The sequence below is a fragment of the Paenibacillus ilasis genome, from assembly GCF_043195395.1.
Taxonomy (GTDB): Bacteria; Bacillota; Bacilli; order Paenibacillales; family Paenibacillaceae; genus Paenibacillus_AQ; species Paenibacillus_AQ lautus.
In genome coordinates, this window is record NZ_JBHDJG010000003.1 from 634,386 (window position 1) to 737,507 (window position 103,122).

The following is a 103,122-nucleotide window of genomic DNA, read 5'->3' on the forward strand; positions in this document are numbered from 1 at the left end:
CTTTGGCAATTAAAGTTTGCATAAGAACGGGAGAAAAACAGACTTAGGCGGGGAGAATCGGGTGCAAGAAAAGCAATTAAAGTCTGCCTAAAGGCAGTAGTAAAACAAAAGGAAACTCTTGAGACAGTGCTTAAATAGTCAGAGGGAAAATCGGAGGAAAACCTGGTTTATCAAGGAGTATGGAGAGTTTCTTCCCCATCAAGCAGAAAAAAGAGCCGAGGAAAAACAGGAGTGGATCCCTGGTTTTCGTTCAGCTCTTAGGCAAACTATTTAGGCTTTAGGTATACTTTTTTGGCTTTTAGGCAAACTTTGATTGCTAATTACACCCCCGCCAATTTAGCAACACTGTACTCTCCACATGCACCGTATGCGGAAACATATCCACCGGCGTAACCTCCACCGTTCGGTACCCGCCATCCTCCAGCACCCGCAAATCTCTTGCCAGCGTGGACGGATTACAGCTCACATAAACCACCCGCTCCGGCTTCATCTCAAGAATCGTCTCCAAGAGGCGCGGATCGCACCCTTTACGCGGTGGATCGACCACGATGACGTTCGCCTCGATGCCCTGCTCTTTCCAGCGCGGAATCACGTCTTCGGACGCGCCGACTTCAAACTCTACATGCTTCATACCATTGAGCTCCGCATTCGCACGCGCATCCTCGATCGCTTCCTTCACGATCTCGACTCCATACACCTTCTTGGCATGCTGGGCCAAGAATAGGGATATCGTCCCGATGCCGCAATAGGCGTCGATCACGGTCTCTTCCCCGGTTAATCCCGCATACTCCACCGTCTTGCCGTACAGCACTTCGGTCTGGGCCGGGTTCACCTGATAGAAGGAACGCGCTGAAATCGCGAACTTCACATCGCCGATATAGTCATGGATAACCTCACGCCCCCATAGGACGCGGGTAACATCCCCAAAAATAACGTTCGTCTTGCGTGTATTGACGTTCTGACAGACACTCACGACAGCTGGAAGTTCCTCACGAATAGCAGCGACCCACTCGTTCACGCGTGGAATACGCTCGCCATTGGTCACGAGTACAATCATCATCTCACGGGTAGCAAAACCGATCTTCACCACCACATGGCGAAGCAGGCCTTGGCCGGTCTCTTCATTGTAAGCAGTAATGCCTAGCTTCCGGCCGATGGCTTTGACGCGGCTGACGACCTCGTCGTTCTGCTCATGCTGGATGAGGCACGTCTCCATGTCCACGATCCGATGGCTGCCGCGGGCGTAGAAGCCGCCGACCAGGCCGCCTTCCGTTACGCCGATGGGCACCTGGGACTTATTCCGGTAGCGCCAAGGCTCGCTCATACCGAGTGTCGGCCGCACGAGGATCTCCTCTTGATCTGAATCAAGGCCGGACACGGCAGGACTCGCCCCATTGGTTTCAGAATTCTCAATGTCCCCTCCAGCACCTTCCGCCTCTCGCACCACCCGCAGCTTCCCGATCCGCTCCAGGTTGTCCACCACCAGCTGGCGCTTCCACTCCAGCTGTCCGGCATAATTCATATGCTGCAGCTGGCAGCCGCCGCATTGGTCGTAGATCGGGCATGGGGCCGCGATGCGGTTCGGGCTCTGCTCGACCAGCTCCAGCAGCTTGGCGTAGCCATACTGCTTCTTGGTCTTGAGCACCTTCACCCGGGCCTTCTCGCCCGGCAGGGCGCCCTGAACGAACAGAGTGTAGCCGTCGGCACGGCCGACCCCTTCCCCCTCATGGTTCATTCCTATAATATCAATCACGACCTCGTCGTTCTTGGCCACCGGCAGGTCCAGGAGGGCCGCCGAAGCCGCGGGCTTGCCGCTGCGGCGCGTATCGCTTCCCTTGCGGTTCTTCTTCATGATGTGCTGTTCACTTCTTTCCGTTCAACTTGTCCCTTACTACTCTATATTCCCAATCGGAACACCATCCATAATCGAAGCGGATGATCTTCCGTTAACCTTCATTCGCTTAAACAACAAAAAGCTCCCCCAAGGGAGCTTAACGCACAAGCTCACGTCCATCATTATACGGGAGCCTCGTATGTTATTCAATCCATATAGCCTGCAAATCCATTCATTTACTTACAAGAGCCTGGAGCCTAAGCGGCGATCCTCGGCCTGTTCCATCATTTAAAATGCCTCATCTCAGCCAAAAATCCTTAAGTGCTGCGGCAGGACACGGAACGTGCCCGGCAGAACGCCGCCGAACTCGCCGTCCAGGTTCAGCTGAACCGGTCCCGGAGAGACGACCTCCATATAGTCGGTGCGGAAATGCACGACTCGCTTGTCGTTGATATGCTCGCCGCGCAGGGCGAGCGTAGCCACGCGTACGAACTCCGCCAGATTGCACTTGCGCAGGGCAATGACGTCGAACAAGCCGTCGTCGATGCTCGCGCCCGGCGCGATTTTGTCGAAGCCGCCGACCGAGTTGCTGTTCGCAATGAGGAACACCATGAATTCGTCATGGATCGCCGGATGACCGCTGGCGTTGATGATGAGCTCCTGCGGCGCGAGGCTGACCATTTTCTCGATCCCCTTCAAATAATACGCCAGCTGCCCGATCATCGTCTTCAGCTTGCTTGGCACCTCATATGTGAGCTCGGTCAGCGTACCGCCGCCCGCGATATTAATGAAGTAACGATCATTCGCTTTGCCCACGTCAATCGGGCGTGTCTCGCCCCGAATCACTAGGTCGCAGTACTCTTCCCAGTTCTTCGAGATGCCGAGTGCCCGCGCAAAATCGTTCGTGGTGCCGAGCGGGAAAATACCCAGCGGCGGGAGATTATCCCTGCCAGCCATCCCGTTAATGACCTCATTGAGCGTACCGTCTCCGCCGGCCGCGATCACAAGATCGTATCCGCGTTCTACAGCATCCGCCGCTTCACGGGTCGCATCCCCCTCTCCGGTTGTTGCATGACAGGAGGTTTCGATGCCAGCACTGTCCAGACGGTTCAATATATCAGCAAGCCGACGCTTCATTTCCTCCCGGCCGGAGGTTGGGTTATAGATTAACCTTGCATTTCTCATTAACGATACGCCACCTACTTATGATTTCAAGGATAGAAGAAGAAGTTTAGCCTGCGACTCCATCCACTGCGGCAGCAGCGGATGCGGAAGCAAGGTTCTGCCTGAATATCGGCATCCAAGCCCCTCGAGCCGATCGGGTATTACCTTCTCCGTAAAATATCCCTCACTCAAAAAAAGCGGAGCTACGATCACATCGCAGCCGCGCTCCATCCATGCTGTCACCTTGTCCCGAACATCGCCGGGACTGAGTAGGGCATAATCTGCGCTTGTTCCGCTTACCTCGCTAACTCGCTGTGCCAAAGAGTTAATACCCTTTTCCCAGCGGCTGCGAAACAGATCATGCCGGCTGCCGTGTCCGACGAGAAGAATAACCTCCTTCGCTGGGTTCACGGACAGCTCTTTTACCTTATCCCATACCATGGCTGCAATCTCGGGGTCGTCGTCCATCGGGGTACCAAAATGAACCCGGGACCGAACCCGAAACGGCGCCAGGTCCGTCTCCATGTCTGGAACGGCCTTCGCTCCTATAGCATAAGCTATTTCGTCGACATGTGTGCTGCCTGACGAGACAAATAGAGGAATGACCACAATGTCGGTAACACCCTGGTCTTCCAAAGCCGTAATGCCGTCCTGAATCAAACGGCCCTCTACCAATTCCAAGTACGAAGAGACGACCGGTATATCCATGTGAGAGGCCAGCTTCCGGACGGCTTCGTCCACAAGCGACACCCATTTCTGTTCACGTGAACCATGACTGATCACCAGCACACCCGGCTTCGTCATATTTTAACGCCCTAGACGCTCCAGCGTCATTTTATAACCGTCATTGCCGTAGTTCAGACAACGCTTCACGCGCGAGATCGTTGCGGTGCTGGCTCCCGTTTCTGCTTCAATCTGGTTGTATGTGCATCCCTTGCCCAGCATGCGCGCCACTTCCAGCCGCTGCGACAAGGACTGAATTTCGTTAACGGTGCAGAGATCATCGAAGAATACATAGCACTCTTCCACACTGCCCAGGGTTAATATCGCTTCGAATAATTGATCGATGCTTTTATCATTTAGCTTCTTTAATTGCACTGGATGATCATCCCCTATTGTTACTGTGTATAACACTCGCACTCCCATTGTACCCGAGCGGATATAGTATTTTCAAGCATTAACGATTTCACGCACTACAGGACAACCATTACCCAGAGGCAGCATCCCTTATACACGCTCGCATTTCGCCGCTCCAATGCCCGCCAAAATCTTCCTGGGCTATCGCCCGATTCCGCTCCTATCCCGAAAATCGGGACATCCGCCTAAACCCAACGCCCGCCCGTATCATACAGTATAGTATCTTAACTCAAAAAGGAAAGTGATATCATGACGCGTCATTCTCACTATTATCATCGCCGACCCACTAATAACCATCGCTCCCTCAATCAATATGAATCACTGCCCCAGGATCCAACACCGTACCCTGGCATCACGCCATACACCACCGATTATCCGGAAGTGGGTGAAACCGCGTTATATCCATATAACGACACGGTATCGGACATGGAAGCTTCAGCTTCGGCTCTGGCTCCATCCACGAATTCCGGCGGTGGCGGACTGGCAGGTCTCCTTGGCGGAGGAGGCGGCAGCGGCGGTGGAGGCGGATTAGGCAAGCTCCTCGGCGGGCTCGGGGTCAACAATATGAGCGACATCAAGGGCCTCATCGATCGGATGGGGGGCATCGACGGCATCGTCAACAACATTGGCAAGGTACAAAAGGTCATGCAGGGCTTCCAGCAGCTTGCGCCCATCGTCTCTCTGCTTGCAGGCGCGCTGGGCAAGAAGAAAGGCGGAGGCGGCAGCGGCTCCTCTCCAAGCGCATTTACGGACCAGAATGAAGACGGCTACGAATATAAACCGCGAAGACGCCGTTCCTCGGGAAGCCGGCGCCGTTCCGGCTCGCGCAAAACGTCCGGCAAAGGCAGACGTCGTCGTTGACCTATGTAAAAGGGTATAAACCTTACCGTGCGTTTCAAAAAACACGGCAGCCTCTGATCACACGATGGGTTTAGCAGATACGTTCCTGAAACTCACCATAGGCGGGATCATCCGAACCTTCATACATCAAGCAGCTGGCTCCAGTCGGTTACCCTAGACTGGAGCCATATCCTTTTATCAACCTATGATATCCTCATCAGCGCGTCCAGTCCTCTTCGGGGCCGGCTTCTTTATTCTCGGCGCTTTCGAGTGATTTTAACCGAAACCAATAGGATCCGCGCAGACCGGAACGCAGCAGCATCATAATGCTGCCCATCAAATACAGCACAGTTGGGATCCGTTTCATATGGGGATAGAACATGAGTATGCTGCCTGTGATGAACAACAGGCCGGTCGCAATCTCGCTGATGACCATGCCCACCTCATAGCGGTTCGTCACGGCGAGCTTTCGTTTTCGTTTCCATGCCAATCGAAGCATCCGGCGCAGCAGCCGGGAACGCAAAGGCTCATCTGGTTGATGCGATGAACGCTTCTTGGGATGTGGTCTGAGCCTGAGTTTCATATGCAGTCCCTCCTCTGCAAGCCTTTACCCCTTACGGAGGAATAAGAAACGAAAGTTATTTAGCATTCGCCTTATGATGCAGGACAACCTTACCTCATTTTAGATAACCGCATGGCATGGACTTGGGCCGATAGATACTCCCGGCTGGCATCTCTCTACTTACGAATCGCATCACCATTTTTCACGTTAACCATACTCAAGAATGAAGCTCTCTATTTAAACCAGCCTCTGCGCACAAACCACATCACCATGCCCCCGCCAAGGATAAACATGAGAATCAGCACGAAGAAGTATCCATAATGCCACTCGAGCTCCGGCATATTCTCAAAATTCATCCCGTATATCCCGGCAATCAGGGTGAGCGGCATGAAGATGGTCGTGATGACCGTCAGCGTCTTCATGATTGTGTTCATCCGATTCGAATTTACCGATATGTAGCTGTCTCGAAGGTCCGCCGTCATCTCGCGGTCGGCCTCGATCATGTCCGCCAACTTCAGCAGATGGTCATAGATGTCGGAAAAATAAGCATGGTGCGCGTGATGCTGCAAATGCTGCGAGTTCACGATCCGGTACAGCAAATCCCGCATCGGCACGACCGTCCGCCGCAGGCGAAGCAGCCTCGAACGCAGCGCGAACACCTGATTCATTAGCTCCTCGACCGAATCCTTCTCCCCATGGCTTTCCAGCTCGGCTAGCTCATCCTCGATGGCAAACAAGCTTGGAAAGTACTGGTCCACCAGCTTATCCATGATCGTATAAGCCGTGAAGCTCGGACCGTCCTGGCCCAGCGGACCTTTACCAGCGACCGAGGTAACACGTTCCCAAGCATCATTCATTTCGGGCAGTGCCTTCTGGTGGAAGGAGACAATAAACGAAGGTGCAAGAAACAGATCCACCTCAACGGCTTGCAGGGTATCCTGCTGTAGGGCATGGAGGACAAAAAACTGCATCTGTTCGTAATAATCCAGCTTCGGCCGCTGCAGGATGTGCAGGCAATCCTCCACCGCGAGCGGGTGAAAGTGAAAATAGCTCTCCAGCTTCCGCGCTTCCTCCGGCGTCGGCTCACTGAAATCGGCCCATACCCAGGCGTAGTCCTCCATTCGGATCTCTTCGAGTGGAAGCCCGATTACCGCTTCATAGCTTGGCGTAATAGCTAACGTGCGAATCATGATAAGCTCTCCTTCCTTTGCGCCCTTTAGTTTCGTTAAACAAAAAAAGCCAATCGATTCCTGATTGGCCCCACAACTATCCATTATCTATGTGTAATTATGTTTTAGAAAAGAATTTTAAAGATGACTCCTGCCAGTACGGCCGTAATCGGAATCGTAATAAACCAGGTCACTACGATGCGCCCTGCAAGGGACCATTTCACGGCGGAGAAGCGTTTCGCTGAGCCTACGCCGAGAATCGCCGACGTAATGGCATGCGTCGTACTGATTGGCAAATGAAGCAAAGTCGCCGAGAAAATAACGGAGGCAGCCGAGAAGTCTGCTGCGAAGCCGTTGATCGGCTCGATTTTGAATATTTTCGTACCCATGGTCTTGATGATCTTCCAGCCGCCCACCGAGGTTCCGAGCGCCATCGCTGTTGCTGCGGAGACTTTAACCCAGAAGGGTACTTCCATCTCCTGCAATTGACCGGAAGTGACGAGGGCAAAGGTGATAATCCCCATCGCCTTCTGTGCATCGTTGGTACCGTGCGTGAAGGACTGCAGCGCTGCCGTAAAGATCTGCATCGTACGGAAGCCCTTGTTCACCGTATGCGGACTGCGCTTGGCAAAGATGACCTTGAGCAGCTGCATGACCAGATAACCGATCACGAATGCGATAATCGGCGACAGGATCAGCGCTAATACGATATCCTTAAATCCGCCGTAATTCAGCATGTCGCTTCCCGCGCCGACGAATACCGCACCAGCCAATGCCCCGATCAGGGCATGGGAAGAGGACGAAGGCAATCCGAACCACCAAGTAACCAGGTTCCAGATGATGGCTGCAAGCAATGTTGCAATAACTACCTCGATCCCGTTATCCAGCTTGGTCGGATCCGCGACGCTGCCGCCGATGGTTTTGGCAACGCCCGTGAACATCATCGCGCCGACGAAGTTCATGCTCGCTGCAAGCAGTATGGCTACCCGCGGCTTCAGGGCCCGGGTCGAAACCGACGTTGCGATAGCATTCGCCGTATCGTGAAACCCGTTGATGAAGTCAAATGCAAGCGCCAAAAAAACAACAATTACTAATACTAACATCGTTGTATCCATTGTTCAGGACTCCCTTACGAGTTGCGCATAATGATGGATTCCAGCATATTTGCCACGTCTTCGCAGGTGTCCGTGGTCGTCTCAAGACGTTCGTAAATCTCTTTTTTCTTGATCAGCAGAATCGGGTCAGAGACGGTGGCGAACAGATCCTTGATACAGATGCGCAGCAGCTCGTCGCCTTGGTTCTCCAGATCGTTCAAGCGGATCGTGTACTCACGAATAGCCAGAAGTTTCTTCTGAGAAAGCAAATGAATGGCCTTCTGAATTTCGTAAGCCGATTGACGCAAAATTTCGGCAAACTGTACCATGTACTCGTCAGGTTTCCCCAAATTGTACATATAGAAACGGGATGCCGTTGCTTCCAATCCGTCCATCACATCGTCCATGCTGGTTGTCAGGTCCATAATATCGTCGCGTTCGATTGGCGTGATAAACGTTTTGTTGAGCTCAGTAATGATGGTATGCGTATAGGTATCACACTGGGACTCGTATTTTTTCATTTCATTGGCAAATTCAAGCACATCTTGAAGATTGGAAACGTGCTGCGAAAAATAATCTGCGGCTTGTACCACCGTATCGGCCATATTCTCCAGCGTTTGGAAGAATATATCCTTCTTCTTCAATTTCATACTCTTAACCCCTTTTTTCGATAAATTGCCGCGAACGCCCTCAAAAGATAGACAACCTTGACTATCTTATCACATCCATGGCAGGGTGTGTATAGAAAAGTAACACTCAAAAATGTAAGGAACTAACAAAATAGAAGATGCATGGATATCGCTTCATTTCCCTTGCCTATTAACATCTCCGTCTGAGTGCAAATTATCCCGATATGCATCCAACATCCACTTCTTATACATCAAGGATTCGTAATGGTCACATGGCTTTCAAAAGAAGGCGAATTCGGCACAATATTGAAATACGTCGTTCCCGGCACCAATGGCACTTCCTTGCCGTCCTTCACAAAACGGATCGCATCGCCCGCTGCGCGTACCCACTGCCCCTCGATGACTTCTCCGCGCTGGAACAGCATCGCTTTCCCGCCCGCTTCCACATTCACGGCAAGCCGGCCCACATCATCCAGCACTTTATGATCCGCCCCGAGCACGATGACATTCGCGGCCTCAAGCTGGACATTATCGTTGAGATCCACATGTGGCGAGCCATTGACCCACCGTTTGTACGTATTGGACGAACCGTCATACTGATAAGCCACCACATAACTGTCTAGTAAAAATTTGATTTCTACCTTCTCCCCGGGTTCACCGGAAATAACCTCCACAGGCGCCGTTCCCTCTGCACCTTCGCCGCTTGCAGCCGTCGGCTCCGAATAGAACGAATATTGCGGCACCTTCACGTCGTTGCCATAGTTAAGCTTGGCCGCTCCTTCACGGAGCTTCTCGTCGCTGGAATACAGATTATGCGGCGCTTTGCGGTCCTTGGCCCTCCAGAAGTAGGCGCCTGCATTTCCGATCTCGTCCATATCCTGCTTGCCTTGCTTTTGGATGATGCTATAAGCTTCAGGGCTGCCTCCAGCATGTACAAGCACCCCGCCGTAGCTCTCGCCTAGATTGATCAGATAAGGACGAATGCTGCGAATCGGCCCGATCTTCTCAATCCCGCTCTGGCTTTGGAATATGCCGATCAGTCGCGTGATCCCTCCCTCCGCCAGCACTTCATATACCATGTCCGCTTGTCCCAGACCCGACTGCGGCCTGGCCGCCGGTGCGTTATTGATCATAACGGCCAGCGGCCGCTGCGTCAGTGACGCTTCTAACGGCATTCCGGTCAGCGGTGCCTTATATGGAGAGGACGCTTCCTCTTGAGGCACTTCGACCGGCTGCTCGACCGGAGCCTCCACCACTGGTGCCGGCGTTGATTCCGCCTGCTGTTTACCGCCGCCGCTGCATCCGGACAGCAGCAATACTGTCGCCATGGACAACAAGCTTGTCCTCCACGCGAATTTACGGAAAGACAAAGACCCTTTGCTAAACATATGGTTTCCCCCTATGAACGCTCCCATTACTTATTACCCTAAATTTCCAACCTATTTCCCCAAAATTCCCAACCGACAATTCAACTTTAGTTTACATTTAATCACAAAATCCGTGCTTTGTCTGTATCGTCCTTTGTCTGTATATAGAAGAGGAAACATCCAGATGAATATCAAAGGTAACCCGATTTCTTAAAGCAAGTCTTCGATGTTCACTGAAGAAAAAGACCTGACACCGCAGGTCCTTTTCTTCTTTGCTTAGTCAAAGGCTGTATTTGGGATATATGTAATTGGAGTTGATCTGAATTTCCCTCTTTTTTATCTCTTAAATTAAGATCTTCCATAGATCGGTATATTTTTTATATTTTCCATAACCTTTTCCTGTTTATAGTGTTTAAACTGTATAGAGCCACAATTAATAAGGTTCAAAATACAAAAAGGCAGGATTTATTATGTTAAAGAAAATCATGAGGCTGGCTTTGATACCATTACTTGTAATGGGACTAACTCTTAGCGCAGTTGGTATGGCATTCGCAGCGCCTGAAGAAGGATTATCCGATCTTCAAATTCGAGAAAAGTTGGATGAAATTAACGATCGTTATGAGGTCGGAGAAGAGTTAAGTGAGGAGGATGCGAATTTTGTGAAGAAGCATGCTACTTCGGTCTCTAAAAAGAGTGTACAGCCCAGCCTCCTATGGCAGAAGGTAATAAAACTTTTTCTGATTCACTTGGTGTTGTAGGTGGATTGGATTTATCAAATATAACACCGACCCTTTTGGAGGATCTTTTAATGGTCTCATTAATACCCAGACTTCTGACCTCAGTAAACGTAGCAGTATTGGAGTGCCACGGAGGCCTTAAAAAGGAAATCAACGATAAATATAAAAAAAGGCACCCATAGCCAGGGCGCCTTTTTTTGGGCAAAGATAACTCCTATTATTTTAGGAGCAATCCCACATCAATGACACGGCTTGTTAAAGCCAAGAGGTCACCGATCGTGAGGGTCCCTTCGATTTCTCATCGCCGGCATCCCTCAGAGCGGTAGTTGGTCCCGATGACCTCATAATGATACAATACTTGATCTTCGAACGGCTCACCGTTCAATGCATGTAATAGGAATAGTCCCCTACCCTAATGTTAGGCTTTGTAATTGTGTTCTGAATAAACTGTAAGTCACGATTCCCCGGTATCGGATACTTTTCATTGGGATTTGGATCTAACATAAGCATGCTCACCTTTACGACTATTCTTATTCCTTAATCCGTCGAATCCCTCGCGCGATTTGTTCCCTCTCATAATCGCTCAGCGAATATAGTACAGGTGCCCTGGGAATGTCGAACTTCAGATGAGAATGAGGGATTTCCGTCAGTAAGGTTCCAATGGGCTGTTGACCATTCTTACTACGTATCACGTTCCAGAATATTCTAGCCCTATTTTCCTCGGTTCCCCATTTTTCAAGCGAATTGCGAAATAGCAAACATTTACCGATGATGAAATCATGCTCCTTGAGGGGCTCCATTGCTTCGAACCCGGCGTCTTCAAGGCTCTCAAATAGTGCGGGCATCAACTGATCCAAATAGAGCCCATAGGCAGCATCCTCGATTTCACGAAAAGCGATCGTTAACTCATCAAACATCGAATCGTATCGTGTTTTCCATACCGATTCAATATATTGATTACCTGCCACACAAATCTCCTCAATGGTCATGTCCGAACGCAATACTGGTTTTACTGTCATATAAACTCCTCCTTGAAATGGATTATTTTCATCATACAACATGAAAGCCAATTGGAAGGTTTAGGAGGTAAATATGAAGGAAATCAATAAAAAATACAGAATAACATTACAATGGTTTTAATGTTATGCATTTTTTACGAAGGTGGGATCACATGAGCTTTCGACCCAAAAGACTGGCAGAGAAATACGGGTTAAGTAGCAGCACTCTGCGGAACTACGAAGCGAAGGGGTTGATACCTCCTGCAGATCGATCTTCAAATGGATATCGGATGTACACAGAACGGCATGAAGCTTATCTGGCATGTATTCAAGCCATGGCTGCCGCATTCGGTATGGAAGTAACGAGCGAGGTAATGCATTGTCTTGGGCGAAATGAGTTGGATGACGCATTGTGGATCGTCAGGGATCGAGAAGTTATGCTGCATCGGGAAAAAGTAAGTTTGGATCAACTGGTAAGGGAGTTGAAATCGTGTTCTGAAGGTAGTCGAGCTAACGACTCTAACCAATATTTCAGCATCCACGAGGTTTCCAGACGGACAGGAGCTCCTAAATCGGCAATCCGTTACTGGGAGCAGAGCGGCCTGTTCACTGCAAAGCGAGACCCTGATAACGATTACCGTCTTTATAATGAATCGCATCTCTTTAAAATTAGGATGATTCAGGTACTGCAGAGCTCCGTTTATTCCAAGGAAACCGTGAACTTAAAACAATCCATTGCACGCTTAGAGCTAGAGAACATCGAGCATGCGATGAAGCTTTCTGAAAGTATTCAAGCTTACCTGCACAAAACGATCAAACTTCAGGCGCGAGCTCTCTATTTTCTATATCGCTTGATTCAAACAACAGGCTTCTCGGAAACAATCGAGGACAATCTTTAATCCGTTCTCCTGTGCTGCCTGTTACTTTATAGGTTTAGGTTTTATGAAATCCATTATGAAATGATGTGCTAAAACATTTTGGACAAAAAGCTTCGTCTTGATCGCATCGCTGATAATGTTGGAGTCAACAACCCCCAACAATGATCGTTAAACGTAACAAACAGATAATGGATAACATGATGACATAGATATAGCAGTACTTTATGGCTCTAAGCAGAAAGCAGGTGAATGGCAGCCTGACAGCCATCCAAGCGTGCTCCTAACTAGGCATCGCGCACCCAGAAATCGGTGCCCACATTGGATATAACCCCCTCTGCGGAGCGCTCATACCGAAACGTTCACAACTTTGTGATATTTATCACGTGAATTGTGAATATTTTCACTTATAATAAAGACATAGAGAAGGTGATCACTTCCCAAGGCAACAAGAACCAACAACAACGACATTAGAAACATCGTAATGACCCATTAATCCAAACAATCAAAACTCACTTAAGGAGTGGTTTATATGTTTAACAACTGGCTGAGAACAAACAAATGGGCAATGTGGCTGCTAACCATCATTCGGGTCTACATCGGTTATGAATGGCTGACGGCAGGTTGGGGTAAATTGACAGGCGGCGGATTTGACGCAGGGGGCTTCCTGCAGGGCGCGATTGCCAATGCAACCGGCGATCACCCCGCCGTACAAGGCTGGTGGGCAGCGTTCCTCGAACACGCGGCACTGCCGGGCGTGAAGCTCTTCAACTTCATCATCCCGCTCGGTGAATTCTTGGTAGGTCTCGGACTCATTCTCGGTACCTTCACCACCTTCGCCGCCCTAATGGGACTGGTCATGAACGCCGCATTCCTCTTCTCGGGCACCGTGAGCACCAACGCCCAAATGCTGCTGCTTGAAGTGCTGATCATCGTCGCTGCTGCCAACGCTGGTAAAATCGGTCTCGACCGTTGGGTACTTCCTTACCTTCGTGGCTTGTGGAATAAAATGACCCACCGCGGTCATGAGCCCAAAGCGCCGACAACTCATCTGAAAAAGCGTACAGCTTAACATCGTAACGATCATACAAAGATGGTGGAGAACTCCGGTTCTCCGCCGTCTTTTTTTCATGTCAAGAACCTATGCCAAATCGCAGCCTATGCGAATACTGTATTTAAATACAGATTTTTGCAAATATGAATAATTTGTTAATATGCGACATTATATAGATCGTTGCTGTTTTTTCGGCTTCGTCACGGCTTACGAATTTCAAATTTGCAAAAATCTGAAAACAAAAAAGAGAATGATTATTCATTGGAGGAGTGGTGCTGGTGTTTATTCAATGGTTGCAATCAAGCAAAATCGCAATGTGGCTGCTGACGATCATTCGGGTGTACGTCGGGTATAAGTGGTTGACGGCAGGCTGGGGTAAGTTAACGGGAGGTTTCGATGCAAGCGGATTTATGCAGGGGGCCATCGCCAAATCCACGGGTGAGCAGCCTGCGGTTCAAGATTGGTGGGCCGTATTCCTAAAGCATGCCGCGCTGCCCGGCGTCAAATGGTTCAACGTCATCGTTCCTTTGGGCGAATTCCTCGTCGGGCTTGGCCTCATTCTCGGCACATTCACTGCGTTCGCCGCGCTGATGGGGCTCGTGATGAACGCCGCGTATCTCTTCTCCGGTTCCATCAGCATTAACGGTCAGCTCTTACTGCTCGAATTCCTGATCATCCTCTCGGCTGCCAACAGCGGAAAGATCGGGATTGACCGCTGGCTCATGCCCTACCTCCAGGATAAATTCACGCGCAAAGCAAAAATCAGCAGCGACCCGTCCTCTCTACAGAATCAAGCGGTCTGAAGTTACAAGGAATGCGGGAGTAAACTAACGAAAAAGCCAAAGTAATCACAAGGCGACCGCTTGCTTCTCATCATGAGAAGTTGTCGCCTGGCTACTCCAACTCCTAAGATAACTCCAACTCGTTTCATCTGTCTTACAGAAAGTTTGAAGGTTCTCCTCTCTCCGATCTCTTACTGCTTGCCTTCATCAATAAATCTACGGGTGATCGCGGCCATCGGTACCGGTCATCCGTGTCCTATAATCAGATTTGCCCCTTTTAACAAATTCACACCGAACCCAATGATTCTAGCGATATGATATCCCTCCTTTCGCTCCTATCCACACGCTCCACGTACTGGGTGCTGCCTTGCGCTTACTACTTACTGCTTACTGCTTATTAGCCTACTGGCAACCATCCTGCAAGCAGCCATTCTTCACTATGAGCATCATGCTGTTAGCTTACACATCTCTTTGTCCTCTATTTCTTCCCCATTCTATATTGCGTTTGTTATCCCTACCGCTTGCCACCTGTAACTTACCACCTGCCAACTCACGAATATAAAGTTTTTTATGATATTTATCACGAATGTGATTTAAATCACATATATTGTGATTTATTTCACTTATAATAAAGACATGAAAGAGATGATCATCTTCCTAAAGAACAGCATCGCAGAACTTAGGCACATCCGAGAATTGGCAAGGAAGCTTTCATAAAAAAGAAATCATACTTTTAAGGAGTGGTTTATATGTTTAACAACTGGCTGAGAACAAACAAATTGGCAATGTGGCTGCTGACCATCATTCGGGTCTACATCGGTTATGAATGGATGACGGCAGGTTGGGGTAAATTGACGGGCGGATTTGACGCAGGAGGCTTCCTGTAAGGCGCGATTGCCAAAGCAACCGGCGATCACCCCGCTGTACAAGGCTGGTGGGCAGCGTTCCTCGAACACGGAGCACTGCCGGGCGTGAAGCTCTTCAACGTTATCATCCCGCTCGGTGAGTTCCTCGTAGGGGTCGGTCTGATACTCGGTACCTTCACCACCTTCGCTGCTCTGATGGGACTTGTGATGAACGCCGCATTCCTCTTCTCGGGCACCGTGAGCACCAACGCCCAAATGCTGCTGCTTGAAGTACTGATCATCGTCGCTGCTGCCAACGCTGGTAAAATCGGTTTCGACCGCTGGGTTCTCCCTTACCTCCGCGGCCTGTGGAACAAAATGACCCATAAAACAACCAAGGGCGACGGAACCACGCACACACCGTTCAAAAAACAAACGGCATAACACGGTAAGTAGCTAACTGTAGAAGATAAATTCTACACTATTGATTAGACAGCCCGACTTGAGCAATCAAGCCGGGCTGTTTTTGTTGTGGCATATGTTGGAGCTTTGTCATACGTTAGAGCTTTATCATATGTTGGAACTTTGTCATACGTTCGAGCTTTGCCATACGTTGGAGCTTTGCCATACGTTAGAGCGTTGTCATACGTTCGAGCGTTGTCATACATCCGAGTGTACATACGACACTCAGAGCGATTACAATTTTAGCGGACTCAGAGAACCTTATTTTGACCAAAAACACCCTTTCTTTAACACTAACGGACCAGAGATCCGTTATTCACCGAAATAGGCCATCATTTTAAAAGTTATCCGCAACTTAACGGATTCTGTGTCCGATAAATCCCGCAAAAGCGAGCCATTAGCGAAAATAGCGGATCTGAGGTCCGAAGAGCGTTGTCATACATCCGAGTGTACATACGACACTCAGAGCGATTACAATTTTAGCGGACACACCGAACCTTATTTTGACCAAAAACACCATTTCTTTAACACTAACGGACCAGAGATCCGTTATTCATCGTATAAGGCAATCATTTTGCCGATTATCAGCAACTTAACGGATTCTGTGTCCGATAAATTCCCGCAAACGAGCCGATAGCGAAAATAGCGGATCTGAGGTCCGAAGAGCGTTGTACTTACGTTCGAGCGTTGTACTACGACGCTGCATAGCGATTTACAATTTTAGCGGACTCAGAGAACCTTATTTTGACCAAAAACACCCTTTCTTTAACACTAACGGACCAGAGATCCGTTATTCACCGAAATAGGCCATCATTTTAAAGATTATCAGCAACTTAACGGATTCTGTGTCCGATAAATCTCGCAAAAGCGAGCCGATAGCGAAAATAGCGGATCTGAGGTCCGAAGAGCGTAGTACTTACGTTCGAGCGTCGTCATACATCGAGTTTACATACGACACTCAGAGCGACTTACAATTTTAGCGGACTCAGAGAACCTTATTGTGACTAAAAGCACCCATTTTTTAACACTAACGGACCAGAGATCCGTTATTCACCGAATTAGGCCATCATTTTACGGATTACCAGCAACTTAACGGATTCTGTGTCCGATAAATCCCGCAAAAACGAGCCGATAGCGAAAATAGCGGATCTGAGGTCCGATACTGCCGGGCCGACGGACTGACCAAGTGCACGGGTTAAACCAACAACAGCCCCATTATTCCTGCTTCTTCCCACAGACATCTACCCCGACTCGCTGCCTACAGAAATCCCCCACATATCCCCTCAAACACAACAAAAGCCGAGCTTGTGAACCAAGCCCGGCATCTCATTATTCGAATGACCAGCAGTTTAGACTCAAACTGCCATATTGGTAAGATTGAAACAATCGCTTTGCCTTGCGGCCGTTATCGGCAGCTCCCATTGCATAAAACAAAGGGACAAAATGCTCCCGTCCATAGGAAGGGACAGCATCGCCGGCATGAGGCGCTTTTTTGTCAAACGCAAACAGATTACTCAGATTCCATTCCGTCAGCTGCTTCGCAATCCATTCATCGAATGCAGCCGCCCATTCATCAGGCTCATCGCTCTCATGCACCATCCGCAGATTGTGCACCAAACCGCCGCTCCCGATAATCAGGATGCCTTCTTCACGCAAATCGGACAGCATCGCACCGATGGAATATTGTTCGTTAGGCGAGCGCTTGGAGTCCACGGACAAGGCCACCACGGGAATATTCGCATCGGGGTACATTTTGCGCAGAATGACCCATACCCCATGGTCCAGTCCACGGCCGGTCACGGCTTTGGCATGCAGATTGTTTGCCTCAAAACGCTGACGAATCTCAGCTGCCAGCTCCGCGCTGCCTGGGGCAGGATACGTGATATGGTACATTTCCTCCGGAAATCCGTAAAAATCATGCATCGTACCATGCTCGGCATCTTCGGTCAGCCGCTGATCCGGATCGTCCCAATGGGCAGAAAATACAGCTATGCCCCTAGGTGCAGGCAGCTCCCGCCCCAACTGCTCAAGGAAGCGGGTGTACTCGTTGTCCTCCAGGGCCATCATCGGCGAACCATGGGCAATAAATAAAGCAGGTAACGTCATCGATGCCACCTCCAGCTTCAAAATCAAGGGACAACTCTATTGTACCGTTAAATCGCCCATTATGCCAAATAACTCCCTTAAATCATCCAGTGCTGCCATTCCTGCTGAATGTTCTCCTGTTCGTTCAACCAATCCCGTGTCCGCTGAAGGAGCAGCTCGCGCTGAGGCCCGGCGGAATACGTGTGATCAGCCTGGAAGATAATCTCCTTATCGCAGCGGCCTTCCTGGCGCATCCAGAACACTTTTTGAAACAGGAAAGCGTAGTCCACCGGAATGACTTCATCCGAGGTACCATGTATCACCAGCACATTGCCCGTAAACTTGATCGCTTCCTGGAAAGGCTGGCCCTGTGCCAATGACTCGAAAAAGACCGGGGTAAACGAGTATCCCAAATAATCAGCGGATCCCGACTTAACAGAGGTGTCGTACACATCGCGGCCGGTGATTTTGACGATATCATTGAACGGGTATCCTACCGCAGACCACAGGATCAGATTCTTCACGCGCCGGTCACGAACGGCGGTCTGCAGGGCGACAGCGCCGCCCAAGCTATGTCCAATGAGTGTGATGCGCGTCGGATCGACATCGGTACAGCTGAGTCCATAATCGAGAACGGAACGCGTCTGGGCAATCATCGAGTCGAGCCCCTCGCTGCCATAATTGCCTGAGCTCTCTCCGCATCCGATATAATCGAACCGGATCACCATATACCCGTCCTCGGCAAACGCACGCGCCGTTTTGACAAACAGTCGGTCCACGCCGATCCGGCTTCCAACAAAGCCGTGGCAGATGATGACCAACGGTACCCGATTGCACCGGCCGCCTTGGGCCGATTCTTTTAATGGGTAATGGATAGTTGCCGTAAGTTCCTCTTGATTATGCCGGATTGTAATTTGCCGTTCCATGCCGATTCCTCCTTGCGATAACGCGCCGTAATCATAATATTAATAATTCCGATAAGATTAATATGAATTAATTAAACTTATCTTAGCATCGTGATTATGGATTGTCAACGCAAATGGCAGACGGCGAACTGCAGTGTAAGGACAAGATAGTGGGATATGATAGTGCGATGCGAGTGGATTTTGACTGAAGCGAGGCGAGATTATAGCCATGCTTAACTCCTAAAAATCAACCTTATGCAGCGATTCAACCTTCTACTAAAGCTACATAGGTTAAGAAATGGTCCATTCAGCATCCATTCGCGGCTCTGCAAAACCCAGCGTGCAACTCTTCTTGTCCACTTCAACCTTCATTCAGTTTTCGCACCGCATCTTTAACCTCTACTCATAGCTCTGGCGAAACATTGCATGGGTCTCTTCTCGTCCGCTCCAATCGTTCATCCAGGTCTTCCCGACAGGGTCGTTCTCCCATAAGGATGAGGCAGACAGATCTGTTTCATCACCCTCGGAGGCGTATGCTCCTTCAGGCTGGCCAAATATCCCATCCGCTGCACTGCTGCCCGAGACAACCTCTTGCCCGTTTGCCGGCACAGCGTCTCCACCATGCAATTCATCGTCATAAAAGTTAGCACTCACCTGAGAACTCCTCCTTCTTATCCCTAAATGTTTAGAGTGTCGTCTATTGCTTAGAATGCTTATTATTGTGAAATAGGAGCCGGGGAATTATACCTGGTTAACGAATACGACATATATTTTCTAGCTACCTTGCATTGCAAGTATGTTGCTGCTATGATATATTGCATAACAAGGTAGTTGCAGGGACATTCATTTTGTAGGGAAAAGGTGCGTATTGACTGGTTGCTATTGCTATTGCTATTGCTATTGCTATTGCTATTGCTATTGCTATTGCTATTGTGCTGTTGCTATTGTGCTATTGCTATTACTTTTGGCTTTTGATTTTGGTTTTTGGTTTTTGCTTTTGGCTTTTGGCTTTTGACTATTCGTTATTTATTTTTCGTTGTTCGTTCGCTATTCATTATTCATTATTCATTATTTCTTTATTGGTCAATTGATATTTTTTCATTCGCCATTGTTCATTGTCATTCGCCATTGTCATTATCATTCTCATTCGCCATTGTTCATTGTCATTCGCCATTGTCATTATCATTCTCATTCGCCATTGTCATTGTCATTCTCATTCGCCATTGCCATTGGTCATTCGCCAATGTCATTTGCCATTATCATTTGTCGTTCGTCATTGTCATTGTCTTTCTCATCCACCATCGCCATCACTCGTCATTGATCATTCTCATTCGTAGCCCAGCCTCAATGCGCCCCACTACCTTGCATAGCAATATAATTGAAGGAGGATAACCCCATTCATGACCACCCAAAGTCAAATGCTAAAAGGCATTCTCGAAGGCTGCATTCTCTCGCTAATGGAGCATCGGGAGGTATATGGTTATGAGATTAGCACGCTGCTGGAAGACAGTGGACTCACGTTTGTAAGCGAAGGCAGCATCTATCCCTTGCTGCTTCGCATGCAGAAAGACCAGCTTATTGAAGGTACACTACGGCCTGCGCCCGGTGCCGGGGGGCCGCCCCGCAAATATTACAATTTGACCGATAAAGGCCTGCACGTTCTTCAACAATTCAAGGAACATTGGGGAACGCTTAAAGATAGTGTGGACCATATTCTAACCCGCGGAGGACAGTAAAGATGAATACCAAACAGATGATCAAAGAGAACAACCGACTCCAGGATGCCATGAAGCCAAACAACCTGAGCTATTACCAAGACATGGTTGTCTATATCCGCAGCAGCTCCGTGCAGGAGCAAAAAGGCGAGGAACTGCTGCTCGAAATCGCCCAGCACCTGCTGGATGCCCAAGCCAAAGGCAAAAGTGCTGAGGATGTATTCGGAAGCGATCCCGAGTCCTACTGCAAGGAGCTGGTGGAGCAGCTGCCAAAAATGAAAGGCCTCAGCAGTCTCCAATACCATGTCATGATCCCATGGATTGCCTTAACCTGGTTTTTCTTCGTCCAAGCGCTGGTCGGATTCATCACAATGTGGGCCGGGGGACCGGTTGAGCGCATGACGCAGGTACGTATTTCCACCCTGATTCTGATCGCAGGCGGCTCCTATGTGCTTATCCACGCACTATTAAGATGGATGAAGAGTGACACCTTCAAACCGGAGGAGGACAAGCGCAAGATTAATGTCCGCAATATGGGGATTTATGTCGCCATTACCGTAGTGATTCTGGTTGCCGGCGTATGGCTGGGGCGGCTGCTGCCGGTTCTGACGATAGCGCCATGGATCAGTCTCGTTATCTTCCTGGTCGGAATCGCAGGGACGAAACTTCTTTTTTCGAGCAAATAATACAAACTCGTCATGAATTCGCGTCCGGCGCATAACAAAATCTTTAATATTTTTTCGTTCATTGTAAACTAATGTTCTATAGAAGATGATAGGATAAGGGTAATGTGTGGTAAGGGAGGAAGATATATGTCAAAATCAAAAAAATCCGCGATGGCTGCCATCCTTGCACTTATTCTATCGATCCAGACTGGCGTCATCGCTAACGCGGCACCTGCATCCGTATCCCAAGCTGGTTCAACCGCCGTCTCAAGTAAAGCTACTGCCTTCGGCAATGCGGTTTACAACAAAGCCAGTAAACTGCTGAAGGAATCCGACGTGGCTTATGCCAAGTCTTACATCACCAAGCATATCCGCAGCGTAACCACGTATCAGGCGACCATGCTGGTGCTCAAGCTGGAGAATGCGATGAATGATGCGCTCCCGGCCAAAACCGACAAGGTGTATGAAATCGGCATTCAAGATAAACTGATGAACCTGTACAAATTCGGGGAACCGATTAACACCACCATTAACAAAACCAAGGACGACACGCTTCGCAAGGTGCTCATCAACCTGCGGGACAGCGGCTACAGACTATATACGACCGAAGGCGTCATCTTCCCGATTATCGACTATACGACACTGAAACCATACAAGCCTTATATCAATAAGGATATTCAGGCCTATATCGACATCATGATCGTGGAATCCGAAAAGCCTGCCGTCAGTGATGCCGCCTTGGTGATCCCTTGGTCCGAGGTCATTGAACGTGGACTTGCGCAGGAGGCCTTTATTACGACGTATCCCAAATCAAACCGAGCCGCTGATGTGAAGCTGAAGCTTCGTTTTACTGAGCTAAGCTTATTCTACGGCTATAACAATACACCGCTATTCAAGTACGAAGACAATCTTCTGGACCCCGAAGTGCGGCAAGCCTTCGATAACATCCTCAAAGACAGCGACACCGTCTCCAAAAGCGCTCTCTTGAAAAAGCTAAAGTCCTGGTCTGAAGTGCTTGAGAGCAACAAGGACAAGTTGACCCAGGAAGTGGAGCAGTATCGTGCGAAGGCGGTTCCGCTCGACTAGACAAACGAACCACAGACCATTCCCAATGGTTCAGCAAGATTCCCACCCTAATGAATATGTATAAAAAAGCCGGATTCCCGTTTGTAGGAGAATCCGGCTTTTAATCGTAGTCTGAGCCTATTTATCGCGGCCTGTATACCTCTTAAATCAGCAGATTGAACAAGTTCATGTTCTTGTTAAGCTCTGTATAATCCAGTCCCTTGCGCTGCATCCGCTCTACCAGCGGACCGTAATCCTCGGGCCTTAACAGCTCGATGCCCACCAGGGCCGGCCCGTCTTCCTTGTTATGCTTCTTCGTGTATTCGAAGCGTGCGATATCGTCGTCGGGACCAAGCACTTCTTCCAGAAACTCGCGGAGTGCTCCCGCACGCTGCGGGAAGTTAATCATGAAGTAATGCTTCAGCCCTTCATAAATTAAGGAGCGCTCCTTGATTTCCTGCATCCGGTCGATATCGTTATTGCCGCCGCTGATGATGCATACCACCGTTTTTCCGCGAATCCGGTCCCGGTTCATATCCAGCGCAGCCACGGCCAGCGACCCGGCAGGCTCTACAACGATCGCATTTTCGTTATATAACTCAAGGATGGTGGTGCAGGCTTTTCCTTCCGGAACCGTCACGATGTCATCAACCAACTCGCAGCATATATCATAAGTCAGCTGCCCGACACGCTTCACGGCGGCGCCATCCACGAATTTGTCGATCTCGTGCATGGTGACGACCTCACCCTGCTTCTTGGATTCGATCATGGACGCAGCCCCGAGCGGTTCAACGCCAATAACTTGCGTTGTTGGACTGACGGTTTTGACATACGTTGCCACGCCAGCCGCAAGACCGCCGCCGCCGATGGTGACAAACATATAATCGGCCGGCGCGTCCAGCTCCTCCATAACCTCCATCCCGATCGTTCCGTTACCCGCGATAATCTTCGCTTCATCGAACGGGTGAATAAAGGTCATGCCATACTCATCGCAGGCCTTGATCGCTTCAGCATATGCATCGTCGAAGGTATCGCCTGTCAGAATGACCTCAACACTGCCCCCGCCAAAACGCTTCACCTGCTTCACCTTCTGGTTCGGGGTCGTGCTCGGCATGTAAATCTTGCCTTTAATATTCAACGCGTTACAGGAGAAAGCCACCCCTTGCGCATGGTTACCCGCGCTCGCGCACACAATGCCGTTGCTGCGTTCTTCATCCGACAAGCTGCGAATCATATTGTAAGCGCCGCGGATCTTGAAGGAGCGAACCACCTGCAGGTCCTCGCGCTTCAGATACACTTCGCAGTCATACTTAGCCGATAGCACAGCGTCCCGCTGCAGCGGCGTGCGTACGATCACTTCACGAAGCACGTGGTGTGCGCGCACGATGTCCTCCATGCTGACTGCCCGTTTTGCCGTATACGTCTCTTCCATTCTCTCGATCACACTCCCACTTCGCTGCCAGGTAAACGTTGATCCTTCCGCTACCCTTATTTACGTATTTCTATCATTGTATCACTTTTCATGAAAATATCCCGCCCTTTTCTGGCAAGCCTTCGCAAAATGGTGATGATTTCAAGAGCATGAGGCCTGATTTCCAGTCGAACCTATCCCGCCCGCTTCTCTGACGCATGCTGCAAAAGCAGCAAACGCCTTGCTGCGGAACGATTCATTGCGACGGACGAGCTGTGTCGTGGCAATGCGATACCCATCCGGAACGGGGTAGGACCTTAAACTTGGATCGGACCAAGGAATGGCCGATGCCGGCAGAAGCGCGCAACCCAATTGGGCTCGTACACAGCTGAGCATCGTTTCCAATGTACTGATCTCGATCATGTTTGCTGTGGCGATCCCTTCGCTGCGAAGCCATTCCTCGTTAGACTTCCGGAACGGACATCCCTTGGGAAACACGATCCAAGAAGCACCCGATAGACCGAACGCCTCGAACGTCTCCTCTTCTCCGTATTTCTCCGACGAAACAAGCAGCGACACCTCCTCCCGGATTTCCAGCTCGATCTCCAGCCGTGACCTGTCATAATCACCGGTAATGAATGCCCCATCCAATTTTCGACGGAGCATGCTTTCCTCATGCTGTGGAGAAGTTCCGCTGACGAGAGACAGCGCGACCTCCGGATAGATTCGTTGGAATTCGGACAAGGCTTGAATAAAGGATGGCGATGTCGCCATCGTCTCCACGACGCCGATCACAAGCGGACCGCTGGGATACGGGGGCTCCTTCACTGCTGCAACGGCTTCCTCAGCCATGCCGAGAATCTCCTTCGCATATCGATGAAGAACGAGCCCCTTCTCCGTGGGGGAGACGCCCTTTGGATGTCTGTCGAACAAGGGAACACCCAGCTCGGACTCCAGCTTGCGTATGCGCGCTGTCACGTTGGATTGCACATACCCCATCTTCTCGGCAGCTCCCGATACGCTGCCTTCCTCCACAATGACGGATATAACCCGCAGATCCGTTAAGTCCATCCAGCTCACCTTCTTGGTATCATTTTTATTGATATATACATCAATTTCTATCATTTTACAGTATAGACCATGCGAAATACAATCAGATCATACCCACTAACAAGCGTCGGTCGCAATAAGACTGATCAACCAATGAGGAGGATACAACCATGCATTCATATCCCAACCTGCTAACCGAAGCTTCATTAGGATCTTTGAAACTGCCCAATCGCGCCGTACTCTCACCCATGACCAGAACGAGCGCAGAGCCGAATGGCCTGGCTAACAACCGAATGGTTCGATATTATCAGAGATTCGCGAAGGGCGGGTTCGGTCTGATCATTACGGAAGGCCTTTATCCGGATGCCGTACAGAGTCAGAGTTATCTCAACCAACCCGGCATGGCCAATGCCCAGCAGGCCGCGTCCTGGAAGCCTGTCATCGAAGCTGTTCATCGGGAGGGGAGTAAAATCATTGCACAGCTGATGCACGCCGGGGCCCTGGTTCAGCATGATCGATTCGTCCCGGTTGCGCCTTCAGCGGTGAAGCCGGTGGGCGCCATGCTTGAGGATCATGGAGGAAGCGGAGAATTCGCCACCCCTCGGGAGTTAACGCAGCTTCAGATTAAACAAACCATTCAGGATTTTGCTCATGCGGCACTTCGCGCCAAGGCCGCTGGATTCGACGGGGTTGAAATCCACGCGGCAAACGGCTATCTGCTCGATCAATTCATAACCGATTACACCAACCACAGAACGGATGAATACGGCGGGTCCACGGAGAATCGGATTCGAATCGTCGTTGAGGTGCTGGAAGCCATTCGCTCAGCCGTTGGCCCGGACTATATTGTGGGTGTTCGGGTTTCCCAGGGCAAGGTGAACGATTTTCATCATAAGTGGGCTCAGGGAGTGGAGGATGCCAAGATCATATTCGGTCAATTGAGTGGGGCTTCACCGTCTTACATTCACACGACGGAGTACAAAGCTTACGCCCCCGCTTTCGCTGAGGGCGAGGCGACCTTAGCCGAGCTTGCCACCATGTATAGCAGCGTTCCCGTCATCGCGAACGGCAAACTCGGTGATCCGGCTGTCGCGGAACGACTCTTGGCTTCAGGCCATGCGCACTTCGTTGCGATCGGCACCAGCGCCTTGGTCAACCCGGACTGGGTGAATAAAGCTCGGGCAGGGACTGAGCTCCGGCCCTTCGATCATCAATTTCTGCAGCCCATCGCCACGATCAGGGAGGATGAGGTGCTTATATGAAGCGCACGAAAGCCGGGGTTATCAATCCCCCGGCTTTCGTGGTTGTATTGGGTACAGAGACGAATCCGCCTCCAACTTACGAATGACGGCATGCCCATCAGTCCATCGGAATCACAATAACATTCCCATTCTGCGTGGTTATCTTAATCTGACGATGTAAGATTTCTACGCCCAGCCCCTCCTTCACGGCTTCCATGGAAGGCTCTTCGATGACCGGAGCGCTTGGATCGCCAAACACGGCCGATATAAGCCAATGGGTTCCGGGTTTGAGCGCCGCCCTCAACGTAGGAATGACGGTTCGGGGACGCAGCAGATTGGTTTGGGCATGGGGATAAATGAGCTCTGCCGTATCGTAACCGAGCATGCCATAGATGGCGCTCGTGCCGAAGGTACCGGAAGCAGATGCTACTCCCTCTCCCGCCGAGGAGCTGTCCAGAGATCCTAAACCTAATGCAAAACCGCCTTCTGCAGCATCAAGTATTCTGCCCGTGCTGATCCGGTGAATGCGGATATGCCAAGGCAGCCCCGCAGCTATCCATGTCCGTACCTCCACGTCTCTCCACGGCTTCCATCTGGCATACAGCACATGCTCCTGAATCCGCGTCTCCTCGCCTAAACGTTTGACCCGGTACAGTCGATCACCTTCGCTTAGCGCCAGCATGGAATCAAAAGCACCTTGAGCCAGTCCCCATTCCGCCCTCGGCACGCTGAACGCAAAGGCGGTAGAGTAGACAAACTTCTCGTACTTGGCCGAAGTATGCGTATGCTCGTTGGTAGACGGATGGCCCGTATTGAAGGCGGCCACATGACCAGTCTGCTCGTCACGGCAGAGGACCAGATGTGCAGGCTCCTGGACCGAAATACTTCCCGTCTCCGCCAGCTCCTGCTCCTCGGCCGTCCAGAACGGATGCTCCTCCGGCAAAGCCAGGATCAGAAACGTCTTTAACGACCAGTACACGGAGCCGGCCGCGTTATAGTTTTCCGACATAATTCGGTTCGGATAAGCGTACCCCACCGTTAGCACGCCGTCCCGGTCAAAAATAGGCTGCTGAAACCACCATCTGAGATTTCGCAGGACCAGCCCCTTCAGCTGGCCCGGACTAAACCCTTCCAGTCCGGCATAAGCCGCAGCCGACCAGAAGGCCGACTGGGCAAAGCGGTACGTCAAGCTGCGCCCGTAAGGAACGGCTGCCCCGTCGGGGGCAAACCAGTGGACGAAATCTCGTGCAAACAACGCCGCCCGCTCCCTGTAGCGACCAGCGCGTTCGGGGTCCTCCTCTCCCATCAGCTGCGCATAGATCAGGCCGTAGAAATGAAAAGCATATGGCACGTAGTAATCGCTGTGCCCCCCGATTCCGTCGCTATACCAGCCTGCATTCAGATAGAACTCCTCTATTCGTTGGAGATTGTTCTCCAACTGCCCCGCATCGTACGGTAAGCCAGCTTTGCGGAAACCGACGTTGACAAATACGTGGAAAAACAGCCAATTGCAATCATAGCAAGGATGGTAGTTGATCTGATCGAGCCACTGATAGAGATTAGACTTCTCCTTCTCGCTCAGCGGCTGCCAGATGCGCTCCGGAATCAGGGCAAAGGCCAATCCGAACACCGCCATCTCCACCAGACGTTGATCATAGTCCTTAACCTTCCCCCAGTACTCCGCATGCTCCGGATCCGTCCCTGAGCGTATCCCTTGCAGAGACAGCTCCCACAGCTCGTCATGGGAGCCTCCGGCAACGGCGGGAACGAGTCCCCACAGCACGCGCGAGAAGCCCTCCATCTCCGCAATATCGGCATAGGCGTCGACGCCCAAACGGTCGAGGATTAATCGTGCGCGCCCCTCGCTATAATATGTATTCAGAGGCTCGAGCAGTTGGGTGAGTGCTTCCTGCACATCCTCTCTTGTTCGCAGCGGATTCCGGGCAACCGGATGGGTCGAGCCGCCCTTGGGACCCCCAGCAGTCTGTATGCTCATTTTTAAATTCTCACTCCATTTCCGGAATGCTTCTCTTATTCATTTCCTGTACTTCTACATCTCTTATCCTCTTACTCGCATCTTTTATGACTTTCCCGAGCACCTGCTTCTCTTATTCTCTTCCTGAGAATCTACCTTACTATCCATTTCCCAGTGCTTCTTCTTCTCTTATCCTCTTCCGGTACGTCTGCTCTCCCTCTACTCTTCCTCAGCTTTTCTTTTTTTCTGTTCCTAACTCTGGTCCTGGTCTTGTCCCTGCCCCCAGTCCTAGTACCCCATCCGTCCGCTTCAATCTCCTTTATTCCCAGTAAAAGGGCCCCTTTTCTCTTAGCCGCGCCAGTCCTTCGACAAAGAAAAAGTCGCCGTAAATCAGGGGCACGTCGATATTCCGGCCTTCCGGATAATGACTAGTGCCGTGGAGAATCAGGCCTTCCTCTTTATCGTTGTCCCACGTACCGTAATTCCGGTACAGCGATTCCAGAATTCGGACTGCGGACGTCCGGTATACGGCCCCCTGCCCCGGTTCCACCTTGTCCGCCAGAAGCAGCAGGCCGCTGGCGGCGCAGGCACCGGCGGAGGAATCCCGGTAGATGCGGGCCTCATCCGGCGCGCGGAAATCCCAGAACGGCACATGGTCCTCCGGCAGATTCGCCAGGAAGAAATGCGCAACCGTTTTGGCCGTGTCGAGGTATACCGACTTGCCTGTATGATGGTAGGCAAGCGTTAAGCCGTAGATCGCCCACGCCGTTCCCCTGGACCAGGCGGATTCCGGCGCAAAGCCCTGCCCGCCGATCCCTTCCAGGCGCTCACCGGTTGCCGGATCATATCGAACGATATGATAGACGGAACCATCCGGCCGAACGAAGTCCCGGACCACCGTATCCATGTGCGCTTCGGCCATATGCCGATAGCGGGGATCGCCGCTGATCTGCGACGCCTGGAACAACAGGGGCATGTTCATGGCGCAATCGATGATGGCGAGGCCCGCGTTATCCTCCCCTTCCGACCACGGATTCCAGGCTCGAATATAGTGGCCCTTCAGGTTGAAGCGTGCCGTGAGGAAGTTGGCTGCCTTGAGCGCACGGATCTTGGACTCTTCGCTGCCGGTCAGCTTGTAGGAAGCCATGCTGGTCAGCGTCCACATGAAGCCGAGATCGTGATCCAGACGTACATATTCGTTCAGCACGTCATCCAGAATGAGCTCGCACTGCTCGGCGGTGGTTCTAAGCTCCGCCAGGCCGCTGTCATTGTACAGAAGCCACAGCATGCCCGGCCAGAAGCCGGCCGTCCACCAATGCGGCGGCTCCAGTTGGTAGACTCCATTCTGGCTGGCATGCGGAAACCTTGCTCCGACCCGCGTTACGTTTCGCTGCGTCTTCGCAAGCGATTTCTCCCAGGCTTCCGTCACCCAATCCAAAGCGATTTCCGTTTTCATCCCTCTCCACTCCTCTGTTCATATGAATTGAAATCTGAAATCGATATTCGCATGCAAGCCAGGGACCTTCACGTTAAAATCCACGGCATACCAAGCCGCTTCCTTGCCGAAGTGATCACGGAAGGTATGCCTTGTCAGCTCAGGCTCCACCAGTTTGCTGTCATAGTGGATCAGCAGGCCGGGCCTGTCGTCTATGGAAAAAGCAGGACCCGGGATAGTGTCCTGTACCTTAGGCTGCTCCCGATTACCTCCTCGGTGCTGAGCCGGTCCCTCCCGGTTCCCCCCTTGGCCCTGAGCCGACTGCTCCCCGGTTCTTTCTTCAGCCGCAATCGGCTCCCCCCTCTTCTCCAAGGCCTGAACGGCTTCTTGCCCTCCTGCCTCTGCTTGCTCAAGAGTTCCCGCTGCCCGTAACATAACAACCCGCCGGCCATCGATCAGCGCCAGCTCGGGCGGTATCCTGGTGACGATTCGCTCCACCAGACTCTCCGGGGGCGAATCGAACGTGAACCGGTCGCTCAGCGTTAGCTCTGGCTGATCTCCCTCCTTGTTCCACTCCAGCGTCCTCGTGAATGCCCGCAGCGCAGGAACGCGGTAGGCTGAGGTCAGTTCCAGCCGCAGCCGATCCACGGCTTCACCCGTCGCCGCTTCCCATACAACCGCGGCGCTATCCGAACCCTCTCGCTGAACATGGCCATCGATGATCGGCACGGAGTGGCCTTGGGAGCCGTTGCAATCATAGCCATACCGGCCTTCGCCGAAATACTCCGCCGTGTATTCCCCGCAGCCAAGGTCCGAGCACCATGCTTCCCCGGCGCCGTACAGGATAAAATGCCCGAGATCATTATGATTGTGCGGCTCGCCATTGCTGCCGCCCTTGGCCGCAAACGCGTACACTTCGCCTCCATGGGAGCTGCGGGAGATCAGCCACTGGGCATCGGGCAAATAATAACTTGCCTCTCCCCAATCGCTTCCCGTCATCAATGGATCCCGCCAGATCAGGTTGCGCAAAGCCGGAGCCCAGCGGCTGCAATGATCGTCACGGTAACCCGACCGGAGAGACTGCGGCGGAGACTCGAAGTCTGCGTACAATCCGGCCAGATAATGAGACAAACCGATATGTACCGTGCTTTTCGGCTGCGAATCGGAGAAGTTGACGACCGCCTGCCCTCCCAAAAAGCACTTTTGTTGAAACAAAGCGATGCGGCCGACCTTCTCCGCCAGGAACCAGTCCAACGCGCCCCGGCTGCGCTTGCGCAGCAAATCGGCATAATACACAAAATAACCGAACCCGTAATTCCAGTATCCCAGCCCTTCCAGACAGGCTCCATCGGGGCCAAAGCCCTGCAGGTAATAGTCCATGCACTGCTCCGTCTTCAGCAGAACCTTCGCTAGAGAGTCCCCGCTTTCCATAAGCAGCAGCGCGGCGGAGCCGATGGAGCCGGCACAGACGGCAGACCAATTGTGCGTGGCCGTCTCCCAGCCGTGCTCTTGGCTCAGGAAAGGGATGAATAACCGCTCTTCAACCTCCTCCCCGATTCTTGAGGTCAGCAGCGAGGGCAGATGGTCCCGCAGCAGCACGCGGATTTCGCTGAGGGTAAACCCGGTCTCGGCGCTGAACAGATCAATCGTCCCCTTGATGCCGCCCGGCGATTCCGCGTTGAGATGCGCCGGCAAACACCAGGTATACTCATCGCAGATAGACCAGATCATCTCCTGAAGAGCCGTCCGATACGCTTCCTTATCCGGCTCGAGAAGGGTCAGCAGGGCAAACGTATTCAGCCTGAGCCTTCGCTCGAAATAAACCTTCTCATAATCCAGCCTCGTTCCCTGCCGGGCAAACCGGATGAATAAGTCATACGTCAGCGGCGGGTTCGGAACAGACAGCAGCCGTTCCCCTTCCTCGCGAATCTCGGATATGTCCTGCTCGTAATCCTCGCTTAGCCGGATGCCTTCCCAGAAGGACCTCTGGTCCCCGCCTTGGTAATACATCCGCAGATCGGCGGGAGCCATCCCGTTCACGATCGTTATCAGCTCCTGTATTCTGTTCATCGGGCTAAAACCTCCTCCTTCCCGTTTCTCCCCCTGTTGGAGACGCCCTTTCAACCGTTTCGGAACTCTACGGGGGTTACCCCCGCATACGCCTTGAATGTCTTGCTGAAATAACTCACATTGTCGTAAGCCAGACTTTCACAGATTTCCCCGACCGTGCGGTCCGTCTGCCGCAGCAGCTCCTTGGCCCGCTCCATCTTCATCCGGGTGACGTATTCGATGAAGGTGACGCCGGTTTCTTTTTTGAACATGCGGCTGAAATAGCTCGGATTCAGGTGCAGGCAGCCGGCAACGTCATCCAGCGTGATCCTCTGGTCAAGCCGAAGGGACACGTATTTGCAGGCCTCCGCCACTTCCGATCTTCGGCTGCCCCCGAATCCCCGGTCCATAGCCTGTATGGTGGATTCCAAATAATCGTGAAGCCAGGATTTCAGCTCGTTCAGGGAGTCCATGTCCATGATCTCTTTGTGCAGCGCATCGGCCGTATACGCGGGTGACAGCGAATGCAGGAGATGAAGCCTCAGCTTTAGATCCAGCAGGAGCTTCAATACCCAGTCCTTGACCGATTCCGGTGAGTACCGCTTGCCTTGAATCCAAACGATCCACCGATCGACTGTGTCGCTCGGCCCGCTGGAACCCTCTTTTCCAAGCAGTGATTCCCGCAGCTCCGAGCTGGCCCGGTCATAATAAACGAAGAGATCGGGATCTCCAGGCACACTTTTCTGTTCAAGCGTTCCGCTCAGTTTGGATATCTCCTGCGGCTCCAGATAGAATCGTTGATGCTGGCAGGCCAGCAGTTCATTGAGCCCTGCCTTTAAGCCTTCAGGATCCGCGCAGCCCCGGCCGATCAGGAACGACATGCGGATTCGCAGCACGCGTTCGAGCGTCCGCTGCACCTCCTTTAGGCAGGCGGTGGCCTCATCGTATATGTTGCTGCCCAAGCCGGGTCGATACGAGAACAGGAGCAGCGAAGACTTTGCATCGTATAGGACATGCACCGCATCCGGATTTAATTGATCCAGCACCTCCCGCAGCACGTTGCCCAGGGCAAAATGCAGCGTCTGGTTGGAGGCAAAGCGGTGCCTGATCTCCCGCACATCCTCCAGATGTCCGACCACGGGAAGGCAGTGATAGCCCGGCTTCAGCACCCCATATTCCGACAGCTCATGCCGCCATTTTTCAGGGGACAGCAGGGGCTGGTGGATGAAATTTTTGAGACTCTGCTCCTTCCGCAGTTCCCTGGATTCGTCCACCAGATGGATCATCCGTGACTGCTCCCAGCCCTTCTGTGCTTCCTCGTCCATCGCCTGCTTGAACCGCCTCAGCAGCTGTGCCAGCTCTTCGGGATCGAGTGTGTCCTTCAGTAAATAATCCTGCACGTTCAGGCGCATGGCCTGCTGGGCATATTGGAATTCGTTGTGGCAGGACAGAATGGCGATCCGTACATCGGCCTTCACCTCTTTAATGCGTGCGGACAGCTCAAGCCCGTTCATTTTGGGCATGCCGATATCCGTAATCAGAATGTCCGGAGGCGAAGACTTTGCATCTTCCCAGGCACTCATTCCGTTCTCATAACTTCCCATCAGATTCAAGCCCAGCTCATTCCACGAGATGGCCTCCGACAACAGCTCGATAACGGGATAATCATCGTCCACCAGCATCACGTTATACATCCGCATTCCCTCTTTCCGGTATAAACATCTCGATCACCGTTCCTTGGCCAGGCTCGCTGTAGACGCGGCATTGGAAAGCCTCGCCGAACACCATGCTCATCCGTTCCATCACATTTTGCAGACCGATATGAGAGAAGCTGCCTCCGCTTGCCTCCTCCTGTTTCGAAGACCCGTCGGATCGGCCCTGGATTCTCCGGGCAATCGACTCCCTGACGGCGGCATCCATGCCAATCCCGTCGTCCTTCACCGTCAGCACGAGGTGCCTGCCCTTCATGGCAGCTGCAATTCGAATCGTCCCTGCCTGCTGGTTGAGCCCATGGATTAATGCATTCTCCACGATCGGCTGCAGAAAAAAGCGCGGCACCTTGAAGAGGAAAGCCTCCGGCGCGATATCCAGCTCCAGCCTGACCTCCTCCTTCTGCCGAAGGTTCATGAGAGCTACATAATGCGAGATCAGGTCAATTTCCTCGTGAAGCGCAATCTCGTCCTCCTCCCGGCTGATCGTCATGCGGAGCAGCACCGACAGGGAGCCAATCATCTTGGCGCTTTCGGGATCGCCCCGTTTCATGACCTTCATCCGGATCGAATTCAGGACATTGAACAGAAAATGGGGATGGATCTGGGCTTGGAGCATTCGGAGCTCCGCTTTTCGTTTTCTCGCCTGGTTCTCGGATATTTCCGAGATCATGGCTTTGAACCGGTCCAGCATATCGTCGAATAAGTGACCCAGCCGTCCAACCTCATCATTGCCATGAACATTCGACCTGACTTCCAGGTTTCCGCGCTGCACGGAGGTTGCCACTTTACCGAGCTTGACTAACGGCTTGGTAAACGTGCGGACAAGCGCAATAAGCAGCAGTAGAAAGATCAGAAAGGAACACATCTGAAACAAGAACACCCGGTTAAAAATCGAGTTGATATTGACGATCGCATCCTTGTACGGCTGCATCAGCACCAGGCGCCATCCGGCAAACGGAATGTCCTGGTGTACCATCAGCTGCTTCTCCCCATTCATCGATACGATCGAATACGGCTTCTCTTGATCCAAGTCATCGAGATAAGCAAAGGTCGCTCCGATCTGGTTCTGATGGCTGCCGGAAACGATGGTTCCCTTGGCATCCAGCAGCACCATATCATTGCCTTCTGAAAGGGAGTTGAAGATCCCGCTGATCTGATCCTCCATGAACGTCACGATCACGTAGCCGTAAATTTCGGAATCCGGCAGCCGGAGGGTGCGCACCACTGATAATTGCGTCGGATGATCGATTTGGTCGGAGCGGAACATCGTGGCCTCCGGCTCCGTCCACAAGGACTCCAAGCCTTTCAGCTCCGAAATCTGGCCGAACCAGGGGCGCTGCCTGTAATCAAGCGGATTGTAATCGCTTACGGAATAATTCATGTAATAGGAGCCGTTCTCCAGAATGACGGTGACATAACTTTTCTCGCCGACAACCGTCAAGCTGTCCAGATGCTCCAGCACCCGGTTGGATTCCATGAACCTGCGATAAGGATCCGGGTCCTCGTTGCCGGAGACCACCTGCTTGAAATAGGAATTCAAACCGGAATTCATCTGGATATAGTTGGCGATATTGATTTTGCTTAAGAGCAGATTCGTCACCGATCCGCGGACCAGCTGAAGGGCATCGCTTGCGTTGGATACCGCCTGCTGCCTCAAGGCTTCCTTCGTTAATGAATTGTACAGAATCAAGCTGACGATGGCGGGAACGACGATGCAGGTGACGGCAGCTAATATCAGCTTATGCCTGATGGAGCTTGGGACCAGGCTCTTCAGTCTTGCGGGCATAGGATCCACCTCGGGTATGGCGTGACGGGAATGATGTACGCAAATTCAAAAAAAGGGACGAAGAGTTCCGTCCCGATTTTTTTGTCTATTATACCAGATCATTTTTTGTTGGATTCTATAATTTTGTTCACTCGCTCCTGCGAATTCGCGATGGTCTGATCAATATCCTGATTACCCAGAATCAGCTTCTCGTATTCCTCGTTCACCGCCTCGTACACTTCCGCCTGATAAGGCGCAGGCGGCACGATGGCCGAGGCCTTCGAGGCAACCAATGTGTCCACGAGCGATTTCTTGTCTACCTTTTCCGGACTTTTCGTGCCCGACAGAATGGTGTCAATGATCTCTTCCACCTGCTCGGTCTTCACCTGCTGCCAGGCCGGAATATTCTTGCCCTGCACGATTTGCCCTTCCGTTGTGTACCAGCGGACGAATTTATAAGCTTCTTCCTTATGCTTCGACTTGGCAGCCACCGCCACGTAATCCGTGGTTACCGGCGTAAGTCCCGTCGGATCGCCTTCCTCGTTTTTCGGGAATGGGGCTACGGCGACATTGAAGTCCAGCGGCACTTTATCCGTTCCGCCGATCTCCGTGTTCATCCAGCTGCCGATCGTGATCATGCTTGCGGATTGATTGAAGAATTGCGTCCGGTAATTCAGCTTCTGGGAGATCATGTCCGTATAAGGCACCGAGGATTGGTCTTCCTGCTCCATTCGCACGCGCAGCTCCAGCGTCTGTCTGAAGGTTGGGTTATCCAGATTGGAAGAGCCGTCGGCCTTCAAATAATCGGTATCTTGAGGCTGATTGGCCATCATCAGCTTCAGAAACTCCAGCCATCCGCCCCCTTGCGGACCATGGAAATACGTCCCGTAGCGCTTCGACGCTCCTTCGCCCTGGGTCAATTTTTTGGCATAATCCGCATATTCGTCCCAGGTCCAGTCCGTTGGAACCGGCAGTCCCGCTTCCTCCAGATGATCCTTGTTCAGCAGCACATACCATGGGTTGAACTTGCCGGGCAGCGCGTAGACCTTGCCATCGAGGCGAGTATCCACTTTGTAATCCGTTTCCACGCTGTACCCGTCCTTCGCGATAAAGTCATCCAGCGGCTCGGCCATGCCGAGCGCCACCCGCTGCGCATAACCTGCCGGATCGCTGAACATCAGAATGTCCATCTGGGCCGAGGATGCCGCCTCCAGGTCAAGCTTCTTGAACGCCTCCTGCGTATCTCCCTTCTCGCTGAGCTGCACCAGCTCAATGGTTACCCCCGGCGTTGCCTCTTCATAGGCTTGGATCGTCTTTTTCCAATTGTAAGCTTCCTCCGTGCCATAGGTGTACAGCCTCAGATTGGTCTTGCCCCCGCCTTCTGCGGAACCCTCTTGTGTCGCATTTCCCTTCGCTCCGCCGCAGCCGGACAGCAAGCCGATCACCATCGCGGCCGTGAGAACGCCTGACCACCATTTCTTGTTCATCATTGTCTGTAACCCTCCCCATTGATATCTATCGGTATGTAAGGTCGTGACGATTCTAGCTGTAACTACCCACATTATATAGAGCGCTTACATCTCAACCATAAAACAATCTTTACTGATGTTGGAACTATTTTTACCCCGTTCATTCCCGAGGCTCCTACCCCTTGACTCCGCCCAGCGCAATGCCTTCGATGACACTCTTCTGGCCGATAATAAAAACGATCAGCAGCGGGAATATCGCCGACACGGCAGCCGCCATGATCAGGGAATAGAATTCTCCGCTCAAGGACGTGAATTTCTGCATCGCCAGCGGAATCGTGAAGAGCCGGTCCGTCCGCAGGAAGATGAGCGGGTTCTGATAATCGTTCCACGTCCAGATGAACCGCAGGATCGCATAGGTGGCCACAGCGGGTTTCACCAGCGGCAGCGCAATCGACCAGAAAATCCGCGGATGGTTCGCGCCGTCGATTTTGGCGGATTCGATGAATTCCTGATGCACCCCCATGAAGAATTGCCTGAGCATGAACGTTCCCAGCACGCTGAAGCTTCCCAGCATAATGAGCCCGAAATGGTTATCGAACAGCCCGATATTGCGGTATAGAATAAACTGCGGGATCAGGATGGCCTGGCCCGGAATCATGTAGGTCACCAGCACGATGATGAACAGCCAATTGCCGGCGGCAAACCGGATTTTGGAGAAGCCGTAGGCAGCCAGGGCGGATACCATGGCCGAGATGATCGTGGTCAGTAGGCTGACTTTGATCGAGTTCCAATAATAGAGATAGAAGGGATAATCGCCGAACCATACCTCCTTGTAATTCTGAATCGCATTCCACTCCCGCGGAATCCACTGAATCGGATATACGAATACGTCTCTCTCCACCTTAAAGGATGTCACCAGCATCCAGATAAAAGGGAGGAGAAACAGAATGCTCACCACGAACATCACGATCGTGACGATAAGCTTGCGCAAGTCAACGCCGACTCTTGTCCCCATAAAGCAGCGCCCTCCCTCCTAGTAGTTGACCCACTTCTTCTGAGCGGCCCACTGTCCCAGCGTAATCAGCATGACAAAACCGAACAAAACCGCGGCAATGGACGATGCATAACCTACCTTCAGATTAATGAAGGCTGTATCATATAAGTACCAGACCATCATCGTGGTGGAGCCAATCGGCCCGCCTTGGGTCATGACGGCAATAATTTCAAACACCTTGAATGTGGAGATAATCCCCGTTACCAGCAGGAAAAAAGATGTCGGCGACAACAGGGGCAGCGTAATGCGCCTGAACTTGGTCCAGTCGTTCGCTCCATCGATGTCCGCCGCTTCGTACAGATCCTTCGGTATGGCTTGCAGCCCAGCGATATAGATAATTAAATTGAAGCCAATGGAAATCCAGATCGAAATCAGCATAATGGAAATCAGTGCGAAATTCGGATCGGCAATCCACTTGGGCGGATTGGACATCCCGAGCGTCCGGAGGATTTCGTTGATCGGCCCGTAGGACGGCTGGAACAGCACCTGCCATACGACGGCAACCGCCACGATGTTGGATATGTAAGGCATGAAGTAAGCCACTTTAAAATAGCCCTTCATATATACAAACCGGTCGATCAAAATGGCCAGCGCCATCGAGATCATCATATAGATCGGTACCGTCAACAGAAACAAGATGTTGTTGCGAACCGACTTGATAAACATGTCATCCTCCAGCAGCTGGCGGAAATTTTGAAACCCGACCCACCGGATGCCGTCCCAGCCCTGCACGAAATTCCAATCGGCAAACCCCAGCACAAGCGTTGCCAATATCGGAAACAGCACCAAAATGATAACGCCGATCAGCATCGGGCTTACAAATGCGATCCCCCATAGGTTCTCTCCCCGCTGCAAGGATCCCCGGGACTTGTACCCCCGCGTCGGCTGGGTGCCAGGCTTCTTCATCGTCTCCATTGTCTGTGCCATGTCGGACCCCCTCGATTCTTATTCGATGGGTTAAGTATAAAAAAAATACCGCCAACGCATTGACGGTATTTTGATCATATTCGCTTTCATTTTTACTTGATTAGACAGGGAACGCATCATGGATCTTGGCATGCCCGGTATTACAGGAACTTCTCCTTAAACCAGGAAGCGGCCATCCCGACCTCTGCACGGCTGAGCTGATGCCCCCCGTTCTCCCAATGCAGCTTCACGTCCGCGCCTGCCCCGCTCAATAGCTCGTTCAGATCCTCGCTCTCCTGCGGCGTGCACATCGGATCGCGCCGGCCGGCCGCGATGAAGACCGGTACGCCGGTCAAATCCGGCAAGGTTTTATCCCGCAGCGGAACCATCGGATGGTGGAGGATGGCCCCTTGCAGCGCGTCCCCTTCGTGGAACAGCAGGCTTGCGGCAATGTTGGCGCCATTTGAATACCCGACTGCCACGATGCGGCTGCGGTCAAAATCGTACTCGGCGGCTGCCCAGTTCAGGAATTCATTCAGATCGTTCGTGCGCTTCACGAGATCCTCTAGATCAAACACGCCTTCGGCCAGACGCCGGAAAAATCTCGGCATGCCGTTCTCCAGCACGTTCCCGCGGACCCCGAGCACATTCGACGTTGGCGAGATCATCTCGGCCAGCGGCAGCAAATCCTCCTCGTTCCCCCCGGTACCGTGCAGCAATAGTAAGGTTGGTGCCTCCGGGGAAGTTCCCTGGCGGTAAATATGCGTATGTTCCATATATTTGTAGTCTCCCTTCGATTGGTGATATGGTTAGATTTCCGTTTGACACCATTAATGTTAGAATGCCCTGGAATAGCTCAATAGGACCAAAGGCAGCCCTAAAAACCACATCATAAATTAGGTCGCAATCCCCATCAAAGGTTGCCCTAATATCCTGTTATAATATCTTTAATTTAAGATTCTTTAAATACATCATACCATGGATTTTAAAAAATGCAACAGCCGACCCTCCCCCTCCACGCCAGAGCTGCAATCGGAAACGCTATATCGCCCGTAGCCTGTGTATCACAACCGGTGACGAACAAAACGAAAAGAGAGGAAGCCTCCACTATGGAAGACTTCCTCTCCTGTTTGTATTCTCTATATATGATTCCGTACGTGTTCCCCCGTAACATCACTCATTATATCAAAAGATAGGTATAATGTCAGTGGATGTTTTGGCATTTCTCACAATTTTTTTGTGATTTCATTAGGTATTATTCCAGTTGTCTGGATGTAAAACCATATATTTAGAAAAATTGTAATCGTTTGGTTAACGCGCCTCTCGGAACGGCAAAGGCTTGAGCCCGCTTGAAGTTCACCGGAGCCCCCCGCACGATCGTGAGCGCTTCGTAATATTCGATGAACGGGAAGCCATAGGTTTCCCCGCGCGCATAAGCGTACACGTTCATGGCTCTCACCCACGTTTCATAGGCTTCGTCCGGAATATCGATGAATACCTCGGGATGAAAATCATACGGGTCCTCCCAATTGTCCGCATAGTATAAATGCTGGGCATAGTGGGCCGGAAGCTCCCGTTCAATCGTCTTCAGCCCCGCATAGAAGCGGGCGTCCTCCACAATGTAATGGGTATTGGAGTGGTCCTTATGAATGCTCTCCTTCCAATGCGTAATGATGATATCCGGCTTCACTTCCCGTATGACGTCCGCTACCTGATATTTCACTTCCTCATCAAGCGGCAGCTCGGCATCCTTGTAAGCAAGGAAGCGGACATCCGCGCCAACGATATCGGCAAATTGGTGAGCTTCGTCAATCTTCTGCTTCGCGTACTCCTCGGGCGTCAGTCGAGGGTGTCCCTTCTCCCCCGGCGTTAAATGAAGAAACGTTGCTTTGTGGCCAGCCTGCGTGTATTTAGCGATTACGGCTCCTGCCGTTAGATCCATATCGCCCGCATGTCCGCCAATCGCCAAAATATGATGCTGCTTTGCTTCCGTCAAATCGGATCTCCCCTTTTGTATGAAAAGTAGTAGAATCTATTGAAGCGGCTTGCTCATAATATCGAACCGGCGCGTCACGTGAAATCCGGCTTTGCGGTACAGATGTCCTGCGGGGCTTTGCTCACCCGTCCAGAGGAACCAGGCACCGTGCAGTCCTTGAGCCCGCATGAGAGCAAGGCAATCATATAATAGGATTTTGCCGAGGCCCTTCCCTTGCATCGACGGGTCTACGCCAAACGGACCGAAGCGTTCAGTCACACCTTCATATCCGTTATGCAGGCAGAATCCCACCAGCTTTCCTTGATCGCGCGCGATCAGGATCTGATCCGTTCTTAGTCGCTGCAGCAGTCCCTCACGAATCGCCCGGCCCCAATCCGGGTTAAACACGTCCGTCGCAAACTCGATCAGCTCCACCAAATCGCTGTCCTGGGCCAGCGTGAAGGTAAAGCCTTCTTCCTCTCGCTGCCGCTTCAGCTCCGTTACCTCCGGCGGCATATGAAAATCGACCAGGGAGCGATCCATCGCCACCGCCGTGTAATTGCGGGTAAAGCCGCTGGCCGCAAGCCACCCCAAGCCTTCCGGATATCGCTCGCCATCGATGCCCGGCACGATATAATTCGGGGCATACGAGGAGAAAAAGACTTTGCTGCGCCCATGACCGCGAAGATAGTCTTCGCCTTCCTGCAGCAGCCGCGACGCTACACCCTGTCTTCGAACCGACGGATCGGTATAGAAGAAGGTGATCCAGCCGTGATCCGGCTCCAGCTCGGTGCCGATCATCGGCAGCCTCCGGCGCACCGCATACAGGACGCCCACCATGCGGCCCTCCTGCTCTGCAATCCGCAGTCCCTGCGGATCAAAGTTCGGATCGAGCAGCACCAAATTCCGAAAGCGGAGCCGGGTGATGGGATCTCCCGGCAGGCAGGCGTTCCACAGCGCAGTGATACCGTCCTCGTCCCCAGGCCGGTAAGACCTGTAGGTTAAACTCGTCATTGCGTATTCCCTCCTTATTGTCGTAAGTCCTTGGATTGGCTGCGATTGCCGCAAAACGGCGTGCAACCGGTTCATCTTAATTAACCAAAATATTTCATGTACTGGGCGGTACATCTATTTACAAGTTCCATAAATGAACCGGCTCAATTTGGATATTGCTAATGTCCATCCGGCGTCATATTGCCTCCCGATTGCCGTTGCCCCTACCGAATTGAACGGCGGTTATTGTGTACATCGTGCGCACTACTCCCTGTGCACACGGCGCATGGTCCGGGGCATGCCTGGATGGCTGTCAACCATACGCCGCGACATCCCCGTCTCACCATGCCACGGCTCCCGTCAGCGCGTTGTGGACCTGTGCGCGCAGCTGAGCCACGCTGCTGCTCCGCCCCCCGTATACGCGGTTTGTCAGCAGAACGACCGCAAGATCCAACTCGGGATCGATCCACATGCTGGTTCCGGTAAATCCGGTATGTCCATAACAGCCAGGACCCATCCAATCACCGGAAGCATCCATCTTATCCCCTTTCAGTACCCACCCCAGACCACGGTTGGAGCCATGCATATGTCCTGTATGGGTACGAGTGGCCGCAATAGCCCCAGCCCGAGATAAAATGCGGGATTCCCCGCCCTCCGCCTCTGGACTCGCCGTTGCCGGGATCGCCCCTTGCTCCAGCCACATTCGCGTGTACCGCAGCAGATCGCCTGCTGTGGCAAACAAGCCGGCATGGCCGCATACACCACCCAAGGCCCGGGCCTTCTCGTCATGCACGATCCCGCACAGATGATCCTGGATGGTATCCTCATACTCCGTTGCGGCATAGCGGCCGGGCTGTTCCGGCGAAGGAGTCAGTGTAGCATGACGCATGCCCAGCGGATCCGACACCCATCGCTTAAACGCTTGGTCCAAAGGTAGTTCGAGCGACCGTTCTATGATGCGTCCAAGCGTCAGATATCCCAAGTCGCTGTAAATCACTTCGGTATCCGGCTTGGTCACGAGCGGTGCTGAAAGAACGGCATTCCACATCTGCTCCCTGTCCCAGCCATGGGAATGCAGGTTCATATCCGCCTGGAGCCCGGAAGTATGCGTCAGCAGCTGGCCTACCGTAATCTCTTCTTTGCCTGCCGTTCCGAATGGAGGGAGAATGTCACTCACTTTTGTGCTTAAGGTCAAGATTCCCTCATCGATCAATTGCAGAATCAACGGGAGCGTAACCACCACCTTGGTTAAGGATGCACAATCGTATAACGTATCCTCGCTGACAGGCACAGGCTGCCCCTGCGCTGGCTTGGGATTGGCATAGCCGGCTGCGTAGAACCATTTTCTGCCTTCATGCAGAACGCCCAGTACGGCACCCGGTGTCGTCCCTGACGCAATCTCGCGTTCTATGGCGGCGCAAGCCGACTTCACTCCCTTGATTCCCAATCCAAGCTGCTCTGCACCAGCCTCCGCATGACGCTCCATTGTTCTCTCCTCCTTTGCTTCAAGGCCTTAAGCCGGATCAACTGAATAACGATCATGCCATTCGCTTCAATATCATCATCAAAATGTAAACGTTTCCTAGACCTATTATATGACTTGTAAAATTTTGTTTCAATAATAATTAGCAATAATAAAATTTAATTTCACCATATCCTACATATATTTTCCTTTTATTTGGATATTACGTATTGATACTTGAATTCGCTTTCATTTACAATATTGTTGAAATCAAACACTCGCATAATTTAAGGGCCATGCATTCCGTAACCGCACACCCGGTATGGAACAACCCCGGTTTCTCTACAGGAGATTCCGGGGTTTTTTGTTGCCCGATTTTGTATGGGAGGTGATGCTCAAGCAGCCGATAAGCTAGTAAAACCAACCTTCTCTATATCAACTACATAGGAGGAATTACGATGAAAAAGTTTTACAAACTGACAACCGCTCTTGCCCTTAGCTTGTCCCTGGCCCTGAGCTTGCTCGGCCCAGCCCATGCAGCCCCGGATACTTCGGTATCCAACAAGCAAAATTTCAGCACGGATGTCATTTATCAAATCTTTACGGATCGTTTTTCCGACGGCAATGCGGCCAACAACCCGACCGGACCTGCCTTTGACGGTACCTGTACTAATCTGAGGCTGTACTGCGGCGGTGACTGGCAAGGGATCATTAACAAAATCAACGACGGCTACCTGACCGGCATGGGCGTTACCGCCATCTGGATCTCCCAGCCTGTCGAGAACATCTACAGCGTCATCAACTATTCCGGCGTGAACAACACCGCTTATCATGGCTATTGGGCCAGAGACTTCAAGAAAACGAATCCGGCTTACGGCACGATCGCCGATTTCCAGAATCTCATCGCTGCCGCTCATGCCAAGAATATTAAAGTCATCATCGACTTCGCACCGAACCACACCTCTCCCGCTTCTTCGGACCAGCCGTCGTTCGCGGAGAACGGGAAGCTGTACAACAACGGCACCCTGCTCGGCGGATACACAAACGATACGCAGAATTTGTTCCATCATAACGGGGGCACAGATTTCTCGACGACAGAGAACGGGATTTACAAAAACCTGTACGACCTTGCTGACCTGAACCACAACAACAGCACCGTGGATACCTACCTGAAGGATGCCATCAAAATGTGGCTCGATCTGGGCATTGACGGCATTCGAATGGACGCGGTGAAACATATGCCGTTTGGTTGGCAGAAGAGTTTTATGGCCACCGTTAACAACTATAAGCCGGTCTTCACCTTCGGCGAATGGTTCCTCGGCGTGAACGAAGTGAGTGCCGAAAACCATAAGTTTGCCAACGAATCCGGCATGAGCCTGCTGGACTTCCGTTTCGCACAAAAGGTACGCCAGGTATTCAGGGATAACACCGACAATATGTACGGTCTGAAGTCCATGCTGGAGGGCTCGGCAACCGATTATGCCCAAGTGGAGGATCAGGTCACATTCATCGATAACCATGACATGGAACGTTTCCACGATAACAGCGCCAACCGCCGGAAGCTGGAACAGGCCTTGGCCTTCACGCTTACCTCACGCGGGGTGCCGGCCATCTATTACGGAACCGAACAATACATGTCCGGCGGGAACGATCCTAACAACCGGGCACGGATTCCTTCGTTCTCTACGACGACTACCGCTTACCAAGTAATTAAAAAGCTGGCGCCGCTGCGTAAATCCAATCCGGCCATCGCCTATGGAACGACGCAGGAGCGCTGGATCAACAATGATGTGCTGATTTATGAACGCAAATTCGGCAGCAACGTGGCGCTTATCGCTGTAAACCGCAACGTGAACACGCCGGCCTCCATTACGGGATTGGCGACTTCATTGCCTGCCGGCAGCTATGCCGACGTCCTAGGCGGACTTCTGAACGGCAACAGCTTGACCGTTGGCACAGGCGGAGCAGCTTCCAACTTTACGCTCGCTGCGGGCGGTACGGCCGTATGGCAATATACCACGGCCGTGACCTCGCCAACGATCGGGCACGTAGGACCGATGATGGCCAAACCAGGCGCAACCATCACTATTGACGGTCGCGGCTTCGGCGCAACCAAAGGCACGGTATACTTCGGCTCGACGGCCGTAACAGGCGCTAACATTACGGCATGGGAAGACACGCAGATCAAAGTGAAGATCCCTGCGGTAGCCGGTGGCGTATATAACATCAAAGTCGCCAATAGCGCTGGCACTTCAAGCAATGTACACGACAACTTCGAAGTGCTGACCGGGGACCAAGTCAGCGTCCGGTTTGTGGTGAACAATGCCACCACCGCGCTCGGACAAAACGTATACCTGGCAGGCAGCGTAAGCGAGCTTGGCAATTGGGACCCGGCCAAAGCCATCGGTCCGTTATATAATCAGGTCATCTATCAGTACCCGACCTGGTACTATGACGTCAGCGTTCCTGCTGGCAAAACCATTGAATTCAAATTCCTGAAAAAACAAGGCTCAACGGTAACGTGGGAAGGCGGATCAAACCATTCCTTCACCGCTCCAACGAGCGGCACGGCCACGATTAATGTAAACTGGCAGCCGTAAGCCGGCCGTATGCTACCACTTCGGACGCGAGCCGACAACTGTTAGCACGCCGCATGCTACCACATCATAACCGCTCCGGCGAGCGGCACGGCCACCATTAGTGCGAAGCAGTGGCTGCAACCCATAGGCTTTTGCTAAGAGCAGCACCTAAACAAAACCAGCTCCGGGAATTGTCCCAGAGCTGGTTTTTATTCGTGCAACTTTAAAAAAAGCGATTCCGGCAGGCAATAACCCGTTAAACGCACGAAGTTCCCCCCTGCAATACATGAAGCGACTCCCAAAGGGAGAGCATGCCAGCGCAGGTAGTAACTCAACAAGTGCACGAGATAACTCAACGATCCCTCGCTATATCCCAGCACTCCCGAGTAACACGCCACCAACAAAAAGCCGATGAAGATGTTCCCCTTCATCGGCTTTTTTCCATACTCCCCCACACCCTAGCGTAAATAGTTATGCGCATAGCACGCAGTAGCGAAAGAGGACGAATCGATTCCGGAAAAACGATAGTGGTCGCCTTTGCCCCCGATTTTCTACTGCAGAATTATAATCCCAAGAAAATTGGGGGCAACAGCGATTGGAGGAACGATACGTACTCGCAGCGTCTCACTATACAAAAACCATTTACGTCCTGAACATCACCAATGACTTGCGCAATCCCTCCGACAGCTCCTCCAAGCGTGAAGACAGGACAACCAGCTTCTCGCTCACCTTGAACTGCTCGGATGACATCGAAGCGACCTCCTCCGTGGCGGCGCTGGTCTCTTGCACAATCGAGCTCGCCTCCGAGATCGAGTCGGTCAGAGTAAGCTGGGAACCGATCAGTACCTCTACCGAACGGGTCGATTCGCGGATCTCGGTTAAAAGAGCATCCATCTCGTGGCGAACATGATCAAATACGCCCTGAGCTTCCTGAACCGAATGCAGCTGCTCGTCAAAGAGCGGTGATGCCGACGTCAATGCATCAACAGAGCCTTGCACTTCAGCCCGGATATCCTTGATCATCGCGCCTACGGTATGGATCGATTCCTTGGAACGATCCGCCAAGCTCCGAACTTCATTGGCTACAACCATGAAGCCGCTGCCTGCTGCCCCCGCACGGGCCGCTTCAATCGTCGCGTTAATGGACAGCACGTTGGTTTGATGCGTGATCTCCGACATCAGCTCCAATATTTTGTGAATCGACGCGGTATTATCCTTCAGCTTCTCCGCATTCTGGACGATGGCCCGGTTCACCTGATTAATCCGCGTGGATTTTTCCACCAGATTGTCCATATGCCGGGCGCCCTCTCCCGTCACCCGAAGCACCCGATCAGCCGCTGCCTCCATCACTTGATTCGAATCCGAAACCTTGCTCATCTGGACGCCAATGTTCTCAGCCAGCTGATTCTCCCGTTCGGCTTCCATCGCCAGGCTTCCGCTTCCTTGTGCAATCTGCTCCATGGCCGATGCAATTTCACCTGCCGTCAACGAGGTTCCCTTCGATGCTTCCGCCAACTCCTCCGCCGTAACCAGCACTTCCTTCGCGGAAGCATTCGTCTGATCGACCAAAGCCGAGATTTGCCCCATCATCCGGTTGAAACTGTGTCCGAGACGGCCAATTTCATCCACGCGCCGGAATTCGGTCCGAACCCTCAGATTCCCCTGCTCCCCCTCTTCCATCAGGCTGCACATCTGGTTCAGCGGGCGGCCGATGGAACGCATCATATAATAGCCGATCAGTACCGCAATAAGGATCGCGGCCACAATGACCACAAGCGTCACGGCCAGCAGTTTGTCCGTGGCTTGCACGAAATCGCTAACGGGAGCAAAGCCGACCATATGCCAAGGAGCCGTCTTCAGCGGCGTATACACCACCATCTGCTCGTCGGCGGTGTAATAAATCCCTCCTTCTTCGGCCTCTTGAGGAACCGTAATGGTGGACGGCTGCATCAGCTGGGCCGTGTCCATATCGTGCACGATCCGGTTATCATCGGCCACGATTCGCATCTGCCCGTTATTCCCTATTTTTAAATTCGCCAGCACCTCTCCGACCGCCTCGTCCTTGATATCGATCAGCAGGATGTACTGCGCGTCCGGATTCTTCAGGTTTTTCAGCAATCTCCCCATCGTCATGGTGGCGGTTTTCTCGTTCTCCATAAAGCCTTGCACCTCTGTCGGGAACCATACCGGTTCGCCATCGGCCTGTATAATCCGGTCAATCTTCGCCTTCACGCTATCCGCGGATGACATGCCCGATAAGCCCGTGGAATTATAGGAGCTTTGAGCTTGAAGATTGGGCGCAACCAGACGCATGCCCTGCAGACGTTTATCCGAAGATGCCATCCCGTTCAGCTTCTCACGGATTCGGTTCTCGGCCTGCGTTTTGTCCCGAATGCCGATATCCGCAGTACTCACCGTAATGAGATCCTCGCGAAGCACCGTGTCCAAGGCCCACTGACGGGAAGCGGCTTCATATTGGGCCAGCAGAAAATCCAGCTTGTCCGCCGCCTGCATCATCTGCCCCGAAGTCGCTTCCGACACCTGATCCATCACCGTGTCCTTGGAAATGAAATACGATAATAAGCCCAACGCCGAGGATAACAGCACGATCGTGGTAAAAAAGATAACAAACAGCTTCATCCCAACTGCTTTGAATTGAAAACGCCTCATCATGTTCATATGTAGATGTCCCCCTGCATCGATGTTTAAATGCAAAAAGACACAGCTAGCGGTTACCGGCTGTGTCTCTTCGATGTTCTCTCTATCAGTCTTATGATGAATCCATACGATTAGCTATCCATACCTTACCCTTTGCTTGCACCAGCCGTCATGCCATCGACCAGCAAACGCTGCAGGAACACAAACAGCAGGGTGATCGGCAGTGCGATCAGTACCGATGCGGCAGCGAACAGCGTAAAGTTACTGTCCTGAGTCGAGTTGACGAGATCCCACAAACCGACGGCGAGCGTCCAGTTTTCTTTTGTCCGGAGCACGAGTCTGGCAAAGATAAAGTCTACCCACGGACCAACGAACAGGGTCAAGCCCATATACGTGATCATCGGCTTCGACAACGGCAGAATGATTTTGCGGAAAATCTGGAAGTTGGTGGCTCCGTCGATCTTCGCCGCTTCATCCAAGCTTCGCGGTATCGTATCCAGGAAGCCCTTCATGATCAGGGTTCCGCCTAGCGGTGCCCCTGCCGCATACACGATAATCATCGCCGCATGCGTGTTCAGCAGATCCAGGGAGTTCAGCAAGATATACAGGGCGATCATACTCATGAAGCCCGGGAACATCCCCAGCACGAGAATGACCGATAGCGCATTCTGCCGGCCTTTAAACCGGAACCGGGATACCGCATAACTTGTAAGCAGGACAAGAATGGTCCCGATAATCATGGAGAATATCGCAATTTTCAACGTATTCATGTACCACGTGCCAAACAGAAAGCTTTGGGACGTAAACAATTCTTTATAATGACTGAGCGTAAAAGATTCTGGAATCAAGGATTTGCTGTACAACGACTTTCCGGGACGGAAAGAGGCCAGAATAATCCAGAGCGCCGGGTAAATACAACCGATCGCGATGATGACAAGCGTAATGTAACTTGCCGTCAGGCGAATCGCATTTCTCATTTTAATTCCCATTATTGGATCATATCCTCCTCTTTAAAGGATCTGGTTCTGCGATAATTGTAAATCGAGAAGGTCGCAATAATCATGAAGATGATGATACCGATGGCCGATGCCATGCTGTAGCGCTGCTGATCCAGGGTCAGTTTATAGAGCCAGGTTACCAGCAGGTCCGTCGCCCCCGCATATTGATAGTCACCCACAACCGGGTTACCGTTCGTCAGGAGGAAAATCAAGTTAAAGTTATTAATGTTACCGGCAAATTGCGTAATCAGTACCGGTGCCGTCGAGAACAAAATCATCGGCAGGGTGATAATTTTGAATTTCTGGTATCCGGTCGCCCCATCCACATCGGCCGCTTCATAAAGATCCTTCGGTATCGTAGTCAGAACACTCATGACAAGAAGCATGGATACCGGAATACCTACCCACATATTGACGATAATAACGGTCACTTTGGCCCAGACCGGATCGGTCAGCCATGGCAGTCCTTCCAAACCGAAATATCTTAAATACTGGTTGATCGGTCCGAATTGTCCGTTAAACATATTACGCATCACGAGCAAAGAAATCAGCTGCGGAATCGCATATGGAATGATCAGAATGACACGCCATACGCCTTTGAAACGAATTCCTTTTTGTTGAATAAGCAATGCAACGAGCACACCGCCAAAATACGTCGTTACCGTGGCCAACACAGCCCAGATGATCGTCCAGGTCAGGACGCCGAAGAAGGTGTGGCTCCACGATTTCAATGCGACGAGATTGGTGAAGGTTTTGAAACCGACCCAGTCAACCAGATTCGCCGGCGGCAGATTGTTTGGTGCGGAATAGTTCGTAAACGCCAGCATGACCATGAAGATAATCGGCATAACCGTAAAAAACAAAATACCGATGGCCGGCAGTGTCAGGAAAGATTGCGCAAATTTCCATTCAAAAATATAGTAAAGGGTCTGTCTGAAATTGTTGGGTTTCACACCCTGTTCCCTTAGTTTTCCAGCGTTATATGCGTTTTTGATATTGGCATAATACCCAATAAGAAAAAGCGCAAACATAATCATGGTGATAAGTCCTTCAATCAGCAGATTGATGGAATGGTCACCTGCTACCATTTGGGTTAATCCGTTGACTTTCTCTAAATGGCTTCCCTGTTCCCCCAAAGTTGTCATTCCCCAGATGGCATCACCCAGGTTGTTGATGAAGTAATACAGACTGAATATACCTACGATAAGTAAAAGAACGCCTTTGATCCATTGCCGGTTGTAAAGCTGACCCAGACCCATACAGATGGCTGATAATACGGCTGCTGTCGTACGATGTTGACGCATGCTCCCTCCATTCTCCTCTCCATATAATCGAGGAATCACCCGCCGGTTGTTCGGCGGGTGAACTTCTTCATCTATCTCGCATTATATAAGAACGTAATTACTCGCCAGCTCCACCACTGTTGAGATCTTTCACTTGATTTACAGCTTTATCAAGCGTTTCTTTCACGTCTTTGTTGTTATCCCAGATCTCAGCCAGCGCAGCGCCTACAGGAGACCATACGTTAGCCATTTCAGGAACGGATGGCATCGGTTGAGAAGATTTGAATTGCTCTGTGAATGCCGATACATACTCGTCATTCTTGATTTGATCGTCTTCTTGAGCTTCGTTGTTGGTTGGAACCGATCCAACCAATGCGCTCAGTTTCAATTGCGCTTCCTTGCTTGTTGCAAAGTCAGCAAACAAGCGAGCAGCTTGCGGGTATTTCGTGAACGAGCTTACGTACCAAGCTTTGATACCGGAGAACGATACAGCAGGCTGGCCACCGATCGTTGGGATTGGAGCAACGCCAAGCTTGTCGCCAAGCGCTTCTTTGTATCCGCCAAGCTCCCAAGGTCCGTTAATGTCCATAGCCAGATCGCCGGATGTGAACAGTCCGCGCTTGATATCAGGCGTAATGTCGCCGGATTTAACCGGAAGGATTTCTTTCAGGCTTGCGTAAACTTCCATACTCTTGACTGCGCCTTCATTGTTGAGGCCGATATCGTTGACATCTGCGCCGCCGTTACCGAAAATGTAGCCGCCATTGGAAGCAAGGAATGGATATGCGAAGTACAGGTTACCTGTTTCGAACATAAATCCATATTTGTTCTTGGATTTGTCAGTGAAGGTTTTGCTGAATTCAATAACTTCTTCCATCGTTGTTGGAACTTCTTTTACCAAGTCTTTGTTGTAGTACATCAGGTATGTTTCAGCAGCGCGCGGGTATCCGTACAGAACGCCGTCATAGCTTACGCCTTGGATAGCGGCTTCCGTGTTGCTGCTCTTCGTTTTTTCTTCGAAGTAATCATTTGGCAGAACCAGGTTTGTAGCTACGGCTTTACCCAGGTTATCGTGAGGGAACAGTACAACGTCAGCACCCAATCCGGATGGTCCGTCTTGTTGAAGCTTGGTAACTTGGTCGGTCGGAGACAATTCTTCGATGGTTACTTCAACGCCGTATTTCTCGGTAAATTCTTTTGCAACCGCATCCGTGTAGGCTCTTTCGTCTCTACTTTCCCATACGATCAATTTAGCGCCTTCTTCTGGCTTAAGTTCTGGTGCTTCTGTATTTTCGGCCGGCGTCTCCTGGGCCGGTGGATTCTCAGCAGGTGCCTCAGCAGCAGGAGCAGGTGAATTTCCTCCGCACGCTGTAATGGAGAACGCCAACGTGAAGGTTGCAGCTAGCGTAAGTAGTTTCTTCATCTTCATTCCATGATTACCCCTCTCAATAAATGATCAGAAAATGTTGGAAATCTGCGCAAACGATTTCAGAAAATTTTCAGCGTCTCTTTTTCTATGTAGCATCTGACGAGATACTTTGGAAAAATCCCGTTGAGAAAGCGCTTCATTCACTGAAAACATCATACAACATTTAATATCGAATGTAAAAACGTTTGCACAGATCATTTTTAGCCGTTTTAAGCATATAATCTCTTATTACCTTCACTATTCACTCTATTTCGTAAGTTATCATAAAAATAGTTGTGCATATGCTGTGCAATTCAGTCATTTCACACGTTATTTGAGACAAGAATGCATAATAAATGGTTGCTTGTTGAACAAACGTTTGCACAATAATGTGAATTAGAAATGATTAAGCCCGACCTACCAGGAGGCGAACTTAAATCTTAGCTTTACTCCCTTTATGCATTTCCGATAACAGCAAGAAAGGACTACCGCTCATGATCTTTGAATACAGATCGGCGGCAGTCCCTCCATTTTTTTGCATGGATGTTAGCGAATGAAGCTTGCTTATTGCAGCGCCTTGAGCGCAATATCCGTCCGGTTAAACTTCCCTTCAAATGCAATCGCTTCTGCCCGTTCATAGGCTTTCGCACGTGCTGAAGCAATATCAGCCCCTAAACCGACAACGCCCAGGACACGTCCCCCATTCGTTCTCCACGTTCCATCGGCATCGCGAGAAGTGCCCGCATGAAATACAATCGTCCCGTCCTGCTCGTTGTCCAGCCCAGTGATCGCAATTCCTTTCGGATACGATGCAGGATAACCGCCGGAAGCCAGAATGACGCATACAGCTGCTTCGTTACTCCACTCCAGCTCAAGATCAGCCAGATTTCCATTTACGGCTGCAAGGAAAACGTCAAGCAGATCGGTCTTCAGACGCGGCAATACGACCTGCGTTTCCGGATCGCCGAATCTGGCGTTGAATTCGATCGTCTTCGGTTTGCCGTCCGGCGTGATCATCAATCCGGCAAACAGAACGCCCCGGAACGGACGCCCTTCGGCTACCATCGCTTTGGCCGTAGGCTTGATGATCGTCTCAATCGCCTCTTCAATGATGGATGACTGAATATGAGGCAATGGCGAATAAGTTCCCATTCCTCCCGTATTCGGTCCCTGATCTCCATCATAAGCCGGTTTATGATCCTGTGCCGCCGACATCGGCTTCACGGTTTCACCATCCACAAAGGCCAAAATCGACATTTCCTGGCCTTCCAGGAACTCCTCGATGACCACCCGGCTTCCGGCATCGCCAAACACCTTCGATTGCATAATATCGCTGAGGGCCTGCTCGGCTTCCTCGATCGTCCGTGCAACGGTAACGCCCTTGCCGGCTGCGAGCCCGTCTGCTTTCACGACGATCGGCGCACCTTGCTGGCGCAAGTAAGCAAGCGCCTCCTCGTAATCGTCGAACTTCGCGTAAGCTGCCGTCGGAATATCGTATTTATGGAGCAAATCCTTCATAAAGGTTTTGCTGCCCTCGATTTCGGCTGCATTTTTACGCGGACCGAATACCGGGATGCCTGTAGCGTCAAATGCATCCACAATGCCGTCAGCCAGCGGATCATCCGGACCGACGACGATGAGTCCCACTTGCTTCTCCACGGCGAATACCGCCAGCTTATCAAACTCTGATACCGCAATCGGCACGCACTCGGCCAGCTGTCCGATGCCGGCGTTGCCGGGTGCGCAGTAAATCTTATCCGCTTTCGGGCTCTTCGCCAATGCCCATACGATGGCATGCTCTCTTCCGCCGCCTCCGATAACCAAAATATCCATGGTTTTCCCTCCCGCTTCATTTCAAATTCACCGATAAAATTTCATAACATGAATGATTTACAGGGCAAAGCGTGAGGTCGCCTTCACCTTCTTGCCCCCTTAAACTTAAAGGCGGCGCGCTCGAAAGAGCGGCGTCGCCTCTATATGCTGCTGAATGAAAGGTGATCCTTCAGCTGCAGCCTGAAGGCTGCAGCGAAGCCCCCTTTTTAAACGCATGAATTAGTGCTTGAAATGTCTCACGCCGGTAAAGACCATGGCGATCCCGTATTCGTTGGCTGCCTTGATGGATTCCTCATCCTTAATGGAGCCGCCCGGTTGAATGATGGCCGTAATGCCGGCTTTCGCCGCAAGCTCCACGGTATCTCCCATCGGGAAGAACGCATCGGAAGCGAGAACGGCGCCTTTGGCTTTCTCCCCCGCCTGCTCCACCGCAATGCGCGCGGAACCGACACGGTTCATCTGCCCTGCGCCAACGCCAACGGTCATGTCGTCCGCTGCCAATACGATTGCGTTCGACTTCACGTGCTTGACTACCTTCCAGCCGAAGAGGAGCTGCTTCAGCTCGGCTTCCGTAGGTTTACGATCCGTTGCAACTTGCAGGTCTGCGACATCCAGGGAATGCACATCGCTTTCTTGTACAATCATGCCGCCCTCGATGGTTGTCACGGCAAGCGTGCTTTGGCGCTCCTTGGCCGAGCCGAACTCGCCCATCTTCAGAAGACGGATGTTCTTCTTCTTCGTCAGAATCTCCAGCGCCTCAGGCGTGAAGTCAGGTGCCAGGATAATTTCAAGGAAGATATCCTTCAGCAGATCTGCCGTCGGCGCGTCAATCGTCCGGTTCGCCGCCACGATGCCGCCGAAGATGGATGTCGGATCCGCATTGTAAGCTTTTTGATAAGCTTCCAACACATTCGTCCCGATGCCGACGCCGCAAGGGTTCATATGCTTCACCGCCACCACGGTCGGCTCGTCAAACTCCTTCACGATCTGCAATGCCGCATTCGCGTCATTGATATTGTTGTAAGAGAGCTCTTTGCCGTGCAGCTGCTCCGCTGTCGTCAAGGTACCCGCTGGTGCCAGCGGTTTACGGTAAAATGCCGCCTTTTGATGCGGATTCTCACCGTAACGAAGGTCCTGAATTTTCTCGTAGGTTACGCTAAAGCGCTCAGGAAGCGGATTCCCTGTCACATTCGACAAATAGTCGGAAATCAACGTATCGTAGGCCGCCGTATGACGGAATACCTTGGCTGCAAGACGTTTACGGGTTTCCAAGGTCGTGTCGCCGCCGCCCCGGATCTCCTCAATCACGCTGCCATAATCCGCAGCATCGACAACCACGCTCACAAAAGCATGGTTTTTCGCAGCCGAACGCAGCATCGTTGGACCGCCAATGTCGATATTTTCGATTGCATCTTCATACTCGACATCCGGCTTCGCGATCGTTTCCTGGAATGGGTACAGGTTCACCACGACCATATCGATGTAATCGAGGCCCAGCTCCTGCATCTGACGCTGATGCTCTTCACTGTCGCGAATGGCAAGCAAGCCGCTGTGCACAGCTGGATGAAGGGTTTTGACACGTCCGTCCAGAATCTCCGGGAATCCGGTCACATCGGAAATACCGATGACAGGAACTCCTTCTTTGGCGAGGAGGTTCTTGGTTCCCCCTGTCGAAATGATCTCTACACCCAATGAAGACAACTCGCGGCAAAATTCCACGATGCCGGTTTTATCCGAAACGCTGACCAAAGCTCTTTTGATACCCACGTTCATACCCCCTATTTTGAATGAAAATCAACTAAGTAAGCCTGTCTTGATTCCGTAGATGCTGTCGAAGATCCATAATTGCAAATTATTTCCCGAGAAATATCGAACATGTCGATTCACTGTAAGACCTTGTCCGCTTTTATTACAAAAGCCATTTACGCAATCGTCACATTCCGCCCGTTCAACGAAATCCGGCCCTGAGCGAACCAGGAAACGACTTCAGAGTATAACTTCTGCTCCACCGCGTGAATACGCTGTGCCAGCACTTCCGCCGTATCGCCTTCCTTGATCTCTACCGCCTTCTGAGCAATAACGGGTCCGGTATCCATGCCACCATCCACGAAATGAACGGTGACACCGGTCATCTTCACCCCATAGTCCAGCGCTTGGCCAATCGCGTCTTTACCTGGAAAAGCAGGCAATAGCGAAGGATGAATGTTGATAATCCGGCCGCTATAGAACTCGACAAAGGAAGGGCTCAGCAGCCGCATATATCCTGCAAGAACAATCAATTCGACACCGCGCTGCTGAAGCTCCGTAGCAATCTCCCGTTCGTAATCTTCCTTCGAGGCATATTCCTTCGGCTGAAACGCGAATACATCCACATTCGCCGCTTTAGCCAGCTCTACGACGGGAGCCTGCGGCTTGTCGCATACCAGAATACTGATCTCACCGCCCAAGGCTCCCCTGTGCTGCGCGTCTGCCAAAGCCTGAAAGTTGCTGCCCCTGCCGGAAGCGAAAACCGCAATCCGAAACGATCTCATTACACCTTAGCTCCCGTGAAGGTTACGATGCGCTCGCCTTCCGTCACGCGGCCGATCACATAAGCCTCTTCGCCTGCGGAGCGGAGGTATTGAAGCGCTCCGTCTGCATCCTGTTCCTTGACGACAAGCACCATGCCGATTCCCATATTAAATGTCGTAAACATATCCTTGTTCGAAATGCGGCCTTTTTCCTGCATCAGCTTAAAGATCGGCAGGATCGGCCAAGCACCGTATTCGATGTCGACATTGACGCCATCCGGCAGCATACGCGGAATATTCTCGATGAATCCGCCGCCCGTAATATGCGCCATGCCCTTTACTTCGATCTCTTTCAACAGTCCGAGCAGCGGCTTCACATAAATTTTGGTCGGAGCGAGCAGCACGTCACCAAGACGTCCGCCCAGTTCCGGAAGCTCTTGCTGAAGGGAGTAGCCGGCGTCCTCCAGAAGCAGCTTGCGGACAAGCGAGAAGCCATTGCTGTGCACGCCGCTGGATGCTAGACCAATCACCGTGTCCCCTGCCGCGATATTCGACCCGTTGATCATTTTGCTTTTGTCGACAATCCCTACGGTAAAGCCCGCGATGTCATACTCGCCTTCGCTGTACATACCCGGCATTTCCGCCGTCTCTCCGCCGATCAGGGAACAGCCTGCTTGGTTGCATCCGTCTGCGATCCCTTTGACAATGGATTCGATTTTGGATGGAATGACCTTGTCGCACGCTAAATAGTCGAGAAAAAAGAGCGGTTCTGCGCCTTGCACCACAATATCGTTGACGCACATCGCTACCGCATCGATGCCGATGGTATCGTGTTGGTCCATCGCAAATGCGAGCTTCAGCTTTGTGCCGACGCCATCCGTGCCTGAGACGAGTACCGGCTCTTCGTATTGGTCTTTATTCAGCTTAAACAGTGCGCCAAAACCCCCGAGGTCGGTCATGACTTCCGGTCTGAAAGTCGTTTTGACATGCTTTTTCATCCGCTCTACCGCTTCGTTGCCTGCAGCGATATCCACGCCTGCTTGTTTGTAAGTATCCGACACGCGCACAACACTCCTTTTTCGTTATGACGAAAGTATCCATTCACATATCATTTATGGGCTTAATCAATAATCAGCTTAAAGAGGTTGTTCAAAAAGCTCTCTTTTGATAAGAAAACCAATCGAGGCCAATCAAGGATGAGCGACCGCGATTCAAAGGTAGGTTTTCTTGCGATATAGAATTTCATCAGCTCTGCTGATAACGAATAAATTCTATATCTAACACGAAGTGAATCAGGAAGCCACTCAGCATCGAATCTTGAATTCAGCCAGGCCTTCTGGTGCTCACGTACCAGACGTACGCTCCGCTCCTCAGTCCCTTTCTTCATCCAACCTTCTCGGTGCTGAAAACCGACCTTTTTGAACACGCACTTAAAGGATAAAACCTAGAAAAAATGGCTGTCCACTGCAGAATCAGCAGCTGCAGCCCATCTTCTCTTCCCCGTTAAAATCAATCTGCGTCGGGTAATCATTATCAAAGCATGCCATGCACAACCCGCCTTTAGGGCTCTGCTCATCATAACCGCCAATAGCGGAAATAAGTCCCTCCGGGCTCAGGAACGATAAGGAATCCGCGTTGATTTCCCGGCAGATTTCCTCGACGCTTTTCTCGGAGGCGATCAGCTCCCTGCGGTCCGGCGTGTCGATGCCGTAGAAGCAAGGGTTTTTGAACGGCGGCGACGTAATCCGCACATGAACTTCGGTAGCACCCGCTTCGCGAAGCAAATTGACGATCCGGCGGGACGTGGTTCCCCGTACGATGGAGTCATCGATCATGACCACCCGTTTGCCTTCGACGACGCGCCGTACCGCGCTCAGCTTCATCTTCACGCCCTGCTCGCGCAGCTCCTGGCTCGGCTGAATGAACGTCCGGCCCGTATATTTATTCTTGATTAATCCCAGCTCATAAGGAATGCCCGTTTGCTCGGCATAACCGATCGCGGCCGAGATGCTGGAATCCGGTACGCCCGTAACGACATCCGCATCCACGAACGATTCCAGGGCCATCTTGCTGCCCATCCGTTTGCGGGCCGAATGCAGGTTGGAGCCGTTCAGATCGCTGTCCGGACGGGAGAAATAAATATATTCCATCGCGCACAGCGCTTTGCGTCCCGCTTCCGTATACCGTTCTTCCCGAAGCCCGTTCCGATCAAGGATCAGCAGCTCCCCGGGAGCGACGTCGCGAATCGCTTCCGCCCCGATGACTTCAAGCGCGCAGGTCTCCGAAGTGAAGATATACGCATCGCCCAGTCGACCCATCGTGAGCGGACGGAGTCCGTTCGGATCCGAGGCGACGAGCAGCTTGTCATTGGTCATGAGCAGAAAAGCAAACCCGCCCACCAGACGCTGCAAGGCATCCTTGGCAGCCTCGACAAAATCCTTCGGCGAACGCGCGATCAAATGCGCAATGACCTCCGTATCGCTGGTCGTCTGGAATATGGAGCCCGCCATCTCCAGCTCGCGTCGAAGCTTCGGCTCATTCACGATGTTGCCGTTCGTAGCGATCGCCAGATTGCCCTCGCGATATTTAAAGACAAGCGGCTGCGCATTTGTCAGTCTGCTGTCCCCGCTGGTCGAATAACGGACATGCCCGATCGACATGCTGCCCTGCAGCGATTCCAGCTTGTCTTTATCAAACACTTCTTTTACAAGTCCCATCCCGCGGTGATAATTGAAATTCTCGCCATCGGCGACGCAGATTCCTGCGCTTTCCTCGCCGCGGTGCTGGAGGGCGTGAAGCCCGTAATAGGAAAGGGAGGCGGCATCGGGATGCCCAAACACCCCGAATACGCCGCACTCTTCTTTTAATGTATCGAAAATATCGCTCTGACCTGTTCCCTCATTGTAGTAATCCCCTGTCCACAGTCCTTCGGGTATCAGTTCATGAGACATGGAATGGCATCCTCCCAGACGGATTTCAAAGCCTCCACGGATTCTTCCAGCGCAGAAGCACCGTTAATGTTAATGCTAAGCTTGTTTCCGCCGACTACGCCAAGCGCGGTAAATGGAACGCCTGTTTCTTGCAGAAGCTTCTCCAGCGCGTTCTTATGATCAGGGGACACCGACAGCACGATCCGGGACTGGCTCTCGCTAAAGAGCGCTACGTCGCTGCGCAGATCGGTTGACCACTGCACGCTCGCCCCAACGTTGCCGCTGATGCAGCTCTCTGCCAGTGCGGCTGCAAGTCCGCCCTCCGACACGTCATGCGCGGATTGTACCAGACCGGATTGGATAGCCTTCAGTACGCCGCCGAGCAATTTCTTCTCGGTATCCAGGTTGAGCTCCGGCGGTCTGCCTTCCGACACCCCGTGAATCATCGCTTGGAACTCGCTGCCTCCCAGTTCGGGACGGGTATCGCCCAGCACATAGATGGCATCGCCTTCCGCCTTGAAGCCCTGCGTTGTAATATGATCCGTATCATGGATCAGGCCAACCATGCCGACAACCGGCGTCGGATAAATCGCGCCTTTGGCATTCTCGTTATAGAGGCTGACATTTCCGCCGATAACCGGAGTTTCAAGCACACGACAAGCTTCCGCCATGCCGTCCACGGCTTTTTCCATCTGCCAGAAAATTTCCGGCTTCTCCGGGCTTCCGAAGTTCAGGTTATCCGTAATCGCCAGCGGCTCGGCACCGGAGCACACGATGTTGCGCGCTGCTTCGCTGACCGCGATTCTGCCGCCAAGCTCAGGGTCGAGATAGACGTAACGTCCGTTACAGTCCGTTGTCATCGCGAGCGCTTTGCGCGTTCCATGCACCGTTACGACGGCAGCATCCGAACCCGGACGAACGGCCGTGCTGGTGCGAACCATATAATCATATTGGTTGTATACCCATGCTTTGCTTGCAAGACTCGGCGAACCGAGCACCTTCTTAAGAGCACCGCCCAAATCCTTCACTTCTTCATAACGGAGCGTATCCACCGCAGCCTGCTCTTGGTAATAAGCCGGTTCTTGGGATGGTTTGTTATAGATCGGGCATTCGTCGACGAGCGCTTTAACCGGCATGTCGCCTACCACCTCACCGTGGTGGATCAGCTTCAGGCGGCCATCATCCGTCACTTTGCCGACTTTGGCGCAGATGACGCCCCAGCGTTCGAAGATTTCACGTGCTTGCGCTTCATGCTTCGGCTCAACCACGAACAGCATCCGTTCCTGGGACTCCGACAGCATCATTTCATAAGGCGTCATGCCCTCTTCGCGCTGAGGCACTTGGTCCAGGTACAGCTCAAGACCATTGCCTGCTTTACTTGCCATTTCCGCACTGGAGCAAGTCAAACCAGCCGCGCCCATATCCTGAATGCCCAGCACGATGCCGGAATCAATCAGCTCAAGGCAGGATTCCATCACGAGTTTCTCCATGAACGGATCGCCGACCTGAACGGCCGTACGGTTCGCTTCGGATTCCTCCGTCAGCTCTACGGAAGCGAAGGTCGCCCCGTGGATGCCATCTCGGCCAGTTGGAGGCCCGACATAAAAGACCGGATTGCCTACCCCTTTTGCAACGCCGCGCTGAATTTTATCATGGTCGATAACGCCGACGCACATTGCATTGACCAGCGGATTGCCTTCATAGCTTTCGTCGAATACCACCTCGCCGCCTACCGTCGGGATTCCGATGCAGTTTCCGTAGCCGGCTATGCCGGATACCACGTGTTCAAACAAATATTTAACGCGATCGCTCTCCAGCTTGCCGAAGCGAAGCGAGTTCAGAATCGCTACCGGTCTTGCCCCCATGGAAAAAATATCGCGGATAATGCCGCCAACGCCCGTGGCTGCACCTTGATAAGGCTCTACAGCGGACGGATGGTTATGACTTTCGATTTTGAATACAACCGCCTGGTTGTCGCCGATATCGACGATCCCCGCACCCTCGCCCGGTCCCATCAGGACGCGGGGGCCGCTTGTCGGGAAACGACGAAGCAGCGGCTTGGAATTTTTGTAGGCGCAATGCTCGGACCACATGACACTGAATACGCCGATTTCCGTATAATTCGGCTTGCGTCCCATGAAGGAACAGATCAGCTCGTACTCGCTGTCCGAAACTCCCATCTGCTTGTAAATCTGATGCTCTGCGATCTGTTCTGCCGTCGGTTCCTTAACGGACGTTTGCTGCGCCATGAGTATCCCTCCATGCCTGTAATATGGATGTAAACATTGCTTTACCGTCATCCGAGCCGAGCAGGCTGCTCACCGCGCGCTCCGGATGCGGCATCATGCCGATCACGTTGCCCCGCTCGTTGCAGATGCCCGCGATATCCTCGATCGAGCCGTTCGGATTGTTCTGATACGTAAATACGATTTGCCGGTTGTCCCGGAGCTTTTGAAGCGTTTCTTCGTCACAGTAATAGTTGCCTTCGCCATGCGCGATCGGAATGACAATCTCTTGTCCCTCCGCATAGTCGCGGGTAAACGGCGTTGTATTATTGTTCACTTTGAGCACCGTGTCATGGCAGCGGAATTTCATCGAATCGTTGCGGCGCAGAGCTCCCGGAAGGAGTCCGGCCTCCGTCAAAATCTGAAATCCGTTGCAGATGCCAAGAATATACTTGCCCTCTTCTGCCGCTTTCGCCACTTCGCTCATAACCGGGGCGAATCGGGAAATCGCACCACACCGGAGATAATCTCCATAGGAGAATCCGCCCGGAACCAAAATGCAGTCGTATGGGGAAAGATCCGTTGCCGTATGCCATACATAATCCACCGGCTGACCGATCGTCTCTTCTACCGCCTTATAACAGTCAATATCACAATTGGAGCCAGGAAAGACCAGCACTGCAAATCTCATTGGTTTAGCCCTCCAATTCATAACGGTAGTTCTCAACCACCGTATTCGCCAGAAGCTTCTCGCACATTTCTTTCACTCGCAGCTCGGCTTCCTCACGGTTGTCCGTACCCAGCTCAAGTTCCATATATTTACCGATCCGCAGACTTTCCACTTCCTTGTACCCAATCGAATGAAGCGCACCCTGCACCGCTACCCCTTGAGGGTCCAATACGCTCTGCTTAATCGTGACGTAGACCTTTGCTTTCAACATTGTATCCTGTTCCTCCTCGGTATATATGAATGAAATGGTTTATAAAAGCTTACAGGCTTGCACCCGTGATTCGGCTGTAAATATCGGTGTAGCGGCGCGTCGTCTCCTCCACCACGGCTGGCGGCAGGGGATCCGGCTCACTGTTCTTATCCCAATCGGACGAAGCGAGATACGTGCGCACAGGCTCCTTATCCATACTGTCAATCTCAATGTCGAGCGCATAATTCTTCTCATCCCAGAAACGGGAGGAATCCGGCGTGAAAATCTCATCGATCAAAATGATCTCTCCATCGATCAATCCGAACTCAAACTTGCAGTCGGCCAAAATAATGCCGTGCTCGCTGCAGTAATCGCGGGCAAACTTGTACAGCATCAGGCTTTTGTCCTGCAGCTGCAGCGCCAGCTCCTCGCCGACAAGCTCCTTCATGCGGGAGAGCGAAATGTCCTCGTCATGACCGACATCGTTCTTGGCAGCCGGCGTGAAGATCGGCTCCGGAAATGCCTCATTCTTGCGCAGGCCCTCCGGCAGTTTAATGCCGTTGACCTCTCCCGAGGACTGATACTGCCTCCAGCCCCCACCGGTAATGTATCCGCGAACCACGCATTCGATATCGATGCGCTCGGCCTTGCGGCACACCATGATTCGTCCATCCAGCAGCTCCTTGTCCTTGACGGCATCGCCCAGGAGGTTCACGTCCGTATGCACGACATGATTGCTGATAAGCTGTTCCGTTTGTTCAAACCAGAAGGCGCTCAGCTTGTTCAGAACGGTTCCTTTGGCTGGTACAGGCGGCTCCAGCACATAGTCAAAAGCGGAAATGCGGTCGGTTACTACAATGAGTACATGCTCGCCCAGGTCGTATAGTTCGCGAACCTTGCCCTTGTACAGCAGCGGTACGTTGACCAGATGCGTGGCGGTCGATAATGCCGGTAATGTCATGTGTTCCTCCCCTTGGGACGACGTATGGCTCGGCTTGAGACTGTCGCTCCCTGTATTTCTATCGGATGAAAAATAGAATGCTCAGTATCATGTTAAAAGTCTTCAGCTTATTCATCACTACGAATGCGGATTGTTTTTCCGATCCCTGTTGCCCCCAGATTTATTATGAATTTTTAGTGATTATGTTTAAATCCGAGGGCAAAGGGGACCGCTGGCGCTTCTCCAAAACAATTCCGCCTTCTCCGTTGTAGTGATTCTCAAGTTCATAGAGCCTTCAGGCCCTAATTCAAATTTCTTAACTACTCCAGTCCCAGCTTGGCAAAAATCGTATCCACATGCTTCAGATGCCAGCTTGGATTAAATGCATCTTCGATCTCCTCGGCGCTGAGCACCTCGGTGATCTCAGGCGTGGATTCCACGATCTCGCGGAATTGACGCTGCTCTTCCCATGCCTGCATGGCGCGGGGCTGAACGGTGTCGTACGCTTGCTCGCGGCTGAAGCCCTTGTCGATCAGCTTCGTCAGGATGCGGCCAGAGAAAGGAACGCCGTATGTGCGAGCCATGTTGCGCTTCATGTTCTCCGGGAAGACCGTCAGGTTCTTCACGATGTTGCCAAAGCGGTTCAACATATAGTTCAGCAGCATCGTAGCGTCCGGCAGGATGATACGTTCTACCGAGGAGTGGGAAATATCCCGCTCATGCCAGAGCGACACGTTCTCGTAAGCGGAAACCATGTGACCGCGAATGACGCGCGCAAGGCCCGAGATGTTCTCCGAACCGATCGGATTCCGTTTATGCGGCATCGCGGAGGAACCCTTTTGTCCTTTGGCGAATGCCTCTTCCACCTCGCGAACCTCACTCTTCTGGAGCGCGCGGACTTCGGTAGCGAACTTCTCAAGCGAAGTAGCGATGAGCGCAAGGGTTGCCATGTATTCCGCATGCCGGTCACGCTGCAGCGTCTGGGTCGAGATTGGCGCCGGTTTCGTGCCAAGCTTGCGGCAGACGAATTCTTCTACCGAAGGATCAATATTGGCGTACGTGCCGACAGCACCCGAGATTTTGCCGTACTGCACGCCGTCAGCCGCGTGGCGGAAACGCTCCAGGTTGCGGATCATTTCTTCATGCCACAGCGCCATTTTCAAACCGAAGGTTGTCGGCTCTGCATGTACGCCATGCGTTCTGCCCATCATCGGGGTATGCTTGTAGGCCAGTGCCTTCTCTTTCAAAATACCGATAAAGCGCAGGATGTCCTGCTCCAGAATATCGTTGGCTTGCTTGAGCAAATATCCCATCGCGGTGTCCACCACATCCGTCGAAGTCAAGCCGTAGTGGACCCATTTGCGCTCCTCGCCAAGGCTTTCCGATACCGCCCGGGTAAAAGCGATGACATCATGGCGGGTTTCCTGCTCGATTTCATAAATCCGATCCATATTAAAGGTCGCATTCTGGCGAAGCTTAACGGTATCTTCCTTCGGAATGACGCCGAGATCCGCCCATGCTTCGCATGCGCACAATTCCACTTCCAGCCATGCTCTGAATTTGTTCTCCTCGGTCCAAATCGCCCGCATTTCCGGTCTGCTGTAACGTTCAATCATCGTTTAATCCTGCCTCCAAATATTCATTTTCTCTACCCATTCGAGCGCTGCATCGACATCCCCGCACAAGAGGTTGATATGTCCCATCTTGCGGTTGACCTTCGATTCGCTCTTGCCGTATAGATGAAGCTTAGGCACAACGCCGAGAGATTCTGCAAGCGCGTCGTGCTCTCCAAAACGCCGTACTGCTTCCTCCAAATGCTGCCCCAGGAGGTTCACCATGACGACCGGGCTCAGCAGCGTTGTGTCCCCGAGCGGCAGATCGCATATCGCTCTCACATGCTGCTCGAATTGGGAGGTTGAGCATGCTTCCATCGTATAGTGACCCGAGTTATGCGGACGAGGGGCAAGCTCGTTCACGAACAGCTCCCCGTCCTCGGTCACAAACATCTCGACAGCCAGCAGGCCAACGGCTCCCAAGCCTTCAGCCACGCGTTCTGCGAGCTGACATGCTTTGCGCTTTACTTCGCTCGTCACACGAGCAGGTACAATCGACAAGTGCAAAATATTGTTGACATGCACATTCTCTGCCGGAGGGAAGCTCTTCACGATGCCGCTGGGCGTACGCGCCGCGATTACGGAGATCTCGCACGCGAACTTTACAAACTTCTCCAATACCAGCTCTGTCCCGCTGGCGGCCAGCTCTTTGTAGGCTGATTCCAGCTCGTCTTCGCTGCGGAGAACGGCTTGCCCTTTACCATCATAACCTCCCATGGCGGTCTTAAGCACGCACGGAAGTCCAAGTTCAGAGGCGGCGGACCGTAAATCTTCCAAGCTTGTTATTTCACGATACGGCGCAACCGGTACACCGGCCGCTTCGATCGCGGCCTTCTCGCGCAAGCGATGCTGTGTGGTGTACAGCAGCTTGCTTCCTTGCGGAACATAAGACTGCTCCTCCAGAAGCTGGGCCACGCCTGCATCGACATTTTCAAATTCGTACGTAATGACATCGGCTTTCGCCGCGAGCTGCCGGGCAGCCTCCACATCGTCATAACGGGCTGTAACCTGCTCGGCCATCTGGCCAAGCGGGGAGTTCGGCGTCGGATCGAGGGTGACAAACGAATATCCCATCCGGATCCCGTCCAGCGCGATCATTCGTCCGAGCTGGCCGCCGCCAAGTACGCCAATGACGGAACCAGGCAGTAGCTTTTTGCCAGAGACCTTCGTCTGCTGTGCTCCGTTCTTCATCATAGGTTATCGCTGCTTTCCAGCACTTCATCCCGGATACGGTCACGGCGCGCTTGCACTCTTTCCCGAATCCCGGCATCCGAAGTGCCCAAAATCTGGGCTGCGAGCAATCCGGCGTTCGTGGCTCCCGCCTTGCCGATCGCTACGGTTGCTACGGGAATGCCCCCTGGCATCTGTACGATCGACAGCAATGAATCCAGCCCCTTCAGCGCTTTCGATTTAACCGGAACGCCAATGACCGGCAATACCGTCTTCGAAGCGACCATTCCGGGCAAGTGAGCGGCTCCGCCGGCTCCGGCGATAATGACGCGAAGCCCCCGGCCTTCCGCCTCCTCGGCATAACGGAACATCAGGTCCGGCGTCCGGTGAGCGGATACGACTTTTTTCTCATAAGGAATTTCAAGCTCGTCTAGCACCTGGCATGCATGGGACATCGTATCCCAATCTGATTGGCTTCCCATAATGACTCCTACTTGTGCTGTCATGAGTTACCCCCGCTTTCTTCGAAATTCGACAATCGTATGGTTAACTGCTGAAAAAAAAGTCCGATCCCGTAAACACAAAGTCTGTGCAGGTCTCGGACATACAAGGATTACGAACGCTGCTGCCTGCGTCAAGCAGAAGAGTCTTGCGCATCCGCCGCCAAAGAGGCAACCCTGAAACCAAGCCCCGTCGTAGCCGCACCGTTTGTATTCCCTCGTAGTCCGAAAATTTACGGTTTCCGGGTAGAGACTTCCGGGCCATATCCCCGGCTTTATACGAGAAATATTAAATTTCATCAATCACGCTTCATAAGTTATTTTGAACCTTAACATCCTCAGTTTATCAATTTCTGACACCTAATGTCAACCTAAACACGAACAATCGGATTTACACAAAAAATAATGTTCGTATCTAGGGAGTAAGCATGCAGCAGCAAAAACTTCCTGAAGTTTGCGGGCTTTATAAAAGGCGTGGGCTACGGTCGGACACGAAAAGCCGTAAGCAATACATAGGTGGAGCATTGGCGGCCGCTGCGCTGACGCATCGTGATTCCGATCGCTGTTAAACACGGGAAACTGGATTGAACCATACAGGGTGTTTCCCGTGTTTATAGGCGAAAGCTGGCGCTTCTCCATCCACGATTCGTCCGCTCCGCTGGAGCATATTCAACGAGTTTTTTTTGCTGCTGCATAGAGGGTAAGGGAAAAGTATTTTCGCAGAATAAAATAAGGCATATTCTGCTCTTTCATTGTGGTTACTTACAAGGAAGATAAAAGCGAATGTCGAATTCTTAACAACCGTCACTAATATTAAATATGACAAAACATCTAACCCGACATTTATATTTGAATGCCGCAAACAGAATCTATTCTTAGGAGGAACCCATGGCTATCTATCTCGTAAGGCATGGTCAAGATGAAGAAGGGTACCGCGGAGGTTGGAGCCAGCGGGGACTCATAGAGGGGAAGGAATCAGGCAAGCGGAGAAGCTGGGGAAGTACTTAGATCAACATCGTCATGATTTTAATATCCATCGAATCGTATGCAGCGATTTGCAGAGAGCCGATCAGACTGCCGCCATCATTGCCGATAAGCTTGGCCTCCCATTCCAAGCTTTTGAGGATTGGAGGGAGATGAATAACGGTCTGCTCGCTGGAATACCTCACTCTTTAGCAGAGGAGAGGTATCCAGGATTATATTTTTCAAGCTTACGGATGGACGAAAAATACCCTGGCGGTGAAAGCCCCCAAGAGAATTTTATGCGGATTAAGGAAACCTTCACGAGTTTATGCCAGGATCAGCTTGCGGTTAACGATCATGAGAACGTATTGGTCGTCACTCACGGGGGAGTTATCAATATGATTTATCATCTCATTAAGGATATGGCTTGGAGCAATAAGAATCCGTTCTTCCCGGCGGCGAACACCGGGCTGCACAAGATCGAATACCGCGGCGGACGTTGGGAACTTACCCTGGAGAATGCAACACCTCATCTATAACCGAAAGAAGCCTGCCTTTTCCATCACGCCCTGTTCTCTGAAAAAAGCATAGTCTACTGCTCGCCATACTTGATTGCATCTACATATTGCTTGGCTTCAACCAAAGACAATCCTAATTCTTCCCTTACGATTTTAATCGCTTTAATATCCTGTCCATCCGCCAGCAGCTGTCTGACTTGAGCATGAACCGGCGGCTCGGGTATTCCTAGTTGGTTTGCAATTTGATTTAACGTGTTCTGCTGCTGTTTCATTCGCTTCTCCATTGCCGTCATTCGGCTGGAGACCATAAGACCGACCAGAACAACCAAGACCATAAGAAGAATAATTTCCATTTGAACCTCCTCTAACTTTAAAGCACCTACCCTCCTAACGGACCGCTGCTAAAAGAAAAACGTCGATCGACGTACTTTCTCTAAGGCAGACCGCTTTTAGCGGAAGTTTATCTTGCGAGATAAGAATGGGGAGCCTCTGACGTTTATCATTTCTCATCTCTTAAAAAAAGGGACGCCTCAGCGTCCCACTATCCCAACAAACTTTATTTTACGACCAGTACCGGAATTTTTGCATGCTGCACCACGTTATGGCTGACACTGCCTAGTACAAACTCGCGGATTCCGCCAAGACCCCGGCTGCCGATGACAATAAGATCACTGCCATTCTGATTCGCGTACTCCAGAATGACTTCAGCCGGAGGACCCTGGATCATCTCCACCTGCCCGGTGACGCCTGACTTCTCAATCCGCTCGCGGATTTCTTCTTTCGTCTGCACGGCAAGATCGTAGACATCTTTATTAAGTGAAGCTGGAATCGGGGCAAGCCCTTCCCCAACGAAGAAACGCGGAAAATCGTAAGCATGAATGACATCCAGCGTAGCTCCCGGCGTTACTTTGGCAAGTTCAACCGCACGTCCGAGCGCTTTGTTCGCTGCTTTGGAGCCGTCGTAAGCTAGAAGAATTTTAGTAAAAAGCATACAGGCCACCTCTTTCTATAATGAAAAGACCTACTACTTATTATTAAACAACTTCATACCGATATGAAACGAGCTTGCTGACTTGCTGCGATGTTCCTATGTAGTTCAGATTAAACAGACTTATCCCCAGAAATACGTGTATAGCGCGACATTCACGACTAACAACAGCGGCACTCCCAGTTTAAATGATAAATGCCTCGTTTTATGACGTTTGCGGTACATGGCAATCCATACACCCAAGGCCCCGCCAATGGCAGCCAGCAGAAACAGCGTTCTCTCCGGAACGCGATCCCGTCCCAACCGGGCACGCCGCTTATCCTCGGACATGACCAGATAGGCTACCGCATTGATAAAAATAAACCAAACGATCAGTGCAGGTCTCACGTTGGTTCACGCACCCCCATTCCAACTGATCGATCTTGCCCAATCAGCCATTCGCTTTACGTTCTACCGCTATTATAAAACCGCAGGCTAATGAAGACAATGCCGGCTAAATAATCTTAGCCATGACCAAGCCATATATGAATGCCATTATTAGGACACGGCCGAGATCATAAATCCAACGGACCCGTGTCCGGCATAATGACAACCAGATCATGCTCAACCACTACGAAAACTTATGATTCATTCTTGGATATTTCATTCAGGCTTGGAACATAGTCTGCAGCCTTTTTCGGTTTGAGGGTCTTGCTCTCCTCAAGAATGCTTGATTTGTTCTGCTGGTTTTCGGTTTTTCTTGCTTTATGATTCGGCATGCAAATCACCCCCTGTCCGTAGAATGAGCTATTGCACCCGAGGTTATGCTAACAACGGCAAGAAAAACGCATTTCAAGCCTTGGGAGATGCACCATTGCAGACTATTCCTTCCCCTTCTGCTCAAGGGCCGCCTTCAACAGGTCGCCCAGGTTCGAGCCGATCGTCTCCGGCTTGCTGTATTGCTGCACGAGCTTCCGCTCCTCGCGTTTGTTCACATGCTTGGCGTCCTTCTTCAGCGTTTCCGTAATGCCGCAGCCAAGGCACTGCACGAACAGCCCCGCCTTGCCTTCTTTCATCTCCATCTTCTTGTGGCACTGCGGGCAGCGGCGGTTGGACAGACGCTTCTCGCCTGAACGCTTGTATCCGCAATCGTCGCTCGGACATACTAGCAGCTTGCCGCGCTTGGTCTTCTTCTCAAGCAGCCTGGTGCCGCAATCCGGACAGTGGCTGTTTGAAACATTATGCGGTTTGTACTCCGCATCGCTTCCCTTTACATCCGTGACCAGCTTCTTGGTCATGTCCCGTATTCCGCGCAAGAACGGTTCCGGCTTGCCCTGCCCCTTTGCGATCCGTTCGAGCTCGGCCTCCCAACGCGCCGTGAGCTCCGGTGTTCTTAGCTCTGGAGCGACAAGCTCAATCAGTTGCTTGCCTTTGCCTGTCGGATGGAGGGTTTGCCCCTGCCGTTCGATCGTGTCCGAGCTAACCAGCTTCTCGATGATATCAGCCCGGGTCGCGGGGGTTCCAAGCCCGTGCTTCTCCATCTGGGAGAGCAGCGCCGCTTCGTTATAACGCTTCGGCGGCTGGGTACGTCCCGGTTTCAGCACGCAGCGGACCACCTTCACCGACTCTCCTTCTCGCAGCTCCGGCAGGAGCTTGCCTGAAGACTGGCCCTGAACATCGTCCTGCTCGTCATCAGCGTCATCATCATAATCGCCGCCGTATACCTCGCGCCATCCGCTGTCCTTGATCGTAGTCCCTTTCGCGTAGAGCTGCTCCCCCTCAATCTGAACGGTAACCGATACGTTATCGTAGCGGGCAGGAGGATAGAACAAGCTGATGAACCGGCGTACGATAAGATCGTACAGCTTGCGTTCATCGACAGACAGCTGATTCAGCAGCACGGTTTGTTCGGTTGGAATGATGGCATGGTGATCCGTAACCTTGCTGTCATCCACGACCCGTTTGCCTGGCGATAAATTTTTGCGCAGCAGCGGGCGGGCAATGGACGCATACGGTCCGATCGCAATGCTCGACAGTCTCTCCTTCAACGTTCCGACCATATCGGATGTCAGGTAACGGCTGTCCGTACGCGGATAGGTGACCAGCTTATGCTGCTCATACAGGCGCTGCAGCACATTCGAGGTCTGCTTGGCCGAGAATCCGAATCGACGGTTGGCATCCCGCTGCAGTTCGGTCAAATCGTATGCCAGCGGATGCGGTTCAGTTTTCTCGCTCTTTTTCACGCTGACGATTTTTCCGGTGCTGCCCTCCAGCTTCTGCTTCAGCTTGGCCGCCTTATCCTTCTCGAATAAACGACCGTCTCCGCCGGACGGACGCCACGATACCTCAAAGCTCCCCAGATCCGCCTGCAGCGTCTCATACTCCTGGGAGCGGAAATTCACGATCTCCTTCTCCCGGTCCATAATCATCCCGAGCGTTGGCGTCTGAACCCGGCCTGCCGACAGCTGTGCATTAAATTTGGTCGTCAGCGCACGCGTCACATTCAGTCCAACCATCCAATCCGCTTCCGCCCGGCAGCGTGCGGACTCATACAGCCGGTCGAACTGCTGCCCCGGCTTGAGCGATGCAAAACCTTCCTTGATCGCCTTATCCGTCTGGGAAGAAATCCACAGCCGCTTGAACGGCTTGTTCCACTTCGCCATTTTCAGGATCCAGCGCGCCAGCAGTTCTCCTTCACGGGCGGCATCGGTGGCAATAATCATCTCGCCAACGTCCGCGCGCTTCATCAGATGCTGAACCGTCTTGAACTGGTGGCTTGTTTCCTTCAGCACCTTAAGCCTTGTGTTATCCGGCAGGATCGGCAAATCCTCCAGAACCCAAGTCTGGTACTTCTTATCATAGTCCTCGGGTTCGGCAAGTCCTACCAAATGTCCAAGCGCCCAGGTCACAATATATTTCGGTCCTTCAAAATAATTCTTCTGCTTCTCCCGGCTGCCCATTACTCTCGCAATTTCCTTCGCAACGGACGGCTTCTCAGCCAATACTAATACTTTCATAGCCCTCCCCTTCCTCTGTTCTCCTATTATAACCTCCCCTCGATTGTTTCCACAAAGCTAAGTCAGATCGTTTTCTTAGCCAGCCATGTGAACGTAGGATTGGCACATACCGGACAGCCCTGCTTCTTCAAATCCTCAATCGTGGAAAAATCACCCTGCACGCCCACCTGCAGCTCGCCCTGACATTGGATGCATCTGTAGGTTCGAAGCGTGCGCCTAACCTCGCCTGTGTAGAGCTCATCCTCGAAAGTGTCCGTCAAATGCGGCACCGTAAATTCCGTCGTTGTCAGCACGATCATCTGACTGCTATTGCCGATCATCTGCGCTCCGATGTATTGATTGAAATGAAGCAGCACCTGCTTTACCGACAAACCCATACGGACGAATTCACGCTGCATGGACCATGTGAAATCGGGAGATTTGTGGGCGAAGGAGAGAAAGATGGGGCATCCCTTCTCGCGTTTCAACGCGCTAATCCCTCTGGATAAGAACAGAGTCAGCCCTGGGAGCGTGTACGGCGGATCCGTGAAAAAGCAGTCATATTGCCCGTCCCAGCCCTCAGGCAAAGGCTGCCTGAGATCGATATGCCTGCATGTAACCGATAAGCCTTCTTTTGCAGCCGCGCCCTGGATAAACCGGAGGAATCGCTCATCGATATCCATTACGGTAATGTTGGCTCTCTGGTCCTCTGCGTTCGGGAACAGCCGTTTAAGCAGCAGGCCCAGCGAGATGCTCACGAGATCGTCATCGCCCACGCACAGGATGTTTTTCCCGATCAGGCTGTGCTCCCTCAGAGACAGAATCGCCCTCTTTAAACTCGTCTCTACCGTGCACTGGGATTGGTCGATCTGTACATCGACTTGGGGACGCAGCTCCAGAATCTCGGTAAGTCTTGCGAGCACATCCGACAGCTCAGTCCGCCAATCGGTGTCGCCGGCTAGTAGCTTTTGATACAAATCTGCATCGATTCCTCCGTATCCCAGCTGTTGTTCGACATAGAGCTTCCCGGCAGAGGTGCAGCGCACCCCCCGCTCTTGAATGAGAGCCCCTGCCTTGATGAGCTCCTTCTTGATCGCCGCAGCGACCGGAACCGGTAGATACGTATGACGTGCCAGCTCTTTGGTTGATATACCGGGCTGCATATAACTCGCTACCAGCAGCTGTTCGATCACCTGGACGCCCTCCTGCAGAGAAACCTTGGTTTTCACTTCTTCTATATAATGGATCATGTGATTCACGCTCTTTTCCTGAGATATGGTGTTGCCATTGCCCCTGGAAAAGAACACACGTGACCCCATACGTGCTGCGGTCATGAAAAAAGGACAGAAGTCTATGAACCATCGTCCACCTTCTGTCCCCCGAGCGGGAAGCCGTGCCCAGGGCACGGCTGTACAGTCAATATATAAGGGATGGCTGTTGTGTTCTTAACCAGGTGGACTCAAAGCCATCGCGCCATGACAAATAAACCTCACATAAAGTGGGTTTTTGCCGCAAAAAGCACAAGCCAGAGTCCTATACAATTTGGTTAGTTAAGAACACGCACCGACATCAAGACAGCTCCCCTATTTTCGATATGAATCCCGCCGACTAAAATCTGTTGGCCATAAAAATAACATCCTTCTTCACTTCAAAACCGTGTTTCCGATAGAAATCTTCCGCCGGAAGATCCTTTTCTGTAAGCAATACCATGCAATGAACGTGAACTGAACTTAAGTATGCCTTCATTCCGTTCATCAGTGCCGAGCCTAATCCGCTGCCCTGCAGATCGGTATCGATAAAATACTCCTGGATATAATATTCCTTACCGCTATACCAGCTCTTCGTATGACCAAAAGAGGCTCCCAGGATCTTGCCCTCCTGTTCGATAACAAATCCCAAAAACACCGGATTGTCCATGAATTCCGCGAGGTATTGCTGCACATGCAGCACGGAGTCCCACTGGTCAAACCAGGGTTCGCCGCTAAAGACCTTGAGCATCAGCTCCGAGCATGCTTCAAGGTCGGATTTGTCCATCAATCTAACATTCTGATTCGTCCCCATTAAGCCGCAACCTCCCAGGATCTGTGAATGATATCGTAATCCCCGACAAACCTAGCCGTCCGGATCGTTATGATAGGAGCAAAGTCATTCCGACTCGACTCCTTACCTACTATCGGGTCATGGCTCACGTTCCTTTCCGTGGAGGGATCCAATCTTTCCGCCAAAATAGCGCGCGCCCGGTACAGTCGGGATTTCACCGTTCCTTCCGGTATCCCTACGATCTTGGCGATATGGCTAATCGGCATATCCCGGTAATAGTGAAGCTGAATAACCCTGCGTAAATCTTCTTCCAGATAAGTCACGGCCTCGTTAAGTTCGATCGCTTCATACGGCAGGACATCGGCACCCCCGTTGTCAGGTTCAACCTTACGCAGCCGCTGCTGGGAGCGCAGCAGTTGCAGGCATTCATGAATGAGAATACGGGACAGCCATGTTTTGAAATAAGCAGGCTCTTTCAAGGTAGGGATAGCGATGAAGGATTTATAAATCGCTTCCTGTACCGCATCCGCGCAATCCTCTTCCCGCTTCAGATACAAGCGGGCTAGTCCATACAAATTACGCTCGCAAGCGTGGATCAGCCGGCTAAAGGCTTCCCGATCCCCACGCTTGGCAAGCTGAACATCGCACTCTATATTGGATTTCTTGTTCAAGTTGGGAGACCTCCTTTGCAACACTTCCTTGGCCTTACATAAGTTAGATGCCTGAGAACGTGCTCAGGTTCACGTCAGTTCATTATTTTTTTAAAAGCTGGTGTTACAATTACCTTCATCTTCGCACATTTCCGCTAATCATTTCCATATTGAATATTTATCATATTAAAAAACACCGCAAGGTCATCGCCCTCACGGTGTCTCGTTCAGCCTATAAATCGTTCATATCATGAATTGCATGATTAGATCCGTTCTCATTCAATTCGTACCCTTATCCACATATCGTCCTTGCTCGGGAACGGCCAAACGGTCAAAGTCCCGGGCCAACCGCGCAAGCGAAGCTGTTAGCTCTTCGCCGCGCATGGAGACCCCGTGCCCCGTGACCAGAATTCCGGGATTCAGGCTTGCCAGGCGGCGAACCGATTCACGCGCCAGATCCCAGTCCGGGGTAAAATACATCGGCGGCCCGTGCAGCTCCTTCTCCTGCCCGATGACGGCAAGCGCTGACTCTTGCTTCACCGTAATGACCGCGTCTCCGGCCACGAGGACTCGATCCCGTTCACGAAAAAGGGAGATATGGCCTGGGCTATGACCCGGTGTCGGGATCCATTTGAATTCAGGAAGACCCGGCACGCTGCCGTCCTCCGGCAGAGGTTGTATCCTTGCGCCCAGATCGATGGCTTTGTTCGGATACATCGGGGCAACGCGGGCCATCAATCCGCCGCCTACGCTTGGATCTCCCGGTGGATAGTCTTCCTTTCCCGTGAGGTACGGCAGCTCATCCCGATGAGCATAGACGGGGACGTTCCAGCGATCGGCCAACTCCTTTACATTGCCCACATGGTCGAAATGGCCGTGCGTAAGCACGATGCAAACCGGCGGCTTTCCGAATCTTTTCTCAGCTTCTTCTACTATGGAGCCTTCGAAATTTCCGAGTCCCGTATCAATCAGTACCCAGTCTCCGGTTCCCGGCGTACCGACCATCTGGATGTTCACCATGACGGTACGCAAGGATAGAATATCCGGCGTAATCTCCTCGGGCTCTACTGCACCCGTCTTTAACATGCTGTGGTCATTCATTATGGAATCGCCCCCATTTCTCGTTGTAAGTGCTTCTTGTAATAACATACCCGTTTTGGCACTTTTCAACGAAGAAACGGTGATTTTTACTGAATGATTTTGTTGAGACGCTCCAGATAACGCCAGCGAGTAATAAAGAAATAAATGATCTGTATGCTCAGGAAGAATATGAAAATCTTCAAACTGTGCCCTACGATCGAGAAGTCTACCAGCTGCTGCAGGGCTACGAAGGCAACGCCGCTGTGAATAAGTGCAATCAGCATCGGCAGAAAGAACATAATGACAAGCTGCTTAGTAATGATGGTGCCAAGCTCTTTTTTGCTGAGACCGACCTTGGCTATCATGCGATACTGCTGTTCATCCCGGGCAAGATCCGCGTATAGCCGGAAATAAACAAAGCTTGCCGCGAAGGTGAAAAACACGATGCCGACCAAGCCGCTCACCATAAGCAGGATCCCGTTCTGCTGCTGGGCGCTTTTCCAATCCAAATACAATGATTTTAGATAATAGCTGTAGTCTTCATTCTCCTTGAGACGATCCAAAATCGCTCTAGACACATCCCCTGTATTCTTCCAATCCTGTACGTAATACGTATGGTATGCCGCATAACCGTACTCCTGATCCTGTTGTGCCTGGAACGCATCCTCGTACAAACGGTCGGATACGACCAGCGTCTCGCCGTAGGTTGCCGGTACAGCAATGAACGTTTCAGCTTTGAGCACTTTTACGGTTTCCGATTTCTTGCCGATTAATACTTCGAACTGATCATTCAAGGGACCATCAATTCGGTAGCTGTTCTTCTCCGTTACCGTTCCCGGAGTCAAGATCCCTTCAAGATCGCTCAATGTTTCTGCCGGGTAACCCAGCGACTGAATGAGACTGTTATATTCGCTCAGCTTAATCAGCTTCACCCCGTTATCCGAGAAAATCGGGGTAACCTCCGCTTCCTTGTAATCGAATCCGCTCTTTCTGAGCTCCTCCCTGATGATATCCAGATGTCGATTCCCTCTGTCCGCATCCTCTTCATACATGGAATACGTAAAGGCATAAGGGTTCTCCATGGCCGACAGTCCCGGATCCCCGATCGCGAGCGTGGTACCGATCCCGGTAAAGGCGGATGCCGAAATGACCGATACGAGGAAGAACATCACCGCATTGTCCTTGATTCTGTACAGCAGCTCCGATATCGTCAGCAGATTGGTTCGACGGAAGAAAAATCGTTCCTTCTTCTGCAAGTACCGCATGAAGAACACGCTGAACTGGGTGAACAGAAAATACGTGCCGATGATGACGAATACAACGCCCCCAAGCAGCAGAAACAGATTGAAAATTTGAAGAATCGCAAAAACCATAACCATGCCGTATCCGGCACCAATCAACAGCACAGCCAGAACCGCCAGCCAAGGCGATGCTTTCGGCTGCGGCTTGGGGCTTTCCTCTGCTTTCACGAGCGCAAGCAGCGTACCCTTCCGCAGCATGAACGAGGAGAACAGCGCAATCAGCAGGAACAAAACGGCATAAGCCGCTGCCGTGATGATCAGCGATTGGAGCGGAAAATAAAACGGAAGTCCGGTATCCACAGCCAGCAGCTTGGCGCTGATTAACAGAATCAGCTTGGAGAACAGCATGCCCGTCCCAATCCCGGCAACGATCGCCGCAACGCCAATCAATATATTTTCGATAAACAGCATCCGGTTCAATTGCTTGCGGGACATGCCGAGAATCAGCAGAATGCCGAACTCCTTTTTCCGGACCTTGATGAAAGCCCCCACCGAATACAGCAGGAAGAAGAATGAAAAAACGAACACAATGTACTGGGATACCGTCATGCCCATCGTTCCCAGCATGGACATGGTACCGCTGGAGGAGACCAGGCCGTCCTTCAGCTGCGGGTGAAACGACAGCAGCCCGTAAGTAAAGAAAATCATGACGGAGAAGGCACTGCTCAGGAAATGGGCAATATACGTGCGCTTGCTGCGCAGGACATTGTTAATGGCGAACTGGCGAAAATTCATGTCCCGAACCTCCCAGCAGCGATAACACATTGATGATTTTTTGATAGAAGGCCGATTGGCTCTCACCGTACGTGATTTCGTTGTACAGCTGTCCGTCCTTGATAAACACCACCCGATTGCAGTAGCTTGCGGCAACCGGATCATGGGTGACCAGCAGCATCGTCACGTTGTCTTCCTTGTTTCTCCGGTCCATAATTTCCATGACGTCGCGCGCCGATTTGGAGTCCAGGTTCCCCGTCGGTTCATCGGCCAGAACCAGCTTCGGTACGTGGATCATAGCCCGTGCTACTGCTGTCCGCTGCGCCTGTCCCCCCGATATTTCATACGTCCGCTTGTCCAGAATGGATGTGATGCCCAGCTTCTCGGCCAATATACCGACCCGGCGGTTCATCTCATCCAGATCCACGCCGTCCAGCGCCAAGGGCAGCAGAATGTTCTCCTTGACTGTCAGCGTATTCAGCAGGTTGAAGGACTGAAAGACAAATCCAAGCTCACGGCGGCGGAACATGGCCAGTTTATCCTGGGATAAACGGAACGGATCTTCCCCGCCGATGGTGATCTCCCCGGATGTGGGACGGTCGATGGTGGATATCATGTTAAGCAGCGTCGTTTTTCCGCTGCCGGAAGGCCCCATAATGCCAACGAATTCCCCTTCGTTGATGCTCAAATTGATATTGGAAAGCGCCTCGTGGGACACCGCGGCCTTATAGACCTTTCCCAGATTGCGCACGTTTAGAATTTCCATCTTGTAAACCTCACCTTCGTTATTTCAATCTTGTAAGGTTAGTGTATAGCATCCCCGGAGCTTCTCCTATCGATCACTCTTTCACCAATCTTACATCGGTGTAAGATTCATGCGCTAATGACAAATCTACAGCTGGATTACGCTAAGGCGATCTGAATGCGTCTTGTTCGTTTCTCTAGGACGCGTCGAGTACGTCACTTATGCGCTTCTTTAGACCGCTCCAAGTGCGTAACGTTCCTACGATCGCTGTTGCCCCCAAATTTTCTGAACGATTACACTGTGGTGAAAATTCGGGTGCAAAGGCGACCGCTTCGCTTCTTCGGAATCGTTTCGTCCTCTTTCGCTGGTGTGTGCCGATACCTACACATGATTTAAAACAAAAGAAAGAACCTTATCTCAGGGCTTCATGATGATTTCAATAACCATCGTTTATCCGAGATAAGGTGCTATCATAAAGTATTTATGTGGATTACTGTACCGCTCCATAATCTAAGAATGACTTAAATATGGTCTGATTGACCCTACTCGGCGCCTAAATCCATACTGTTATTTTAATTTTAAATAGCCAACAACCTTACTTAACATCATAAGACATCGCCAGTCAGACGCCAACAGGACTACTTGTCCCGAGTCTCACCCCGAGAAAATCAACCTCACGGTCGTTCCTCTCCCCGGCTCGGATTCCAGCTCGATTCGATGGTTCATTTTATGGACGACCTCCTTGACGAGATACAGGCCCATGCCGGTGGATTCCTTCAGCTTGCGCCCGTTTTCCCCGGTATAGAACGGGTCGAACACCCGCTTCATGTCGGATTTGGGTATGCCCATTCCCCGGTCCGTGATCTCCAACACAACATGGCGGCGATCCTCGCTCCGGTGGGCTTGAATCGTCACTTTCAGCCCGGTACCGGCGGAATATTTGATGGCGTTGGACAGCAGCTGCAGCATGATGAACCGAAGCCACTTGGCATCCGTCTGGACGGTGAGATCCGAGTCTATTCGCACTTCCGGATACACATGGCTGTGAATAAAGTAGCGCTTGTTCTCGTGGACCGTTTCGACTGCAATCTGATGAAGCTTCACGGGCTCCACGCTGAAATCCTGTTCAAAGGTTTCGAGCCTGGACATGTAGAGCACCATCTCCAGCCCGCGCCGAATCCGATCAGACTCTTCGGATATACTCTTGAAGGAATCGTTATCATCCTCTTGCGTGATCATCTCAATGACGGACAGCGGCGTTTTCATCTGATGCACCCATTGATTCATGAAGATCATATGCTCTTTCCGTCGGCGCTCCCACTCTTCCATGACCGTGCGGTATTGACGGTACTGCTCTTCCATCAGCTCGCTAAGGGCCGTAGGCAGTGGGGCCGATTCATTATGCTTGATCGATTCCTCCAGCGACCTGATGGGCTGTGACAGCCGCTCATAGAATTCCCGGTGCGTGAAATACCGGAATGCCAGGTATCCGCCCAGAATGGTCAGACCGAGGAATACCGCATAAGCCGCTGTCACCGGATGATCATAACCGTCATACCAGAATACGAGCAGCACCACGAACAACGCGGCGACCGTAAATAAAATTAAGGGCAGTTGCTCACGCCAAAACAGCTTTTTCATAGCCTTACCTTACCTCTTCCAAACCGTGTGCAGCCGATACCCGGAGCCGCGGATCGTTTCCAGCGCATTCTCAATCCCTAACTCCGCAAGCCGTTTGCGCACCCGGTTAATATTCACGCTGAGCGTATTATCGTCAACGAACGTATCATCCCACAGCTTCTCCAGAATCGTCTCGCGCGTCACAAGCCGGGGGCTCCGGCTCAGCAGCGTTTCCAGAAGGATTGTTTCTTTTTTCGTGAGTATGGATGTCCGGTCCTCGAGAATCAGCTCCATCCGTTCGGGATACAGGACCAGCCCGTCCTTCTCAACCGTACGCTCGGCGGATGCTGCCGCATAATCGCCATATACGCGGCGCAGCTGGCTGTGGATTTTGGCGATGACGATATCATAAGCAAACGGCTTGGTGATATAATCATCGGCGCCGTTCTCCAACGCCCGTAACTGATCGGGGGTCCCGTTCCGAGCGGATATGAAAATAATCGGACAGGTGGATACCGATCTGATCTGCCGGCACCAATAATATCCGTCAAAGCTTGGCAGATTCACGTCAAGCAGAACGACATGCGGCTTTATCTCGTGGAATTGCTCCAGCACATGATCGAAATCCTCGATGATTTTCCCATCATTTCCGTACCGTTCGATATGCGATTGCAGCAGCCCCGCCAGCTTGGGGTCATCCTCAACAATCATAATTTTGTACATCCGTTCTCCCTCCATGAAGCGTCAGGCCGCCCTTTCCCTTCCGAGAAGAATTTGCCTGATGGTTTATGATTCCCTAACGATAGCCGCTTCAAAAAAGTTGGTCCCGTCCGGCGATATGCCCTGTACGTACACCCGATTGTTCTCTTCGACCGAACGTCTGATCAGCATCGTATCCTTCAGCCTGGCCTCGTTATGATATGTAATCTTGAAGCCGGTCACCTGCCCTTCCCGAAGCTCCTGCACATCCAGCACGTCAAAGCACAGGTCTGCATAACGGGCATTATTCAAATGACCATTCGTATCGATTCCACTGTACCGGACCATATACGTGTACGCCTCATCCAGCTGTACTCCTTCCGGCAATACGGCTTTGCTTGGCAGTTCACCAACCGTTTCCTGACCGATCGGCACCTCGAATGGAAACATGGACGGACGCAAAATTTTCCGTTTATGAATATCCACGAGCGCCCATACCGAGCGGGCTTCGCCCAGCATTTCGCCATCGCCGTTCTTTATTCGATAATCCCGATGCCACAGCGCTCCTTTAGACCCGCGGCTCCAAGTGTCAACATATACGGTTTCCATATCCCTTGGCATCCGCTGCATATTAAGCTCCAGTGTAATCAGCATCCAGCCCATTCCCCGCTCGATCATCTCCTCGCGACTAATCCCGAGCGCCTCAATATGCCGGTCAGCCGCTCTTTGCAAAATACTGAGCAGCGAAGACCAACGGCAATCCCCTTTAAAATCTGCATCAACCGATTGAATCGTATATTCTTCTGTCCATTTCTCAACCATGCGTCCCATGCCAGCTCCTTTATTATTTTCAATCTCAGAATAATTCAAGCATAATCAAAAGCCCCGCATTTATCAAAGAATGTCATGGTATTTCGACTACTGGAAAAAAGTGATTTCGTCATCATCCGGTTTAAAAGTCACGTCTTTGGTTAATAGTAAGGCACAAACAACTATAACTTATACGAGGTGATAAACAATGAGTTTTCTTTGGTCATTAATCGTTGGTGGTATCATTGGTTGGATTGCAGGCTTGATTATGGGCAGAGACATTCCCGGCGGTATCATCGGTAACATCATTGCTGGTTTTGTCGGTGCTTGGCTGGGTGGACTTCTGCTTGGATCTTGGGGACCGGAAATGGGAGGATTCTTCATCCTACCTGCTCTGATCGGCGCCGTCGTGCTTGTCTTTATCGTCAGCCTGATCATGGGTTCGATGAGACGCGGCCGTTCCTAACTTGATTGACATGGATTCTTGGCTTTCATGATGCGAGTTACCGGCAACTGCACGATCCAGATCACCCAACGGTATTCGCGAATGAACCGATAAAATCCACAACAAAACAGGGTGACCTATTCGCCATCATGGCGGTAGGTCACCCTGTTTTTACATGCTCCCCTTTCTTTTTCAAGGAAGAGGAAGTCCTTGCTTCTTCGCATAATTGCCCCAATGCGGCCTGCGTCCGTCGATGTCGCTAAACCCGTATTCATCCGATAAATCCCAGCTGGTTAGCGCCTTGCCGCTCTTGTCGGCAACACTGGGGTCGGCTGCAAGCGCCGCAATGCCCTGCGCCAGGAAATAGGGGGTCTCCGACTCGATGAAATGCGGATCTTGCGCTGCGGCATCCTGCCAATTGTCTTCCGTCACGCCAAAGTGATCCAGCATTTGTTCGGAACGCAAAAATCCCGGCGTAACGGACAGTGCCGTTACCTGATAGGGACGCAACTCCTCCGCCATGGCTGCAGCCAGGTGGATCGCCGAAATTTTTGCCAGGCTATAATACAAGTTCCCGCGATATCGATACGTAGATCCATCCGTAACCTCAATGACCAATCCCCCGCCGTTCTCCACCATAAGCGGAACACCGTAATAACTGGTGATCATGTGCGTGGTAACCGCTCGTTCCTGCATCAGCAATCCATCGGACAGAAACTGCTCCCAGAACGGGATATTCCAGTGCGTGAGGTTCTCGCCTCCCCATATATCATTGACAAGGATGTCAAGCCGTCCTTGCTGCTCCTCACGAATCCGTTCAAACAATGCCTTTACTTGCTCCTCCACCGTATGGTCACATTGCACGGCGATGCCGATTCCGCCTCGCTCTGTCACCATATCCGCCGTGTCGTCAATCGTCTCGGACCGCTTGATATCCGATACCTGACCCCGTACGCTCCGTCCTGTGCAATACACCGTTGCCCCAGCGGCGCCCAGCATCACCGCAATGGCGCGGCCAGCCCCTCGGGTCGCTCCGGCAACAACGGCTACTTTTCCTTGTAATGGCTTATGATCATTCTTATTCATAGCGAGACCTCCAACCTGTATACTGAATGTTCTCAACATCCTTATCGTATCAGTCATATATGACATCCCTTGTCTTATATCCGTGCTACAATACAATTATCTTCTACAGATATTAAAGAGGTGACATGACTTGAGGGCGGATCGTCTATTGTCCATTATGCTGATGCTCCAGAACGGAGGTAAGAAGAATACCCGGTATTTGGCGGAGCAGCTCGAGGTATCGGAACGAACGATCATACGCGATATGGAAAGCTTAAGCTCGGCGGGTATTCCCGTCTATGCGGAAAGAGGCTCCCTCGGCGGCTGGGTGCTGGAGGAGAGCTATCGAACGAACCTGACCGGGATGACGCCTGACGAGCTTATCTCCCTGCTAGTCTCCAGTCACAGCCCGCTGATCGGGGATTTGGGAATCCGCAAGCAGTTTGATGCAGCATATCAGAAATTGTTAGCCTCTTCTCCGCGCTCCATTCGGCAGGACGCCGAAATCATTCGGGAGAAAATCCATATTGATGGCGCAGGCTGGCACTCCTACCATGAATCCCATCCGTATCTTACCGTGCTTCAGGAGGCGCTATGGCTGGATCGTATCATCCGAATACAATATATGAAGGGGGAGGAGCGGGTCGAAAGAATCATTCATCCGCTGGGGCTGGTTGCCAAACGCAGCACCTGGTATGTGGTCGCGGAATCCGAAGGCGAGCTGCGAACCTACCGTGTATCGAGAATCGTGGATGCCGTCATGTCCGAGGATACCTTCGAGCGCCCGGCTGATTTTAATCTAGCTGAGTATTGGGAGGAGTCGCTGGCACGGTTCATGCAGAATCTCCCGCAGTATCCGGCACAGGTTCGAATGACCGTTTCTCTGATCAAACGCTTTGAGCGGGAGCGATACGTAAAAATAATCCGGTGCGACTTGGAAAGCCAGCACGACGGATGGGTTGAGGCCGATTTGGAATTCAACACCTTGGAATCGGCTTCGGCATTTCTTCTAAGCTGCGGAGCGGAAATCGAGGTGATTGCTCCGCAGGAGCTGCGCGAGCATGTCAGCACAGCCGCAAAAGCCATTTCACGGCTGTATGAATAGATCATAAGAAAAACACCTACCGACGTACCTTCTCAGATGACAGACCGCAGTTAGACGAAGTTTTTCTTGCGATATCAGGAAGTCCAGCTTCGAAGTTTATACTTTCTGATATCTATAAGAAAAACGCCTACCGACGTACTTTCTCAGATGACAGACCGCAGTTAGAGGAAGTTTCTCTTGCGATATCAGGAAGTCACAAGCTTGGAAGTTTATACTTTCTGATATCTATAAAAAAGCACCAGGCAAACCGCCCCGAAATTGGAGGCTTGCCTGGTGCTCTTTACTTCGTTGATATGAGCCATCATTATTGAATGGTGTGGAGAGGCTTTAGGTTGGCTTCAATCTGTTCCCGCTTCGGCTCCAGGAACGGCGGCAGCGCAAGGGATTCGCCGAGATGATCGATATGCTCATCCGTGTCAAAGCCCGGGCCGTCGGTGGCCACCTCGAACAGAATACCGTTAGGTTCCCGGAAATACAAGGAACGGAAGTAGAAGCGATCGACAAATCCCGAATTCGAAAATCCAACATCGCCAATCAGATCAATCCAGGACCGGAGCTCCTCCTCGTCCTCGACGCGGAATGCAACGTGATGAACGCCGCCCCGGCCAAGCCGTTCCTGCGGAAGATCCGTTCGTTCCTCCACGTGCACTTCCGCTCCCGTACCGCCTTCTCCTGTCTTAAAGACCAGGATATCCGGCTGCCCGTCAACTGGCGAAGCATAGTGCCCTTTGTAGCGGAAGCCCATCAGCTCCGTCAATACCTTCACGGTCTGCACCGGATTAGGCACGGTCAGCTGCACCGGACCTAAACCGATGATAGCGTATTCCGCCGGAACCGGACCCTTTTCCCATGGGATGCCTCCAGGAACTCCCTCATTATGTTCATCCGAAACCAGAATGATGCGCTGCCCCTCGAAGTCCCTGAAGAGAAGTGTTAATCGGCCGGCGCGCTCCTTGATCTCCTCGCGTTCTACCCCGTGTTCATCCAGCCGCCGGGTCCAGTATTCCAATGCGCGGTCGCTGGGCACGCGCAGGGATGTTGCCGAAATGCTGTTGTTTCCCTCACGGGTCCGGCCGGCCATCGGAATTTCGAAGAAGGTAAGCTCCGTCCCGGGGTTTCCTTTTTCGTCGCCGTAAAACAGATGGTAGACCGACACATCGTCCTGGTTCACCGTTTTCTTAACCAAACGCATGCCAAGCACCTTTGTATAAAATTCGAAGTTGCGCGAAGCCGCAGCCGTTAACGCGGATACGTGATGAATTCCTTTAAACTTCATGACTTCAACCTCCATCTATATGATTTATTCGTCATTAATGAAACCATGGTAACCATCCTAGGCACCTGTCCTGTTTGGTTAAACGCCTTATTCGAAAAAGCAGCTTCATCCTTGCTTCTTTAACTTATCTTGTGTATCTGCTGCTTAATCTCAGTTTAGTATTTAAACCTTAAATCGTCAAGTCTTAATATTAAGATATTTAAAATAAAAATAACAGAACTCCCTTTTTCCCTGATCAAACCGGAAAAAATGGATCTGTTATTCATTCCCTGCTGTACTGAAACCTATCCTCATAGGATTGGCCCATTAACACCACGAACAAGGCATAAGCCTCTTTATGTCTTGGATATCGCCTCTTCGCGATACTCGGAGGGCGTTTTCCCTGTTATTTTCTTGAATACCTGCGTGAAATATCGAGGATCCTGATACCCTACCAGCGGCGCTACCTGGTATACCTTCACATCCGTATTCAGCAAAATGCTCTTGGCCTTCTCGATCCGGCATTCCGTTAAGTACTCCAGAAACGTATATCCCGTTGTGGCCTTAAACAGGGTACAGAAATGGCTGATGCTCAAATCCGCCAGCTCCGAAACCTCTTCAATGCTGAGATCCTTCTGATAATTTTCCGCGATATAATCCTTGGCCTTACCCATAACGGCCTGGACATTGTCCTTGGCCTGCCCCGACCGGCTCTCGGCAATCCATTTGCTGAAATGGCTTTTAATGACATCCATCAGCTGCTGAAGGGTGCCGGATGCATGAAGCTCCTGCAGCAATTCCTCCAGCGACCACTCAAACAGCACCTTCATATGCTCAAACTGCCGATACAGCACAACGCTCATCTCCAGCAGCACCCGCTCGGTCATTTCCCGGCTGAAGGCATGCTCCTCGATATAAGCCTTGGTCTCGTCAAAAAGCTCCTGCAGCCGCTCCTTGTGAAGCGTGCGGATGCTTTCCACCATGAGCGACTCGAGATGCTTCGGATACTTCGCTTCGCTGGCCGTTTCCATTACGGAATCGGGAGTCCCGACAAACACACCCTCTTCCCCGGAATAGAACCGCTGGTATAACGCGCGGACTGCCGTCTCATAAGCCGTTCCCAAGCGGTCAATCCCGGCCATACTGGGACTGAAGCCGACCGAGCAGGACAGCTTCGTATTCCGCTTGATCAATTGCACCAGATCCCGGCCGATGACCTCCTGCCGCTCCCTCGTCAGGTTCGGAAACAGCAGCACCCATTCCCCGCTACGGAAAGGAAATACCGTTAACCCGCCATGCTGCAAGGACCATTCCTCAAGGACGTTCCGTACGGCAAACAGCCACAGGCGCTTCTCGTCCATGCTCCATGACTCGTTAAGCCGCAAGTAATGATCCAATTGAATGACGGCCATCGTGTATCCATGCTCCAGCTCGCTGTCCTCCAGCCACTGCATATGCTGCAAGGGGCTTCGGTTCCCCTCGATAAATTCCGTCAGCATCCGCTCCCGGGCCAGCAGCGATAGAACCTTGATCGAGTGCAGCATTTGGTCATCCGCAATCTGCTTCTCCAGGGCTCTGGCCGCCTTGGCTATCGTCTCCGTCAGCTCATCATGATCGATCGGCTTCAGCAAGTAATCGAATGCCCCTTCGCGCAGCGCTTCCCTTGCGTATTCGAATTCACCGTACCCGCTAATAAAAATAATGATCCGCCGTGCCTGATCCGCCTTCAGCTCCTTCATGAGCGTAATGCCATCCATTCCCGGCATCCGAATATCGCTGATGATCATATGCGGCGACACTTCACGCGCCAGCTTCAGAGCGCCGTCCCCTGTCTTAGCCTCCCCTACGACTTCCAGATCCAGCTCATCCCAGGGAATGGCTGCCCTTAGACTGCGCAGAATGATCGGCTCATCATCAACCAGAATGACTCTGAATTTACCGTCCGATCCGCCCATGATGTTCCCCCCCTGTCTCTTTTGGTTACTCCGGCACCGTGTTTCGCCTAAGCTGCCAATAGCGCACCGAGGCCTTCTGAATCTGTTCCAGTGCGGCGGCAGCTTGCGTCCGTCCTCCAATCATATCCTCGATCACTTTAAGGAATAAACGGTTCACCTCAGGTGACAGCTTGTTATCGTATGGCAAAAACGTACTCGTGGATTCCTCCATCAATTCCGTGACCTGGGCAAACACCGGCCCGGTTTTGTTTGAATCATAGGCAATCTTCATCGAAGGAACGCGGAGCCCTTCATACACCAGCCGTGTCTGCATCTCTGGGGTATAGAACATGCCCAGCAGCTCCAAAGCCGCTTGCTTTTTTGACTCATCCAAATCCGATGACAGCCCGATCCCGATCGTGTATCCGCCTGCCAAGGACCGTTCTTCGCCGGGAAGAAGGGAGGGAAAGGGAATGACGCCTACCTCATTCTGAAAATCCGGATGATCCTCATTCCGGAACAGCGTGATATCCCAGCTGCCGTTCAGATACATCGCCGCCTTTCCTTCGGTGAACTGGGCTATCGCTTCTTCCGTGGAAATATTATTTGCGTTCGGACTGAACGCTTCTGCGTTGATCCACGACTCCAGCTGCTCAAACGCCTCCAAATACGACTCATGCACAAAGCTGACCTGATCCTCTCCTTCAACCAGACGGTCAATCAGCTCCGGGCCCGCGTACCGATCCATGAAATAATGCGCAAAAATCCCTGCCGGCCAGCGGTCTTCGTTCCCAAGCGCAAAGGGAATGATATCGTTCTTGCGAAGCTTCCGAATCACCTCATTCAGCTCATCCAGCGTCTTCGGAGGCTCCAGGTCCAGCTGCCGGAATAAAGCCCGATTATAATAGATCGGCTCCGCGTGCCCCTCAAAAGGCAGACCGTAAATCCGATTGTTGAAGGTCCAATGGTGCAGATCCTTGAATTGCTCTTTCAGACCGGTATCCTGCAAAAAATCCGTTAAATCCATCAGCCGGTTGGATCTGGCATAGGGCACGATCTCGGCTCCGCCGAATAGGACAAACATATCCGGCGGCGTACCGGTGACCATCTCGCTCTTCAGCTTTTGTTCCCGGTGAATCGTTTGATCGATGCTTTCAAAGTTCACCTTTACATTTGGATGCGCTTTCTCATACGTGCGAACAATGCTCTCGAATATGGCCAGCACCGGTCTGTCATGCTCCTTGTTCCAGAAATGCCGAAACGTCAGCGTAATTTTCTCGGGCTGTTCCTCCCGGGCCGGTCCCTGACTCTGCACCGTAACCCACGCGACAGACAGCGCCAACAGAGTGGCATATCCGACAATCCAGCCCCAATTCCAAAACCATCTCACTCTGCAGCACCCCCTGTCATGTCAGTATTTTCGGTATTCGGATTCGTATCAAGGAGCCGTAACCGGGCGAGGAACAAATCATCAATCCGTAACGGCTGCCAAACCGGATCCGCAGCCTTTCATGTACATTCTTCAGACCGACCCCGTTCTCGCGATACTTCTTTAGTTGTCCCGGGTCCGTATTCCATAGCTTGATCAGCGTTTCCGGATCAAAGCCCGGACCGTTGTCCTCCACATCGATCACGATATCCTCGCCGTCCTCGGACACCCTGATGGAGATCAATCCGCTTTCCTCCATCGGCTCAATCCCGTGATATAAAGCGTTCTCAACAATCGGCTGAATAATCAGCTTTTGTGTAACGTAGTGCCTCAGTTCATTCGGAAGCTCAATGCCGTAATCGAATTTTTCCTCAAATCGGAATTTCTGTATCCGCATATAATGCTGGACATGTTCCAGCTCCATGCTAACCGGTATGAGCTCATGATGCTCGCTGATGCTGATGCGAAGCAGCTTACCAAGGGAGACCACCATCTTGCTGATATCCTTGTTTCCCTGAAGCACGGCCATCGAATTAATCGATTCTAGTGAATTGTATATAAAATGCGGATTGATCTGAGCGACCAGCGCCTGCATCTCCGCTTCCTTTTTCCGTGCTTGTTCCGTCTCAACCTGTCCGATCAGCTCCTGAATCTGCGTGCTCATCCGGTTAAAGCCGTCAATTAACAGATCCGTCTCGTCCTCCGCCACTTTATGCGATGGGATCGGAACGAAGATACCCTGCTTAACGCGCTTCATCCCGTTTACCGCGCTGATGATGCTGCGCACCATTCTGCGCACAAAAAAACGGTCGAACAGAAATGCCGACACGAGCGAGATCAATCCCAGAATCAAGGCCAGATTACGAATCGAGACCGATTCGGCCGAGATGAGTTTGCTTGGTGTGATGGCGACCAGAAACCATTCTTTATTGTGAGAAGGTGAATACGTGATCAGCGATTTTTCATCTGCATATTGATCGATATAATAGCCTTTTCCATTCGTATAGCTATCCGACAGAAACGGGAATGCCGTCCGCTCCCCGATATGCCCGCCTGACTTGCTGAACACGATCCGCCCCTGCTTGTTGACCAGCAAAATATCTCCCTGCTTCAGCGTTGCCGCCTCCCAGAATACCTGATCGAGCAGATCCGGCTTCACATAAATCACGACGGTCCCGATATCCTCCAGCGAGTAATAATCCTTAATGACTCTGGATTGAATCAAAACGGGAGAACCGGATGCCGCAGAGCCGTTCTCGCCTGGACCGACCCATACAGGGCGCCCTTCCGCCTTCTCCACCGATTCATACCATTCCTGGTGCCTCAGCTCCTGAAGCTCCATTCCGCTATTCGTATGATAAAGCAATTGGTCGTTCGAATAAAAGGCAAACGACGCAATCATCGGATGATTGATCAAATTGTTGATCTCCTGCCGCTGCTCGTAGGTAACTGCGTATTCCGGCTGCTTCAGCATCTGCTGAACCGACTGCTGGGTGATCGCCGAGTTCGAAATCGTCGTGATTTCATTCAAGGCGAACTTCAGCTTCCGATCCGTCTCCAGAAGCGAAATCCAGTAAAAATCATTCGACTTCTTCTCCATCGCTTCCGAAAAGCTGTAATAAGATACCCCGCCCAGCGCGATGACCGGAATGAAGACCAGAAGAATAATAGCCAGCAATATCTTTCGGCGGAGTTTCATGGATCCTTCCTCCCTCCACTCTACTATGTCTATTATTCTTCATGACAGCCCGCATTCCCTGTAGGACATCACCCCGCATGTTAACTTTTTATCGCGCCTGATGTCAGACCCGCGATGACATAGCGGCTGAACAATAGAAACACAATGAGAAGCGGCAGCGTAGCCGTGAAGGTAGCGGACATGATCATCCCGAAATCAAGGCCGTCCTTATTGGTGAACAATTGCTGCAGCGCAATTTGAATGGTGTAATTTTCTCTGTTTTTCAATACGACAAGCGGCCAGAAGAAATCATTCCACACATTCATGAAATTCAGAATTCCCAGTGTAGCCATCGCCGGTGTTACCACAGGAATAGCTATGTTCCAGAAAATCCGGAAATGTCCGCCGCCATCGATCCGCCCCGCTTCGATCAGCTCGGTATGAACGGCAGAAGCGATGTACTGCCTCATCCAGAAAATGCCGAAGGCATTGACCATAGCGGGCACGATCAGCGCTTTATAGCTGTCGATCCAGTGCAGCTTGGCCATGATGACGTACTGTGGAAGCACGCCCAGCTGGGCAGGCACAAGCATCGTGGCAATGACAAAGACAAACAGCGTCTTCTTTAATGGGAACTCATACTTGGCAAAAGCATAACCCGCCAGCGTACAGAGGAACACAACGGACAAGGTCACGGCCGTAGACACCACGACCGAGTTCATCAACGCCCTGAAAAAATCCGTTCGCTCCAGCACGCGCGCGAAGTTATCCAGAAACTGCGTGCCGGGCGTAAGCAGCGGCGGAATATGAAATGCCGCATCCTTATCATTCGTAGCCACGACAAACATCCAGTAGAACGGGAAGATCGAGACCAGCGCGCCAAGGATCATCAAGAGGTAGAAGAAAAATTTAGCGATAACACCGGGTTCATCCGGTTTTTTTCGGCTTATGGCGACTGTGCTCATGCTTTTTTACCTCCCGTATCTTTACCTTCTCGGCCCAGCATCATATTTAACACCGAGAATAGAATGGTGGCGATAAACAAGAGGACCGCCGTTGCCGCTGCCGTACCGAAAAATCCGTTCTTAAATGCTTCATTATACAGATAAGTGACCATCGTTACCCCTTCCTGACGCGTAGAACCCGTGCCGGACTGACCAAGGAATACATAAGGCTCCGTAAACAATTGGAGCGCGCCAATCGTTGATACCAAGGTAACAAACAGAATGAATGGCCGAAGAAGCGGCAGCGTGATATAAAGCAGCTGTTGGCCTCGGGTGGCGCCGTCGATTTTGGCCGCTTCATAAATGTCGGTCGGAATGCTCTGCAGCCCCGACAGAAAAATAATGGCGTTATAACCCATCCACCGCCACATAACCATGGTCGATATCGCGATTTTGACTCCCCACCAGCCGGAGTTGAACGGTACGCTTTCCGCACCGAAGGTGTTCAAGAGCCAGTTGACCATCCCGTTGTTGCCGAACATCGTACTGAACACGAGCGTCACGGCAACGATGGAGGTGATGTTCGGCATGAAATACAGAATGCGGAACGTATTCTTGAATTTGTTCAAGGCCGAGTTGAGCATAACCGCCACAAATAAGGCCACAATCAGCTGCGGCACGGTTCCCATCAAAGCCATAATGAGTGTGTTGCTAAACGCGATCCAGAAGGTCGGGTCGCTTGTAATCAGCTCGTAGTTTTTGAAGCCGACGTATTTCATCGGTCCAAGCGCGTCCCACTTGAAGAAGGATAAATAGATGGTAAAAAGAATCGGATACAGGCCAAAAATTGCAAACAATATGAAAAATGGCGATATGAACGTATAGGCCGTAAACCGGCTGCGCACGGTCTCCGTCAACAAGCGCCGCCTTTGCGGCACCGGCTTCGGCGATTCTGCCGTTGCTGTGTCTGCCATGATGCACCTCCAGGTAGGTAAGGATAAATCCGAATCCGAGCAAAGAGAGCTTCCTCCCAACTCGGATTCGGACGGATTGCGGGATGAACGTGCTAGCGAGGAATGATCCTTTTCCTAGCTGCGATCCACCAGCGTCTTGATTTGTTTCATGGCGCTTTCCCATTCTTTTTGCGGGTCGGCTTTTTTCTCCAGTACGTTTTTGAGCGCGTTCTTGATGATCGTGTCGGTCTGGTCATGAAGCGGTCCGTAGTAAACCGGCTTGATGCGTTCCGCCGATTTGGCATACGCTTCGGAAATCACCTGGCCGCCGAAGAATTCATCCTTCTCCTCCGTGAACGAAGGCTCGCTGTACACCGCCGGGATAGACGGGAACAGACCGCTGTCCTTGAACGATTTCAGCTGATTCTCCTTGTTCAGCACCCACGAGATGAATTCGTAGGCTTCCTTCGAATGCTTGCCTTCCTTCGGCAGGGTCAGGAACGAACCGCCCCAGTTGCCTGCTCCTTCAGGAAGCTGGGCAATCTGCCATTTGCCTGCGGTATCCTTGGCATTGCGGATCGTGCCGGCAATCCAAGCCGGGCCGAGCATGACGCCAAAGTCTCCATCATTGATCGCTTTTTGCCATTCAGGAGACCACAGAATCCAGTTGCCGATCCAGCCTTCCTGAATTCCTTTTACCGTAAAGTCGTAAGCTTTTCTCACTTGCGGGTTCGTATCTCCGATAAAGGAGCCGTCCTCTTTGTTGAAGTAGATTTGATCCGGGGACTGGTCGCGTACCCCGTTATATACCAGGTCCGTCAAGTCGGCGAACGGTTTTCCTGTTTTGCTTGTGAACTCCTTGGCTACGCTGGCGAATTTGTCCCATGAATCAATCGCTGCGCTAAACCCGTCCGGATCCGTCGGCAGTCCGGCTTGCTCAGCCAGATCCGTACGGTAATATACGACCGTAGGGCCGATGTCTGTTGGCAAACCAAGTTGGAAGGTGCCGTCAACCGATGTGGCCTGCTTCCATTTCCACTCCAGGTAGTTGCCTTCTAAGTCTTTGGCGCCGAGATCGTACAGATTGTAGAATTTATCCTGGTTGTTGATAAAACGCTCCATAAACGCGATTTCCAATTGGAAAATGTCAGGCGCGCCCGAGCCAGCGGACAATGCTGTCGTCAGGTTGTTGTGATGTGCGGTTTGGTCCGACGTATTCTGGAATTTGAACGTGATGTTCGGATGTTCTTTCGTGTATTCCTTCGCCAGATCTTCATAGTTGGTCGTTCCCAGCGACCAGAAGGAGAGCTCGATTTTCTCTGTGGACTCGGTTCCTTCTTTCGTATTGTCCGTCCCTTCACTGCTGCCTCCCCCCGGAGATTCAGCCGTACTGCTTCCGTTGCCGCCACCGCCTCCACATGCGGCCAGCGTGAACACCATGATGATACTCAGGAGCAGCAAGCTCCATGATTTAAACCTTTTCATTCTTCTACCCCTCTTCCATGAAACGTATTTTTCCTCTTTAGTCTAATGAAAGCGGCGCCAAATTTTGAGGTGGTAAACTTTCGAATTTGAGTTGAATTTATTACGATTCAGGTTCGTTCATCCAAAAATCGCAGCACAAAAAAACCGCATATCGAATGTCGATAGCGGTCTTATGGATTAACATGATGAATCTCTCGCGTTGGATCAGCACTTCGTCAGTCGGATTATTCCTCCGGTTCGTGGACCATTGCTGTGAGTCCCGCTTCCTCCGGAGTCATCCGCTTCTCCATAATCGGTGGTTCGTTCCATCGTTTTCATGTCACGATTTTATATCGTCCATTTTACGATAGAGCCGGCATAGGTCATTCCCCCGCCAAACCCATAGAGTAGGGCGTGGTCTCCCGCTTTCAGCCGTCCTTCATCCACCGCCAGCTGGAGTGCAAGCGGAATGGAGGCTGCCGACGTATTCCCGCGGTACTCGACGCTGGTTAAGGTGCGGTCCATTGTAAATGGCCCCCGCTCGTTAATCGCTTCAATCATGCGAAGATTGGCGCTATGCGGGACAAACCAATCCACCTCTTCTGCGGTCATGCCTCCTTTGGACAAAAGGGCACGGACGCCGTCCGGAATGTTCCGAATGGCCCACTTATAAATTTCACGCCCATTTTGAACAAGGCAGCCGCTCTTTAATTCCGTGCCGTCCATTTGCTCGGAGAGCGCTGTTTTATACAGATGAATGCCGCCTTCGCCAAAAGTGCCCGATACGGAAGCTATCACACTTGGGGATTCCTCATCTTTCTCCAACAATACGGCACCGGCGCCATCCCCAAACAATACGCATGTCGTTCGGTCGGTGTAATCCGTAATCTTCGATAAGGTCTCTGCACCGATAACCAGAATCTTACGGTAGGCTCCTCCGGATATTAATCCGTCAGCCATCTGTAGTGCATATACAAATCCCGCACAAGCGGCATTCAGATCCAGCGCACCCGTGCTTGCAATGCCCAGCTTCGATTGCACCCGGGAAGCTGTACTGGGAAAAGAATACTCCGGCGTGCTTGTGGCCACAAGAATCATATCGGCATCCCGCACGGTAACGCCGTACCGATCAACCATATCCTCTACAGCCTTGATGGCAAGATCCGACACGTACTCATGCGGGGCAGCAATCCGTCGTTCCCTCATGCCTGTTCGCTGCACAATCCACTCATCACTCGTTTCAACCATCTTCTCTAAATCCGCATTGGTTAATATCCGTTCAGGAACATAGGTCCCGATTGCCGTCATTCTTGATTTTGATTGGCTCATCATTCACACCTCCAAGTTTATAGTTATTATATCACCAAGTACTAGTACTTGGTACTAATTTATTTTTATAACTGTTCATTACAGCCTTCACCAACTTCACCTACATCTAAACACACAACAGCCATTCCACAAAAAAACCTTTATCGCTGGAGCGATAAAGGTTCTCTAATCACGTCTAAAAGTATACTTCCTCACCAGCCGACATGGAATAAATGTGGAAGTTGGAGTCCGATGCTTCCTCTGTCAGACAGTCTCGTAACCGGTCCGTTTCTCCTTTGTCTGCATGGACGAGTACGGTATGCAGTGCCGGAACACCGGTTATCATCTGGCGCACGTCCGCCAGGCCCTGGTGTACCTTATACCTGATTTTCGTGACAGAGCAGGCACCATACGACGCCGAATGTTGAAGGAGACGTTGTCCAAAGGTCCCCTGAGCAACATGACCCGTGAGCAGAACCAGATTCCGGGTATCGCCCGACATCTGGTGATAGTACCACTGCGCCAGATTCGACTGCATCATCCCATCGGTTACGAACCATAGCGATGCCCCGTGCTTATGGAGCAAGGACTTACGTTCCGCCTCACTAGCGGGTATGATCCAATCGTTCCGGTTCAGTAATGACTCCAGCTGATCCCTCATTCCCTGATCGGATTCCTGGCTGCGAAGCCACTCCGAACGTCCAAGCAGTCGCTTCATCCCTTCGATCAGCGGCGCTTCGATCACGATCGGCACATGGCCCCAATTCCTGTATGCCCATAGGATCATTTCCTGCCCTCGTCCGGCGGCCGGCACCGGTATCAATACCTTCCCGCCGGTTTGCAGCGTGCCCTCAATCTTTTGTTCCAATTGCTTTAGCTTATCGGCCTGTGAAGTAGCATCGGTCCCGTAAGCCGCATCCACAATAGCCAGATCCAGCAGCATGGAAGAGGGCTTGTCTACCAGCGCTGGGCTGTCATCCTCAAGCAGCAGCGATTCCGATGTGTAGTCGCCAGAATAGAAGATCCGTTTTCCTTCAGCCTGTACGAAAAACCAAACAGCCCCCACCATATGGCCGCTTCGTCCCCACATGATCTCTACGCCCGGAAGCGCCTCAAACCACGTCAACTTCTCCGCCTCTTCCTCCAGATACCGGTAGCGGATCGCCAACTGATCTTCATCCATATAAGGAAGCTCTACGCCTGCCCTTGCCGTGTACTCTTTCCAGGAGGCAAAGTAGGCCGTTAACTGCGCTGCCGTCTCCCGGGTAGTCCATACCTCCCCTTGATAGCCAAGCCGGTACAGGAGCGGAATCGCCACCGAATGATCCTCGTGGGCATGCGACAGAAACACGGCATCCAGCTTCGGCACCTGTTCTTGCTGGATCATGGGATAGTCTCCCGATCCTTCCTTCTTGACGCCGCAATCCAGCAGCAAATGAACCTGGCTGCCGCTTAGTAAATAGGCGGAGCGGCCATGCTCGCCTGCACCGCCCCACACTGTCAGTTTCATCATGATGCATTCCACTTTCTTTTAGAATTCATAGCTTCGACCAGCAACAACAGCAGCACCGTCATGCCGACGGAGACAACGGCCATCGCCATCCCGAGAGATACCTGTCCCTGCTCAAACTGGGCAAATATATATGTAGCCGATGTCTGCATCGATGGGGGCAGAATGAGCAGTGATCCGACCAGCTCCCGTGACGCAATCGTGAAGGTCATGATCCATCCTGCCAGCATGCCGGGCATAATCAGCGGCAGCAGAATCCGCCGCAGTATAAGCAGAGGACCGCCTCCAAATACCTGCCCCGCCTGAAACAGAGTACCGTCAATCTGCGTAAAGCTGGCCTTCACGTATTGCACCGTATATGGAAGGAACAGCACGACGTACGTCAGCACGACCATCCCGTAGGTATTGTAGAGCGTAACCGGCATCCATGGCGCATTCCAGAGGAGGATCAAACCGACCACCATCACAATGCCGGGTACCGTATTCGGCAAGAGGCTTAACAGATCAATGACCCGCTGCATCCGTGCCTGGGACTTGCCTATCGTTAGGGCAAAGCCGGTACCGAGCAGAACGGCAACCGTAGATGCTGCAAGCGACAGACCCAGACTGTTACCAAGCGCTTTCTGGCTGACCGATCCCCAGGACAGCAATTCCTTGTAATGGGCAAACGTTAGATTATCCAAGGATAATCCGGCTCCCCGGAGCTTCATCAAGGATGCCGCAATGACAGAAAAATAAGGAATGCCGACAGACAATATCAGCAGCAAACCGATGTATAGAGCGCAGACGACGCCTTTGCTGCCGCGCAGCGAATATCTTTTGGAGCGTTGACCTTTGCCACCGACAAGACGATAGGTAAACCTCCGGCTGATCGTAGACTGCATGTACCACATCACCAGACAAACCGACAGCAGGACCGACGCGAGCGAGGTCGCTTTACCGAAATCGATGGGCCAGCTTGAAATATATTTGTGGATTTCCGAGGTCATCACATAATAGCCAATGCGTCGACCGAACGTTGCCGGGGTACCGAATTCAGCAATAGTTTTGACGAACACCAGCATCGCGCCCATACCGTAAGAGGATAACAGCAGCGGCAATATGATTCTTCTAAACCGGTATCCTGCGCTTGCGCCATGAACCGCTCCGGCCTCTTCCAGATTACCGCCGATCCGGATCAGAGCGTCCCGCAGCAGCAGGTAGAGAAACGGGAACAAATGCAGACTCATGATCAGCACCATACCTCCGAAGCTGAAGAAGGAATCGCTCCATCTCGCTGCTCCCGGCAGCCACTGCTGCAAATATCCGCCCTTTTGCATAAACAGAATCCAGCCCATCGAACCGATATACGGCGGGGTCATGAACGGAATCATCAAAATCACGTCCACCCACCGATGCTGTCCCAACCGGGTTTTGGCCATCATCCAGGCGAGCGGCAGCGCGAGCAGTGTCGATCCTGCCACCACGCATACCCCCAGCCAGATGGATTGCAGCAAAATGCCGGACAGCTCATGACCGGCTATCGTTCGTATCGGCGCCAGCCAATCAAAGTGCTGATCCGGGTATACACTTTGCCAGAAAATAAGCAGCAATGGCACACCAATGCTTATAATAAGAAGAAAAAGGGCGAGAATAACGCCCATTTTCCGTAAAAATCGCTGACTGTCCATGATGACAGGTCTCACTGCGGTTCACCTCACATTGCCTTCCTGTGCTTCACTCCTAGAGGTTGTTCAAAAAGTCCGATTTTGATAAGAAAACCTCTATCGAGGCCACTTCAAGGATGAGCGACCGCGATGCATAGGTAGGTTTTCTTGCGATATAGAACTTCATCAGTTCCACTGATAACTCATAAATTCTATATCTAACACGAAGTGAATCAAGAAGCAACTCGGCATCGAATCTTGAATGCATCCGGGCCTAAGTAGTAGCTTCCGAAGTATGCTTCCTACGGAAACATTTCAGGTGCTCACGTACTAACTACGTACGCTCCGCTCCTCACTCCCTAGCTTCATCCAACTAAGGCGTTTTGTAAAAACGCACATCGGAAGCATAAGCTTCGGTGCTGAAAACCGACCTTTTTGAACACGCACTCTTATGCACTTACTTGAATACTTCGGAAAAACGTGCCGCCGTCTCATCCCCATGGTCATTCATCCAAGCCCAATCCACTTTAAACACCGGAATATCCTTCAGGTTGGTCCGGCCTTCGGCCTCCACATCCTCACGGCCCGGAATCAGATAGGCATCCGCCACCAGCTTCTGCGCTTCGTCAGACAGCAAGTAGTCGATGAAAGCCTTGGCATTATCCACGTTCGGGCTGGATTTCAAAATCGCAGCCGGTCTCGGACTCACGACGGTTCCTTCTTCCGGATATACAATGTCAAGCGGCTCGCCTTTGGCTTTGGCCGAATACGCCATATAATCCACGCCTGCGGCAACCAAACTCTTGGCACCGGTGATCACAGGGTCCAGTGCTTCTTGGTTCGCTCCTGCCATAGCCGTGCCATTGGCTTTATAATTCTCGAACAGTTCCCAGCCTGCGTCGCCCTTCACGCTCAAATAGCCCGTGATAAAATCCAGCGCCGATCCCGACAGCGTCGGATCCGGAATATTGACCGCATCCTTCCACTCCGGCAAGCCCAAGTCAGCCCAGCTTTGAGGCGGCGCAGAGACCAGATTGGTGTTGTATACAATCCCCAGCGCCGATGCGCTAGTGCTGAAATAGTTTCCTTCGGCGTCGGACCAATCCTTATTCAGCTTGTCAGCATTCGCGGCTTCAGGATAAGGCAATGTCAGCCCATCCGCCTTCAGCGCTTGTGCGGAGGGGAGAGATGCAAGAATGACCACATCCGCGACCGGATTCGATTTTTCCGCTTCCATCCGTGCTAAAATTTTGCCCGTTGTGCCTTGGAACATCTCTACCTTCACTCCGGTCTTGGCTTCAAAACCGCTCACGATATTGTCGGCAAGCTTTTGAGGGCCTGCGCTGTAGAGAACGAGCTTGCCTCCGACTTGCGTACTCCCCGATGCAGATGATTTGCCTGTATCCTGTGCCGGCATCGTAACTGAATCCCCATTTGGGGTACTGCCGCATCCAAACAGACTTAGGCTCATGACGGATGCCAACAACAGCATCGCGCTTTTTCTCCGTAATTTCAATTGACTCATTTCTCCCCAACTCCCCTTCATCTTAGCCTGCAGCAGCAGGCGTGCGTTTTGCCGTATTGTGTTGCATGCTCGTGTTCGTATCATGACTTGGTCCTTCACCCATCCGGCAGATCGTATGGGGAGCCACGTACAGATTCACGCGTTCTCCGACTGGTACCCTCTTGTCCAGGAAAGCGGTCCATTTGTCAAAACCATCCACCTGTAAGCGTATCTCGTATCGCTCGCCGACATAACTCACGCTTAGCACGGTTGCCTGATAGCATACATCCTCCGAGCTTGTCCTGCTCCAGGTCACATGCTCCGGCCTCACCATGGAGTGATCGACGGTCAGCCAATTGGACTTGCCGATAAACGAAGCCACAAAAGGATGACTAGGGGTTTCATATATCGTTTCCGGGGTTCCACGCTGCAGGACCTCTCCCTTCCGCATGACCACGATTTCATCCGACATCGACATGGCTTCCACCTGATCGTGTGTAACATAAAGGGCAGTCAACCCCATATCCTTCACAAGCGACATCATTTCGATCCGCATTTCCTCCCTAAGCACGGCATCCAGCGCACTCAAAGGCTCATCGAACAGTACCAGTGCCGGACGGATCGCTACCACTCTGGCAAATGCAACCCGCTGCTGTTGTCCACCGGACAGCTGATGCGGATAACGGTCCTCCATCCCCTCCAAGCGGACCATGGCCAGCGCCTCGGTTACTTTTTGCCTGAGATCCGTTTTAAGCTTGGCCGCTTTTATTCCAAAGGCAACGTTCTCGTATACCGTCATATGCGGCCAGAGGGCAAAATCCTGAAATACCATCCCGAAGTTGCGTTTGTGCGCCGGAACGTCAATCTTTTTGTGCACGGAGTAGATGCACCGGTCTTCCGCATAGATTTCTCCTCCGTCCGGCTGTTCCAGCCCGGCGATCATCCGCAGCAGTGTCGTTTTGCCGCAGCCTGACGGCCCGAGCAATGTGGTGAATTGACCATGACGCAGTTTTAAATCGGTAGGAAGCAACGCGGGTGTACCCTGAAATGACTTTTCAATGCCCCTGATTTCAATATCCACTTTCGATCCCAACCTGTCTTCTTAAGCTGTTTCCAGTGTAAGGGTTACGTTTAAGCGTTGTATTAGACTAATGTAAACTTGGAATTAACTTTTTGTTTGAATTCTGTTGATACTCATAGATTAAATCTATATAGAGAGCATAAATAAGGAATAACCAAGGGAGAGATATACGAATGAATCTGATGAAGCTGCAAATTGTGGAGCTGATCGACCGCCATCATCATATGACCAGCGTGGCAGAAATACTTGGCATTAAGCAGCCCACGGTTACTTTTCATATGAAGTCACTGGAAGAAGAACTGCAAGTCCGACTGTTCGAGTCCCGAAGCGGAAAAACATTTCTCACCGAGGCCGGACAAGCTCTGCTGCATTATGCAGTAAAAATTAACGCGCTTGCCAAGGAGTCGAAGCGTGTCGTCCGCGAATACGACAGCTTATATCGGGGAACGCTGCACATTGGAGCCAGTTATGTCCCTGCCACCTATCTGCTGCCCGCGATATTGAATACCTTTGCCCGTGAGTTTCCCGGCATACGGATCTCCTTATCCGTCAAGCCTTCACCGGTTATCCGCGACATGCTGGCACGGCACCAGATTGATCTGGGCATTATTTCATCAGAGCCCTTTACGGGTTCCAGTCTCCAGGCCGAGTCCTTGTGCAAGGATGATCTGACCCTAATATCTTCACCTGACCATCCGCTGGCAAAATCGGATTCGCTGCAGCCCGAGCAGATTATTCGCAGTCCCTTCGCCTTGCATGGAAGTGAATCCAGCACAAGGCAGCTGACCGACCTTTGGCTGGAGCAGCATGGTTTGCATATGCGGAGCCCGGTGGAGCTGGACTCGCTCGAAGCGATCAAGCAACTTGTGTTATTGGGGGACCATATTTCTTTCATGTCACGGATGGCGGTACAGCGGGAGCAGCAAGAAGGTGTACTGCACGTTATGCCGATTCCCGGCCACCGGGCATCCCGGCATATATACAGTGTCCAGAATAAAGACCGACTTCCCTCCGTACAAATTCAGCGTTTTCAAGAGGTCTTGCGCGAAGTGGGCACCCAATTGGAGCAGATCCTGTGATTAAGGGGAGTTTATGCTGTAAGTCAGATGGATAGATTAACAAAAAATGTATGTCGGTATTCAATAATTCTATACATATTTGATACATTCGCCATCCCCCGTTAACAACTCACAATTATTCAGCGTTTAAAGTAAGCTGTGTACCTAAATCCAGCTTATGGGAGTGATTGTATTGAGAAGATGGAAACAACTGACGTTGTCTTTCATGGTAGGTTTCGCGGCTCTAGGAAGCGGATTCACCGGACTCCATGGAACGGAGGTTTCTGCCGCAGCCAATGCCGTGCCTACGTATGAGGTGAAGTTCCTTGCCAAACCCGAAAGCCTGCTGGAAAACGGCGAAAGCCTGCGGAGCGAAGTCATTCAAGCATTCGGACTGGCCGCTGTTCCCCAAGCGATCGTTGTAGCTTATTATGATACGGACAACCTGGAATTGGATGCTGAAGGCTGGAACGTACGCTTTCGCAAAAAAGAGGACAAAGATAACTACGAGCTTACCTATAAGAAACGGTATCCCATCGTAAATGGAGATATTAACGCCGCGCTCAGCTTGGCAAACCAGGAAGGCTTTGATGCTTCGGATGACAATTACGAGGCCGAGATTGATTGGGGCTACGGCAAACAAACGCTTAGCTTCTCCAACACCAAGAAAATAAGCACGAATACAACCGGCACAACACTCCCATCCGAACAAGACGCCTTGGCTTTGCTGCTGGACAAACTCCCAGGTAAGCTCAAAAAATGGTCCTCCCCGAATTGGGGTGAACAAAAGCTCTCACAGTCCCGAATTCATGGACCGCTGACGTTCTACCGCTATGAAGGATCTTGGAATGGCCAGAAAATGAGCCTCGAAGTTTGGCCGATTCGCAATGCAGACGGCACAGGAACCGAGAATCTGATCGAAATCTCTTTTAAAACATCCGATGTCTCGGTTGCTTCCCAGCTTCGCTCAGAGCTTATGGATACCCTCGAGTCTAACGGTTGGCTGCTTCCCATGGACGGCTTGAAGACACAGCTGATCTTGGAAAGATATTAAGCTAAGAAAACATGTTAGAGAAGGAAGCTTATTAAGGTAAAGAAAAGAAGGGCCCCCAGGGTACCCTTCTTTCTGATGATTCATGATTACTTTTTATGTGTAACAAAAAAGACCGCTATCGATGACTCGATAACGGTCTTTATGGTTGTTCGCTTGGCGACGTCCTACTCTCCCGGGACCCTTCGGTCCAAGTACCATCGGCGCTGGAAGGCTTAACGGTCGTGTTCGGTATGGGTACGCGTGGAACCCTTCCGCCATCGCCACCAAACGGCTCAGATGCTTGATCACCTGAAAACTAGATACGAAACGAAATTTGCGTTAATTAGACTCCGTAGCATTTCCCCAATGTATTATCGGGGTCCCCGGAAAGTATTCGGCGTTGCTTCAAAGCTTCGCTTTTTGGGGTGTTTTTTGGATAAGCCCTCGACCGATTAGTATTGGTCAGCTCCATGCATTGCTGCACTTCCACCTCCAACCTATCTACCTCGTCGTCTTCAAGGGGTCTTACTAGTTGGGAAATCTCATCTTGAGGGGGGCT

At 51.7% G+C, this 103,122-nt stretch carries 86 protein-coding genes, 2 rRNA genes, 2 pseudogenes and 1 riboswitch; of the genes and pseudogenes, 16 read left to right on the top strand and 74 right to left on the bottom strand.

Going from position 1 to position 103,122, the window contains the following annotated elements; genetic code table 11:
• Positions 1-316 precede the first annotated feature (316 nt).
• The 4 genes from rlmD to ACETK5_RS27060 all read right to left on the bottom strand — a co-directional run bounded on the left by rlmD (position 317) and on the right by ACETK5_RS27060 (position 4,096).
• On the bottom strand, positions 317-1,852 hold the full coding sequence (gene rlmD / locus ACETK5_RS27045; RefSeq protein ID WP_394058984.1) for a 23S rRNA (uracil(1939)-C(5))-methyltransferase RlmD: 1,536 nt from the start codon (positions 1,850-1,852) through the stop codon (positions 317-319).
• Positions 1,853-2,137: 285 nt separating this feature from the next.
• Complete coding sequence (locus tag ACETK5_RS27050) at positions 2,138-3,019, bottom strand: diacylglycerol kinase (RefSeq protein WP_394058986.1); 882 nt, start codon at positions 3,017-3,019, stop codon at positions 2,138-2,140.
• An 18-nt stretch (positions 3,020-3,037) separates the two neighbouring features.
• Positions 3,038-3,802 carry a sirohydrochlorin chelatase gene (locus ACETK5_RS27055; protein ID WP_394058987.1) on the bottom strand — a complete coding sequence of 255 codons (765 nt, stop codon included), beginning with the start codon at positions 3,800-3,802 and terminating at the stop codon, positions 3,038-3,040.
• A 3-nt stretch (positions 3,803-3,805) separates the two neighbouring features.
• Complete coding sequence (locus ACETK5_RS27060; protein WP_053489879.1) at positions 3,806-4,096, bottom strand: YerC/YecD family TrpR-related protein; 291 nt, start codon at positions 4,094-4,096, stop codon at positions 3,806-3,808.
• 288 nt (positions 4,097-4,384) lie between these two features.
• On the opposite strand from ACETK5_RS27060, the gene ACETK5_RS27065 reads away from it, so the two are divergent.
• Positions 4,385-4,996, top strand: a complete 612-nt coding sequence (locus ACETK5_RS27065; protein ID WP_394058990.1) for a hypothetical protein — start codon at positions 4,385-4,387, stop codon at positions 4,994-4,996.
• Positions 4,997-5,192: 196 nt separating this feature from the next.
• On the opposite strand, the gene ACETK5_RS27070 is transcribed toward ACETK5_RS27065, so the two are convergent.
• From ACETK5_RS27070 to ACETK5_RS27090, 5 genes are all read right to left on the bottom strand, one after another.
• The gene (locus ACETK5_RS27070) at positions 5,193-5,558 is read right to left on the bottom strand and encodes a YrhK family protein (RefSeq protein ID WP_394058992.1); all 366 of its coding nucleotides are present in this window, start codon (positions 5,556-5,558) and stop codon (positions 5,193-5,195) included.
• A 212-nt stretch (positions 5,559-5,770) separates the two neighbouring features.
• Complete coding sequence (gene corA, locus ACETK5_RS27075; protein WP_394058994.1) at positions 5,771-6,727, bottom strand: magnesium/cobalt transporter CorA; 957 nt, start codon at positions 6,725-6,727, stop codon at positions 5,771-5,773.
• Positions 6,728-6,831: 104 nt separating this feature from the next.
• On the bottom strand, positions 6,832-7,821 hold the full coding sequence (locus tag ACETK5_RS27080) for an inorganic phosphate transporter (RefSeq protein WP_009592277.1): 990 nt from the start codon (positions 7,819-7,821) through the stop codon (positions 6,832-6,834).
• A 14-nt stretch (positions 7,822-7,835) separates the two neighbouring features.
• Positions 7,836-8,450, bottom strand: coding sequence for a DUF47 domain-containing protein (locus tag ACETK5_RS27085; RefSeq protein WP_053489885.1), 615 nt, complete (start codon positions 8,448-8,450; stop codon positions 7,836-7,838).
• A gap of 230 nt (positions 8,451-8,680) precedes the next feature.
• Positions 8,681-9,817 carry a DUF3048 domain-containing protein gene (locus tag ACETK5_RS27090; protein WP_394058995.1) on the bottom strand — a complete coding sequence of 379 codons (1,137 nt, stop codon included), beginning with the start codon at positions 9,815-9,817 and terminating at the stop codon, positions 8,681-8,683.
• A gap of 449 nt (positions 9,818-10,266) precedes the next feature.
• On the opposite strand from ACETK5_RS27090, the gene ACETK5_RS27095 reads away from it, so the two are divergent.
• Complete coding sequence (locus tag ACETK5_RS27095) at positions 10,267-10,554, top strand: hypothetical protein (protein ID WP_394058997.1); 288 nt, start codon at positions 10,267-10,269, stop codon at positions 10,552-10,554.
• Between the two features lie 310 nt (positions 10,555-10,864).
• Here ACETK5_RS27095 and ACETK5_RS27100 read toward each other — a convergent pair.
• A pseudogene (locus tag ACETK5_RS27100) lies at positions 10,865-11,043 on the bottom strand (acetyltransferase); the annotation flags it as partial.
• A gap of 20 nt (positions 11,044-11,063) precedes the next feature.
• On the bottom strand, positions 11,064-11,552 hold the full coding sequence (locus tag ACETK5_RS27105) for a DUF6022 family protein (protein WP_326116122.1): 489 nt from the start codon (positions 11,550-11,552) through the stop codon (positions 11,064-11,066).
• A gap of 152 nt (positions 11,553-11,704) precedes the next feature.
• Here ACETK5_RS27105 and ACETK5_RS27110 point away from each other — a divergent pair, with 152 nt between their 5' ends.
• The 4 genes and pseudogenes from ACETK5_RS27110 to ACETK5_RS27125 all read left to right on the top strand — a co-directional run bounded on the left by ACETK5_RS27110 (position 11,705) and on the right by ACETK5_RS27125 (position 15,531).
• Complete coding sequence (locus ACETK5_RS27110) at positions 11,705-12,430, top strand: MerR family transcriptional regulator (RefSeq protein ID WP_394058999.1); 726 nt, start codon at positions 11,705-11,707, stop codon at positions 12,428-12,430.
• A gap of 508 nt (positions 12,431-12,938) precedes the next feature.
• Positions 12,939-13,478 carry a DoxX family protein gene (locus ACETK5_RS27115; RefSeq protein WP_100540330.1) on the top strand — a complete coding sequence of 180 codons (540 nt, stop codon included), beginning with the start codon at positions 12,939-12,941 and terminating at the stop codon, positions 13,476-13,478.
• 260 nt (positions 13,479-13,738) lie between these two features.
• Entirely contained in the window at positions 13,739-14,263 is a 525-nt protein-coding gene (locus ACETK5_RS27120; RefSeq protein ID WP_394059002.1) for a DoxX family protein, read from the top strand.
• A 728-nt stretch (positions 14,264-14,991) separates the two neighbouring features.
• Positions 14,992-15,531: pseudogene (locus ACETK5_RS27125) on the top strand (DoxX family protein).
• A gap of 1,347 nt (positions 15,532-16,878) precedes the next feature.
• Here the strand turns inward: ACETK5_RS27125 and ACETK5_RS27130 are convergent.
• The 3 genes from ACETK5_RS27130 to ACETK5_RS27140 form a co-directional block, all read right to left on the bottom strand.
• Positions 16,879-17,655 (bottom strand): DODA-type extradiol aromatic ring-opening family dioxygenase, encoded by a 777-nt coding sequence (locus ACETK5_RS27130; RefSeq protein ID WP_100540327.1) that lies wholly within the window; start codon positions 17,653-17,655, stop codon positions 16,879-16,881.
• A gap of 77 nt (positions 17,656-17,732) precedes the next feature.
• On the bottom strand, positions 17,733-18,560 hold the full coding sequence (locus ACETK5_RS27135) for an alpha/beta hydrolase (RefSeq protein ID WP_100540326.1): 828 nt from the start codon (positions 18,558-18,560) through the stop codon (positions 17,733-17,735).
• 378 nt (positions 18,561-18,938) lie between these two features.
• The gene (locus tag ACETK5_RS27140; protein WP_394059005.1) at positions 18,939-19,193 is read right to left on the bottom strand and encodes a hypothetical protein; all 255 of its coding nucleotides are present in this window, start codon (positions 19,191-19,193) and stop codon (positions 18,939-18,941) included.
• Positions 19,194-19,939: 746 nt separating this feature from the next.
• Here ACETK5_RS27140 and ACETK5_RS27145 point away from each other — a divergent pair.
• The 3 genes from ACETK5_RS27145 to ACETK5_RS27155 all read left to right on the top strand — a co-directional run bounded on the left by ACETK5_RS27145 (position 19,940) and on the right by ACETK5_RS27155 (position 22,005).
• Positions 19,940-20,275, top strand: a complete 336-nt coding sequence (locus ACETK5_RS27145; RefSeq protein WP_076325576.1) for a PadR family transcriptional regulator — start codon at positions 19,940-19,942, stop codon at positions 20,273-20,275.
• 2 nt (positions 20,276-20,277) lie between these two features.
• Positions 20,278-20,940 (top strand): DUF1129 family protein, encoded by a 663-nt coding sequence (locus ACETK5_RS27150; RefSeq protein ID WP_326117438.1) that lies wholly within the window; start codon positions 20,278-20,280, stop codon positions 20,938-20,940.
• Positions 20,941-21,066: 126 nt separating this feature from the next.
• Positions 21,067-22,005: a hypothetical protein gene (locus ACETK5_RS27155; protein ID WP_100540323.1), complete on the top strand. Its 939-nt coding sequence runs from the start codon at positions 21,067-21,069 to the stop codon at positions 22,003-22,005.
• Positions 22,006-22,147: 142 nt separating this feature from the next.
• On the opposite strand, the gene ilvA is transcribed toward ACETK5_RS27155, so the two are convergent.
• Positions 22,148-23,416: a threonine ammonia-lyase IlvA gene (gene ilvA, locus ACETK5_RS27160; RefSeq protein ID WP_096774986.1), complete on the bottom strand. Its 1,269-nt coding sequence runs from the start codon at positions 23,414-23,416 to the stop codon at positions 22,148-22,150.
• 141 nt (positions 23,417-23,557) lie between these two features.
• A complete protein-coding gene (locus tag ACETK5_RS27165; protein WP_394059007.1) occupies positions 23,558-24,466 on the bottom strand; it encodes a LysR family transcriptional regulator in 909 nt (302 codons plus the stop codon).
• Positions 24,467-24,615: 149 nt separating this feature from the next.
• Here ACETK5_RS27165 and ACETK5_RS27170 point away from each other — a divergent pair, with 149 nt between their 5' ends.
• Positions 24,616-25,707, top strand: a complete 1,092-nt coding sequence (locus ACETK5_RS27170) for an oxidoreductase (RefSeq protein ID WP_394059009.1) — start codon at positions 24,616-24,618, stop codon at positions 25,705-25,707.
• A 97-nt stretch (positions 25,708-25,804) separates the two neighbouring features.
• Here ACETK5_RS27170 and ACETK5_RS27175 read toward each other — a convergent pair whose 3' ends face one another.
• The 12 genes from ACETK5_RS27175 to ACETK5_RS27230 form a co-directional block, all read right to left on the bottom strand.
• Entirely contained in the window at positions 25,805-27,682 is a 1,878-nt protein-coding gene (locus ACETK5_RS27175; RefSeq protein WP_394059011.1) for a DUF2264 domain-containing protein, read from the bottom strand.
• Positions 27,683-27,980: 298 nt separating this feature from the next.
• On the bottom strand, positions 27,981-29,117 hold the full coding sequence (locus tag ACETK5_RS27180) for a glycoside hydrolase family 88 protein (protein WP_394059013.1): 1,137 nt from the start codon (positions 29,115-29,117) through the stop codon (positions 27,981-27,983).
• An 18-nt stretch (positions 29,118-29,135) separates the two neighbouring features.
• Positions 29,136-31,166: a heparinase II/III family protein gene (locus ACETK5_RS27185; RefSeq protein WP_394059015.1), complete on the bottom strand. Its 2,031-nt coding sequence runs from the start codon at positions 31,164-31,166 to the stop codon at positions 29,136-29,138.
• 50 nt (positions 31,167-31,216) lie between these two features.
• Positions 31,217-32,839, bottom strand: coding sequence for a response regulator transcription factor (locus tag ACETK5_RS27190; RefSeq protein WP_394059017.1), 1,623 nt, complete (start codon positions 32,837-32,839; stop codon positions 31,217-31,219).
• Entirely contained in the window at positions 32,832-34,643 is a 1,812-nt protein-coding gene (locus ACETK5_RS27195) for a cache domain-containing sensor histidine kinase (protein ID WP_394059019.1), read from the bottom strand. The genes ACETK5_RS27190 and ACETK5_RS27195 overlap by 8 nt, the downstream gene beginning before the upstream one ends.
• Before the next feature lie 98 nt (positions 34,644-34,741).
• Positions 34,742-36,112, bottom strand: coding sequence for an ABC transporter substrate-binding protein (locus tag ACETK5_RS27200; protein WP_394059021.1), 1,371 nt, complete (start codon positions 36,110-36,112; stop codon positions 34,742-34,744).
• 154 nt (positions 36,113-36,266) lie between these two features.
• A complete protein-coding gene (locus tag ACETK5_RS27205) occupies positions 36,267-37,106 on the bottom strand; it encodes a carbohydrate ABC transporter permease (RefSeq protein WP_100540313.1) in 840 nt (279 codons plus the stop codon).
• An 18-nt stretch (positions 37,107-37,124) separates the two neighbouring features.
• Positions 37,125-38,072: a carbohydrate ABC transporter permease gene (locus ACETK5_RS27210; protein ID WP_394059023.1), complete on the bottom strand. Its 948-nt coding sequence runs from the start codon at positions 38,070-38,072 to the stop codon at positions 37,125-37,127.
• 140 nt (positions 38,073-38,212) lie between these two features.
• Positions 38,213-38,827 carry an alpha/beta hydrolase gene (locus ACETK5_RS27215; RefSeq protein ID WP_326116250.1) on the bottom strand — a complete coding sequence of 205 codons (615 nt, stop codon included), beginning with the start codon at positions 38,825-38,827 and terminating at the stop codon, positions 38,213-38,215.
• 512 nt (positions 38,828-39,339) lie between these two features.
• Positions 39,340-40,047 carry a PIG-L deacetylase family protein gene (locus tag ACETK5_RS27220; protein WP_394059026.1) on the bottom strand — a complete coding sequence of 236 codons (708 nt, stop codon included), beginning with the start codon at positions 40,045-40,047 and terminating at the stop codon, positions 39,340-39,342.
• Between the two features lie 36 nt (positions 40,048-40,083).
• Positions 40,084-41,040, bottom strand: coding sequence for a GNAT family N-acetyltransferase (locus ACETK5_RS27225; protein WP_326116252.1), 957 nt, complete (start codon positions 41,038-41,040; stop codon positions 40,084-40,086).
• Positions 41,041-41,359: 319 nt separating this feature from the next.
• Positions 41,360-42,505 carry a serine hydrolase domain-containing protein gene (locus ACETK5_RS27230; protein ID WP_394059028.1) on the bottom strand — a complete coding sequence of 382 codons (1,146 nt, stop codon included), beginning with the start codon at positions 42,503-42,505 and terminating at the stop codon, positions 41,360-41,362.
• Positions 42,506-42,939: 434 nt separating this feature from the next.
• Here ACETK5_RS27230 and ACETK5_RS27235 point away from each other — a divergent pair, with 434 nt between their 5' ends.
• Complete coding sequence (locus tag ACETK5_RS27235) at positions 42,940-45,081, top strand: alpha-amylase family glycosyl hydrolase (protein WP_394059030.1); 2,142 nt, start codon at positions 42,940-42,942, stop codon at positions 45,079-45,081.
• A 621-nt stretch (positions 45,082-45,702) separates the two neighbouring features.
• Here ACETK5_RS27235 and ACETK5_RS27240 read toward each other — a convergent pair.
• The 17 genes from ACETK5_RS27240 to purE all read right to left on the bottom strand — a co-directional run bounded on the left by ACETK5_RS27240 (position 45,703) and on the right by purE (position 66,054).
• Complete coding sequence (locus ACETK5_RS27240) at positions 45,703-47,739, bottom strand: methyl-accepting chemotaxis protein (protein ID WP_394059032.1); 2,037 nt, start codon at positions 47,737-47,739, stop codon at positions 45,703-45,705.
• A 125-nt stretch (positions 47,740-47,864) separates the two neighbouring features.
• Positions 47,865-48,707 (bottom strand): sugar ABC transporter permease, encoded by an 843-nt coding sequence (locus tag ACETK5_RS27245; protein WP_076325595.1) that lies wholly within the window; start codon positions 48,705-48,707, stop codon positions 47,865-47,867.
• Complete coding sequence (locus ACETK5_RS27250) at positions 48,707-50,020, bottom strand: sugar ABC transporter permease (protein ID WP_100540305.1); 1,314 nt, start codon at positions 50,018-50,020, stop codon at positions 48,707-48,709. The genes ACETK5_RS27245 and ACETK5_RS27250 overlap by 1 nt, the downstream gene beginning before the upstream one ends.
• Positions 50,021-50,117: 97 nt before the next feature.
• Complete coding sequence (locus tag ACETK5_RS27255) at positions 50,118-51,428, bottom strand: sugar ABC transporter substrate-binding protein (RefSeq protein WP_100540304.1); 1,311 nt, start codon at positions 51,426-51,428, stop codon at positions 50,118-50,120.
• Positions 51,429-51,971: 543 nt separating this feature from the next.
• The gene (gene purD, locus ACETK5_RS27260) at positions 51,972-53,240 is read right to left on the bottom strand and encodes a phosphoribosylamine--glycine ligase (RefSeq protein ID WP_394059035.1); all 1,269 of its coding nucleotides are present in this window, start codon (positions 53,238-53,240) and stop codon (positions 51,972-51,974) included.
• A gap of 219 nt (positions 53,241-53,459) precedes the next feature.
• Positions 53,460-55,007, bottom strand: coding sequence for a bifunctional phosphoribosylaminoimidazolecarboxamide formyltransferase/IMP cyclohydrolase (purH, locus tag ACETK5_RS27265; protein WP_127590030.1), 1,548 nt, complete (start codon positions 55,005-55,007; stop codon positions 53,460-53,462).
• A 155-nt stretch (positions 55,008-55,162) separates the two neighbouring features.
• The gene (purN, locus tag ACETK5_RS27270) at positions 55,163-55,771 is read right to left on the bottom strand and encodes a phosphoribosylglycinamide formyltransferase (protein WP_100540301.1); all 609 of its coding nucleotides are present in this window, start codon (positions 55,769-55,771) and stop codon (positions 55,163-55,165) included.
• Positions 55,771-56,811, bottom strand: a complete 1,041-nt coding sequence (gene purM, locus ACETK5_RS27275; RefSeq protein WP_394059038.1) for a phosphoribosylformylglycinamidine cyclo-ligase — start codon at positions 56,809-56,811, stop codon at positions 55,771-55,773. Before purM ends, purN begins: the two co-directional genes overlap by 1 nt.
• Before the next feature lie 59 nt (positions 56,812-56,870).
• Complete coding sequence (locus tag ACETK5_RS27280) at positions 56,871-57,176, bottom strand: hypothetical protein (RefSeq protein WP_394059040.1); 306 nt, start codon at positions 57,174-57,176, stop codon at positions 56,871-56,873.
• 46 nt (positions 57,177-57,222) lie between these two features.
• Positions 57,223-58,701, bottom strand: a complete 1,479-nt coding sequence (gene purF / locus ACETK5_RS27285; protein ID WP_394059042.1) for an amidophosphoribosyltransferase — start codon at positions 58,699-58,701, stop codon at positions 57,223-57,225.
• Entirely contained in the window at positions 58,686-60,929 is a 2,244-nt protein-coding gene (gene purL, locus ACETK5_RS27290; protein ID WP_394059044.1) for a phosphoribosylformylglycinamidine synthase subunit PurL, read from the bottom strand. The genes purF and purL overlap by 16 nt, the downstream gene beginning before the upstream one ends.
• Positions 60,907-61,596: a phosphoribosylformylglycinamidine synthase subunit PurQ gene (gene purQ, locus ACETK5_RS27295; protein ID WP_100540297.1), complete on the bottom strand. Its 690-nt coding sequence runs from the start codon at positions 61,594-61,596 to the stop codon at positions 60,907-60,909. Before purQ ends, purL begins: the two co-directional genes overlap by 23 nt.
• A 4-nt stretch (positions 61,597-61,600) precedes the next feature.
• Positions 61,601-61,846, bottom strand: coding sequence for a phosphoribosylformylglycinamidine synthase subunit PurS (gene purS, locus ACETK5_RS27300; protein WP_012819094.1), 246 nt, complete (start codon positions 61,844-61,846; stop codon positions 61,601-61,603).
• A gap of 49 nt (positions 61,847-61,895) precedes the next feature.
• Entirely contained in the window at positions 61,896-62,786 is an 891-nt protein-coding gene (locus ACETK5_RS27305) for a phosphoribosylaminoimidazolesuccinocarboxamide synthase (RefSeq protein ID WP_394059047.1), read from the bottom strand.
• A gap of 299 nt (positions 62,787-63,085) precedes the next feature.
• Complete coding sequence (gene purB / locus ACETK5_RS27310; RefSeq protein ID WP_100540295.1) at positions 63,086-64,381, bottom strand: adenylosuccinate lyase; 1,296 nt, start codon at positions 64,379-64,381, stop codon at positions 63,086-63,088.
• Between the two features lie 3 nt (positions 64,382-64,384).
• Complete coding sequence (purK, locus tag ACETK5_RS27315; protein ID WP_326116259.1) at positions 64,385-65,572, bottom strand: 5-(carboxyamino)imidazole ribonucleotide synthase; 1,188 nt, start codon at positions 65,570-65,572, stop codon at positions 64,385-64,387.
• Entirely contained in the window at positions 65,569-66,054 is a 486-nt protein-coding gene (gene purE, locus ACETK5_RS27320; RefSeq protein ID WP_009592351.1) for a 5-(carboxyamino)imidazole ribonucleotide mutase, read from the bottom strand. Before purE ends, purK begins: the two co-directional genes overlap by 4 nt.
• Positions 66,055-66,249: 195 nt before the next feature.
• Positions 66,250-66,351: riboswitch (purine riboswitch) on the bottom strand.
• Between the two features lie 689 nt (positions 66,352-67,040).
• Between purE and ACETK5_RS27325 the strand changes: the two genes are divergently transcribed.
• Positions 67,041-67,550 (top strand): histidine phosphatase family protein, encoded by a 510-nt coding sequence (locus tag ACETK5_RS27325; RefSeq protein WP_394059111.1) that lies wholly within the window; start codon positions 67,041-67,043, stop codon positions 67,548-67,550.
• Positions 67,551-67,603: 53 nt separating this feature from the next.
• Here the strand turns inward: ACETK5_RS27325 and ACETK5_RS27330 are convergent, their stop codons facing one another.
• The 14 genes from ACETK5_RS27330 to ACETK5_RS27395 all read right to left on the bottom strand — a co-directional run bounded on the left by ACETK5_RS27330 (position 67,604) and on the right by ACETK5_RS27395 (position 81,163).
• Positions 67,604-67,882, bottom strand: coding sequence for a hypothetical protein (locus ACETK5_RS27330; RefSeq protein ID WP_100540292.1), 279 nt, complete (start codon positions 67,880-67,882; stop codon positions 67,604-67,606).
• A 203-nt stretch (positions 67,883-68,085) separates the two neighbouring features.
• Positions 68,086-68,520 carry a universal stress protein gene (locus tag ACETK5_RS27335; RefSeq protein WP_394059050.1) on the bottom strand — a complete coding sequence of 145 codons (435 nt, stop codon included), beginning with the start codon at positions 68,518-68,520 and terminating at the stop codon, positions 68,086-68,088.
• Positions 68,521-68,640: 120 nt separating this feature from the next.
• Positions 68,641-68,904, bottom strand: a complete 264-nt coding sequence (locus ACETK5_RS27340) for a DUF1294 domain-containing protein (protein ID WP_100540290.1) — start codon at positions 68,902-68,904, stop codon at positions 68,641-68,643.
• A 233-nt stretch (positions 68,905-69,137) separates the two neighbouring features.
• Positions 69,138-69,275 carry a hypothetical protein gene (locus ACETK5_RS27345; RefSeq protein ID WP_012819087.1) on the bottom strand — a complete coding sequence of 46 codons (138 nt, stop codon included), beginning with the start codon at positions 69,273-69,275 and terminating at the stop codon, positions 69,138-69,140.
• Between the two features lie 102 nt (positions 69,276-69,377).
• Positions 69,378-71,513 (bottom strand): DNA topoisomerase III, encoded by a 2,136-nt coding sequence (locus ACETK5_RS27350; protein WP_394059053.1) that lies wholly within the window; start codon positions 71,511-71,513, stop codon positions 69,378-69,380.
• A gap of 62 nt (positions 71,514-71,575) precedes the next feature.
• Positions 71,576-72,742: a bis-aminopropyl spermidine synthase family protein gene (locus ACETK5_RS27355; RefSeq protein ID WP_100540288.1), complete on the bottom strand. Its 1,167-nt coding sequence runs from the start codon at positions 72,740-72,742 to the stop codon at positions 71,576-71,578.
• Between the two features lie 358 nt (positions 72,743-73,100).
• Complete coding sequence (locus tag ACETK5_RS27360) at positions 73,101-73,553, bottom strand: GNAT family N-acetyltransferase (protein ID WP_394059056.1); 453 nt, start codon at positions 73,551-73,553, stop codon at positions 73,101-73,103.
• Positions 73,553-74,203: a sigma-70 family RNA polymerase sigma factor gene (locus ACETK5_RS27365; RefSeq protein ID WP_100540286.1), complete on the bottom strand. Its 651-nt coding sequence runs from the start codon at positions 74,201-74,203 to the stop codon at positions 73,553-73,555. Before ACETK5_RS27365 ends, ACETK5_RS27360 begins: the two co-directional genes overlap by 1 nt.
• 258 nt (positions 74,204-74,461) lie before the next feature.
• Positions 74,462-75,283 (bottom strand): MBL fold metallo-hydrolase, encoded by an 822-nt coding sequence (locus ACETK5_RS27370; protein ID WP_100540280.1) that lies wholly within the window; start codon positions 75,281-75,283, stop codon positions 74,462-74,464.
• 86 nt (positions 75,284-75,369) lie between these two features.
• On the bottom strand, positions 75,370-77,298 hold the full coding sequence (locus tag ACETK5_RS27375) for an ABC transporter permease (RefSeq protein ID WP_326116269.1): 1,929 nt from the start codon (positions 77,296-77,298) through the stop codon (positions 75,370-75,372).
• A complete protein-coding gene (locus ACETK5_RS27380) occupies positions 77,273-78,043 on the bottom strand; it encodes an ABC transporter ATP-binding protein (RefSeq protein ID WP_100540278.1) in 771 nt (256 codons plus the stop codon). Before ACETK5_RS27380 ends, ACETK5_RS27375 begins: the two co-directional genes overlap by 26 nt.
• A 633-nt stretch (positions 78,044-78,676) precedes the next feature.
• Positions 78,677-79,663, bottom strand: coding sequence for a sensor histidine kinase (locus ACETK5_RS27385; RefSeq protein ID WP_394059059.1), 987 nt, complete (start codon positions 79,661-79,663; stop codon positions 78,677-78,679).
• A 9-nt stretch (positions 79,664-79,672) separates the two neighbouring features.
• Positions 79,673-80,365, bottom strand: coding sequence for a response regulator transcription factor (locus tag ACETK5_RS27390; protein WP_100540276.1), 693 nt, complete (start codon positions 80,363-80,365; stop codon positions 79,673-79,675).
• A 63-nt stretch (positions 80,366-80,428) separates the two neighbouring features.
• The gene (locus ACETK5_RS27395) at positions 80,429-81,163 is read right to left on the bottom strand and encodes an acyl-[acyl-carrier-protein] thioesterase (protein ID WP_394059113.1); all 735 of its coding nucleotides are present in this window, start codon (positions 81,161-81,163) and stop codon (positions 80,429-80,431) included.
• Between the two features lie 196 nt (positions 81,164-81,359).
• On the opposite strand from ACETK5_RS27395, the gene ACETK5_RS27400 reads away from it, so the two are divergent.
• A complete protein-coding gene (locus tag ACETK5_RS27400) occupies positions 81,360-81,617 on the top strand; it encodes a GlsB/YeaQ/YmgE family stress response membrane protein (RefSeq protein ID WP_006208269.1) in 258 nt (85 codons plus the stop codon).
• A 171-nt stretch (positions 81,618-81,788) separates the two neighbouring features.
• Here ACETK5_RS27400 and ACETK5_RS27405 read toward each other — a convergent pair whose 3' ends face one another.
• Entirely contained in the window at positions 81,789-82,682 is an 894-nt protein-coding gene (locus ACETK5_RS27405) for an SDR family oxidoreductase (protein ID WP_394059062.1), read from the bottom strand.
• A 130-nt stretch (positions 82,683-82,812) separates the two neighbouring features.
• On the opposite strand from ACETK5_RS27405, the gene ACETK5_RS27410 reads away from it, so the two are divergent.
• Positions 82,813-83,766, top strand: coding sequence for a helix-turn-helix transcriptional regulator (locus ACETK5_RS27410; protein WP_394059063.1), 954 nt, complete (start codon positions 82,813-82,815; stop codon positions 83,764-83,766).
• 304 nt (positions 83,767-84,070) lie between these two features.
• Here the strand turns inward: ACETK5_RS27410 and ACETK5_RS27415 are convergent, their stop codons facing one another.
• From ACETK5_RS27415 to ACETK5_RS27470, 12 genes are all read right to left on the bottom strand, one after another.
• Complete coding sequence (locus tag ACETK5_RS27415) at positions 84,071-85,042, bottom strand: ring-cleaving dioxygenase (RefSeq protein WP_394059065.1); 972 nt, start codon at positions 85,040-85,042, stop codon at positions 84,071-84,073.
• Positions 85,043-85,377: 335 nt separating this feature from the next.
• Positions 85,378-86,976: a response regulator transcription factor gene (locus ACETK5_RS27420; protein ID WP_394059067.1), complete on the bottom strand. Its 1,599-nt coding sequence runs from the start codon at positions 86,974-86,976 to the stop codon at positions 85,378-85,380.
• Positions 86,977-87,001: 25 nt separating this feature from the next.
• On the bottom strand, positions 87,002-88,345 hold the full coding sequence (locus ACETK5_RS27425; RefSeq protein ID WP_394059069.1) for an ABC transporter substrate-binding protein: 1,344 nt from the start codon (positions 88,343-88,345) through the stop codon (positions 87,002-87,004).
• Between the two features lie 16 nt (positions 88,346-88,361).
• Positions 88,362-90,083, bottom strand: a complete 1,722-nt coding sequence (locus ACETK5_RS27430; RefSeq protein WP_100540269.1) for a cache domain-containing sensor histidine kinase — start codon at positions 90,081-90,083, stop codon at positions 88,362-88,364.
• 80 nt (positions 90,084-90,163) lie between these two features.
• A complete protein-coding gene (locus ACETK5_RS27435) occupies positions 90,164-91,027 on the bottom strand; it encodes a carbohydrate ABC transporter permease (RefSeq protein ID WP_394059071.1) in 864 nt (287 codons plus the stop codon).
• Positions 91,024-91,980 carry a carbohydrate ABC transporter permease gene (locus tag ACETK5_RS27440; protein ID WP_100540267.1) on the bottom strand — a complete coding sequence of 319 codons (957 nt, stop codon included), beginning with the start codon at positions 91,978-91,980 and terminating at the stop codon, positions 91,024-91,026. Before ACETK5_RS27440 ends, ACETK5_RS27435 begins: the two co-directional genes overlap by 4 nt.
• Positions 91,981-92,094: 114 nt before the next feature.
• On the bottom strand, positions 92,095-93,444 hold the full coding sequence (locus ACETK5_RS27445) for an ABC transporter substrate-binding protein (protein WP_100540266.1): 1,350 nt from the start codon (positions 93,442-93,444) through the stop codon (positions 92,095-92,097).
• Positions 93,445-93,771: 327 nt separating this feature from the next.
• The gene (locus ACETK5_RS27450; RefSeq protein WP_207797535.1) at positions 93,772-94,752 is read right to left on the bottom strand and encodes a ketoacyl-ACP synthase III; all 981 of its coding nucleotides are present in this window, start codon (positions 94,750-94,752) and stop codon (positions 93,772-93,774) included.
• 175 nt (positions 94,753-94,927) lie between these two features.
• Positions 94,928-96,244 (bottom strand): MBL fold metallo-hydrolase, encoded by a 1,317-nt coding sequence (locus tag ACETK5_RS27455; RefSeq protein WP_394059074.1) that lies wholly within the window; start codon positions 96,242-96,244, stop codon positions 94,928-94,930.
• Positions 96,241-97,884 (bottom strand): ABC transporter permease, encoded by a 1,644-nt coding sequence (locus ACETK5_RS27460; RefSeq protein ID WP_394059115.1) that lies wholly within the window; start codon positions 97,882-97,884, stop codon positions 96,241-96,243. The genes ACETK5_RS27455 and ACETK5_RS27460 overlap by 4 nt, the downstream gene beginning before the upstream one ends.
• Before the next feature lie 460 nt (positions 97,885-98,344).
• Positions 98,345-99,412: an ABC transporter substrate-binding protein gene (locus ACETK5_RS27465; protein ID WP_394059076.1), complete on the bottom strand. Its 1,068-nt coding sequence runs from the start codon at positions 99,410-99,412 to the stop codon at positions 98,345-98,347.
• Positions 99,413-99,434: 22 nt separating this feature from the next.
• Positions 99,435-100,472 (bottom strand): ABC transporter ATP-binding protein, encoded by a 1,038-nt coding sequence (locus ACETK5_RS27470; protein WP_394059078.1) that lies wholly within the window; start codon positions 100,470-100,472, stop codon positions 99,435-99,437.
• 173 nt (positions 100,473-100,645) lie between these two features.
• On the opposite strand from ACETK5_RS27470, the gene ACETK5_RS27475 reads away from it, so the two are divergent.
• Positions 100,646-101,551: a LysR family transcriptional regulator gene (locus ACETK5_RS27475; protein ID WP_394059080.1), complete on the top strand. Its 906-nt coding sequence runs from the start codon at positions 100,646-100,648 to the stop codon at positions 101,549-101,551.
• A gap of 163 nt (positions 101,552-101,714) precedes the next feature.
• On the top strand, positions 101,715-102,584 hold the full coding sequence (locus ACETK5_RS27480; RefSeq protein ID WP_394059116.1) for a hypothetical protein: 870 nt from the start codon (positions 101,715-101,717) through the stop codon (positions 102,582-102,584).
• A 151-nt stretch (positions 102,585-102,735) separates the two neighbouring features.
• Here ACETK5_RS27480 and rrf read toward each other — a convergent pair.
• Together rrf and ACETK5_RS27490 are read right to left on the bottom strand one after the other, a co-directional pair.
• A 5S ribosomal RNA gene (gene rrf, locus ACETK5_RS27485) occupies positions 102,736-102,852 on the bottom strand.
• Between the two features lie 143 nt (positions 102,853-102,995).
• Positions 102,996-103,122 (bottom strand): 23S ribosomal RNA (locus ACETK5_RS27490); the annotation flags it as partial.

What these genes read in the sequence shown, in the direction of transcription:
- ACETK5_RS27150 (WP_326117438.1), top strand. Translation starts at nt 20,278, where the DNA reads ATGAATACCAAACAGATGATCAAAGAGAACAACCGACTCCAGGATGCC.
- ACETK5_RS27475 (WP_394059080.1), top strand. Translation starts at nt 100,646, where the DNA reads ATGAATCTGATGAAGCTGCAAATTGTGGAGCTGATCGACCGCCATCAT.
- ACETK5_RS27405 (WP_394059062.1), bottom strand. Translation starts at nt 82,682, where the DNA reads ATGAATAAGAATGATCATAAGCCATTACAAGGAAAAGTAGCCGTTGTT.
- ACETK5_RS27455 (WP_394059074.1), bottom strand. Translation starts at nt 96,244, where the DNA reads ATGATGAAACTGACAGTGTGGGGCGGTGCAGGCGAGCATGGCCGCTCC.
- purL (WP_394059044.1), bottom strand. Translation starts at nt 60,929, where the DNA reads ATGGCGCAGCAAACGTCCGTTAAGGAACCGACGGCAGAACAGATCGCA.
- ACETK5_RS27230 (WP_394059028.1), bottom strand. Translation starts at nt 42,505, where the DNA reads ATGGAGCGTCATGCGGAGGCTGGTGCAGAGCAGCTTGGATTGGGAATC.
- rlmD (WP_394058984.1), bottom strand. Translation starts at nt 1,852, where the DNA reads ATGAAGAAGAACCGCAAGGGAAGCGATACGCGCCGCAGCGGCAAGCCC.
- ACETK5_RS27330 (WP_100540292.1), bottom strand. Translation starts at nt 67,882, where the DNA reads ATGGAAATTATTCTTCTTATGGTCTTGGTTGTTCTGGTCGGTCTTATG.
- purF (WP_394059042.1), bottom strand. Translation starts at nt 58,701, where the DNA reads ATGTCTCATGAACTGATACCCGAAGGACTGTGGACAGGGGATTACTAC.
- ACETK5_RS27105 (WP_326116122.1), bottom strand. Translation starts at nt 11,552, where the DNA reads ATGACAGTAAAACCAGTATTGCGTTCGGACATGACCATTGAGGAGATT.
- ACETK5_RS27055 (WP_394058987.1), bottom strand. Translation starts at nt 3,802, where the DNA reads ATGACGAAGCCGGGTGTGCTGGTGATCAGTCATGGTTCACGTGAACAG.
- ACETK5_RS27370 (WP_100540280.1), bottom strand. Translation starts at nt 75,283, where the DNA reads ATGAATGACCACAGCATGTTAAAGACGGGTGCAGTAGAGCCCGAGGAG.
- ACETK5_RS27190 (WP_394059017.1), bottom strand. Translation starts at nt 32,839, where the DNA reads ATGTATAACGTGATGCTGGTGGACGATGATTATCCCGTTATCGAGCTG.
- purK (WP_326116259.1), bottom strand. Translation starts at nt 65,572, where the DNA reads ATGATGAAGAACGGAGCACAGCAGACGAAGGTCTCTGGCAAAAAGCTA.
- ACETK5_RS27065 (WP_394058990.1), top strand. Translation starts at nt 4,385, where the DNA reads ATGACGCGTCATTCTCACTATTATCATCGCCGACCCACTAATAACCAT.
- ACETK5_RS27090 (WP_394058995.1), bottom strand. Translation starts at nt 9,817, where the DNA reads ATGTTTAGCAAAGGGTCTTTGTCTTTCCGTAAATTCGCGTGGAGGACA.
- ACETK5_RS27390 (WP_100540276.1), bottom strand. Translation starts at nt 80,365, where the DNA reads ATGTACAAAATTATGATTGTTGAGGATGACCCCAAGCTGGCGGGGCTG.
- ACETK5_RS27435 (WP_394059071.1), bottom strand. Translation starts at nt 91,027, where the DNA reads ATGAGCACAGTCGCCATAAGCCGAAAAAAACCGGATGAACCCGGTGTT.
- ACETK5_RS27380 (WP_100540278.1), bottom strand. Translation starts at nt 78,043, where the DNA reads ATGGAAATTCTAAACGTGCGCAATCTGGGAAAGGTCTATAAGGCCGCG.
- ACETK5_RS27210 (WP_394059023.1), bottom strand. Translation starts at nt 38,072, where the DNA reads ATGGCACAGACAATGGAGACGATGAAGAAGCCTGGCACCCAGCCGACG.
- ACETK5_RS27360 (WP_394059056.1), bottom strand. Translation starts at nt 73,553, where the DNA reads ATGGGGACGAATCAGAATGTTAGATTGATGGACAAATCCGACCTTGAA.
- ACETK5_RS27355 (WP_100540288.1), bottom strand. Translation starts at nt 72,742, where the DNA reads ATGATCCATTATATAGAAGAAGTGAAAACCAAGGTTTCTCTGCAGGAG.
- ACETK5_RS27115 (WP_100540330.1), top strand. Translation starts at nt 12,939, where the DNA reads ATGTTTAACAACTGGCTGAGAACAAACAAATGGGCAATGTGGCTGCTA.
- purN (WP_100540301.1), bottom strand. Translation starts at nt 55,771, where the DNA reads ATGAGATCGTTTCGGATTGCGGTTTTCGCTTCCGGCAGGGGCAGCAAC.
- ACETK5_RS27385 (WP_394059059.1), bottom strand. Translation starts at nt 79,663, where the DNA reads ATGAAAAAGCTGTTTTGGCGTGAGCAACTGCCCTTAATTTTATTTACG.
- ACETK5_RS27205 (WP_100540313.1), bottom strand. Translation starts at nt 37,106, where the DNA reads ATGGGGACAAGAGTCGGCGTTGACTTGCGCAAGCTTATCGTCACGATC.
- ACETK5_RS27170 (WP_394059009.1), top strand. Translation starts at nt 24,616, where the DNA reads ATGCATTCATATCCCAACCTGCTAACCGAAGCTTCATTAGGATCTTTG.
- ACETK5_RS27375 (WP_326116269.1), bottom strand. Translation starts at nt 77,298, where the DNA reads ATGAATTTTCGCCAGTTCGCCATTAACAATGTCCTGCGCAGCAAGCGC.
- purE (WP_009592351.1), bottom strand. Translation starts at nt 66,054, where the DNA reads ATGACAGCACAAGTAGGAGTCATTATGGGAAGCCAATCAGATTGGGAT.
- ACETK5_RS27345 (WP_012819087.1), bottom strand. Translation starts at nt 69,275, where the DNA reads ATGCCGAATCATAAAGCAAGAAAAACCGAAAACCAGCAGAACAAATCA.
- ACETK5_RS27235 (WP_394059030.1), top strand. Translation starts at nt 42,940, where the DNA reads ATGAAAAAGTTTTACAAACTGACAACCGCTCTTGCCCTTAGCTTGTCC.
- ACETK5_RS27305 (WP_394059047.1), bottom strand. Translation starts at nt 62,786, where the DNA reads ATGACATTACCGGCATTATCGACCGCCACGCATCTGGTCAACGTACCG.
- purQ (WP_100540297.1), bottom strand. Translation starts at nt 61,596, where the DNA reads ATGAGATTTGCAGTGCTGGTCTTTCCTGGCTCCAATTGTGATATTGAC.
- ACETK5_RS27130 (WP_100540327.1), bottom strand. Translation starts at nt 17,655, where the DNA reads ATGACGTTACCTGCTTTATTTATTGCCCATGGTTCGCCGATGATGGCC.
- ACETK5_RS27155 (WP_100540323.1), top strand. Translation starts at nt 21,067, where the DNA reads ATGTCAAAATCAAAAAAATCCGCGATGGCTGCCATCCTTGCACTTATT.
- purD (WP_394059035.1), bottom strand. Translation starts at nt 53,240, where the DNA reads ATGGATATTTTGGTTATCGGAGGCGGCGGAAGAGAGCATGCCATCGTA.
- ACETK5_RS27225 (WP_326116252.1), bottom strand. Translation starts at nt 41,040, where the DNA reads ATGACGAGTTTAACCTACAGGTCTTACCGGCCTGGGGACGAGGACGGT.
- ACETK5_RS27460 (WP_394059115.1), bottom strand. Translation starts at nt 97,884, where the DNA reads ATGGGCGTTATTCTCGCCCTTTTTCTTCTTATTATAAGCATTGGTGTG.
- ACETK5_RS27465 (WP_394059076.1), bottom strand. Translation starts at nt 99,412, where the DNA reads ATGAGTCAATTGAAATTACGGAGAAAAAGCGCGATGCTGTTGTTGGCA.
- ACETK5_RS27445 (WP_100540266.1), bottom strand. Translation starts at nt 93,444, where the DNA reads ATGAAAAGGTTTAAATCATGGAGCTTGCTGCTCCTGAGTATCATCATG.
- ACETK5_RS27240 (WP_394059032.1), bottom strand. Translation starts at nt 47,739, where the DNA reads ATGAACATGATGAGGCGTTTTCAATTCAAAGCAGTTGGGATGAAGCTG.
- purB (WP_100540295.1), bottom strand. Translation starts at nt 64,381, where the DNA reads ATGATTGAACGTTACAGCAGACCGGAAATGCGGGCGATTTGGACCGAG.
- corA (WP_394058994.1), bottom strand. Translation starts at nt 6,727, where the DNA reads ATGATTCGCACGTTAGCTATTACGCCAAGCTATGAAGCGGTAATCGGG.
- ACETK5_RS27070 (WP_394058992.1), bottom strand. Translation starts at nt 5,558, where the DNA reads ATGAAACTCAGGCTCAGACCACATCCCAAGAAGCGTTCATCGCATCAA.
- ilvA (WP_096774986.1), bottom strand. Translation starts at nt 23,416, where the DNA reads ATGGAAGAGACGTATACGGCAAAACGGGCAGTCAGCATGGAGGACATC.
- ACETK5_RS27415 (WP_394059065.1), bottom strand. Translation starts at nt 85,042, where the DNA reads ATGAAGTTTAAAGGAATTCATCACGTATCCGCGTTAACGGCTGCGGCT.
- ACETK5_RS27145 (WP_076325576.1), top strand. Translation starts at nt 19,940, where the DNA reads ATGACCACCCAAAGTCAAATGCTAAAAGGCATTCTCGAAGGCTGCATT.
- purS (WP_012819094.1), bottom strand. Translation starts at nt 61,846, where the DNA reads ATGTTGAAAGCAAAGGTCTACGTCACGATTAAGCAGAGCGTATTGGAC.
- ACETK5_RS27195 (WP_394059019.1), bottom strand. Translation starts at nt 34,643, where the DNA reads ATGCCCGCAAGACTGAAGAGCCTGGTCCCAAGCTCCATCAGGCATAAG.
- ACETK5_RS27430 (WP_100540269.1), bottom strand. Translation starts at nt 90,083, where the DNA reads ATGAAACTCCGCCGAAAGATATTGCTGGCTATTATTCTTCTGGTCTTC.
- ACETK5_RS27110 (WP_394058999.1), top strand. Translation starts at nt 11,705, where the DNA reads ATGAGCTTTCGACCCAAAAGACTGGCAGAGAAATACGGGTTAAGTAGC.
- ACETK5_RS27395 (WP_394059113.1), bottom strand. Translation starts at nt 81,163, where the DNA reads ATGGTTGAGAAATGGACAGAAGAATATACGATTCAATCGGTTGATGCA.
- ACETK5_RS27080 (WP_009592277.1), bottom strand. Translation starts at nt 7,821, where the DNA reads ATGGATACAACGATGTTAGTATTAGTAATTGTTGTTTTTTTGGCGCTT.
- ACETK5_RS27420 (WP_394059067.1), bottom strand. Translation starts at nt 86,976, where the DNA reads ATGGGCGGATCGGACGGTAAATTCAGAGTCATTCTGGTTGATGATGAG.
- ACETK5_RS27185 (WP_394059015.1), bottom strand. Translation starts at nt 31,166, where the DNA reads ATGAACAGAATACAGGAGCTGATAACGATCGTGAACGGGATGGCTCCC.
- ACETK5_RS27200 (WP_394059021.1), bottom strand. Translation starts at nt 36,112, where the DNA reads ATGATGAACAAGAAATGGTGGTCAGGCGTTCTCACGGCCGCGATGGTG.
- ACETK5_RS27400 (WP_006208269.1), top strand. Translation starts at nt 81,360, where the DNA reads ATGAGTTTTCTTTGGTCATTAATCGTTGGTGGTATCATTGGTTGGATT.
- ACETK5_RS27180 (WP_394059013.1), bottom strand. Translation starts at nt 29,117, where the DNA reads ATGAAAACGGAAATCGCTTTGGATTGGGTGACGGAAGCCTGGGAGAAA.
- ACETK5_RS27250 (WP_100540305.1), bottom strand. Translation starts at nt 50,020, where the DNA reads ATGCGTCAACATCGTACGACAGCAGCCGTATTATCAGCCATCTGTATG.
- ACETK5_RS27135 (WP_100540326.1), bottom strand. Translation starts at nt 18,560, where the DNA reads ATGGAACGGCAAATTACAATCCGGCATAATCAAGAGGAACTTACGGCA.
- ACETK5_RS27335 (WP_394059050.1), bottom strand. Translation starts at nt 68,520, where the DNA reads ATGCTTTTTACTAAAATTCTTCTAGCTTACGACGGCTCCAAAGCAGCG.
- ACETK5_RS27095 (WP_394058997.1), top strand. Translation starts at nt 10,267, where the DNA reads ATGTTAAAGAAAATCATGAGGCTGGCTTTGATACCATTACTTGTAATG.
- ACETK5_RS27255 (WP_100540304.1), bottom strand. Translation starts at nt 51,428, where the DNA reads ATGAAGATGAAGAAACTACTTACGCTAGCTGCAACCTTCACGTTGGCG.
- ACETK5_RS27165 (WP_394059007.1), bottom strand. Translation starts at nt 24,466, where the DNA reads ATGGACTTAACGGATCTGCGGGTTATATCCGTCATTGTGGAGGAAGGC.
- ACETK5_RS27175 (WP_394059011.1), bottom strand. Translation starts at nt 27,682, where the DNA reads ATGAGCATACAGACTGCTGGGGGTCCCAAGGGCGGCTCGACCCATCCG.
- ACETK5_RS27050 (WP_394058986.1), bottom strand. Translation starts at nt 3,019, where the DNA reads ATGAGAAATGCAAGGTTAATCTATAACCCAACCTCCGGCCGGGAGGAA.
- ACETK5_RS27450 (WP_207797535.1), bottom strand. Translation starts at nt 94,752, where the DNA reads ATGAGCCAATCAAAATCAAGAATGACGGCAATCGGGACCTATGTTCCT.
- ACETK5_RS27350 (WP_394059053.1), bottom strand. Translation starts at nt 71,513, where the DNA reads ATGAAAGTATTAGTATTGGCTGAGAAGCCGTCCGTTGCGAAGGAAATT.
- ACETK5_RS27215 (WP_326116250.1), bottom strand. Translation starts at nt 38,827, where the DNA reads ATGGAACATACGCATATTTACCGCCAGGGAACTTCCCCGGAGGCACCA.
- ACETK5_RS27085 (WP_053489885.1), bottom strand. Translation starts at nt 8,450, where the DNA reads ATGAAATTGAAGAAGAAGGATATATTCTTCCAAACGCTGGAGAATATG.
- ACETK5_RS27245 (WP_076325595.1), bottom strand. Translation starts at nt 48,707, where the DNA reads ATGGGAATTAAAATGAGAAATGCGATTCGCCTGACGGCAAGTTACATT.
- ACETK5_RS27440 (WP_100540267.1), bottom strand. Translation starts at nt 91,980, where the DNA reads ATGGCAGACACAGCAACGGCAGAATCGCCGAAGCCGGTGCCGCAAAGG.